Source organism: Vibrio sp. Vb1127 (assembly GCF_033338735.1).
GTDB classification, from domain to species: Bacteria; Pseudomonadota; Gammaproteobacteria; order Enterobacterales; family Vibrionaceae; genus Vibrio; species Vibrio alginolyticus.
The window spans coordinates 1-115,343 of record NZ_JAWOTF010000004.1 but is presented as its reverse complement, the minus strand read 5'-3'; the positions used below and the strand labels follow the sequence as shown (position 1 = coordinate 115,343).

Below are 115,343 nucleotides of genomic sequence, written 5' to 3'. Positions count from 1 at the left end.
GACTGTTGGTGATATCATTGCTGAACCTCTTGAGACATTCTATCCAGAACTGTCTAAGCAGGAAGTGAAAGATCGCGTTAAAGAGATGATGGCGAAAGTTGGCCTATTACCTAACGTGATTAACCGTTACCCACACGAGTTCTCGGGTGGTCAGTGTCAGCGTATCGGGATAGCGCGTGCGCTTATCCTTAAGCCTAAGATGATCATTTGTGACGAGCCAGTATCGGCGCTTGATGTATCTATTCAAGCTCAGGTGGTTAACCTACTTAAAGAGATTCAAAAAGAGTTAGGGCTTTCTCTGGTATTCATTGCGCATGACTTGTCTGTCGTTAAACACATTTCAGATCGCGTTTTAGTTATGTATTTAGGTAATGCCGTTGAGCTTGGCGAGGCCGAGGCTCTGTTTGCTGATCCTAAGCACCCATATACGCGTGCGCTGATGTCTGCGGTTCCGATCCCGGACCCGGATATTGAGCGCAATAAGAAAATCCAAATGCTAGAGGGTGATCTTCCTTCACCTATCAACCCACCGTCGGGTTGTGTATTCCGCACTCGTTGCCCACAAGCAACCGAAGAGTGTGCGAAGACGAAGCCAACCATTTTAGGTAATGACGTTCACGCGGTATCTTGTTTACACGTTAGTGTATAAATTCAGCCTGTGACGGGCTTAAGCGCGACGCCTTCATCGGGTCGCGCTTTTTTTATGTGTCTGATTTATACATTCGAATTTCTTGAACATGATGTCCTAAGTTCGATGATTCTCTGTTTGATAGGAAACGCTAATATAGACACAAACAGAACGAGAGGAGAGCAATCATGGGTAAGTTGGTTGAAGGTGTTTGGCAAGATGTCTGGTATGACACAAAATCAAATGGTGGCAAATTTGTGCGCGAAGATGCCGGATTCCGTAACTGGGTTAAAAACGATCCTGATGCGGAGTTTACACCAGAGTCCGGTCGATACCATTTGTATGTCTCTCTTGCTTGTCCTTGGGCACATCGAACCCTCATTTTCCGCAAGCTGAAAGGTTTAGAACCACATATTGATGTCACGGTCGTTTGCCCTGATATGCTCAGCCAAGGTTGGCAAATGGGGCTTCCTGAGCCATTGTTTGGTCACACGCGTATGTATCAAATTTACACGCAGGCCAAACCCGATTACACGGGCCGCGTAACCGTGCCTGTACTTTGGGATAAAAAGACCAATACTATTGTGTCAAACGAGTCGTCAGAGATCATTCGCATGTTCAATTCGGAATTCAATGCGTTAACAGGGAATCACGACGACTACTATCCAGAACATCTAAAACACGTTATTGATGAGTGGAACGATTTTGTTTATCCGAATGTCAACAACGGAGTGTATCGTTGTGGCTTCGCGACTACACAAGAGGCGTATGAAGAAGCGTTTGATTCTTTGTTTAATGCGTTAGATAAAATCGATGCTCACCTAGCGACGCATCGTTACTTAGCAGGGAACACAATTACTGAGGCGGATTGGCGTTTGTTTACGACTCTTATTCGTTTTGATGCGGTGTATGTGGGGCATTTCAAGTGTAACAAGCAGCGCATCGCAGACTACGAAAATATACAAGGCTACTTAAAAGAGTTGTATCAAGTAAAAGGCGTCGAAGATACGACGGATTTCTATCACATTAAACGCCACTACTACTTCAGCCACACTGGGATTAATCCGACGCAAGTTGTACCAAAAGGGCCTGATTTAGACCTAAATACTCCTCATGGAAGAGAAAGGATTGGCTAGTTTGCTGCTTCCATCGCAAATGAAAAAGTACTTAACGGTTAGCAATACCGTTAAGTACTTTTGTGTCATCTAAATACCGGGAGTAGGAAGTTTACTTTTTCATTCATCGCCACCTTACTTAGCGCGTACGATGTCCATCACTAGCTTTCCGTCCACTTTTACAGGACCGTCCTCTTTAGCGCCGAGCGTATACTCAAACACACCAGTCTTCATGCCACCTTTCTCTCCGTGGACCATTAACATCAGCATATCGCCTGATTCTACTGGTTCCATCAAAATTGCATTTACGTTTTCATTCTTTCCCATTTTTAACGGAGCGTAGCCGATAACAGGACCAGGCTTCATTGATTCGTCTGTTCGGTGGACAACCATCCACCCATTGTCATCAGCATGAGCCATTTCAGCGGTCACCGTTCCTCCGGACATATCTTGATCGACGCCTTTAATACTCGGGGCGGAAAAGCTGAATGAAGAAAAACTAATCAGAAACGCAGCTAAACCAAACTTTATCAGTGATGTATTGATGAAATCCTTCATATATATTCCTTAGCAGTCAATGAGTTTGTGCATTGCAGTAGCTTTTACGTATTTCCTAGCAAAAAAGTTTAGCTAAAACGTAAATAATGTCGATAAATTGAACAGGGACCGTGCTGCTTTGGAGCCAATGCATTTTGGGGAGTGGGTCAATCGGTGTAAGAACAAGCACGAGCAATATCGATTAGGTATGGGGGGGCGATAGGGAGAAAAGCTTTGTGCACCAGTAATTATAGGTTGTGCAGTGATTGGTATAAAAAACAAATAAGTGTTCTGGCCAGCAATAGAAAAAGCCCTCGACGAATCGAGGGCTTTGTATCTATATCTAACTAGATGTCAGAAGCGATTATTTAGCTTCTTGGTCTGCTTGGATAGCTGTTAGAGCGATGGTGTACACGATGTCGTCTACTAGCGCGCCACGAGACAAGTCGTTTACAGGCTTACGCATACCTTGCAGCATTGGACCGATAGATACTAGGTCAGCTGAACGTTGTACCGCTTTGTAAGTCGTGTTACCCGTGTTTAGGTCTGGGAATACAAATACTGTCGCTTTACCTGCAACTGGAGAGTTTGGTGCTTTAGAAGCAGCAACGTTTTCCATAATAGCAGCGTCGTACTGTAGAGGACCGTCAATGATAAGATCAGGACGTTTCTCTTGAGCCAGTTTTGTTGCTTCACGTACTTTATCAACGTCTGCACCCTTACCAGATTCACCAGTAGAGTAAGAGATCATTGCAACGCGTGGTTCGATACCGAATGCTGCTGCAGAGTCAGCAGATTGGATAGCGATTTCAGCAAGCTGTTCAGCAGTTGGATCTGGGTTGATTGCACAGTCACCGTAAACCAGTACTTGATCAGGCAGAAGCATGAAGAATACTGAAGATACGATAGACGCATTTGGTGCCGTCTTGATGATTTGGAACGGAGGAACGATAGTGTTCGCCGTAGTGTGAACAGCACCAGAAACTAGGCCGTCAACTTCGTCGTTCTCAAGCATCATTGTGCCTAGGAATACTGAATCTTGTAGCTTCTCACGAGCCACAACTTCAGTCATGCCTTTCGCACCGCGCAACTCAACTAGGCGAGCAACGTAGTTTTCACGAACAGCATCTGCATCGATGATGGTTACACCAGTACCTAGCTCAACGCCTTGTTGAGCCGCTACGCGACGGATTTCATCTGGGTTACCTAGAAGTACACAGTCTGCAATGCCGCGTTCAGCACAGATTGCCGCTGCTTTAACTGTGCGTGGTTCGTCACCTTCTGGAAGAACGATACGCTTACCTGCTTTACGAGCAAGTTCAGTTAGCTGGTAACGGAACGCTGGTGGGCTTAGACGACGAGACTTCTGAGTGCCTTCAGTCATCGACTCGATCCAGTTACCGTCGATGTGGCCAGCAACGTGTTCGTTGATGAACTCGATACGCTCTTTATCGTCTGCAGGTACTTCGATGCTGAAACTCTGTAGGTTTAGAGACGTTTGCCAAGTGTTACCTTGTGCTTTGAAGATAGGTAGACCAGTGTCGAATGCTGGTTTACATAGGCCTTCGATTTCGCTAGGGATATCGTAACCGCCAGTTAGCAGTACTGCACCAATATCCACACCGTTCATTGCAGCAAGAGAAGCAGCAACGATAACATCAGGACGGTCTGCAGAAGTAACAAGTAGAGAACCCGGTTTGAAGTGCTCAATCATGTTTGGCAGAGAACGTGCACAGAAAGTGATGCTCTTGATGCGACGAGTGTTGATGTCACCTTCGTTGATGATATCTGCTTTCAGGTGTTTAGCCATGTCGATTGCACGAGTCGCAATCAGATCAATGCTCCATGGCACACAACCTAGTACACGAATTGGAGAAGTGTTGAAAATTTCCATCACTTTCAATTCGTTTTGTTTCGCGCTGTCTGCATCGTCAAAGATTTCAGATAGGTCAGGGCGAGTACGGCCAGCTTCGTCAACAGGAGCGTTTAGCTTGTTGATGATAACACCAGAGATGTTTTTGTTTTTAGTGCCGCCGAAGTTAGAACATGCTACTTCGATACGCTCTTTCAGTTGCGCAGGGTTATCAGTACCTGGAGTCGCAACTAGCACGATTTCTGCACCAAGTGTTGCCGCGATTTCCGCGTTTACTTGGTTTGCAAATGGGTGCTTACGAGTAGGTACAAGACCTTCGATTAGCGTAACGTCTGCGTCTTTGTTGATTTGGTTGTAACGTTCAACAACGGTTTCTAGCAGCTCGTCCATGTTGTCGTTACCGATTAGGCTTTCAGCAACAGACATCGCCATTGGTTCACCGATCTTCATATCGCTGTTACGACCAACGATAGTTGAAGTCAGATCTGGCTGATCACCACCTGAACGTGGCTGACAGATTGGCTTGTAGAAAGAAACTTTAACGCCTTTACGCTCCATAGCGCGAAGAACACCCATGCTAACGCTTGTTAGGCCAACGCCTGCGCTAGTAGGGATAAGCATAATAGTACGAGACATTCGTAGAGTACCTTTAGCTATTTGGGGGATAAAAGCTCAACTCTTATTCCATGAAGCTCGAAGAATAGGAGTTGAGCCCCTAAGAAATTCGTTTGAATGAAAATCTGGCTAGCCGAGTGGCTAGCCAGGAATTCAATTAAAGACCTGTCAGGCGAGCAGTGTCTTCAGCGATGACTAGCTCTTCGTTAGTAGAGATAACCATTGCAGGGATACGGCTGTTTTCAGTCGTGATAACGCCTTCGCCGCCGAAGCGAGCTTTAAGGTTAGCTTCGCTATCTACTTCGATACCGAAGATGCCAAGACGGTTTAGAACCATTTCACGGATAGGGCCAGAGTTCTCGCCGATACCGCCAGTGAAAGTGATTGCGTCTAGACGGCCTTCCATTGAAGCAGTGTAGCCAGCAACGTATTTAGCTAGACGGTGACAGAACACGTCCATTGCGCGTGTTGCTTCTTCTTTTTGACCGTAGTTGTCTTCAACGAAACGACAGTCAGAAGTCACTTCAGTTAGACCTTGAAGACCAGACTCTTTAGTTAGCATCGTGTTGATTTGATCAACAGAGTAACCTAGAGCGTCGTGTAGGTGGAAGACGATAGCAGGGTCGATGTCGCCACAGCGAGTACCCATTACCAGACCTTCAAGTGGAGTAAGACCCATAGAAGTGTCTACAGATTGACCGTTCTTGATCGCACATACAGATGCGCCGTTACCTAGGTGACAGTTGATGATGTTTACTTCTTCAACTGGTTTGTTTAGTAGGCCTGCAACTTCACGAGTGATGAACAAGTGAGAAGTACCGTGCATGCCGTAACGACGGATACCGTGTTCTTTGTATAGGTTGTATGGAAGAGCGTATAGGTAAGACTCTTCAGGCATAGTTTGGTGGAACGCAGTGTCAAATACAGCAACGTTTTTCAGCTCTGGGAAGTTTTTCTTAGCCGCTTCGATACCGATGATGTGAGCAGGGTTATGAAGAGGTGCAAATGTTGCAGCGTCTTTAATACCTTTTAGAACTTCATCAGTAATTAGTGCAGATTGAGTGAACTGCTCGCCGCCGTGAACGATACGGTGACCGATTGCGCCTAGGTTAGCTTTAAGCTCTGGCTTAGAAGCAAGAATAGTTTCTACCATAAACGCTAGTGCTTCTTCGTGAGCTGCACCATTGCCTAGTTGAGCTTCGTGCTTGCCATCAAGTTTCCACTTGATGCGAGCTTCAGGAAGGTGAAGACACTCAGCAAGACCTGACAAGTGCTCGTCGCCGTTCTCGGCATCAACAACGGCAAATTTAAGAGAAGAACTACCGCAGTTTAAAACTAAAACTAGCTTAGACATGTATGACTACCTGTTATTCGTCTGATAAAAAATCAGTTAAAGAATGAAAAATTAATCACAAGAATAGCCGATACCCAGAAGGCTGCGTACTAATCCTGGTCAAAAATTGTTCTAATTCCATATAAAGAAATAGTGATGAACCCTTCCATCACTATGATGCGATCCGTGCAGATAGATATCTCGGAGTTGCTTAAATTGTAAATAACAGCAACAATGAGATTGAGGGTCTGCAAAGGATAGCGATAATAAGCAATGATAACAAAAAAAATTTGAAAGAATATTAACTTTCATCAATTTTTTGTACCTTCAGTTGAAATGTTCAACTATTTTTTAGTGAGAGAGCGGTATGAGTAATAAAGTCGGATTGATCCATAGCCTGAAAGATGGCCAGAATTACATGGAGATCTGGCCGGTTCGTAAAGAGCTAAGCGCCATATTTCCGGAACAGCGTATCATTAAGGCGACTCGCTTTGGCATTAAAGTCATGCCAGCTGTTGCTGCGATCAGCGTACTCACTCAAATGGCATTCAACAATTACCACGCTTTACCTCAATCCATTGTTGTCGCCTTGTTTGCGATTAGCTTGCCACTTCAAGGCATTTGGTGGCTTGGTGCTCGGTCCAACACGAAATTGCCGCCTTCTTTGGCCTCTTGGTATCGGGAGTTGCATCAAAAAATTGTGGAAACAGGTTTTGCATTAGAGCCTGTCAAAGCTCGCCCTCGTTACAAAGAGCTTGCGATAATATTGAACCGAGCGTTTCGCCAGCTCGATAAATCGTCATTAGAGCGTTGGTTCTAATTTAAATTGTTTGAAATGGAGTGTGCACTGGCCGCTCCATTTTTGATCCTGCCTCTATTACCTACTTTGACGGTCGTTGATGAAGCGAGCGAAGCTTTGTTTGCCAAAGATTCTTTCCGGATGAAGAAGTCCCCCCGATCACAAATGTTGCTTTAGTGTTAAATCTTTCTTTTCTTTACTAAGACTTAGTAGTAATAATAAAAACAAGATGCGCAAGAAGTGCACAGTTATACGAACACAACAATACCGCCTTCAAACATTTGAATTCACGAGTCGATACACATATTGAAAGCTCGTGAAACAAGGACGAAGTCACATCAAGGAGTTATGATGAAAACGAAACGTTTATTAGCCACCGCCGTTCTATCAGCTACTGCTATTTTCTCTTCTACCAATGTACTGGCCGCCACTGCAACTGTCGCAGTTTCACAGATTGTCGAACACCCGGCGTTAGACGCGACGCGCCAAGGGTTACTTGATGGTTTGAAAGCGAAAGGCTACGAAGAAGGCAAAAATCTAGAATTTGATTATAAGACCGCACAGGGTAATCCAGCGATTGCGGTGCAAATTGCCCGTCAGTACGTCGGTGAAAATCCTGATGTGTTAGTTGGCATCGCGACACCTTCGGCACAAGCTTTGGTGTCGGCTACTCGCTCTATTCCTGTTGTCTTTACTGCGGTAACAGATCCGGTTGGTGCGAAATTGGTTAAGTCGATGGAACAACCAGGCAAAAACGTAACTGGCCTGTCTGATCTTTCACCCGTTGCTCAGCATGTCGATCTCATCCAAGAAATTCTTCCTCAGGTGAAAAGCATCGGGGTTGTATTTAATCCCGGTGAAGCTAATGCCGTGACTTTAGTTGAATTACTAAAAGAAAGCGCAAAAGCAAAAGGCATACAAGTGGTTGAAGCGACCGCACTAAAAAGTGCTGATGTTCAGTCTGCGACTCAAGCGATTGCAGCGAAATCAGACATTCTTTACGCCCCAACAGACAATACAGTTGCAAGTGCGATTGAAGGGATGATTGTGGCAGCGAATCAAGCGAAGAAACCTGTATTTGGTGGCGCGACGTCGTATGTCGAAAAGGGTGCAATTGCAGGCTTAGGTTTTGACTACTACCAGGTTGGTGTACAAACCGCGGATTACGTGGCGGCGATTCTTGATGGTCAAGAACCAGGCAAGCTGGATGTAAAAGTCGCGACGGGCTCTGACCTTGTAATTAATGAAAGCGCAGCATCTAAGCTCGGTATCAAGCTGCCAAGTTCTGTGATTGAACGTGCGACAAGCATGCAATAAGTAACGCTTTTTGGGGTTAAGCCTGTCACGTTGGTTGATAGAGGCTTGCCCCAAAATTGATACTCGCCAGATTTCTCGTGTAAAGCATTCTGCTAGAGAAGAAGGGGAGTATACGTTAGAAGTCTTAAGTTCAGGTTGGTATTAGCCAGCCTGAGCATGCAGAAAGGAGCAGTTATGTCTGCATTTGCTTTTTTTGGTGCACTCGAAATTGGCTTGATTTATGGCCTAGTCGCTCTGGGTGTGTATCTTACGTTCCGTGTTCTCGATTTCCCCGATTTGAGTGTGGATGGCAGCTTTCCAATGGGAGCTGCGGTAGCTGCAACGGCGATTGTCGCAGGTATTAATCCTTGGCTTGCGACAATAATGGCGATGATAGCTGGTAGTATGACGGGGTGGGTAACCGCTTTTCTGGCTGTTCGGTGTGGTATTTTACACCTGTTAGCTTCCATTCTTACCATGATCGCTGCATTTTCAATTAATATTCGTATTATGGGCAAACCTAATATGGCGTTGCTTGGAGAGGATACTATTCTCACTCCGTTTGAAGCATTGGGCGATGCGATGTTTATTCGCCCTCTGGTTGTTGGGGTCTTAGTTCTTCTGTCCGCTTTCTTTGTCATTCGCCTGCTGAACAGCGACTTTGGTCTTGGTTTACGAGCCACGGGTGTGAATGCGCGTATGGTTTCTGCGCAAGGGGCGAGCACTGGCTTTTATACCTACTTTGGCTTGGCTTTATCCAACGGGTTTGTGGGATTCGCAGGCGCGTTGTTTGCACAAACGAACAGCTTTGCGGATGTGACCTCTGGCGTGGGCACCATTGTCGTTGGTTTGGCAGCTGTGATTTTGGGGCAGACCCTTATTCCCGGGCGCAAGATTTGGGTTGCGGTATTTGCGGTCATCATCGGTTCGGTACTTTATCGCCTTGCAGTGGCTTTCGCTTTGAGCTCTGGCATGTTTGGTTTACAAGCTTCAGACCTCAACCTGGTTACCGCAGTATTGGTGGCTGTGGCGCTTATTGCTCCAAAGCTAAAACAGAGCATGAGAGCGAAACAACGCGTTACTGATGCTAAACAAGCGGCATCAAAAAATGGTTCTGGGGAGGCATTATGATCGAACTAAATAACATTCAGGTCACGTTCAACCCAGGGACGATTTTGGAAAATCGTGCATTGAAAGGCGTCTCTTTAGAGGTTCCAGAGCATCAATTTCTTACCGTGATTGGTTCTAATGGCGCAGGAAAATCGACGTTGCTTGGTGCGGTGACAGGTGAGACGCCGATGATAGGTGGTCAGGTGATCATTGATGGTAAAGACGTCACCAAGCAGACGGTAGCCCAACGTGCGACGCAATGTGCCCGAGTGTTTCAAGATCCATTGGCCGGGACTTGTGGTGCACTGACGATAGAAGAGAACATGGCTCTAGCGCACATGCGTGGTAAAAAACGCAGCTGGGGGTTGGCGCTCTCTACTAAACGTCGCAAGCTGTTCCAAGAGCGAATTAGCATCCTCGGTCTTGGTTTAGAAGACCGCTTGGGCGATAGCATTGGCTTACTGTCCGGTGGACAACGACAAGCCGTTAGCCTTGTGATGGCGACGTTATCGGAGAGTAAGTTGTTATTGCTTGATGAACACACGGCTGCGCTTGACCCTCGTATGGCGGCGTTTGTTATCGACTTAACTAAACGTATTGTCGATGAGTTCGATTTAACCGTGATGATGGTGACGCATTCGATGAAAGACGCATTAGCATGTGGCGATAGGACCGTAATGCTTCACCAAGGTGAAATTGTGCTAGATGTGGCTGGAGAGCAGCGCGCTAACATGCAAGTACCAGACTTGTTGGATATGTTCTCCAAAGTGCGTGGTGAAGAGCTTGCCGATGACAGTCTCTTGTTGAACTAAGCAGTATCCTACCAGTCACTACGCCTACTAAGTGTGATCCTCCTTGGGAAAATTGGCTGATATGTCAACTCGCAGGGAGGATTTCTTGTCTCTAATTCTTCAATAACATAGTGGCATATCCGATGACGAGGAGTGCCCATAATGAACCTGCCATTTATTTTTCATAGTCAAACTATTGATGGTTTAGCTTTTAATGACGAGCAAGTTACAGTCAGACTGAAAACCGAGACATTGGATTTTGATTCCGTCTATGTGCGTATTGAGCCGGACAACGAAGAATATCTGGTCGACATGGCTCAAGTAGGAACGGCTGGTGAATTATTACTATGGGAGGCATCGTTTCGACCAAATCAAGATCGAGATGTCACACATTATGTGTTTAAGCTCCTCAAAGACGGACAGCAATACTGGCTCGATGCACGAGGCGTACAAAAGCGTATTCCACCCAAAGAGTTCCACTTTAAGTTGAATGTAGAGCATCAACCACCAAGCTGGGTCCAAGAGCAAGTTTTCTATCAAATCTTTCCTGACCGTTTTTCTGCTAGTAAAAGTGAGTCTGATATTCGCCACGCTTATGCTCAGTATGATTCTGCATCGGTCGTCAAGGCGTGGGGAGACGCGGTAGGCTCTCACCAAAATACCGGGGCACGTGAATTCTTTGGCGGCGACCTCAAAGGTGTAGAACAGAAGTTGGATTATCTTGAGCAGCTCGGTGTAACAGCGCTTTACTTCAATCCGATTTTTTCTTCACCAAGTAATCATAAATACGACACCACTGATTACTTCACTGTTGATCCTATGTTTGGCACCAATGCTCAGTTTGCGGAACTGTGTGAGAAGATTCGTGGTAAGAATATGAAGATTGTCTTAGACGCGGTGTTTAACCACACGTCAGTGCATCATCCTTGGTTTGATATCCAACAAAAAGGAGAAGGAGCGTATGGCAATCCGCAGTCAAAGTTCCGTGATTACTACTTTTTCGAAGGCGAAACCAATCACTACATTGGTTGGAAAGGCATTGGTAACTTACCGGTTCTGAACTTCGAAAATGAACAGGTGCGCGACTACATCTACCAAAGTGAAGATTCTGTCATCAAGTATTGGCTGAAGCCACCGTACTTGGTTGATGGCTGGCGGTTTGATGTAATTCATATGCTTGGCGAAGGGGACGGCGCGAAAAACAATGCTCATTATGTGGCAGCGTTTCGGAATGCGACTAAGTCAGTAAACCCGAATGCTTATGTGTTAGGTGAGCACTTTTTTGAAGCAACGCAGTGGTTGCAAGGTGATCAAGAGGATGGGGCGATGAACTACTACGGTTTTGCTCATCCAGTCCGAGCTTTTATCGCACGACAAGACATTATGTACGATCCAATCAACATTGATGGTTTGGAGTTTAAAGCATGGTTGGACGAAGCCAGAGCAAAAATCCCATTTTCGAATCAGCTATCGCAGCTGAATCAACTCGATAGTCACGATACTGCTCGGTTTATCACACTGGTTGATGGTGATAAGCGTAAAATGAACATCGCGCTAGCAATGCTTATGACTTACGTTGGCACGCCTTGTATTTACTACGGGAGTGAAGTCGGTCTAGAAGGAGGTCTAGACCCAGATAATCGTCGTTGTTTTCCTTGGAATGAAATTGAAAGTTCACAATGGCTATCGCTTTACCAACAATGGATCAAGATACGTAAACAATGTAAGCCTTTACAGTCGGGCTGTATTCAATGGCTTCATTGCACTAACAACCTGTTGGCGTACGCACGTGTACTGGGTCGTGAAGCAGTCGTTGTAATGATTAATCTCAGTGGTAATGAATGTTCAATCGATTTACCTATGTGGCAACTGGGCTTGGAGGTTAGCCAAGTTGTATCGTTGTTAGATGACACAGAACAGGTTGATTATAAAGGTCATATCTCTGTCAATATGTCTGCACAGAGCTGCAAATTATGGCGACTAAAGTGACACCACACTCTATATTGATTAAACTCCTTTAATATATAAACGGTCTCAAACAGCGCGCACACATTTGTTTGGTCTCTTGTTATCTGGTGCTGCATTGCATGCGTCACCAGATAACGAGTATCAATTTAATAGCAGTCATAAGAGACTATTGACCTTTCATATGCATGGTACTCAATGGTAAACCAAAGGCGATTTAGCCTCTCATTTGTCATCTTTTTTCCTCTGGCACTATTTGTAGTGGTTTTACTCGTTACAACGAAAAATTACTATGATGCGGTTAACCGCTATATCGATTCTGAGTATTCGCGTATCGAGCGTGCAATGTCTCGCGGTATTAAAGTGCTCACGGCTTTAGATTACAGCTTCACCAACTATACCAATTACGCTAACCCACTGTTTGAAGAACATAATTCTTTAGTCAAAGAAGGGCTTTGTTATCTTTGGCCTATAGATGTGTTATTACTCGAAAGTGTTTATAGTGAAGGGTTACCTGCGGTTGACCTTGATTATATGATCGTAGGGGACGAAAGCTTATGTCAGCAAGGTTCAACGATTAACCAGTTAGCTGAACAAAAGGCGGGTTTTGCGCCGTCATTGTCATTTCTGCACGATATTGAATCGCACATTGTTGGAATTCATTACATTGACAAGCGCGGTTACGTTATCTCCTCACCCGATACCTACGCAAAAAATTTCACGAGAGAACTTTTGTCAACGCTAAAAGCCCGACCTTTTTGGCAAAAAACCGCGCAAGATAAAGTGAATATTACCTTGGCTGGACCAGGGCCAGTGTTGGACTCGATGGAAGGTCAAGTCATTAGTATGACGGTACCCGTCTATGAGAAAGGAGAACACCAAGGTGTTTTGTCTATTGATTTTGACATCAATACGCTCATGGCTTCGTCGCTAGGTCTTGTTGGTCAGTTTCATTTGGTTTCCAATTTACAATCCATTCCTTCAAACAGTACACGAATCAAACCAGTCGAATTAGAGCGATTGAGTGCGAATCACAGCATGTACTACGAGTACAACCTTTGGGATGAAGCTAAGAACCTAGCGGTTTTTGAAAAATACAGCCTTATTGTCGCACTATTTATTTACGTGCTGAGTACCGTCGTCTTGTTCTATGTGAATATGCATAGCGAGCGACGCTACTTTAAAGAACTGGCAGCAAGAGACCCAATGACCAGCTTATTGAATCGTCGAGGTATGCAAACCGTGTGGCGTAATAAGATGACAAAAAAACAGGTTGCTTTAGCAGTGTTCGATATTGATAACTTCAAGAAGATCAACGACACCTATGGTCATGATGTCGGTGATTCTGCAATTCAGCTTGTTGCAAAATGTATACGTGAAAATATTCGCCATACCGATGTTGCCTCAAGGTTTGGTGGCGAAGAGTTCGTTTTAGCGATTTATGACGAAGATTCAGAGGGCATTAAACTCATTTTAGACAGAGTAAAAAAGGCCATAGATGAGCGCTCGACACGCGTAACGAAAGAAGGCTTTACGATCTCTGGCGGTGTGGTGTTTAGTAAAGAGAGCCGAGTAGAAAACTTTGATGAATTGTTTAAAGCGGCGGATGAAAAGTTATATCAAGCCAAAAGTACCGGCAAAAATAAGATCTGTTACTAGGATTTAGATACAAAAAAGGACGAGATATTCGTCCTTTTTTGTGTTCGGGAGTTATGCAACCTGAGAGTTTAAGTCATCGCGGTAGCGTTGAATATGCTCAACAATTGGTGCGGCTTTGTTGAACGTTCTGATTTCTCTAAATAGGTCTTTTGCTTCAGGATAAGCTTGACGTAAGTAAGAGAACCATTGTTTTACGCGGTTTGGGTAATACAAGCCTTTATCGCCTTTCATCTCGAACTTGGAGTAATAGATGAGCAACTCAACCACCTCGGGCCATGACATTGGCTGGTGGTTATGTTTTACCATATTGCCTAAGTTAGGGATATTGAAAGCGCCTCGGCACACCATTAAAGAGCTAACGCCAGTCGTTTCAATGCAACGTTGACCGTCTTCATAATTCCAAATTTCACCATTCGCTATCAGTGGGATATCGAAACGTTCGCGAATTTGGTTGATGTAATCCCATTTTATCTCAGAAGCTTTATAACCACCTTGTTTAGTACGTGCGTGTACGGTCAGTTCATTTGCGCCAGCAGACTGAATGGCATCGACAATTTCAAAGCAATCTTCAGGGTTCTCCCAGCCAAGACGAATTTTTGCAGTTACGGGAATGGCTTCTGGAACGGCTTCTCGACAAGCTTTAACCACACGGTGAATGAGCTCTGGATGCTGGAGTAGCGCTGCTCCACCTTTACTTTTGTTGACCATTTTGGCTGGGCAACCAAAGTTTATATCAATACCTCTGGCGCCAAGGTTTGCCGCTTTAATTGCGTTCTCAGCCATCCAGTTCGGTTCTTGTCCCAACAATTGCACATGTACTGGCACACCAGATGCAGTCTGAGAACCTTGCAACAGCTCCGGGCATAAACGGTGAAATACATGATCGGGTAATAGCTGGTCGATTACGCGAACAAACTCCGTAACACACAGGTCATAGTCGTTTATCTCGGTCAGGATTTGGCGCATCAAATGATCTAAAACGCCTTCCATTGGGCCTAGTACAACTCGCATAGCTTGCCTAATACAGTTTGGTGGTAAAAAGGAGGGCGATTGTAGCGATGTAAGTTAAGTTTGTCATTAAAAGAGTCGAAGCGCCCAATGCAGTCAAACACACAACGTTAGGTTACGTGCTTTTGAGCTCTGAGGTATAATGCCGCCAAATTTATGGGAAACCAGATGTCATGCAATACACATTGATTGAAAAAGGTGAAGTTCACGTCGATGAATCTTGCCTATTTATCGAAGGCGCAGTGTTAGCTGCGAATCTGACGACAAAACCACTCGCTCCTGAAAAGTGGTTAGAGCCGCTATTAGGTGAGGGATTCAAAGCGATTCAACCAGCTGTGGAAGAGCAAATTCACAAGCAGCATAACCGAATTCAACGAAACGAATATTCCGTGCTAGAGCTAACAGGCAAAGAACCTGAACAACTTGCTGATTTTGCCGAAGGCTTTATGTCTGTTTGGCCAATGATTGAAGAACAGTGGCAAGACGTTGAGCTCAATGATGGATTACAGCGTATGCTGCAAGCATTACTGACCACTTTGATGCTGGCGATCGATGAGCCAGCAACGCAGCAACAGATGCGTGACGCAGGTATTGAAACGCCACCGGCCCTGACAGATTTAGTCGACCAGCTTGATTTAATGGTCGGTGAAGTCGCGCTGGGCGCGGATGAGTTGATGGTAGGCAATAAAGCTCAAAGCCTAAACCCATTCAAAGGTATCGGGCGCAATGATCCCTGTCCTTGTGAGAGCGGAAAAAAATTCAAGCAGTGCTGTGGTCAATCACGCGGCTAAAGCGAATCGCCGCGCTATCCACTTAACAAAAAGCCGACCAGATGGTCGGCTTTTTGTTAATTTTTACGCGTCAGTAGGATTAACGAATTGGATTAACGCGTTTTGCAGGGAAGAATTGTGCAATTACAATTAATGCCAAAGCGATTAAATTGCCTGCAAAAATTACTACTAACCATTGTGGCATTGATAAATCAAGGAGCTGCCACACAACCTTAGAGCAATCACCATATGCTTCAAACATCCAAGGAACCCACTGATTGAGCGGAGCCCAGCTGGGGAATGTGACGAATAAATCGCAAGTCGCGAATGGTGATGGATTAAACTGGTAGTCAACGTGCTGCATTGCAAGTAACAAACCCTTGTAAGCACTTAATCCCCAGCCTATCAAACCTAGCCAGCGGAAAATTGGGTTCTTGGGTGCCAATATACCAACCATTGCAGCGACGCCCACTCCCATCATCGCGACTCTTTCATAAATACACATGACACATGGTGCAAGCATCATGACGTGCTGAAAATAGAGGGCGCATGCTTCAAAGAAAACGACGAATAGCAGAAGCAGTAGCCACGATAAACGTCCCTTTGAAAACTGGTTAAGTGAATTTAAAATAGTCACGTTTTTGTTCCTGTCTGAAATAGAAAAAGCTCTGAATACTCAGAGCTTTTTATCGTGGATAAGTTTCCTAATCAACTCAAATTTTAGTGACCACCGGATACTACGGGAGTCAGATCACCACTATGAGGTAAAATCCAACCAGCTTCGTAGAAAGAAGCTGTTGCAGGCTCTAGGAAGAACATGATTCCCATCAGACCGACAATCGCAAGAACGACGGTGTAAGGCAGCGCCATGATAACCATTCGACCGTAAGACAGACGAATTAATGGAGCGAGAGCCGATGTGAGTAAGAATAGGAATGCCGCTTGACCGTTTGGCGTTGCAACAGAAGGCAGGTTAGTACCAGTATTGATTGCCACCGCCAGTAAGTCGAACTGATCACGAGTAATGAGACCCTCAATGAGTGCAGTTTTTACTTCATTGATGTAAACCGTACCAACGAACACGTTATCCGACACCATAGATAATAAGCCATTCGCCACATAGAACAGAGCTAGCTGAGTACCTTTATCTTCAACGGCAAGCACCGCATCGATGACTGGTTTAAACAGCTCTTGGTCAATGATTACGGCAACGATCGAGAAAAATACTGCAAGCAGTGCAGTGAAGGGCAGGGCCTCTTCAAACGCTTTCCCCATGGAGTGCTCTTCAATGACACCAGTAAATGCGGTCGCTAATATGATCACAGAAAGGCCAATTAAGCCGACAGCCGCTAAGTGCAAAGCGAGTGCAACGATCAACCAAACCGCAATAAGACCTTGAACCCAGAGTTTTGCGACATCTTGATTTGTTCGCGTTTTACGCTCTTCACGGTCAAAATCGACGAGGATCTGACGAACGTTATTAGGAAGCTTCGCGCCGTAGCCAAACACTTTAAGCTTTTCAACTAAAGCACAAGTGATGAGACCACAGAAAAATACAGGTAGTGTCACTGGAGACATACGGATTAGGAATTCACCAAATAACCAACCCGCTTGGTCTGCAATAATTAAGTTTTGAGGTTCACCAACCATCGTGGTTACGCCACCTAAGGCAGTACCTACACCAGCATGCATCAACAAAGAGCGCAAAAACGCACGATAGTTTTCTAGGTCATCACGCGTTAGTTCAGTGATCGTGTCATCTTGTGTATGGTCATGGTCACCGATAGGGTTACCAGACGCTACTTTGTGATATATAGAGTAAAAGCCGATCGCCACGCTGATAACAACGGCGATAACCGTCAAGGCATCCAAAAATGCAGACAAAAATGCCGCAGCAAAGCAGAACGCGAGTGATAGTAGGGTTTTAGAGCGAATGCCAAGTAAAATTTTGGTAAAAATGAACAGCAATAGCTGCTTCATGAAGTAGATGCCCGCAACCATAAATACCAGAAGTAGCAGTACTTCGATATTTGCTACTAATTCGTGCTTAACTTGCGCAGGGCTAGTCATGCCGATAGCAATGGCTTCAATAGCAAGTAAACCGCCAGGTTGTAATGGGTAGCATTTTAATGCCATTGCTAGCGTGAAAATAAATTCAGCGACCAACAACCATCCAGCTACAAATGGGTTTATTAGGAAGAATACAATCGGGTTAATTATTAAGAAGGCTATAATGGCAACTTTGTACCAATCAGGCGCTTTACCAAGGAAGTTCTTGATAAAAGCGTTTCCGAGCGATATCGGCATGATAATTCTCTTTATAACAAAATTATGAATAGACACTACAATAGTGCTTAAGTATCTGTTTGTTAGACTTATTAACTAGTCTTTAAAAACAATAACTTAGTAAAACAACAATCCTTTGTTTATTGTAGTCTTGCCAAGTTACTTCCCCTGAACTCAAGCACCGCTCACTTTCGACCGCAAACTCTACACTCAGGCATTTATTAGTCAATAACAAAACGTGATGCTACCGACTAAAATGACTTTTTAAATGTAATAACGCGATCAAAACGGCGTTACTATACCATGAAAGTCTTAAAAAAATCCTCTTGGATTTTAAATGACGGTCAGTGACGAGAAAAGGCAAATTAAGAAAGAATATTAACTGTGATATACAAAGTAATTTTTCATATTTTGAATATAAAAATGTGACACGGTTGTCTTTATTTCTCCGAGATTTGTGAGCTGTTTAATTAAATGAAAATTCATATTTTACTGCTTTCGCTCGCATGTTAGAGCCTCTTAAATTGACACAACATATAGAGTATTAACTCTATGTTATGGAGTCATTTCCACTATTGATCGTAAATTTTCTCAAACCGCTAAGTAGTGGTATGATGAGTAGTATCGACCCTCAGAAATCAATATTGGATAAAAAGTAGAATGGTCATAAAGGCGAAAAGCCCTGCGGGATTCGCAGAAAAATATATTATCGAGAGCATTTGGAACGGCCGTTTTCCTCCAGGCTCAATTTTACCTGCTGAGCGCGAGCTGTCCGAACTGATTGGTGTTACTCGAACGACTTTAAGAGAGGTTCTTCAACGACTAGCCCGTGATGGATGGCTGACTATCCAGCACGGCAAACCTACGAAAGTTAACCAATTTATGGAGACCTCTGGCCTGCATATTTTGGATACTTTAATGACGCTAGACGTTGATAATGCGACAAACATTGTAGAAGATCTGCTTGCGGCACGTACCAACATCAGTCCTATCTTTATGCGCTATGCATTTAAAGCGAACAAAGAGAGCTCTGAGCGTACAATTAAGAACGTAATCGAATCTTGTGAAGCTTTAATGAATGCGGCTTCCTGGGACGAATTCATCGCTTCTTCGCCGTATGCTGAAAAAGTTCTGCAGAATGTGAAAGAAGATAACGAGAAAGATGAAGCGAAGCGTCAAGAAATCTTGATTGCTAAAACGTTCAACTTTTACGATTATATGCTTTTCCAGCGCCTAGCATTCCATTCAGGAAATCAAATTTACGGTTTGATCTTTAATGGTTTGAAGAAGCTCTACGATCGTGTCGGTAGCTACTACTTCTCAAATCCAGCTTCTCGTGAGCTAGCTCTGAAGTTTTACCATCAATTGCTCGAAACTTGTGAAAGTGGCCAGCGTGAGCAACTACCAGTAGTGATTCGTCATTATGGTATGGAAAGTGCGTTGATCTGGAACGAAATGAAAAAGCAATTACCAACGAACTTCACGGAAGACGACAGCTAAGCGCTGACAAGTTGAATAAACGAAAACCGCAGTGCCTTAGGCCTGCGGTTTTTTTGTTTTTATTTATAAGTCGGCGACGAACCAAGCACCAATAATAAGGTATGGAACGTTTATCCTGCTAGTGAGAGTCTGGGTAACGGTAGATATAATGACTCTACGACATCTGAAAGGACATGGTCGTAAGTATTGAAGATGGTCAATGACAAGTCCGATGTGATGCCATAAAGCTCTGCTTCTGTTAAGTCGACATGACTCCCTGTCACGTATTCATTTAGCGTCTGTATTGAGCGCGTGGAAGCAGGAGAGGTAATGCTAAGTGGAGCGATAACCGCTAGTTGGTTTAGCTTACGCATCATGACCGATGCATAATTTTTGAAACGCTCATTTCCGCCTTGCTCTCCTAAATCTTGAATGCTGATTCGTAACTGAGTCAGGGTCTCCAAGCTATCCATAATGTTTTGCCAGTTCATGTGATACTCATTATGCAAGTCATCTCTTTGCTCAACCGCTAGCCATGCGATGGTTACTTCATCCATCAAAAACAAGCAATGACGAATTAACTTACCATGCTCCATCTGGTTTCTTGCAACACTATGGTCATTCCATTGTTCAAGTAGTTTCCCTACTTTAATCTGTAATACGCGATACATGGGTTTGTTTTCAAACCGTGATGTTTCGACTAAAAGATGCAGCTTGTTAGTCAGAGCATCATGAAGAGCGTCCAATTTTTGTTGATCGTTTTGTTGGAATTGAAGCGAGTAGTGAGTAGCAGCTCGGTGGTGTCTCAGAAGGTGAACAACATCTCGTAACAATGTTAACAGCTGATATTTGCGCGCATGTTGCTGCTCTCGTTTAGAAGATAAGTGATATATTCCGGCTAAAATAGCGATGGACAATAGTGTGGAAATCAAAACAAACATAACCAACTCCTTGTTAGTGTTTGGACCTAACAAGAAAGATTGCAGTTTTGATGCCACTAATTAAATTCTATTAAAACAGTGAGTTAGGCTTGTGACGGGAAAGATGCTGTACAAGTTTGGTGCACAAATTCCCCAAAAGTGTGAATTCAGTCAAAAAAAGTCCCCGCTGAACTGGCGAGGACTTTTTAAATTTGATCGTAAAGCTACAACTTACATTACGCGCATGCCAGGTTGAGCGCCTTCGTGTGGCTCAAGGATCCACAGGTCGCTACCACCAGGGCCTGCCGCTAGGATCATACCTTCAGACATACCAAACTTCATCTTACGAGGTTTTAGGTTTGCTACCATTACCGTTAGCTTGCCTTCTAGCTCTTCAGGTTTGTAAGCTGACTTGATGCCAGAGAATACCTGACGAGTTTCACCACCGATGTCTAATTGGAACTTAAGCAGTTTGTTGGCTTTTGGTACTTCTTCACAAGAGATGATGCGAGCGATACGCATATCTACTGCAGCAAAAGCATCGAACTCAATCTCTTCAGCGATTGGTTCTTTGTCTAACTCGGTTTGGCTAGCCTTGTTCTTTTCCGCTTCAGCTTTCTCTTTCGCCGCCATTTCTGCCGCCGCATCTTCTTTAGACGCTTCGATCATCGCTTCAACATTCTTCGGATCGATACGGTTGAACAGTGCTTTGAACTTAGTGATCTCGTGGCCTGTTAGTGGATCAGCGATGTTTTCCCAAGTTAGCTCTTGGTTTAGGAACGCTTCAGTACGTGCAGCTAGCGATGGCATTACTGGTTTCAGGTAAGTCATCAGTACGCGGAATAGGTTGATACCGACAGAACAGATGTCTTGTAGTTCCTGATCTTTGCCTTCTTCTTTTGCTACAACCCACGGTGCTTTTTCATCAACGTATTGGTTAGCTTTGTCTGCCAATGCCGTGATTTCACGGATTGCACGACCAAACTCACGCGTTTCGTAAAGCTCAGCGATACGGTCAGCAGCAGCAACAAATTCGTTGTAAAGTTCAGGCTCTGCAAAGTTGTCAGACAGTTTGCCTTCAAAACGTTTCGCGATGAAACCTGCGTTACGAGATGCCAGGTTAACGATCTTGTTAACAACGTCAGCGTTTACGCGCTGAGTGAAGTCTTCAAGGTTAAGATCTAGATCATCGATACGGCTGTTTAGCTTCGCAGCGTAGTAGTAACGTAGACACTCAGGGTCTAGGTGCTCTAGGTAAGTGCTTGCTTTTACGAACGTACCTTTAGACTTCGACATTTTCGCGCCGTTTACGGTTACGTAACCGTGTACGAATACGTTGTTTGGTTTACGGAAGCCGGAACCTTCTAGCATTGCTGGCCAAAATAGGCTGTGGAAGTAAACGATGTCTTTACCGATGAAGTGGTACAGCTCTGCTGAGCTGTCTTTCTTCCAGTACTCGTCGAAATCTAGGTCGTCGCGCTTGTCACATAGATTTTTGAAAGAGCCCATGTAGCCGATAGGTGCGTCTAGCCATACGTAGAAGAATTTGTTCTTCTCTCCTGGGATTTCGAAGCCAAAGTATGGCGCATCACGTGAGATATCCCATTGCTGCAAACCAGATTCGAACCATTCTTGCATTTTGTTCGCTGTTTCAGCTTGTAGCGAGCCAGAGCGAGTCCACTCTTTTAGCATGCTTTCAAACTGAGGCAGGTCGAAGAAGAAGTGCTCAGAATCTTTCATTACTGGCGTCGCACCAGAAACCGCAGATTTAGGATTGATCAGTTCTGTTGGGCTGTAAGTCTCACCACAGTTGTCACAGTTGTCACCGTACTGGTCTTCAGACTTACATTTTGGACAGGTACCTTTTACGAAACGGTCCGGTAAGAACATCTCTTTTTCTGGATCGAACAGCTGAGAGATAGTTCGGCTAGAGATAAAGCCATTTTTCTTCAACTCAAGATAAATGTGTGACGCTAGCTCACGGTTCTCATCTGAGTGTGTGCTGTGGTAGTTATCAAAGCTGATATCAAATCCAGCGAAGTCTTTTTGGTGCTCTTCGCTAACTGCGGCAATCATTTCTTCAGGAGTAATACCCATCTGTTGCGCTTTAAGCATGATTGGCGTGCCGTGAGCATCGTCAGCACAGATGAAGTTTACAGTGTTGCCGCGTAGGCGTTGGTAACGAACCCAAATGTCCGCTTGGATATGCTCAAGCATATGACCAAGGTGGATCGAACCGTTAGCGTACGGAAGGGCACAAGTTACCAGCATTTTCCTTGACGGAAAGTTTTTTGGATCGTTTGCCATACTTAATATTCGCTTTTCTTGATAGGTATAAATAAATTTTGATGGATAATACTACCCCATGAACTGACTAACTCCAAGGTGTCAAACTGCGGAATGCCTTAGTTTTTTTGGGGTTCTGGTTGAGCCTGGACGGTGGTAGCATGACATCTAAAAGGAGGGCTTATGCATCAGTTCACTTCAAAACAAGATTTTTGTCACTGGTTTAACCAATTCCAACATCCACAGTTGGTGGAAAACTGGGCAGATATTCATGGCGCAATTTCGATTACGACACAGGGTTCTATTGATATAACGTTGCCATTCGCAAGTAATGAGCTTCAAACCGTACTGCATGACTGGATCAAACAGCAGCAAGCCTCGGGTAAAGTGGCTGAATTCCCATTTAATATTCGCCTTGGAGTTAAAGCTTTAGAAACTCAAGTGGCTAACTCGGTTAAGGGTGTTAAGAACATCATTGCCGTCAGTTCTGCGAAAGGTGGCGTTGGTAAATCTACTACCGCAGTTAACTTAGCGTTGGCGATTGCTCAATCTGGGGCGAAAGTGGGATTGTTGGATGCAGATATCTATGGTCCGTCTGTACCTATGATGTTGGGGCAAGAAGATGCTAAACCAGAAGTTCGTGATGGCAAGTGGATGGAACCCATTTTTGCTCACGGCATCTATACTCATTCTATCGGTTATTTGGTGGATAAATCAGAAGCGGCGATATGGCGCGGTCCAATGGCTTCAAAAGCATTGTCGCAGTTATTAACTGAAACAGATTGGCCAGATTTGGATTATTTGGTGATTGATATGCCGCCAGGTACGGGGGATATTCAATTGACTCTGTCACAACAAATTCCGGTAACAGGTAGCGTGCTAGTCACAACGCCGCAAGATTTAGCCCTTGCCGATGCAAGGAAGGGAGCGGCAATGTTTAACAAAGTCCATGTCCCGGTTATTGGTGTTGTGGAAAACATGAGTTATCACATTTGTAGTCAATGTGGCGCGAAAGAGCATATTTTTGGTATGGGCGGAGCTGAAAAAATGTCGCAAGAATTTGGCTTAGCATTGTTAGGACAAATTCCGCTTCATATCTCTATGAGAGAAGATATTGACGCTGGCGTGCCAACGGTAGCAAGACGCCCAGAAAGTGAGCATGCAGGGTATTATAAGCAACTTGCCGATCGCGTATGTAGCACGATGTTTTGGCAAGGCAAAGCAAAACCAGATGCGATTAGCTTTACAATGGTGAACTAAGTTTACTATGCCTGCTGGTTGATAATTGCACATTTTAACGTTTGCTCGGAGGTTAATCCTCTGAGCAGGCAGAAACTTATGACTAAACCCTAATTCCAACTAGTAACTATGGGGTGAACTCCCTATAATCAGGCAGTTTATCTTTTTATGTGACTAGAAATCATCATCGGGTGCAAACTAATGTCTGATAATAATCAATGCGTCATCGTAGGTATTGCTGGCGCTTCTGCTTCTGGAAAAAGTCTGATCGCGAGCACTATTTATAATGAGCTTCGCGCGAAAGTAGGCGATCATCAAATCGGTGTCATCACGGAAGATTGCTACTACAACGACCAAAGCCACCTAAGCATGGAAGAGCGAGTAAAGACGAACTACGATCACCCGAGTGCGTTGGACCACGACCTACTGTGTGAGCACCTAGAAAAATTGGTACGTGGTGAAGCAGTAGAAGTGCCTGAGTACAGCTACACTGAGCACACAAGAACAATTAACACCACCACAATGACACCTAAAAAGGTGATCATTCTAGAAGGTATCCTTCTTCTTACAGACCCTCGTCTTCGTGATTTGATGCATGCGACAGTATTTATGGACACACCGTTAGATATTTGCTTGCTTCGCCGTGTTAAGCGTGATGTGGAAGAACGAGGCCGAACTATGGAGTCTGTTCTTAAGCAATACCAACAAACAGTACGTCCGATGTTCATGCAGTTTATCGAACCTTCTAAGCAATATGCGGACATTATTGTTCCTCGCGGTGGTAAAAACCGTATCGCAATTGATGTATTAAAAGCTCACATTGCAAGACTTTTGAAAGCTTAAGCCTATAGACGGCTATATCGCTTTATTTTTAAGAGAAGAAGTGGCACCTTAAGTGCCACTTCTTTTTTTGTTTTTAAATTAGTCAGTTGCAGGTTAAAACCAGACACTTTTCACGCTTTTGTGGAACTGTCAGCGGCAAATGGAGTCTGCGCTTATAATTGTAAAAACACTCGAGCAAGGAAAAACAAATGAAGAAACTGCTCTTAATTCTAGCAATACCGATTGTGGTCATTTTGGTCGCAATTTTAGCGTTAACCATCTTCGTCAATCCGAATCAGTTTAAACCCCTTATTGTTGAGCAAGCGCAAAAGCAAACGGGATTAGAGTTGGTGATTGAAGGGGATATCAGTTGGCAATTTTTCCCATCAATTGGCTTTGAGTTGGGACATACAGAATTGCGAAACCCACAAGGCTTTAGTAAACCCAATTTATTCAAAGTTGATACCGTTGGTGTAGACATCTCTGTTATGCCACTTTTTAGTCAACAGCTTGAAATTGGAAACGTCACGCTTGATGGTGCTGAGTTCTACATTGAAACCAAGAAAGATGGCAGCAAGAATATTGATGCATTGACGAAAGCCCAAACACAACAAGCAGAACAAGAGAACAATGCTGCGCCTACGCAAAATGGTGAAACGCAAACTTCTGGTTCTGATTGGAGTATTAATCTTGCTGGCGTTACGGTTTCTAACGGTTCATTAGAAATGCAGGATAAGCAAGCCGGTAGTTACACCAAACTTTATGATATTTCATTAAACCTTTCCGAATTCGCTTTTGACAACTGGACAACGGCTGATTTTGGCGTGAAGGGCGAAATGAACGACCAAAAGTTCACCGCGAAAGGTCAGGCAGACTTTAAGCTAGAAAAAGGTTTGGCAAACTACGCGCTAAAGAACATCAACTTTGATGCGACATACTCTGACCCTGCCAATAAAATTGAATCGGCAACGATCGGTTTAGACACGTTTGAATTCGATACAGTAAATAACCTGACTTATGCCATTAAGGGTGACGCTGGTGGTATGAAGTTAGATATGCAGGGTGCTGGTCAACTTAGCGTGGACAAGGCTATCAGCAAAGTACAGTTGGATAAGTTAACTCTTAAATCGACTTTTGAGGGTGATGCCTTACCTCAGTCCCCGATGAAAGTCGACATGGTGTCTGATCTGTCTTTCGACCTAACGAAAAACCATCTGAGTTTTGTTCTAGAGAAGTTAACAGCGAATGCTATCGCCCTAGATGGTAAGGCAGATGTGACACTCGGTGATATTCCTAAAGTACGCTTTGCTCTCCATAGCCCCAATATCGATCTTGATGAGTTCTTAGGGTTAGATAAGCAAGCTGCCGAAGGTAATAAGCCTGCTTCTGGTGGCGAGAGTGCTCCTGCCGGACCTGAGGTTGAGCCTGATTTGTCTGCGTTGAAAACGTTAGATGTAAAGGGTGACATTACCATCGACAAATTCAAAGCGGCAAATGCGAAGATGGAAGCGGTAAAAACGAGCTTCACTGCGAATCGTGGCGTGTTTGAGCTTACATCATTTAGTTCGAAGTTGTACCAAGGCTCAATCTCAGCGACAGCGAAGTTAGATGCACGCCAATCACCAGCGACTTACAGTGTTAAAAAGTCAATCAAAGGCGTGAAAGTTCAACCGCTACTTATAGACGTTGCTGAAAACGACAAACTTGAAGGGACAGGTAACATTGATGTGAATGTTACAGGTAAGAGTCTCACGCCTACCGGTATCAAGAAGAATCTATCTGGTACGGTTGTTATCAATTTTGCTGACGGTGCGGTGAATGGCATCAACGTTGCTCAGTTGATTCGTGAAAACTATGCGAAATTTAAAGGGCAAAAAGTTGAAGGCACCAATGTAGCTAAGAAAACAGACTTCAGTGCGATGACGGCGACATTGAAACTCAACAAAGGTGTTGTATCAACGGATAATATGCAAGCTCAGTCTCCATTGTTACGTGTTCGTGGTAAAGGTACCGCAAACTACATCAATGAAACAGTCGACTTTACTATCAGCACGTCAGTTGTAGGTAGCCTAGAAGGCCAGGGCGGTAAAGATATAGATGAGCTGAAAGACATCACGATTCCAATCAATGTGTCTGGTAAGTGGGCAGAACCTAAATTCAAGCTCGTATTCGATGATGTTCTGAAGCAGAAAGCTCAGAAAGAAATCGATCGTGGCGTAGAGAAGCTAACGGACAAAATCAAAGACGAGAAAACCAAAGATGCGGTCGATGGTTTATTGAAGAATCTTTTCAACTAACCGTGCGTGAAAATCAAAAGGGTTGGCATTTTGCCAACCCTTTTTAAATTACTCTGCGAGTGTTACCAATCGACGCCTTTGAGGGCTTTTACGCCAGATTCAAATGCGTGCTTTACATTTTTCACTTCAGAAACGGTATCGGCCATTTCAATCAGGGTTCGATGTGCGCCACGCCCAGTAATAATAACCGACTGCATTTTAGGTCGGTTGCTCAGCGCTTCGACCACTTCGTCTAAGTCGATGTAGCCGTAGCTCACCATATAAGTTAGCTCGTCAAACAAGATGACATCGATAGAGTCGTCTTGCAGCATGCGCTTACATTCTTGCCATACGCCTTGCGCTGCTTCGGTATCAGCGGCTTTGTTTTGAGTTTCCCACGTAAAGCCGGTTGCCATTACTTGGAATTCAACGCCGAGTTTCTCAAGTAGGTTGCGCTCACCGTTGTCCCAAGTACCTTTAATAAACTGCGCGACAGCACAATTCAAACCATGACCCACTGCGCGTGCGATCGTACCGAATCCTGATGTCGATTTACCTTTACCATTTCCGGTAATGATCAGTAGCAGACCTTTTTCCTCTTGAGCCGCAGCGATTTTTGCGTCTACCTGTTCTTTGACTTTTTGTTGGCGAGCTTTATGGCGTGCTTCTTTATTTTCTTCGATAGACATAATACTTCCTCAATTCCTTTTCGTGCTGTGCCCAAGTTAATTTGGGTTCATTGATTTATCTCGCTATGATAGACCAACATATCGTGAAGAAAAACCACCGATAATTCAGGGAATAAAATGAAGAAAATACTTGTTGTTTGTATGGGAAACATTTGTCGGTCACCAACTGGAGAGGCAGTGTTAAGAGCGAAAGCTCAAAAGCTAGGCGTTGAAGTAGAGGTTGATTCGGCAGGTACAATTGGCTACCACGCAGGAAACCGACCGGATTCAAGAGCGATGGCAGCAGGAAAGCAGCGAGGTTATTCTTTTAAAGGAATGCAAGCGCGCCAAGTCACCATTGATGACTTTGAAAAGTTTGACCTTATATTAGCCGCAGATAAAGCAAATTTGGCCGATTTATTGGATATTTGTCCGTTGAAGTATCGACACAAAGTATCGTTATTTTTAAGTCATTCTGAGTCAGGTTACGACGAAGTCCCGGACCCATATTATGGTGGGGAAGATGGCTTTGAACTGGTGCTTGATTTAATCGAAGAGGCATCAGACGCAATTTTGAAGAAGCTATAATCGCCGTGCTTGAAGACAATAGAAAAAGGGATGAGCTCAGCTCATCCCTTTTTATTCGTGTTAACCCGCTAGTATGTCGGTTGCGACTTTGTAGCTTGGGTCTTCCTTCACGTTAATTTCAACCAAGCTGCCAGCTTTGTCCAAAAGTTTACGACAATCTGGGCTTAGGTGACGAAGGTGCAGCGTTTTACCTTGAGCATTGTAACGCTCAGCCAGTGTTTCAATGGCTTCAATTGCAGAGTGATCTGTCACGCGAGAGTCTGCAAAATCGACAATCACATCTTTTGGATCTTCAGGCGCGTTAAACAACTCCAGGAAGTTAGCCGCAGAGCCAAAGAAAATAGGGCCGTGAATCTTGTACTCTTTTGAACCTTCCTCGTTTAAGCACGTGTCGGCATAGATGTGCTTAGCGTGTTGCCATGCAAACATTAATGCAGAAACGATAACACCAACCGCTACGGCAACAGCAAGGTCAGTAAGAACAGTAACAACGGTCACAAGAACAATAACGAAGAAGTCTTGCTTCGGTACGCGGCGTGCTAGCTTAAATGTTGCCCATTCGAATGTACCAATGACAACCATGAACATCACACCAACCAGAGCAGCGAGTGGGATCATTTCAATTAGCGAAGAAGCGAATAAGATAAACATCAATAGAGCGATAGCCGCAACGATACCAGATAGACGGCCGCGACCACCTGAGTTTACGTTGATCATCGACTGACCAATCATCGCACAACCACCCATTGCGCCAAACACAGAACACGTCATGTTTGCCATACCTTGACCGATACATTCGCGGTTAGATTGACCACGAGTATTCGTCATCTCATCTAAAACTGTCAGTGTTAGTAGAGATTCAATTAGACCAATGGCCGCGAGAATGATCGCGTATGGAAGAATGATTTGTAGTGTCTCTAGTGTAAATGGTACCGCAGGAATAGAGAAGGTTGGTAGTGAACCTGCGAGTGTTGCAGCTTCATCACCAGACATTGTACGCAGGAAGTCAACAACAGTTCGAGTTTCCAGATCCAAGCCAACCACTAAAGCCGTCACCGTTACGATCGCAACAAGTGAAGAGGGTACAGCTGTTGTGATTTTTGGTAGAAAGTGAATGATTGCCATAGTCAGCGCAACCAAACCAAGCATTAGCAGCATCTGGTCTTGTGGTAGCCAAGTAAGCATGCCGTTGATGTCTGGCGCTTTAAACTGACCCAACTGAGCTAGGAAGATAACAATAGCCAGACCGTTCACAAAACCGATCATCACAGGGTGAGGTACGATACGGATAAACTTACCCAATTTAAACATACCAGCGGCAATTTGAAGAATACCAGCGAGCATGATGGCTGCGAATAGGTACTGGACACCGTGAGTCGCGACAAGCGAAACCATTACGACTGCCATGGCACCTGTTGCACCAGAAATCATGCCAGGACGACCACCGAAAATGGAAGTAATAAGACCAACGATGAATGCAGCGTAAAGACCGACCATCGGATCTACGCCTGCGACGAACGCAAATGCGACAGCTTCAGGAACCAATGCTAGCGCAACGGTTAAGCCTGATAGCACATCATTTTTTACGGAGTGCTTAGAAAATTGGGGAAATTCGAACATGTTTGTTTTTAAGTTCTCTTTGCAATGAGTTAAACCCGACACATATTCGTATTTGCACAAGCCACTGGAAGGTTGATTTTTAATCAAACATTGCAGTGTAAACCGTAGTATTAAAAGAGCAGCATCAGAATGGTGTCGAAAACTTGAGTCGGCGCATGCTACCGAAAAGTGTGATTAAGTTCAAGAATGATACGAATAATGGCGTACAAATGTGATCACGAATTGGTATTTATATGAACAATTTAGTGGGCAAATATGAAGATAAAAAAGGCTACCAGATGGTAGCCTTTAATTTATTTATGCCGTTAAGCAGTTGAACGTAATGATTTAGCCTAGTTAAAGTTAGGCTTTGTCATCTCTGCCGATGCACGGTTTTTAGCCACTTGGCTACCTGCACCTTTAGCTTGGTAACGTTCGGTTTTGAACGGCGCTGCTGCAACCGTGATTTCGCGTAGCTCTTGAGGGCCAGGTGCTTTCGTCATCGGTGCGCTAGCGTTTAGCTTAGCAGCAACTTTAATGGCTTCGACTTTAGGCTCTGGTTTATCTACTGGCGCTTCGGCTACAATCTCTTTTGCTGCTTCAACGATAGGCTCTTCAGTAGGTGCCGTTTCTACAATGGCATCAACCGGTTCAGCATGTTCAGTTACAGGAGTTTCAACGATAGGCTCTACCGATGCTGTTTCTACTACTGCCGATTCAGCTTTTTCTGCGATTACTGTTTCAACAACAGGTGCTTCTACTACTGGAGCTTCCACTTTCGCTTCAACGGTTTCTTGAACCTTGTGTTCAACAACTGGCGCATCTGTTACGACAGGTTGCTCGCGACGAATAATCACTTTACCCATTGCCATTTCTGGACACGCAAAGCCACCTTGGATTGTAGGTACTGCTGCTACAGCTTCTTCCTTAACTCGCTCTTCCTTCTTAGGTGCTGGTTTCGGAATGTAACGTGGCATTACTTTACCCATAGCCATTTCAGGAGAAGCGACACCTCCCTTACGTAGGCGGAACGGGTTAGGGCGGCGATCACGGCCACGGCGACGACGCTGGCCGCTTGCACGCAGGTGACGTGGCGAACGACGATTACGACGTTGCTTAGACTCTGCTTGCTTGTTGTCTTGCTGTGCCTCTACCGCTGCTTCTGTTGGCTTTTCAACTTTAGCTTCAACCGTTTCTTGAGTCTTAACCGCTGTTTCTTCGGCTTTCTTCTCAATAGCTTCTTGGTCCTTAACGCGTACAGACTTGTTCAATTTGCGACGTTGGCGGCGCTCTTTCACTTTTTCTGCTTTCGCATTTTGCTGCTTCGGTTTGCTCTCTTCTGGTTTTGTTTCAGTACGAGCTTCCGCTGCTAGCTGCAGACCTTTTTCCGCTACTTTTGCGTTTGCTTTCTGCTCTTGGGCTTTATCTGCCTGTTGAGCTTTAGGTTTACGCTTTTGGTTACGGTTTTGCGGTTTATTTGTTTGTTGTTGAGCTTCGTTTTGCTCATTAGCCTGCTCATCACGAGGCTTACGACGACGTCGGTTATCGCGATTATCACGATTATCGCGATTATCGCGCTGGTTGTTATTGCGACGACGATCGTTGCGATCACGCTTGTTACGTCGATTATCGCGATTTGGTTTTTTCTCTTCCTGAGGTTTCTGTTCTTCTTTTGTTTCTTCAGAACCACCGAATAGGAAGCTACCAAGTGCTTTAAACAGACGGCTGAACAATCCAGGTTTCTCTTCTTGTTCAACGTTTTGTTCTTTCTTCTTCGCCTCAGGAGCTGGTTTAGCTGCTGGTGCAGGTGCGGTTTGAGACGGAGCCGCAAAGCCTTTAAGAACTGGCTCTTCAATTCGTTTTGGTTTTACGTCAACTTCCGCTGGCTCTTTACCTTCCGCTTCTTTCATTGCTTCCAGTTTTTTAGGAAGTAGGTAAGAAATCAGATCGAACTCTTCACCTTCACGAACACGGATAACTTCGAAGTGCGGCGTTTCCATGTCAGAGTTTGGAACAACCGTAATCTTCACTTCTTGAATGCGTTCGATATGGTTAACTGAACGACGTTTTTCGTTCAACAAGTAAGAAGCGATTGGCACAGGTACAACTGCGAGAACTTGCGCTGTATTGTCTTTCAGTGCTTCCTCTTCGATTAAACGAAGTACAGAAAGTGCTAGAGATTCGTTGTCGCGAACGACTCCAGTACCGCTACAGCGAGGACAGATGTGGTGGCTTGCTTCTGCTAGAGAAGGGCTTAAACGTTGACGTGACATCTCCAACAAACCAAAGCGAGAAATACGACCGATTTGTACACGAGCGCGATCAAGACGAACGGCTTCACGTAGACGGTTTTCTACTTCTCGTTGGTGGCGAACAGGTGTCATATCGATAAAGTCGATAACCACTAAGCCACCCAAGTCACGTAGACGTAACTGGCGAGCAATTTCGTCGGCTGCTTCTAGGTTCGTGTTTAGGGCTGTTTCTTCAATATCACCGCCCTTGGTTGCACGAGCAGAGTTGATATCGATAGACGTTAGTGCCTCAGTCGGGTCAATAACAATAGAACCGCCAGATGGCAGACGCACTTCACGTTGGAAAGCCGATTCAATTTGGCTTTCGATTTGGTAGTGGCTGAATAGTGGAACTTCGCCTTCATATTTCTTAACGCGGTTAAGGAAATCAGGGCGCACCAATTGAATGTGCTCTTTTGCACGTTCGTAGATGGTGTTGCTATCAATTAAGATTTCGCCAATATCACGACGCAAATAGTCACGGATTGCACGAACAATAACGTTACTTTCTTGGTGGATTAAGAATGGAGCAGGGTTAGAGTCCGCTGCACCTTTGATTGCACCCCAGTGGTTAAGTAGTACATTCAAATCCCACTCAAGTTCTTCAGCACTCTTGCCAACGCCAGCAGTACGTACGATTAGGCCCATGCCCTGAGGCAGTTCCAAAGTACTTAATGCGGCTTTTAGTTGAGTACGCTCGTCACCTTCGATTCGACGAGAAATACCGCCAGCACGAGGGTTGTTAGGCATCAGAACAAGGTAACTACCAGCAAGAGAAATGAAAGTAGTAAGAGCAGCGCCCTTGCTTCCACGTTCTTCTTTTTCCACTTGAACGATAACTTCTTGGCCTTCCGTTAGCACTTCTTTGATGCTTGGACGACCTTGGTAGGTGTAACCTTCAGGGAAATATTCGCGGGCAATTTCTTTGAGAGGGAGGAAACCGTGACGCTCGGCGCCGTAATCAACAAATGCGGCTTCTAAGCTTGGTTCGATACGTGTGATACGTCCTTTGTAGATATTCGCTTTTTTAGATTCATGTCCTGGACTCTCGATATCAAGATCGAAAAGTCGCTGGCCATCAACCAGAGCGACACGCAACTCTTCTTTTTGAGTTGCGTTAATTAACATTCTTTTCATTGAAAATTCTCGTTGTCTTTTCTTTTATATCTTTCTTGTCGACTTGCCACTGTTTTTTCGCTCTTTCACGGTGCCTGATCCCATGGCTTGTATTTTGCAGCCTCCCGGCTGGAAGGGGATGCTCTCGGGCACTTCAGTCATCACAAGCCTCTTGTGGTTTCTGTTGGAAACGTAGACTTGTGACCCGCTATTTGGGCGGTAGGTACTCAACGTGAATATGCGAGGAGTAGGGTGGCAAGAGTGTTGAATTCGATGTGTCTCACGCCAATGCTGCACTCGACCTTCAACGATCTACTCACATTGCTTGAGGATAAATGATTGGTAATGAATAAAATGTAACCAAACCTTCCTTAGCAGCTGTGAACTATAGCAGTGCGCGTGGCTATCAGCAATCTGCTTTCACGCAAACGATAGAAAATTTGCCGCTAAACTCAAAATTTCTATTTTATAACTGGCTGTTTCATAAGCAATTGAGATGTGCAAACTGTTCAAGACAGAAAACAAATTGAGAACTTGATTGAGAGTTTTAATAATTTAAACAAAAGCTTGGCGAAATTTAGACCAGTATGTGCCACGGAGTGTTTCTTTTACGACAAGAATAATGTGAAGTCGCACGAAATTGAGTTTACAATACCGCCCATGAACGAAATAAGAACAAAAGTCCAGTTCGTCGATATCGACGAAGATATGGCGGGTCAGCGCATTGATAATTTTTTGCGCAACCAATTAAAAGACATTCCTAAAAGCATGATTTACCGAATTGTGCGTAAGGGCGAAGTGCGCGTAAATAAAAAGCGTATAAAAGCAGAGTACAAGTTAAAAGCAGGCGATCTCGTTCGTATTCCACCGGTGACCGTCGAGAAAAAAGATGACGATGTCGCACCAAGTACGAAACTTAACAAAGTCGCTGAGTTGGAAAATATGATTATCTTCGAAGATGATCATATGTTGATTCTAAACAAACCATCTGGCACCGCTGTGCATGGTGGCAGTGGTTTAAAGTTTGGTGCGATTGAAGCGCTTAGGGCTCTGCGTCCTCAAGCTCGCTTTCTTGAACTTGTGCATCGTATTGACCGTGATACTTCAGGGATTTTGCTGGTTGCTAAGAAGCGTTCTGCACTTCGTCACTTGCAAGCCCAGTTTCGTGAAAAGACAGTAAAGAAGTTTTACTTAGCTCTTGTCATGGGGCAATGGAAAAGCAGTTGTAAGGTTGTGAACGCGCCACTGCTCAAAAACGAAGTGAACAGTATTGTTCGTGTTAACCCTAATGGTAAGCCGTCAGAAACGCGTTTTAAGATTTTGGAAAAGTTCGAACAAGCTACATTGATTCAGGCGAGTCCGATTACTGGTCGAACTCACCAAATACGAGTTCATACGCAATACACTGGTCACCCAATCGCTTGGGATGATCGCTACGGTGATCGTCGCTTTGACGCTTACACACGTCAAGTTGGTTTAGATCGTTTGTTCCTACACGCGGCAAACATCAAGTTCCAACACCCATCAAATGATGAGTGGATGGAAATCAACGCACCGATGGAACCGAAACTAGAAAAAGTGTTGGCGGGTTTAAGAAACGCGTAACCATGTTTTCCTCGCGGATGCAAAAGGGAGCCTGTGGCTCCCTTTTATCGTATTTGGGTTAAAGGACATCGAGTCCTTGAACATGCAACATATCAATCAAATCAATCAATGGTAGTCCGACAAGTGTGTTCGGGTCTTTACCGACTAATTTCGTAAACAAGCAAATTCCCATGCCTTCGCTTTTAAAGCTGCCTGCGCAGTAAAAAGGTTCTTCCCTGTCGACGTAGCGTTCGATTTGTTCAAGCGTTAAATCTCTAAAGTGCACCTCGAAAGAATCAAAGCCGACTTCTGTATGGTTTGTCACGGTGTTATGTACCGCAAGACCAGTATAGAAAGTGATGACTTTTCCACTTTGAGCCAAAAGTTGATTTATCGCGTTATCTCTATTTAAAGGCTTGCCAACGATTTCACCATTAATGACACAAACTTGGTCACTGCCGATAACTAAACTTGCTTTATCCGTCTGGCAAGATATTGCTTTCTCTTGGGCCAGTCTCTGCACAAGTTCAGTTGGCGTTTCTTGGTCAAAAGGTGTTTCATCGCAATCAGGTGGTAAACAAACGAATGGTAGTGAGAGCTTTTCAAGCAGTTGTTTACGAAAAGGGGAAGTTGAGGCTAAAACCAGTTGGTAATTTTTCATTTTGAATTACAATTCGTGGGAGCATTTCCAATAGGATAATCGATCAAAAATAATTCTGGCTAATGCTCTGTATGTTAAGCGTAAAAAAGTACAACTTTTTTGCCTTTTTCTTTGACTAATTTTGATTTGGAAGATAATATTCGCGCCCTATGCAAAAGGTAAAAATACCGCGAACGGTTGACCCAGCTAAAGCTGCACAGAAACGATTGGATTACGATGGCATCATCCAAGCTAGTCTTTTCAAGCGCTTAGTGGAAACAACTGAAGGCGTAAAACGCGACGCAGAAGTCTCATTGTCATTTGGGATGGATGAACAGCGACTCGTTGTTATCTCTGGTAAAGCTAACATCGAAGTCGATTTAGAGTGTCAGCGTTGTAATGAGGTATTCGCACATGAGTGCGAAGTTGAATTCCTTTCTACTCCTTACTACGGTGAGAAAACAGAACAGGAAGCACCAGAAATTTATGATTTGGTAGATCTAAATGAATATGGTGAATTAGACCTCATACAACTTGTTGAAGACGAGTTCATCTTAGCATTACCTCAAATTGCGATGCACGATGAAGCGGATTGTAGCGTTGATTCAAATAACATGGTTTTTGGTGAGATTCCTGAAGAAATTGAGGAAGAAAAACCGAATCCATTCGACGTTTTGAAAAGTCTGAAAAAGTAATAGGTGTGGTAGCCGATTCTTCTTCAGGTTTTTAACCCAATAGTATAGGAGTAGGGTCAATGGCCGTACAGAAAAACCGTAAAACTCGTTCTAAGCGCGGTATGCGTCGTTCACACGATGCGCTAACTACAGCTGCTCTATCTGTAGACGCGACTTCTGGTGAAACTCACCTACGCCACAATGTAACTGCTGAAGGTTACTACCGTGGTCAAAAGGTTATCAACAAGTAAGGTTGAACCTTTGCAAAGTATTACCGTTGCACTTGATGCAATGGGCGGGGATTTCGGTCCACGCGTAACAGTGCCTGCCGCCGTGCAGGCACTGTCTCATTTCCCAGAGCTAAAAGTGATTCTTATTGGTGATCAATCTCTGATCACGTCTCAATTATCTCAACTCGGTACCTCGACCAGTTCCCGCTTGACTATTCTTCACAGCGAGAAAGTTATCTCGAACTCAGAAAAACCTTCATTGGCGTTACGTAATAGCCAAAATAGTTCTATGCGTATGGCTATCGATTTGGTTTCTGAGCAGAAAGCGGATGCTTGTGTTAGTGGTGGCAACACCGGTGCATTAATGGCACTATCGCGTTTCATTCTTAAGTTACTTCCTGGCATTGAACGTCCTGCTTTAGTTTCCGCTTTACCGACGATTACCGGAAAGCGCACTTGGATGCTAGATCTGGGGGCGAATGTATCGTGCGATGCTGATAGCTTGTTCCAATTTGCTGTAATGGGCAGTGCATTAGCTGAAGAACACTTGGGTCGTCCTCCTCGCGTTGCTGTACTCAATATTGGCGCAGAAGAGATTAAAGGTAACGACTTAGTCAAACGTTGCGCAGAAATGCTTTCTCAGACCGATGCGATTAACTTTGTCGGTTATATTGAAGGTAATCAAATTTTGCATGATGTTGCGGACGTCATTGTTTGTGATGGATTTGTCGGCAACGTATGCTTAAAAGCCAGTGAGGGAACAGCTCAACTTTTTATCGAAAAAATTAAAACCAGCATAATGGCATCAACGATAAAGGGTTGGATAGCTAGAAAGTTGTTTTCTAGGCTGTTTAATGAACTAAAAACACTGAACCCCGACCAGTATAACGGCGCAAGTTTGCTAGGATTGCGCGGCATTGTCATAAAAAGCCATGGAAGTGCGGATGTATCTGCGATTGTCAATGCACTTGGCGAGGCAGTACACGAGGTCAAACGACAAGTACCAAGCCGTATTAGCGATCGTTTGGAAGCGGTTTTACTCGAGAGGCATTATTAGTCTTCATGTATAGCAAAATTTTAGGTACTGGCAGCTACCTGCCATCTCAGGTGCGTACAAACGCAGATCTAGAGAAAATGGTAGATACAAGTGATGAGTGGATCGTTGCTCGCACGGGTATTAAAGAGCGTCGAATTGCTGCAGAAAACGAAACTGTAGCAGACATGGCATTCTACGCAGCTGAAAACGCTATCGATATGGCGGGTATTGATAAAAACGATATCGACCTGATTATCGTAGCCACAACGAGCAGTAGCCATACTTTCCCTTCATCTGCGTGTCAGGTGCAGGCAAAGCTTGGCATTAAAGGTTGTCCAGCTTTTGACTTAGCCGCTGCTTGTTCTGGTTTTGTGTACGCATTATCTGTCGCAGACCAACATATCAAATCTGGTATGTGCAAAAACGTACTTGTGATTGGTTCAGATGCTTTGTCTAAAACGTGTGATCCGACAGACCGTTCAACCATTATCCTATTTGGTGATGGTGCCGGAGCCGTTGTCGTAGGCGCTAGCCAAGAGCCTGGCATTATCTCTACCCACATATACTCGGATGGTCAATTCGGAGAGCTTCTAAGCCTACCTGTACCTGTGCGGGGGCAAGATGCGGATAAATGGCTTCATATGGCTGGGAACGAAGTATTCAAAGTCGCTGTAACTCAGCTATCGAAACTAGTAAAAGATACGCTTGAAGCCAACAACATGCATAAGTCTGAACTAGACTGGCTAGTGCCGCACCAAGCGAACTACCGCATTATTTCAGCGACAGCGAAGAAACTTTCGATGTCACTAGACCAAGTCGTGATTACACTTGATAAACACGGCAACACATCAGCTGCAACTGTGCCAACAGCACTAGATGAAGCGGTACGTGATGGTCGTATTAAACGCGGTCAAACTCTGCTTCTTGAAGCGTTTGGCGGCGGATTCACTTGGGGCTCGGCCCTTGTGAAGTTCTAAGTTTCACAAGAATTCAAAATTTAAGGTGCACTTGGTGCATCTTATTTCTTTTTACTTTGCTTAAAGGAAAACAACATGAGCAAGTTTGCTATCGTATTTCCAGGTCAAGGTTCTCAAGCTGTAGGTATGCTTGCAGAACTAGGCGAACAATATGACGTGGTAAAACAAACATTTGCAGAAGCATCTGACGCACTAGGTTACGATCTATGGGCGCTTGTTCAAAATGGACCTGCAGAAGATTTAAACGAGACTTTCCGTACTCAACCAGCTTTGCTAGCTTCATCTGTTGCAATCTGGCGTGTATGGCAGGAACTTGGCTTAGAGCAACCAGCAAACCTAGCCGGTCACAGCCTAGGTGAGTACTCAGCACTTGTATGTGCGGGTGTTATCGACTTTAAAGAAGCCATCAAGCTGGTTGAATTACGTGGTCAACTTATGCAAGAAGCAGTACCAGCTGGTACTGGCGCAATGTACGCGATTATCGGTTTGGCTGATGATGCGATTGCAAAAGCGTGTGAAGACGCAGCGCAAGGCGAAGTGGTCTCTCCAGTAAACTTTAACTCGCCTGGTCAAGTCGTTATCGCTGGTAGCAAAGACGCAGTAGAGCGAGCTGGTGCGCTATGTAAAGAAGCTGGTGCGAAGCGTGCGCTTCCTCTTCCTGTTTCAGTACCTTCACACTGTGCACTTATGAAGCCAGCAGCGGAAAAACTTGCTGTAGCTCTTGAGTCTATCGAATTTAACTCACCACAGCTGCCAGTTATCAACAACGTTGATGTGGTTGCTGAGACAGATCCTGCAAAAATCAAAGATGCGCTTGTTCGTCAGCTACATAGCCCAGTTCGTTGGACTGAAACAGTTGAACTGATGCACGAACAAGGCGTAGAAAATCTTCTTGAGCTTGGTCCTGGTAAAGTTTTAACAGGTCTAACAAAACGTATCGTGAAAACGCTAACTGCAGCAGCAGTGAATGATATCGCATCGCTAGACGCTGCGAAGTAATCCATAAAGCGATAAATTTGCGATAAGAAAAGGAAACACAACATGATGAATCTAGAAGGTAAGATCGCGCTAGTTACCGGCGCAAGCCGTGGTATTGGCCGCGCGATCGCGGAACTTCTTGTCGAGCGAGGTGCTACGGTTATCGGTACTGCTACTTCTGAAAGTGGTGCGGCTGCTATCAGCGAGTATCTTGGTGATAACGGTAAAGGTCTAGCTCTTAACGTGACCGATGTCGAGTCTATCGAAGCGACATTAAAAACGATCAACGAAGAATTTGGTGTGATCGATATTCTGGTGAATAACGCTGGTATTACTCGTGACAACCTATTGATGCGTATGAAAGATGATGAGTGGAACGACATCATCGATACCAACCTAACGCCTATCTACCGCATGTCTAAAGCGGTTTTACGCGGCATGATGAAAAAACGTGCGGGTCGTATCATCAACGTAGGCTCTGTTGTTGGTACCATGGGTAACGCAGGTCAAACTAACTACGCAGCAGCGAAAGCGGGCGTGATTGGTTTTACTAAATCAATGGCTCGTGAAGTTGCGTCTCGTGGTGTAACAGTGAATACTGTTGCTCCTGGTTTCATCGAAACTGACATGACTAAGGCACTAAATGATGACCAACGTGCGGCAACTTTGTCGAACGTGCCAGCAGGTCGTTTAGGTGACCCACGTGAAATTGCATCAGCAGTAGTTTTCCTTGCTTCTCCTGAAGCAGCGTACATTACTGGTGAAACTTTGCATGTAAATGGTGGTATGTACATGGTTTAATGCGACAGTTTATGCAAAATAAGCTATTTTACATTGTGAAAAATAGCCTATAGTTGCAGTTAACTGTCATGAACTTGTCATGCTTATGCGCAAGATTTGTGCATGATTTAAGTCAAAAATGTATTGAAATTCGGTTAAATTCGCTAATTTTGTGGTTTGACCAGCAAGGACCCCCTTGCAACTTTCAATAGTTCGAATAAACTACGGAATCATCGCATTAGGCGAAATCTGTAAAGGAAAAGAAAAATGAGCAACATCGAAGAACGCGTAAAGAAAATCATTGTTGAACAGCTAGGTGTAGACGAAGCAGAAGTTAAAAACGAAGCTTCTTTCGTTGACGATCTAGGTGCTGATTCTCTAGACACTGTAGAATTAGTTATGGCTCTAGAAGAGGAATTCGACACTGAGATTCCTGACGAAGAAGCTGAGAAGATCACTACTGTTCAAGCTGCAATCGACTACGTAAACAGCGCTCAGTAATTAGCTCTCCCAGGCGGTCTCCTAGACCGCCTGTGTTCTTTCTAACTTCTTCTATCCTCTCATAGAAATATTCAATTCCCGGAGAATTATATCGTGTCCAAGCGTCGTGTAGTTGTCACTGGCATGGGTATGTTGTCACCGGTAGGCAACACAGTAGAATCATCTTGGAAAGCCCTGCTAGAAGGTCAAAGTGGTATCGTAAATATCGAGCACTTTGATACTACGAACTTCTCAACTCGTTTTGCAGGTCTTGTTAAAGATTTCGATTGCACAGAGTACATGTCTAAAAAAGATGCTCGTAAGATGGACCTTTTCATCCAGTACGGCATTGCAGCGGGTATTCAAGCTCTTGATAACTCTGGCTTACAAATTACCGAAGAAAATGCGGCTCGAGTTGGTGTTGCTATCGGCTCAGGCATTGGCGGTCTTGACCTTATCGAAACTGGCCATACTGCATTAGTAGACAAAGGCCCTCGCAAAGTTAGCCCATTTTTTGTTCCTTCGACCATTGTAAACATGGTTGCAGGTAACCTATCTATCATGCGTGGTCTTCGTGGTCCAAATATCGCGATTTCTACCGCATGTACTACTGGCCTGCATAATATCGGCCATGCAGCACGTATGATTGCCTACGGCGATGCAGATGCGATGGTTGCTGGTGGTGCAGAAAAAGCTTCTACGCCTCTTGGCATGGCTGGCTTCGGTGCAGCTAAAGCGCTATCTACTCGTAATGAAGAGCCTCAAAAAGCGTCTCGCCCATGGGATAAAGGCCGTGATGGTTTTGTTCTAGGTGATGGTGCTGGCATGATGGTGCTTGAAGAGTACGAACACGCGAAAGCACGTGGCGCGAAGATTTACGCAGAACTGGTTGGTTTTGGTATGTCTGGTGATGCTTACCACATGACTTCTCCAAGCGAAGATGGCTCTGGTGGTGCACTTGCGATGGAAGCGGCAATGCGTGACGCGAACATCACAGGTACCCAAGTAGGTTATGTGAATGCTCACGGTACATCTACTCCTGCTGGCGACGTTGCAGAAATCAAGGGCGTGAAACGTGCTCTTGGTGAAGAAGGTGCGAAGCAAGTACTTGTATCATCAACTAAGTCTATGACTGGTCACCTATTAGGTGCAGCAGGCTCTGTTGAAGCAATTATCACGGTTATGTCTTTGGTTGACCAAATCGTTCCACCAACGATTAACCTTGATGACCCAGAAGAAGGTCTAGACATCGACCTTGTGCCGCACACTGCGCGCAAAGTTGAAGGTATGGAATACGCTATCTGTAACTCGTTTGGCTTTGGTGGTACAAACGGTTCTTTGATCTTCAAAAAGTTCGCTGAGTAACACTATCTAACCTTATTTAGATAAGCGAAACTTGTATTCTAACGGCTCGATGCTTAGCATTGAGCCGTTTTGTTTTATTTGTTGTCTGCTAATTTGAAGGTACGTGAATGTTTTGGGTAAATGGAGTTCCGCAAACGCATGTAGAGCTAGGTGACCGCTCATTCCAATACGGTGATGGAGGCTTTACCACCATCCTGACCCAAAATGGAGAGTTGGTTTACTGGCAAGAACATACTGAGCGCATGAGTGCTTGCCTTGACGCTTTGAAGATCTCTTCACCTGACTGGAAAGTTGTGCATGATTGGGCAAGCAAAGCGGTTTTATCTGACGCACGAGCGGGGGTGAAGATTCACGTTAGCCGCGGTATTGGCGGGCGAGGGTATAGCCCTAATGGGATTGAAGGCCCTATCGTGACGATTTCCAATTTTGCGTTTCCTTCTCATTATTCATCTTGGCAAGAACAAGGTGTGGACTTGGGCGTTTGTAATACTCGTCTAGGGATTCAACCTTTACTTGCGGGACATAAGCACAACAACCGTTTAGAGCAGATTCTCGCCAAGGCTGAAATCGACAATACAGAGTTTGCAGATGCAATAACGTTAAATGTGCAAAACCATGTCATTGAAACTACAATGGCCAACCTTTTTTGGGTTAAAGGTAATAAAGTATTTACGCCGGAGCTGACCTTATCAGGCGTTACGGGCGTAATGCGTCGTAAGGTGCTTGAGTTACTTAAAGTAAGTCATATTGAAGTCATCGAGGGGCGTTTTATACTTCCAGATTTGCTGAGTGCTGACGAGGCTTTCATGTGTAACTCAATATTAGGTATCGCACCTATTCGCAGCATAGTGACATCGAACTCTAAGACTATATTTCCGATAGGAAAATTGACTCAACGACTGCAAGGGAATTTAACTACGTGATTAAAAAACTGTTGGCTTTTGTTGTGCTGATCGCAGTGATAGGCGCAGCAGCTGTTTTTTATATAATTTCACAGGCTAAACAATACGTTGAAAAGCCTATTCTATTGGAACAACCTCAGCTGTTTACTGTAGAAAGTGGTACAAGCTTTCATCATGTCATGCGCGCCTTAGTTGAAGATGAGGTGATTGAAACATCGGAGTACATCCGTTTAATTCCTCACTTATATCCAGAATTGTTGCAGGTGCGAGCGGGTACTTACCAACTTGAGCCTGGTATGTCGCTTTCGCAAACATTGGAGCATCTGAATACTGGAAAAGAATACCAGTTTGCGATCACTTTTGTTGAAGGCAGCCGCTTTTCTGAATGGGTAGATCAACTAAAAAGTGCTCCTTATTTAAAGCATGATTTAACCGATCTTTCAGAAAAAGAAATGGCTGCGAAGCTCGGAATTGAGAGAGAGAAGCTAGAAGGGTTGTTTTTAGCAGAAACCTACCATTACACAGCGGGTACGAGTGAAAGCCAGTTATTAAAACGAGCGCATCGAAAACTCAATAAAATACTGGACGCTAGCTGGGAAGCTCGTCAAGAAAAGCTGCCATTACAGGATAAATATGAAGCCTTAATTCTCGCGTCTATCATAGAGAAAGAGACGGCTATTGATTCTGAGCGTGAGCGCGTCGCTTCTGTGTTTATCAACCGATTGAACAAACGCATGCGGTTACAAACTGATCCGACAGTTATTTATGGTATGGGTGACGCCTACGATGGCAACATTCGTAAGAAAGATTTGCGTACGCCGACACCATATAACACCTATACCATCAATGGATTGCCACCAACACCGATTGCGATGGCTGGTGAAGCTTCCATTGAAGCGGCTTTGAATCCAGAAAGCAGCAACTATTTATATTTTGTAGCAAGTGGAAAGGGCGGACATGTATTCTCGAAATCCCTTGCTGAGCACAACCGTGCTGTTCGTGCCTATTTAAGAGAACTAAGAAAGAACAAATGATGAAAGCAAACTTTATTGTCGTTGAAGGCCTAGAAGGCGCGGGTAAAAGCACTGCGATTAAAACCGTTTTAGATACGCTAAAAGCGGCCGGTATTGAGGATATCGTAAATACCCGTGAGCCAGGAGGCACACCGCTAGCAGAAAAAATGCGCGCTCTGGTGAAAGAAGAGCACGAAGGTGAAGAACTTAAGGACATGACGGAGTTGCTTCTTCTGTACGCTGCACGTGTTCAGTTGGTTGAGAACGTGATCAAACCAGCTTTGGAAAACGGTCAGTGGGTGGTTGGTGACCGACACGATATGTCGTCGCAAGCTTATCAAGGTGGTGGCCGTCAGATTGACGCATCGTTAATGAAAAATCTCCGGGATACAACGCTTGGTGATTTTAAACCTGCTCTCACTCTCTATATGGATATTGACCCTCGTGTTGGGCTTGAGCGTGCACGTGGGCGTGGTGAGTTAGATCGTATAGAGAAGATGGATATTAGTTTCTTCGAGCGTACACGTGAGCGTTATTTGGAGATTGCTCATGCCGATCCTTCCATCGTTATCATTAACGCAGAACAGGCGATTGAAGGCGTGTCGCGTGATATTCGGGACGCTCTAAACGAGTGGCTAGCTCGTCAATAAGTGAAACGTAAATTTAGGTGACTCATGTTAAATGATTATCCATGGCTACAGCCAATATGGGATAACCTCAAAGTAGGGTTAGAGTCGGACAGAATACCAGGTGCGCTTTTATTACAAAGCGAGCAGGGCTTGGGCATCGAAAAACTTATCGAGTTTTTTAGCCAAGCACTTCTTTGCCAAAATTACGCGAGTGAAGCATGCGGTTTTTGTCATAGCTGCCAGCTAAATCAATCTCAAAACCACCCTGATTTACACTGGATCAAGCCAGAGAAAGAAGGAAAGGCGATAACGGTGGACCAAATTCGCGCTTGTAACCGTCTAGCTCAGGAATCATCTCAGCTTAATGGTTACCGCCTATTTGTAATAGAACCGGCGGACTCTATGAACGAGTCGGCATCGAATGCGCTGTTAAAGACGCTAGAAGAGCCTGGGGCAAAGTGCTTGTTTTTGCTCGTTACCCACAATCAGGAGCGTCTGCTCCCAACGATTCGTAGCCGTTGCCAACACTGGGTTGTTGCGCCTCCGTCAGCGGAACAAGCGATGCAATGGATGCACGAACAAGGGGCGAAGCAAGTTCCTGCTTATGCCTTAAAACTGAATATGGGCTCTCCAATAAAAACATTGGATGCGTTAAATAATGGTGAGCTCGAAGCTTACTTGGCTTTTGAACGCAGTTTTATTAAGGCAATGTCTTCGCCTGTTTCAGACGTTTCTGAGTGTGCTTCTTTAATCGCTAAACACTCAGAGCAATCATTAGACTGGGCATGGTATTTACTGACAGATGCTCAGAAAGCGCAGTTTGGTGTATCAGAAGCTCAAATGCTTCCGGGCGCGACAAAGTTTCAACCGGACAACTATAACGGTTTGTACTCATCAGCGAAGGCGCTGATGAACCTGAAAGCTCAGGTGCAAGCCTTTCCTGGCCTGAACCTTGAACTACTATCAATGAATTGGTTAATTGAATCACGAGAGGCATTATGTTCGTAGATTCTCATTGTCATTTAGACAAATTGAATTACGACGATCTCCACATCAATGTGGAAGACGTTATTAACAAAGCTAAACAAGCAAACGTAACTGAGCTACTTTCTGTTGGAGTAACGCTGGATTCTTTCCCGAAAATGATGGAAATGATCGAGCCTTATGACAATGTTTATGCTTCGTGCGGTGTGCACCCACTTGATGTTGAAAGCGACTTTTCGATGGACGTATTGCGCCACCATGCGTCGAATGCAAAAGTCGTCGCTATTGGCGAAACGGGTTTAGATTATCATTACAAGCCCGAAACGGCCGCGTTACAGAAAGAGCGCTTTGAGCAACACGTTGATCTTGCAGTGGAGCTCAACAAACCTTTAATTATCCATACCAGAAACGCACGTGCGGATACTCTAGATATTTTGCGTAAGGGTGGGGCAGAGAAATGTGGTGGTGTTATCCACTGTTTTACAGAAGATCTTCCATTTGCTGAAGCTGCACTGGAGCTGGGGTTTTATATTTCTATCTCGGGGATTGTTACTTTCCGTCAAGCTACAGAGTTAAAAGAAGTGGTGAAGACTCTACCTTTAGAGAAGCTTCTTATTGAGACAGATTCTCCTTACTTGGCTCCTGTCCCTCATCGTGGCAAAGAGAATCAACCCGCTTACGTTGTCGAAGTCGCTTCTTATATTGCGCAACTCAAATCGTGCTCTCTTTCTGAAGTGGCACAAAAAACCACCGAAAACTTCCGAAATCTTTTTTTGTGATGAAAAAATAATAAGAGCATAAAAAAGGAGCTTAGGCTCCTTTTTTGTTGATAAAAACAACAGATACGCTCACGAGTTTAATGTTTACTAAAAATGTTGATTTAATAACATTCAAAAATCACAAATGTAATTTTGTTACTAAAAATAACATTGAGGCGTATTTTATTTACGCCTTAAAATTAATTATATAAATAATTAATTCTTTATAAAACAGTAATATAAGTGCAATGCAAACCTTTTCATCGGCTGTTTTTGGGTGTGATCCAAGACTTGTTTTGAAACTAAATTTCGTAACTGTGTGGAAAGTTTGAGGGTCATCAATATATATTTAGAGCCGGAAAATATAATGCAGTTGTGGTTACATTTTCATTGGGTGCTAACCTTTAGGCTACGGGGGTGTGCCGTTAGTGCCCAAATAATACTTATAAATTTATCAGGAGCATAAACATGTTTAAGAACCTTTTTGCTAACCTGCAAAAAGTTGGTAAGGCTCTGATGCTTCCAGTATCAGTTTTACCAGTTGCAGGTATTTTATTAGGTGTGGGTGCTGCCCATCTAAGCTTTATTCCAGAGATCGTTTCTAATCTTATGGAACAAGCTGGTGGTTCAGTATTCGGCCAAATGGCACTTCTATTTGCAGTAGGTGTAGCGCTAGGCTTCACTAACAACGACGGTGTTGCAGGTCTTGCAGCTATCGTTGGTTACGGCATCATGACGGCAACGCTAGGTGTAATGGCGGGCGTTATGGGTGTTGAGAAAATCGATACAGGTGTACTAGGTGGTATCCTTGTCGGTGGTGTGGCTGCTTGGGCATTCAACCGTTTCTTCAAAATCCAACTTCCAGAGTACCTTGGCTTCTTCGCTGGTAAGCGCGCAGTGCCAATCATCACTGGTTTTGCTGCGATCATCCTAGGTGTTATCCTTTCTGTTATCTGGCCACCAATTGGCGGTGCAATTTCTGCATTCTCTGATTGGGCTGCACACCAAAACCCACAGCTAGCATTCGGTATCTACGGTGTTGTTGAGCGCTCTCTAATCCCATTCGGTCTACACCACGTCTGGAACGTACCGTTCTTCTTCGAAGCAGGTTCTTGTGTTAACGCTGCCGGTGAAGCTCAAAATGGTGTACTAACTTGTTACCTAGTTGCTGATGAAGCATCTCGTGCTGCTGGTAATGGCTTCGGTCAGCTAGCGGGTGGTTACATGTTCAAGATGTTCGGTCTACCAGCTGCAGCAATCGCAATTGCTCATTGTGCTAAACCAGAAAACCGTGCAAAAGTAATGGGTATCATGGCGTCAGCTGCACTGACTTCATTCCTAACTGGTATTACTGAGCCAATCGAATTCTCATTCCTATTCGTTGCTCCACTACTATACGGTATCCACGCTCTACTAGCTGGTTCTGCATACATCGTTTCGAACACTCTAGGCTTTGTACACGGTACTTCTTTCTCTCACGGTCTGATCGACTTCCTAGTTCTATCTGGTAACGCTCAGAAGATGGTGCTAATGATTGCCGTTGGTCTAGTTTACGCAGTAATTTACTACGTAGTGTTCCGTGGTGTAATCACAGCGCTTGACCTAAAAACACCTGGCCGTGAAGATGAAACGGAAAGTGCAGCTGTAACTTCTGGCTCTGATATGGGCGGTGAACTGGTTGCAGCGTTTGGCGGTAAAGCTAACATTACTGGTCTAGATGCATGTATCACACGTCTACGTGTAGCAGTTGCAGATACAGCAGCTGTTGACCAAGACAAGCTAAAACAACTAGGCGCTGCTGGTGTTGTAGTTGTAGCTGGTGGTGTACAGGCTATCTTCGGTACTAAGTCTGATAACCTAAAAACTGAAATGGATGAGTGGATTCGTAACCACGGTTAATCGCAGTCATTCATAGTAATGCATAAAAGGAGGCTTCGGCCTCCTTTTTTAGTTCCTATTTTATTAACTGACAGTTCCTTTTTAGTGTGATCCTAAACTCATCTTTACTTTTGTCAGCTTTTTCATACATCGAGCTTACCCATCGTTGACATATTGATATGCCATTATGTTTGAATAGCGAATAATGTTTTTTTGAATAATTGATAACGTGTATGAAGAACAAATTCACTTTAGTTTTGGGACTAGTTTCTAGTACGGCAATGGCGGCAAGCGAGCCAACGGATCTATCAGTTGGTATGGCTGTCGATCAACAATTAAGTGTTGTTGTAGAGTTAGATAACAAATATCGTGGCATTATCGGAAACGATGGTATGGCGTTTGATTACATCGCTAAGCGTGGAACATTCGATCAAAACATGCCTGTGACTTGGTATGTCGGCGTTGGTGGCTGGTATGAATGGGATGACGAGTTTGGTGTGAGAGTACCACTTGGTGTGAACTGGGATTTATCACGCGGCTGGGACCTTTATGGTCAAATACACCCAGAGCTAGATCTTTACAAAGGTGCTGACTTGCAACTTGGCGGCGCCGTTGGCATCAAGTACAGTTTCTAGAATTGAACTAATGTATGTATAAAAAAACGCCGGTAACTACCGGCGTTTTTATGTGGAACTTAACGTTCTATTGTTTATCCATGGCTCGCTTGATGCAAACGGCAGCGCCGCCCCAAGTGATACCTAAACCAATAACCATCATAATAATTGCGCTGATTGTCATTTTGCTGTCTCCTTGTGGTTCACTGCGTTGATCACTAGACCAAAGATAAAGAGTGCGGCGATAAGTGCCCAGCCTAAAGTTAGATCATAGCCACCGTAGCCTTCAGTAATTAGGGCGTATAGCTTGGTCGCTAAGATAATGGCGAGCATGATTGGTGTAACGAAGCGTAAGCAGATCTCGAACCATTGACCAACAGAGAAATCAGAGCGCTCGTTAACGTAATTACGTACTTCTGGCACGCGCTTCAATAGCCACGCCATCAAGACAATCTCAACCAGACCACCAACCATGATGCCAACGTTGTTTGCAAAGTGGTCTACTAGATCGAGTAGCAGCAGACCGCCATTGGTAGCAAACGCCATAGAGACAACGAAGCCAATACCAATCACAACATTTGCAGCTTTTTTACGGCTCCACTTCAGCTTGTCGATAATGGCTGAAGTTACGGCTTCCATAATTGAAATATGCGAACTTAGACCCGCAACCACCAGTGCAAAGAAGAACAGTGGACCAAGAATATATGGGGCAGGTAGTAGGTTAATTGCCGCAGGTAAAGTAACAAAAGCCAAGCCAACGCCTGCAGATACCACCTCTGTTAACGGCTTACCTTGCTCTTGAGCCATGTAACCCAATACTGAGAAGATCATGATGCCGGCTAGGATCGAGAAGCCACAGTTGATCAACACAGTCATAAACGCGTTATTCGTTATGTCCGACTTTTCTGGTAGGTAGCTAGAGTAAGCTAGCATGATGGCGAAGCCGATACTTAGCGTAAAGAAGATCTGACCATATGCCGCTGCCCATACTTTCACATCCCAAATTTTGCTGAAATCGGGTTCGAACATGTAGTTCACGCCATCTAGAGCTCCTGGCAAGAAAATCATACGTCCGATTAAGAAAATCACCATCAAGAATAGGATTGGCATCATAATTTTAGATGCTCGTTCAATTCCTGATTTCACGCCTTTGGCAATAGCGGTGTAAGTAATTGCCCAAGCAATCACCATGGATAAAGCAATCTTCCATTGAATACTGCCTAAGTCTGTTGGTGAGTTGTCACCTAGCTTTAGGTATTCACTAAAGAAAAATGCGTTGGTATCGGTTCCCCAACCTTGAGTGAACGACAACCCAAAGTAAGAAATCGACCAACCGATAACAGCCACATAGTAAACGGCAATAACTGCAGCCACACCAACTTGGAACCAGCCAAGCCATTCAAATTTAGAATGAATTTTCGCAAGTGTTTTTGGTGCCGAGCCTCGGTATTTTTGTCCCATACTGAACTCAAGGATCATAAATGGAATACCGGCAGTGATCATGGCAAAAATGTAAGGAATAAAAAATGCGCCGCCACCGTTTTCATAGGCCATGTATGGGAAACGCCAAATGTTTCCCAAACCGATAGCAGACCCAACTGCTGCTAAGATGAATCCCGCCCGGGATCCCCATTGTTCTCGCTTCATATTTGACTCCTATAAGACTCCCTGAGGAATGAAGCTCTCTACGTAACACAGTAATAATTGCGCAAACAGTTGGAAGAAAGGACCGCTGTTATCCATCAGCTTTTCTATCCTTAATTCTAACTTATTATAATTTTATAGAGCTATATTCTGTCTACTGTAAGAGAAAGTAGATTATTAATCTTAAAATTTTGATGTGTGTTTGATAAAACTGAAATATTTATCTGTTTTCACTGATCAGACTAACTTCTAATAATACTTAGCGCAATAGAATCTAAATGTTAATTCAGATACGTTGTCTGGTTTTAATCTTGTTAAATTTGAGTTTGATTGTGGTTTTGTGTGGGTAGGTGGTTGTTTGTCTGGAATAAATGACTGGGATCTAATAATTGCTTTGGTGTTTAAGACTATTTTGATTAATTAGGGCGTACGGCTATCTTTTGTGCACCTATCTAGATGATGCTTCGTTACTTTGCCAAACAATGGTGTTTAGACGATATCCTTTATCGGCTCTGTGCAGGACTCGTTCAGCGTTCTTTGTGACGAGTCCTACAAAGGAACATGCATAAAAATTAGAAGCGGAAACTAAAACCGACATTTGATTGGAATTGGTTCATCCAATCAGTATCGAACTTAATGATACAGTTTGAGCCGTCATTAGGTAGATTGCAGGCGCCAGATGTATCGTTATCAACGACCGTTCCTAACCATCTCAGTTGGGCTGTTAATGCAAAGTTCTTTGAAAATTCATATTCCAGCCCTGCAAAAGCGCTAGCCGAAAATCCGTATTTTTTGTCTACCCAATCCACATCGGCATAAGAAGCGCCCAAACCTACACCGATATAGGTTTGCCAATTTTCTGCGACAGGATAGTACATGCTGCTTTGGAAGTGCAGATAATGGATATCTGCTGAGTTGGACAGCTTTTCAAGTTCCGTCGATTGATTGGAGTAAAACAATCCGATCCTTCCTTTTTCTAAGGGAGTCTCGACTGAAAGAGCGTAGTTCACTGCGGGGTCGAGATCGTATGTATTACCACTTTCATCCTCTACTTGGCCGCCTCCTGTATAGCCTATGTATGGTGTAACGATGATATTCGCTTGTGCATTGATAGCAGTACTCATCATCATGATTCCTACTAGCCAGCTGAGTTTTTGGTTCATGCCCTATCTCCTTATTATGACTAAGCTAATTGTGATGGGTTAGTCAAAATTGCGCGACTAAATTAAGCAAATCTTGAACATATTTCACACCGGTGTTATTAATTTGTTACATATTAAGGAGGTGTTTATGGAACACGATCTAAAATCCGCATTAATCATTGTGGTGACTGTTTTTGCAGTGCTTTTGTCATTTGGCATCATTGCTATTACAACAGCTTAAGATAACCACTTTTACCAAACGTTTTAACAAAATGGCGTGAGCCTATGATACGTAACAGCGGTATAATCACAGAAAGCCATGCAGAGCTTGATGTAAAAGTTTATGAGCACTTTAGGCATGGTAAAACTGCTTTAGTCACGCAAGGTGGAGGGCAGAGAGGGATTTTTACCGCTGGCGTTTTAGACGCCTTTTTACTTTCCAACTTCGATCCTTTCGATGAATTCTATGGCACCTCTGCCGGAGCACTTAACTTATGTTCTTACTTGTGTCGTCAACATGGCATGGGCAAAGCTTTTATTACCGAGCTGACAACGTCTCCTGAATTTTTTAATCTGTTTCGCTATATCCGAAAGCAGCAGTACTTAGGTTTAGAGTGGGCATTAGAACGGATTCAAGATTTCCCATACAAGCTTGACCTTGATTTAGGTCGCAGTGCATTGGGAAAACGAGGAGCGTTTGCTGCGGTAACGAATATAGAGACGCTATCAGATCAATATCTACCAATCTTGGATGACTCGTGGTTTAACACTATGCTAGCGACATGTGCGATTCCCAAGTTGTACCACGGACCTGTCGACGTAAATGGCAATAAGTTTGTTGATGGCGGCGTGTCTGCCTCTATCCCTGTTCAAGAAGCGTGGCGTCAGAATGCTCGCAACATTATTGTCATTCGCACAGAGCCGTTTTCAGAGATTGAAGCGAGAGCCCAAAGTGAAGTGGGGGATGTGCCTGTCGAATGGTATCGAGAGTCTATCAACTCAGTACAGCAATCATGGCAGCAAAAAGTGAATCAGTGGAAGCTGGATTGGGCGTCGTTCTTCCAACAAAAAATTAATGCAGCACATCAATCGAAGCTTGCAGGGAAAATGCTGTTAAATGGAGGTCGTTGGTTGTTCGGTGCCGATAACTTGTATCGTTTAAGTCATCTGATTGGTGAGAATTTTGATTCAGGTTTAGCCGACATGCTGATGATTCATTATCAAACATTTGAGCTCACTCAGGCCTTTATATCTGCTCCACCTGACGACACTTTTATTTTACAAGTTGCGCCTAAAGAGGGACTTCGTTCTTCTTCTTTGTTAAGTGACCAAGAGTCACTAGAGCATGACTATCAACTTGGGCTTCAAGCTGGGTTTAACCTAGTTCAACTCTATGACCAGCTGGATGTTGAAATTGATGGTAGAGAGAGTGCATAAACCTTCTTACGTTCACGATGTGCGCAATATACAAAGCATATAAATAAGGCTCCATTTTCGGAGCCTTATTTGCGGGTTCTTGTGGTTAACTCCGGTTAGGTATAACGACTACGCTTGTAGAATGCGCATGCAGTTGGTTGAGCCAACAACATCCATTACATCGCCTTGAGTAATAATGACTAAATCACCTTTGTGCAAGAACCCTTGCTCTTTAAGGCTAGTAATAGCTGCTTGAGCCGTTGGTAAACCCGCATCACTTTTTGACTCGAAATATACAGGTGTCACGCCTCGGTATAATGCTGCTCGATTTAGTGTCGATTCATTCCGTGATAAGGCAAATATTGGCAAGCCAGAGCTTAAGCGAGACATCATCAACGCAGTCCTGCCGGACTCAGTTAACGAGATCATCGCTTTAATTCCTTCCATGTGATTCGCAGAGTACATGGTTGCCATTGCGATGGTTTCTTCAGCGGTTTCGAAGGTTCTATCTAAGCGATAGGTTGATAGACTTGCCTCCGACATTTTTTCTGCCCCCACACATACTTCGGCCATGGATTTGACCGTTTCTACAGGATATTTACCTGCAGCGGTCTCTCCAGAAAGCATCACCGCGTCAGTGCCGTCTAGAACCGCATTGGCCACATCCATCACTTCAGCACGCGTTGGCATTGGGCTAGTAATCATGGACTCCATCATTTGTGTCGCAGTAATCACGATACGGTTTAAACTGCGTGCGCGGCGAATCAGTTTTTTCTGGACACCTATGAGCTCAGGGTCACCGATTTCTACACCAAGGTCACCACGTGCAACCATCACTACATCGGATGCGAGAATAATGTCGTCAATAGACTCATTGGTCGCGACGGTTTCTGCTCGTTCGACTTTAGCCACTAACATGGCTTCAAGGCCTGCATCTCTGGCTAAGCGTCGAGCGTAATGCATGTCTTCGCCGTTACGCGGGAATGAAATAGCAAGGTAGTCTACTTGAATTGCTGCGGCGGTAAGAATGTCGGCTTTATCTTTCTCTGTGAGCGCATCGGCTGACAATCCGCCGCCTTTTTTGTTGATCCCTTTATTGTTGGACAGTGGACCACCGACAATCACACGGGTATGAACTTTATTACCCTCTACTTTGGTAACTTGCAGCTGAACGCGTCCATCATCGAGTAATAAAATGTCATTTGGTGAAACATCTTGCGGTAGTTCTTTATAATCTAACCCTACAGATTCTTGATTGCCTTCACCTTTTGGTAAATCACTATCTAATGTGAATTTATCGCCCACATTCAAAATGACTTGGCCGTCTTTAAACGTTGATACACGGATTTTAGGGCCTTGTAAGTCACCAAGAATTGCAACCTGACGCCCAAGTCTTGCTGCAATGGTACGGACTTTGTTCGCACGTTGAATGTGGTCTTCACTGGTTCCATGTGAAAAATTCATACGGACAACGTTTGCACCGGCTTTGATGATCTCCTCAAGTATATTGTCCTTATCCGTTGAAGGACCCAGCGTAGTGACAATTTTTGTTCGTCTTAATTTGGAAGTCATAGATTCTCCGATGAATGTGTGTGTACAGGTAACTTGAACTCTATCCTTACTTTACGCAATCGCTCTCAAGGTTAGCCTCGTTGCTGAGCCCACACCTTAAAGCTACTTGAATATAAGTATATGCACAGAATGTTTACATTAAGAGTAACCCCGGTAAAACAGACAGATATTCAACAGGCAATGGCCTTATTGATAAAAATACGCTGCTTTAAAGGCATTACTTCATAATTTAGTGAATAAAAATAAGTTATTTTTCAAACAATTTAACAGGAGTAGATTCTTCGTTATTTGATTGAATACACAAACAAACAGGTTTATACGTGATGCTTGTCACGGGGATTTATTAATTCACTTCACAATTAGTTCGCAAAGTAAAAAAATTGTCCCGTTATAGAATTTCGGAGTGCAAGATGTACATGGCTCAACCGGGCCATATTGATCATATCAAACAGGTCAATGCTGGTCGTGTATATAAACTAATTGACCTAAAAGGTCCTATTTCTCGAATTGATTTGTCCAAGCAGAGTGAGCTTGCTCCTGCTAGTATCACCAAAATCACTCGAGAATTAATTGAAGCGCACTTGATTCATGAAACGACAGTACAAGAAGCGACGAGTCGTGGTCGACCTGCTGTCGGTTTGCAGGTCAATAATGAAGGCTGGCAATTTTTGTCAATGCGTTTGGGGCGAGGTTATTTAACCATTGCTTTGCATGAGTTAGGCGGTGATGTACTGATCGATACTAAAATCGAGATACACGAGCTTGATCAAGACGATGTGCTTGAGCGCCTGCTTTACGAAATTGATGAATTCTTTCAGACTTACGCGGATCAACTTGATCGGGTTACCAGTATTGCCCTTACGCTGCCTGGTCTCGTGAACTCAGAGCAAGGTGTCGTTTTGCAGATGCCTCATTACAATGTCGAAAATCTTGCTCTTGGACCAGAGATATACAAAGCAACGGGCTTGCCAGTTTTCATTGCCAATGACACGCGAGCTTGGGCATTAGCAGAAAAGCTTTTTGGTCATTCTCAAGATAATGACAACTCCGTTCTTATCTCTATCCACCACGGTTTAGGTGCGGGCATCATTCTGGATGGGCGCGTTTTGCAAGGCCGTCACGGTAACATTGGTGAACTCGGGCATATTCAAATTGACCCAAATGGAAAACGTTGTCATTGCGGCAATATAGGCTGTTTGGAAACCGTTGCCAGTTCTCAGGCAATTCGTGAAGAAGTCGTAAGACGAATCGCTGATGGCGAAGACTCTATTCTTGCTAAACAAGAGGAAATGAGTATTGAGAGCATTTGTGAAGCCGCTGCAAACGGTGATCCTTTGGCCGTCGATGTGATTGAAAAACTTGGACGCTACTTAGGCTCTGCAATTGCTATTGTGATCAACTTATTTAACCCTGAGAAAATCTTGATCGGTGGTGTGATTAACCAAGCAAAAGATGTGCTTTATCCTGCGGTTCGTCGCTGTATCGAAGAACAGAGTTTACCTGTTTATCACCAAGATCTTGAGCTGGTGGAGTCTCGTTTCTATAAGCAAGCCACAATGCCTGGTGCCGCGTTGATTAAGCAAGCGTTGTACGATGGTCAACTATTGATGAAGGTTGTGGAAGGTTAAGTACTTTTTAACATGATGATGTGCCTGGCTGTTGAGACTGCATTTGTAGGTGATTTAGGGTGAGACTTAACGGCTCACCCTTTTTGATCGCCTATTACTAGAAAGGGAATTTGAGTTATGTTGCATTGCTATATCTGCGCCATTCATGTAATTTCCTAAAAAGCTCAAGTAAATAAACAAAATGGCTTTCAATGTGCTGCGTGACTTTGCGTCTGATGCAAAGAGAAGTAATACGCTAAAACTGTTGTACTTTAAAGCTGTGCTCGAAAAGCCAAATATTTTAAGGTTATTTGGTTATATAACCTTGCTGTGTCTGTACTGATTTCGAGTAAAATAAGAATTATCCATAATTTAGGTAGTAGTATGTCCGGAGTGTTAAATACGGTTGACCAGCGTACAAACTTGGTTGGTGAAAATCGACTAGAGCTTCTGCTGTTCACTTTAAATAGTCGCCAATTATTTGCGATTAATGTGTTCAAAGTGAAAGAGGTCATCAAGCTTCCGCCGTTAACCAAGCTCCCAGGATCGCACTACAATATTCGTGGGGTTGCTTCTCTACGAGGTGAAGCGGTACCAGTGATTGATTTACGAGGCGCAATTGGTTTTCCTGCTTTACGTGGTGAAGCGGAAGAAGAAAATTTGATCGTGACAGAGTACAACCGCACGGTGCAGGGCTTCTTAGTCGGTCCGGTTAAAAACATTATTAATACGGCATGGACTGAAATTCAGCCGCCTCCTTCCACGTCTGGTCGCTCGAATTACCTCACGGCTATCACGCAAATCAAAGAGGGGGATGCCTCTCAAATTGTCGAAATTATTGACGTTGAAAAAGTTTTAGCAGAGATCGTACATTACGACGTGACTATCTCGGAGGACATTCTCGATCAAGAATTGGCCCAAGCAATGGTCGGGCGTAATGTTCTGATTGTGGATGATTCCTCTACAGCTCGTAATCAAGTTCGCGATACGCTTTCTCAATTAGGTATGAATATCATCGAGTGTCGTGACGGGCTAGAAGCGTTAACGGTTTTAAAACGTTGGTGTGATGAAGGTAAAGATGTAGAAAAAGAGCTGTTGATGATGATTACGGATGCTGAAATGCCTGAAATGGATGGTTATAAACTGACCCATGAAGTGCGCCAAGATCCACGTATGTCTAAGTTGTTTATCACATTGAACACTTCTCTGAGCGGTAGTTTTAATGAAGCCATGGTACAAAAAGTAGGCTGTGATCGCTTTATATCTAAATTCCAACCGGATCTGCTGGTTGAAGTTGCTCAAGACCGATTACGCCAGATGCTTTCTAAAAGTGCATGATTAGATCTAGTGAAATCAGAGGGAGCGCACCTCTCTCTGATTTTTAACATCTCTCTCCTTAATTCCTCTGTACTAATGGAAATCCCGAGATTTACTTTGTAGATTGTTCAAGTAGTGCGTGCAATCAATCAACTTACCAGCAATAACGTGCGTGACTTCTCCCTCTCTTTCAAGAATGCCTTTCACCATTAATACTTTAGCGCCTAAATACGCTTGCTTTTGGGCTCGTGCTGTCGCTTGCCAAACGACCACATTAATGTTGCCCGTGTCATCTTCTAACGTAAAAAATGTCACGCCAGCGGCGGTGCCTGGAGATTGTCTTCCTGTTACCACACCTACCACTGTGACCAGTGACTTATGCGGTTTCTCTGTCAGTTGCCTCATGCGGGTAAAGTGAGGGAGTTTGCCCGTTTCTTCTAATAATTTAATTGGATGGCGGCTAAGAGATAGTCCCGTGCTTGCGTAATCCTCAACTAAATTTTCATATTCAGAGGGTCGAGTCTGGTAGCTAACATTGGGTTCTTCGACCTTGTGAAACAATGGTAGGTCAGATAAGGAATCCATTGCTGCCCAGCGAGCGTTATAACGATTTCCCGATAAGGCCTGAAATGCATTGGCTGAAGCCAATAATTCAATGTCACTTCGGCTTCTTAATACCTGCTTTACTTCTTGAATCGATCGGTAACCATTAAGTGGTTTGCGCTCAATAAGCCTTTGTGCGCTTTCTGCGTTAAAGCCTTTCACCAAGCGAAAACCAAGTTGCACGCCGAGCCTGCCATTCGGACGTGAGACGAGATGATGTTGATATTTTGAATGATTGACGCACACCGGCAATACTTCGACGCCATGTCGGTGAGCATCTTGTACTAATTGCGATGGGCTATAAAATCCCATTGGTTGGCTGTTCAACAATGCAGTGTAAAATTCGGCTGGGTAATAATATTTTAACCATGCAGAACAATATGCCAGCACTGCGAAAGACGCTGAATGACTTTCAGGGAAGCCGTACTCACCAAAGCCGCAAATCTGATCGAAAATGCGCTCAGCAAACGCTAAGTCATAACCTCTCTCTTGCATACCATTGATCAGTTTTGGTCTGAATTTAGCGAGATCGCCATTCTTTTTCCATGATGCCATCGCTCGACGGAGTTGATCGGCCTCGCCGCCGCTAAACCCTGCGGCTACCATGGCTAGCTTGATGACTTGCTCTTGGAAAATAGGGACGCCCATAGTCCGCTCAAGAACGCTTTTTACTTCTTCCGATGGATAACTGACAGGCTCTTTGTGATCTCGTCGTTTTAAAAAAGGATGCACCATATCACCCTGAATAGGGCCTGGACGAACAATTGCAATTTGAATCACTAAGTCGTAATAACAAGCAGGCTTTAGGCGAGGAAGCATGCTCATTTGTGCACGAGATTCAATTTGGAATACGCCTATCGTGTCAGCTTTTTGGATCATGCGATACACGTGTGGATCATCTTGTCGGCGAGTGATTTCGGAAATAGAGAGGGATCGCTGGTGATGTTTCTCGACCAGCTGAAAGCATTTTTTGATGGCGTTTAACATGCCGAGTGCGAGCACATCGACTTTTAGTAGCTTCAAGCTTTCTAAATCGTCTTTATCCCATTGAATGATAGTGCGATCTTCCATCGAGGCATTTTCAACAGGTACCAACTCATATAAAGGGCCAGATGAAATTACAAAGCCACCTACGTGCTGAGATAAATGGCGTGGGAAGCCAATGATCTCGTTGACCAATTGGATAAATTGCTGCCCTTTGAGAGATTCTGGTTGTAAGCCAAGTTCAATAATTTGAGCTTGCCAGCCTTGGCTGCGATCTCGGCGATTAACGTTCTTAATGAAAAAATCTAATTGGGTCTCTTCAATCCCTAGTGCTTTACCGACTTCACGCACGGCACTTTTAAAGCGATAGCTGATCACTGTTGCAGCAAGTGCTGCACGCTCACGGCCATATTTTTTGTAAATATACTGGATAACTTCTTCACGGCGCTCGTGTTCAAAGTCCACATCAATATCCGGCGGTTCCTTACGTTCTTTACTGATAAATCGTTCGAATAAGACAGCGATTTGTCGAGGATCGACGGCGGTAATTTCCAGGCAATAACACACCACAGAGTTTGCAGCGGAACCTCGCCCTTGGTAAAGAATGCCTTGCTGTTTCGCGAACATTACGATGTCGTGAATAGTAAGGAAGTAATAGTGGTATTTCAGCTCTTGAATAAGCGCCAGTTCATTCTCGATGGTTTGATTGACTTCTGCGGGCACGCCTTCAGGAAAACGCAGCTTTTTACCGCGTTCGACCAACATACGTAAGTAAGAGTCGGGTGTGTAACCATCTGGGATCAGCTCGGTAGGATATTCGTATTTTAAATCGGAGAGCTTAAACTCGCATAAATCGGCGATGTAAGTGCTTTCTTCCAGCCATTCTGGTTTGTAAATCCGAATCAACTTTTTAAAAGGACGAAGTGCTCGCTCAGTATTCGAAATACGATCAAAACCGAGTTTATCGACGCTACACCCATGCTTTATAGCAGTAAGTACATGCTGTAATGGCAAGCGTTCAACATCATGCATGAGAACGCCTCCGCAGGCAGTTATAGGTAATTGAAATTCATGTGCTAACTGCTCGCAGTGCGCAATGTATTCAGTATCGTTGTTACTCAAATGGCGCTGAATCGCTACCCACAAACGATTAGCGTGGTGTTGATTGAGCCAGCGCCCCCAATAGTGATCACTCTCTTGATGTGTGGGCAGCCACAATACCAAACAATGTCGAACCGACATCAAATCCCATTCGAACAGTTGATAGTTGCCTTTTTCACTGCGTCTCCTTGCGTTTGTGATGATACGACACAACTCGGCATAAGCCTTGCGACAAGGGCAAAGCAGTACGATTTGGCATTCATCATTTAACCAAAACATACTTCCAACGATTTGTTTGATATCGAGTTTATGTTGTTCGATGGTTGCATGGGCTTTGACAACGCCCGCGACTGAACATTCATCCGTTATAGCTAGAGCTTGATAGCGATAGAAAGCAGCTTGGAGTACCAGCTCTTCTGCATGAGAAGCCCCAGTCAAAAAAGAGAAGTTAGACTGACAAAATAGTTCCGCGTAACTCATAATGACCCAACAAAAATAACTGTCGATTTAACAAAAATAGCCATGAAGAAACCAGTGCTTGTGCTGATCGCGAAATATCCATAACCAGCGGCCTTGCTTGGTGTGTGCAATGTAGTAATCACGCATGATCTCATCACCATCCCACCACCCAGAAACTATTCGCTCAGGTCCGTGGACCAAAGAAACTTGCTCTTGCAATACAATGGGAGTCGGTAATTGCATTGCTGGGCGTAGTATGGATGGTATGGCGTGCCCCTTTTCATCCGGAGCATCAGCAGGGCGATACTGACTGGCCTTTTCTGGTCTAGGATCGCAAGCAATATTGGGTTTTAAAACGGCACTTTTTCCCAATTTAGCTTGCAGTAAAGAGAGCAGCTCTAAAGCATTCATGTTTCCTTTCTGCCCAGCAAAGAGATCGCGTGATGCACTAAGAGGCTCACCTTGACGGATGACTTTTAACGTTAGCCCTGTGACTGGGCCATTAAGCGAGAGTGATTCTAAGCTTAAACTCGCTAACTGTTGCCAACGCTGACATAGGTAATCACCTTGCGCAGAAGTGAGTTGAAGGTGTTGCTCTTGTTTCTCACGCTGGTGGAGTGTTAAACACAGTTCAAAAGCGACCTTATCTCTTAATTTAAGAAAGGTTTCGAGTTGACGAAGTAATTTGGCCAACGGCTTTTCAATCCACTGAACGTTTTCGATCTCAAACAAGAGCTCTAAATAAACTTGGAAGGATTCGGTAGGGTGATAAAAGTCGACAGGGTGTTTAAACTGCCCAGTCAGTCGACCAACGTAGTTCACCAAATCGATATCAAAGCGTCGTGCGATGTCTTGCAATGGCAGTTCAAGCAGGTTTTGCAATGTGGTGACACCTACACGTTGTAACTTCTCTACGGTAGCGTTTGATAAATCTGTCAGTTTTAACGGTAGTGGTGATAAAGCTTTTTGTATGGCAGATTTGTCTTCACTGATGACGTTCGCTCCTGATATTGCCATCAATTTGGCAGCAAAAGGCGAAAAACCACATCCGAATTGAAAACTCAGTTTCAGCTCCGATAAGTGAGCTCTGACTTTATTCCAATAGTTTTCAAGCCCTTCATACAGAGCGAGCATTGGAGTAGCACGCAGTAAAATACCTTGGTTTGGCATCAACACAACGTCAGATGTGATCAAATACAGCCATTGAGCAATTTCTTGTAACTTGCTCCATTCGGTGTGCGGATGATAAGGATGCACTTGTAAATCTCGACACAAGGACGCAGCACTGCCTAGGCCCATACCTGGTTTAATGCCTTGTTGTTCGGCAATCTCGTTGTATTGAAGAATCTGGCAACGTTGGCTTTCGACAATCACCACGGGTTGTTCTTGGTTATCACCAAAGAGTGCGTCTAGCTGCAGGCGAGGGAAGTGCAAGTAAATCCACAGAGCCATATCACTAACCTTGGTTCGCCAGTGGGAAATTGACCACAGTCGAGTGCACAGTTTCAGATGATGGTTTCACCAGTTGCGGGTAATGGTGTTGGAAGCCGATACTAACGCTACCTCTATTCCAGCCTCCTTTCCTTTTCAGCACTTCAACATGAATCCCTTGCTCGTCGCCTTTCAGTTTTAAACTGAGTGACACAGGCAAAGACAAGCGGTTGATAGTATCTGTTTTAAGCATAAAGAGAGGGCAAGTACCTTGTTCACTCGCTACCTGTAAGCGTTTCACTTGATGTATTTCAAGCTCTTCTTGCCATAACAAAACATTACTGCATACCCCACTTTTCAGACATTGCTCTGCAGCCCAAAGAGCGTCTTTGGGGTGAGTTGGAGTAACGACCCACACTTGGTTTATATCCAACCCGATGTAGTGTAAAAACAGAGAATTCACTAGCGCAGGTGGTTGAATAAATGCGGTCACACCATTGGTCTGAGTGGCTTTTAAATAGGGAGCGAGCAAACGCAATTCACCAATACTACCAATAGATTCCATCTCCACTACACCATGAGGTGGAAAGCCTCCGCCGAGCAAATCATCTAATTCAGAAAAACCGGAACTAGTCTGCAACTGCTGAGGATCTGCTTTCGTTAAATTTGCTTGCCAAACAAGGTGTTGGCTTTTTAAGTTCTGAATAATATCTTGCATAATAAATACCTGTATATATGTACAGTATATTTCTGTGGGAGAAAGTCGCAAGATTTTTATGAAGAGAGAAATGAAAAAAGGCAGCGTTTGCTGCCTTTTCAATCGATTATGTGAGGTAACCTGAATGAGTTATTTACGCTTCGGTTGAGCGTCGATGCACTGACCGTTCACATCGGTAACCGCAGGATCCATTAAGTGCAAATATAGCGGCATGATATCCAGTGGCGTTTTGAGAGTATTCGCATCTTCACCCGGATATGCTTTTTCACGCATGCGAGTACGAGTGGCACCAGGGTTAATTGCGTTAACGCGGATCGGTGTATCACTCAGCTCGTCAGCTAAAACTTGCATCATGCCTTCTACGGCAAATTTAGAGATAGCGTATGGCCCCCAGAATGCGCGGCCAGAGTGGCCGACAGTTGAAGAGGTAAAGATAATACGCCCAGCTTCTGATTTACGCATCACAGGCAGTAATGCTTGAGTCATTAGCACTTCGGCTTTCACGTTGATCTGCATGATATCGTCGAAGTCTTCCTCTTTGATTTGATCAAATGGACACAGCGAACTCAAGACACCTGCGTTGTGTAATAGACCATCCAAGCGACCAAACTGTCCTTCGATTGTCTCTGCCATATCAATGTAATTCTGCTGAGTTGCACCCTTGAGATCCAATGGAATGATAGCAGCTTGTGGATAGCCAGCAGCTTCAATCTCATCATAGATAGATTCAAGGTTTTGCACATTTCTACCCAAGAGAATAACAGTTGCACCGTGCTCGGCATAAGAAAGCGCGGCTTGACGGCCGATGCCATTACCAGCGCCAGTAACAAGAATGACTTTACCTTTTAGAGCATCAGCTGAAACGGAGTAGTTCACGGCGATAAATCCTTATTATTGTAAGAGGGTCCATGATAGTTAATTGACGCTAAAAAACGCCTGTTTCTCAATGGAAAATCTTGGTAATCGTGACAAGATGGTTACAATACACCAATTCATGTGTTATACCAATTCCAGAACTTTCGTTAGGTATGCTATCAATCAGAACAAGTGGTTACAAACCGCGCTGCCTTCTCGCTGATGTTTCTGCGTAACATACTAACGTCATCTGAAATGAGATAAAGGAGCTCTCGTTGGAATTTTTATTAGATTATGGTCTGTTTCTGGCCAAAATTATCACGGTGGTTGCTGCGATAATTGTTCTGCTCATTATTGCAAAATCGGCTGGTGGCAAATCGGGTGCGGCGAAAGGGGAGTTAGAGATTACCAACCTTTCAGAGCAACACAAACAATCTGTTGAGCAGTTAGAGCATCATTTGCATGACGATGCTTTCATCAAGGCTCGAGATAAAGCCGTCAAGAAAGAAGAAAAAGAGAAGGACAAATCTCGCGAGAAAGAAATCAAACAAGCGAGCAAAGACGGTTCATTAGATAGCAAGCGTGAACCACACCTATTTGTTCTTGATTTCAACGGTAGCATAGACGCAAAAGAAGTCGCGTCTCTACGTGAAGAAATCACCGCTATTTTGGCTGTCGCACGTGAAGGTGATGAAGTGTTACTTCGCTTAGAGTCTGGCGGTGGTATGGTTCATGGTTACGGCCTTGCCTCTTCTCAACTGGACCGAATCAAAGCTGCGGGTCTTCCTCTGACCATCTCTGTTGACAAAGTTGCGGCAAGTGGCGGTTACATGATGGCATGTGTAGCAGATAAAATTGTTTCTGCACCATTTGCAATTGTGGGTTCTATTGGCGTTATCGCACAGATTCCTAACTTCAACAAACTGTTGAAGAAACATGACATTGAGTACGAACAACTAACAGCGGGTGAATATAAACGCACGCTAACGATGTTCGGTGAGAATACCGATAAAGCGCGCGATAAGTTTAAGCAAGAACTTGAAGAAACACATGTCTTGTTTAAAGACTTCATCCGTGAGCGTCGTCCTAGTTTGGACCTAGACAAAGTAGCCACTGGTGAGCACTGGTTCGGCACACAAGCGAAAGAGCTTGGTTTGGTGGATGACATTAGTACATCTGATGATATCGTTGTTGCGGCATGCAAAGATAAAACTGTACTTTCTGTGCATTATGTACAAAAGAAAAAACTGGCCGACAAGCTAGCAGGTGTGGCGGGTAAAGTCGCTGATAGTGTGATTTTAAAGTTAGCTGAGCGTGGTCAAAAGCCGATTGTTTAATCGAGCTTAAGTTCATGACATTTAAAACGGCGAGGGCGGAAGCTCTCGCCGTTTTTGTTGAACTTTATGTTTATTGATGAATCCAATTACGCATTAGGTGTAATGCTTTACACGACATTTTTCCTCGCTCCAAAGACTGATTACCCGTATAATGTGCGCCTCGAAAACCGAGCAAATTGCTGAAAAGAAACTATTGGTGGAGAAGAACATGTCCTCTCAAACTCCGGTTGTAACCGTAGATGGACCTAGTGGTGCAGGTAAAGGCACTTTATGTATGTTGCTGGCGAAAAAGTTGGGTTTCCAACTCTTAGATTCTGGCGCAATTTATCGTGTACTTGCACTCGCTGCGATTCACCACGGTGTCGACACCGAGTCAGAAGATGCTCTTGTCCCACTAGCAACACACCTAGACGTTCAATTTATCGCGGAAGGTGACTTAGTTAAGGTCATTCTAGAAGGCGAAGATGTGTCAGGGGAGCTTCGTAAAGAAGAAACGGGTATGGCAGCATCTAAAGTTGCGGCTTTGCCACGTGTTCGTGAAGCATTACTACGTCGTCAGCGTGCATTTGAGACCGCTCCGGGTCTGGTTGCTGATGGTCGTGATATGGGCACAATTGTATTCCCGAGTGCGCAAGCAAAAATCTTCCTTGATGCGAGTGCTGAAGAGCGTGCAAATCGACGCCTTAAACAGTTGCAAGAGAAAGGGTTAGATGTTAGATTTGCTGACCTTTTAAGCGAGATCCAAGAGCGTGACGACCGAGATCGTAACCGCCCAGTGGCGCCATTACGCCCTGCTGAGGATGCGCTTGTGCTAGATTCTACGTCGATGACTATCGACGAAGTAGTAGAAAAGGCACTACAATATATCGAATCGAAGCTAGCTGAGTAATAATACTCGACTAGGCTAAGAGCGTTGGTCGCAAGGATGATGACTGGCGAATTTAATAACCCCATGCGGTAGGATACCCGTGGAAGTTTAATTTATTGAAGATTAATTAAATGACTGAATCTTTTGCTCAACTCTTTGAAGAGTTTCTAAACGAAACAGAATTCCAACAAGGCAGCATCGTTAAAGGTACTGTAGTAGCTATCGAGAACGGTTTCGTTCTTGTTGACGCTGGTCTTAAGTCTGAATCTGCTATCCCTGCTGAACAGTTCAAGAACGCTGCTGGCGAACTTGAAGTTGAAGTTGGCGCTGAAGTAGACGTAGCTCTAGACGCTGTTGAAGATGGTTTCGGTGAAACTCAACTTTCTCGTGAGAAAGCTAAGCGTCACGAAGCTTGGATCGTACTTGAGAAAGCTTACGAAGAAGCTGAAACTGTTGTTGGTATCATCAACGGTAAAGTTAAAGGCGGTTTCACTGTTGAACTAAACGGTATCCGTGCTTTCCTTCCTGGCTCTCTAGTAGACGTACGTCCAATCCGCGACACTGCTCACCTAGAAAACAAAGAGCTAGAGTTCAAAGTTATCAAACTTGACCAAAAACGTAACAACGTAGTTGTTTCACGTCGTGCAGTTATCGAATCAGAGAACAGCGTTGAGCGTGACGAGCTTCTAGAAACTCTACAAGAAGGTTCTGAAGTTAAAGGTATCGTTAAGAACCTTACTGACTACGGTGCGTTCGTTGACCTAGGTGGCGTTGACGGTCTTCTACATATCACTGATATGGCTTGGAAGCGCGTTAAGCACCCATCTGAAATCGTTAACGTTGGTGACGAGATCCAAGTTAAAGTTCTTAAGTTCGACCGTGAGCGTACTCGCGTATCACTAGGTCTTAAGCAACTAGGCGAAGATCCATGGGTAGCAATCGCTAAGCGTTACCCAGAAGGTCACAAACTAACTGGTCGCGTAACTAACCTAACTGACTACGGCTGCTTCGTTGAAATCGAAGAAGGCGTTGAAGGTCTAGTTCACGTTTCAGAAATGGATTGGACTAACAAGAACATCCACCCTTCTAAAGTTGTTAATGTTGGCGACGAAGTTGAGGTTATGGTTCTTGAAATCGACGAAGAACGTCGTCGTATCTCTCTAGGTCTGAAACAGTGTAAAGCTAACCCATGGCAGTCATTCGCTGAAGCACAAGCTAAAGGCGACAAAGTTACTGGTAAGATCAAGTCTATCACTGACTTCGGTATCTTCATCGGTCTAGAAGGCGGCATCGACGGTCTAGTTCACCTATCTGACATTTCTTGGAATGTTGCTGGCGAAGAAGCTGTACGTGAGTACAAGAAAGGCGACGAGATCTCTGCAGTTGTTCTAGCAGTAGACGCTGAGCGTGAGCGCATCTCTCTAGGCATCAAGCAAATGGAAAATGACCCATTCAATGCTTACGTTGCTGACAACAAGAAAGGTGTTCTAGTTAACGCTACTGTAACTGCTGTTGACGCTAAAGGCGCTACTGTTGAAATCGCAGAAGGCGTTGAAGGTTACATCCGTGCTTCTGAAGTATCACGCGATCGCGTAGAAGATGCTTCTCTAATCCTAAGCGCTGGTGATGTTGTTGAAGCGAAGTTCACAGGTGTAGACCGTAAGAACCGCGTAATCAACCTATCTATCAAAGCTAAAGACGAAGCTGACGAGCAAGAAGCAATGGCATCTATCAACAAGCAAGATGACAATGCATTCGGTAACGCAATGGCTGACGCTTTCAAAGCTGCTAAAGGCGAATAATATACTCGCTTAAGCAAAAAAGGAGCCGCAAGGCTCCTTTTTTATATTTGGTCATATTTAAGTAGTAATACTAATGACAGTAAACTATCTTAATAAAAGGCATTTCTTCATTGCGCATTTTGCATAAAATTTGTCTAGAATTGTCAGCAAGTGTTTGTTGGAATTAGTATTACTTACTATAATAAGTGATAAAGATACTCAAAGAGGGCAACTATGACTAAGTCTGAACTGATTGAAAGACTCTGCGCTGAGCAAACACACTTATCAGCGAAAGAGGTAGAGGATGCTGTAAAAGATATTTTAGAGCACATGGCCTCTACACTAGAGAGCGGTGACCGTATCGAGATCCGTGGCTTTGGTAGTTTTTCTCTTCATTACCGCGAGCCTCGCGTAGGTCGTAACCCTAAAACGGGCGATAAAGTGGAATTGGAAGGTAAATACGTTCCACATTTCAAACCTGGTAAAGAACTTCGTGAGCGTGTAAATATTGGTTAATGCACTCTTATTAGTTTGAAAAAAGCGGCATACGTTTGTGTATGCCGCTTTTTTGTAATGTATCCAAGTTAGTCATACATCCAAGATCGTTTACTAATCTAATTGTGGATTCAGCTGTTTTCTATACCCAAATAACTTTAACTTCTAAGCATGTCTACAAACTAAGCATCTTGAGGTTACTTGGGTATAGATTATTGCTAATATACGTAGTCTGAAGAAGCATTTTCCTGCATAATCTTACCGACTTACTCCTAGAAGGGTGATGTAACATGAAAATTATAAAAATCGTTGCTGTTTTAGCTCTCTTTTTAATTGCATTGGCGTTAGGTTCCCAAAACCAAGAGCTCGTGACTTTTAACTATCTTCTAGCAAAAGGAGAGTTCCACTTATCTACGCTATTAGGTGTAGTATTTGTGGTTGGCTTTGCTTTAGCGTGGGTTATATTTGGTAGCATCCAACTGAAAACTCAGCTACAGGTCCGTCGTTTAAAGAAAAAACTGAAAAAGTACGAACCAACTGAATCAAACAACGCTGCTGATAAGCCAGCCATTGAAAAACAGGCATAAGGATAAGGCTTAACTTTAATGCTTGAACTACTCTTCTTGTTGTTGCCTATAGCTGCTGCGTATGGCTGGTATATGGGGCATCGCAGCGCTCAGCAAGACAAGCAGAAGCAATCTCATCAAATCTCTCGTCAGTATATGACGGGTCTTAATCTGCTGCTCTCTGACCAATCAGATAAGGCTGTCGATCACTTTATTGAATTGCTCCAAGTTGATAACGAGACCATCGATACTCACCTTGCGTTGGGTAACCTGTTCCGGTCTCGTGGTGAAGTCGACCGCGCAATCAGAATTCACCAAAATCTTATTTCTCGTTCAGGCTTAACACTGGACCAAAAGAACCTCGCCCTTCAACAGTTAGCGAAAGACTACATGGTCTCTGGTTTTCTTGATCGTGCAGAGAAAATCTTCGAACAGTTAGTCGAAGAGCCAGATTACAAAGAGGCGGCTCTTCAACAATTAGTGACCATTTATCAGCAAACACGAGAATGGGAAAAGGCGATTTATTACGCGAACCAATTGGCTAAGTTAGGTAATAAACGCTCAAGGATGCGTGCAAATATTGCCCATTTTTGGTGTGAAATAGCCATGCTCGACCAAGCTGATGGGAATACTAATAAGGCAATACAGCATTTTAAAAAAGCGTTAGCGGAAGACCCGAAGTGTGTTCGAGCAAGTATTGCTTTGGGACGAATTTACCTAGAGTCTGAAGACTATAAGCACACCATCAAATATCTGACGGGGGTACTTGAGCAAGATAAAGACTTTATCAGTGATGTCTTGCCAACTATTGCAGAATGCTATCATCATCTGGGTCAGGAAGATGAACTTGTCGAGTTTCTGAGAGCTTGTATTGATAAGAAAGCAGGCGTATCAGCCGAGTTGATGTTGGCTCAATTAGTTGCTCATCACGAGAACGTTGGGGCTGCTCAAGAGTTACTGACGAAACAATTGCTGAAAAACCCAACCATGAAGGGCTTCTACCGTTTAATTGACTACCACATTGCAGAAGCAGAAGATGGTCGAGCGAAAGACAGCCTATCAACACTACAAGCGATGGTGGGTGAACAGTTAAAAGTGAAACCGCATTACCGATGCCGGAAGTGTGGATTTTCTACCCATTCCCTTTATTGGCATTGTCCGTCCTGTAAAGGATGGGGGACGATCAAGCCAATCCGCGGATTGGATGGTGAATAATTCTTAATGCAGCTGGCAGAGTTTCTGTCCGCTGCATTTTTTTAACTTTTTATTTAATAAGAACCAAAACAGTTAGGAGATGAAATGATCGACCAAAAAGTTATTGTCGCACTGGATTATGATAACCAAGCAGATGCACTTGCGTTTGTAGATAGAATTGATCCTGCGTCATGCCGACTAAAAGTTGGCAAGGAGATGTTTACGCTATTTGGTCCTGATTTTGTACGTGAACTCCATAAACGTGGTTTCTCTGTATTCCTAGATTTAAAATTTCACGATATTCCAAACACCTGTTCGAAAGCAGTTCGCGCTGCGGCTGAAATGGGTGTATGGATGGTGAACGTACACGCGAGCGGTGGTGAGCGTATGATGACGGCATCACGTGAAATTCTTGAGCCATATGGTAAAGATCGTCCACTTCTTATCGGTGTAACGGTACTAACTAGTATGGAACAAAGTGATTTAGCTGGTATTGGTTTGAATGTTGCGCCTCAGGAGCAAGTGATTCGTCTAGCAACCTTGACCAAAAACGCAGGTTTAGATGGCGTGGTATGTTCAGCGCAAGAGTCCTCACTACTGAAGAGCGAACTAGGCCAAGAATTTAAATTAGTGACCCCTGGTATTCGACCTGCTGGTTCAGAACAAGGTGACCAACGCCGTATCATGACGCCAGTAGACGCTATCCAATCAGGTTCAGATTATCTTGTGATTGGTCGCCCTATCACTCAAGCGTCAAATCCTGCAGAAGTGCTGAAGTCGATCAATGAGAGCTTATCTAACATGTAAGCACTGTCTCGATTGTATGGAGAAAAGTGAGGCTAAGATGCCTCACTTTTTACATCGAATGAAAATACTAATCGCGGTAAACAACCATTCCTTTTAACCAGCTATGTCTGGTCATTTACTCGCTGTAACTGGTATATCGGGGCCAATTGAGATAAAGGTTCTGCGGTTTATTCTGAGTAAAGTAGGGCTTGGTACTATGCCGATCACACTTTTGTAACATAACTCATTGTGATGCCTCGAAAATGCAACCATGTGTTATTGATGGCTTGCGTTACAAATGTCTAAAGAATACTATGGCGAATATGCATTCACTGCGTTGTAAGGTCTAGGATGACCTAGTGAAACTCTTTGAAATTAATATAGAAGCTGGCAGGACGTCACTTCATATTACGTTCCTATTATTTCCTATCTGCGTATTTTAAATCGCAGCTTTCTGTGAGCTTTCACACGCTGTCTTCCTTGTTACGACCTTAGTGCGCAAACACAACAAGGAAGAAACATGACTAAAAAACTGCCATTTTCAGTACTAGCAACACTGACCGCTGCCAGTTTTCAACTGAGTGCGGCAGAATTGCCAGCTGATATCGAATGGATTTCAAACAACAACGAACCTCTATTTGCCTCTGAAGAGGCGGTACGAGGGGGCACCTATCGCACTTACATTCAGAGCTTTCCGCAAACATTACGAAGTGTTGGTCCAGATGCGAACTCAGGTTTGCGCCAATACTTAATGGATGGTTCACCAAAACTGGCTCAGCGTCATCCAAATACTGGCAAATGGATCCCTCAACTTGCTAAGTCATGGGCATTTGGAGAAGACAACAAAACCGTATTCTTTAAACTCGACGAAACGGCCGAGTGGTCAGATGGTGAAAAAATTACAGCAGATGATTACGTCTTTATGATGAAGTACTACACGTCAAAAGACATTATCGACCCGTGGTATAACGACTTCTTCACAAACAGTATTGTGAGTGTTGAAAAAATTGATGACTACACGATCAAAGTCAATCTTGCTGTAGCTCAAAGTCATGACTCACTTATGGTTATGATTAACATGCCAAGTAATGGTTTTCAGCCTCGTCCTGAACACTTCTTTGAAGGAGAAAAGGACGCAAATAACGATGGCATGCCTGATAACTTCGTCAGAAAGTTTAACTTTAAATCTGAGCCAACCGCAGCGCCTTACTACATTGATCAAGTGAAGAAAGGTAAGAGCGTGACATTCAAACATGTCGGTGAAGATTGGTGGGGATACAACAACCGCTACTATAAAAACCGTTATAACGTTGAAAAGGTTCGCATTAAGGTAATTCGCGATCCTGATATTGCCATGAAGCACTTTGAGAAAGGCAACTTAGACTACTTTGAGATGGTGCTACCAAGCTTTTGGCATGACAAAACCAATAGTGATGTGTACAAAAAAGGCTATATCCAAAAGTACTGGGGCTTTAACGAAGCACCGCAAGGAGCTGGTGGTCTTTGGATGAACACAGCGATGCCGATGTTGGATAACCTAGAAGTGCGTAAAGGTGTTATGGCAGCCACTGACTATGACGGCATGATTGAAAACATCATGCGTGGAGATTATTCACGTAAACCGCATGGACTCGGCTTTGGTCATGGCGAATACGATGATCCTAACAATACACCGCCAAAGTTTGATGCTGATGCGGCGGTTAAACACTTCGAAAAAGCGGGCTTTGACAAAGTGGGCGCAGATGGTATTCGTGTTAACGACAAGGGTCAACGCTTGAGCTTTGCCATCACCTACGGATACAACTCTTGGACACCGCGTATTGCATACCTGAAAGAGCAAGCGAAACTTGCTGGTCTTGAGTTCACGTTAAACTTGGTGGATGGCTCATCTGCGTTTAAATACATTCTTGAGAAAAAGCATCAGCTAGCGTTTTTGAATATGGGCTCTGGTGAGATCCCTGCGTATTGGGAATACCTACACTCGGATAATGCAAATCGACCACAAACGAATGCTCACACCAACTACAGCAGCCCTGAGCTAGACAAGTTAATTGAAGCGTATGACTCTGAATTTGATCAGGAGAAACGTTACGACTTGTCGCATCAAATCCAAAACTATGTCAGCAAAGCGAATATCATCGTTCCTGGCTACATGGTGCCTTATTCTCGAGTTGCTCATTGGCGCTGGGTTAAAATTCCTAAAAATGGCATGACAAAAGCGACAGAATGGGTGCTTCATCCAATGGATATCGGTAATTTCTGGATTGATAACCAAGTAAAAGAAGAGACAGAAGAAGCGATGGACGAGGGTAAAACCTTCCCAGAATTAACGGTAATTGATGATCGTTACAAATTGTAAATCAGTAGTTTAGATAGAAAATGATAGCCTCGGTAATGAATTTTATCGGGGCTTTCTTTTTTACTTAATAAGGTAAGACGCTTCTAAAAGGTAGGTTTTTGCATCACCAAGCAAAGAGAACGCTTTATCGATGGTTTTAAATCGATCATCAAGCGAGTCGCTTGATATCAGCTGGCTGAATGTTTGCAACGAGAAAGCTTCGTTTGCTTTGAAGAACTGATGTACGTTTTCAAGCTGCACTTTATGAATATGCTCCACCTTATTTAGGGCGGTGGTTAAATCGGAAATGTTAATCGACATTGCTATTCGGGAACCTTATCAACAAGACCTATATGAGGTCATAGAGTGGGGTTTTATATTTTGTGACAGAGAGTAGCACCGAAGAGCAATTTATAGTCTGATGAAGATCAATTTGCCTTATTTAAGCATCTGTAACGTGGCACTAGACGTGTACCTAGAGTTGGTACAAGTTACAACGCTTGAATATAGGCTAGGGTTCAACCTAATCAAAAGTAAAAGCCAAGTCCGACTAAAAGCCCTTGAGAAGCCGTATCATATTCAAATACCTCTTCATTTTTGTAATCGACCCAGGTCGACTTGTAAGCTAAGTTGAGATCAGACCATTCGTTAAAGCTATAACGAACACCAGTTTGAATGGCATAAGTGAAGTGAGTATCGTTGCCAAGTCCGGCGTCGATGCTGGCATGAAATCGCCAGTTTTCGCTCAATTCATCAATGAGTCGCAAGCCAACTAAAAAATCGACCCAATCTTCTTGTAATGACAGTCTATCTTCTAGTACCCGGTTGTCATTACGATACAGCTTGCCGGTGATGTCATTGTCCCACCAACGTAATCCAAACATATAATCCAGTTTACCAAATGAATATTGTTCGCGTTGGAATGCCTTTGCTTCTAGAACACCTTGCCGTATTTCGATGTCCGCACGATAACGAGCGTTAGGCAGAGCGCCCTTGATATTATTAACATCACCACTTAAGTTCATGAAACTATAATCTATGTAGTAGCCCCACTTACTTTGGTAAATACTCTCGAATCGCAACATCGCCCCAATATCGAGGTGGTCTACGATGAACTTAGGATCGACATCCACCTCTGATGAAAAGCGACCAATACTGGTATCCCCGTGGATATTCAGTCCTAGCATGTACACTTCTATGCTATTTCGCCAACGAGATTCTTGTGTCTCGGCTGAGAGCGCTACTGATGTAGGTAATACAAGAATGAGTGAGGAGAGTGATAGCAGGTTACATGGTTTCATCCAATTTCCTTTTCGGCTTTTCGTCAGCTTTCAGCTTAGTAGAAGTCGCTACACTCTGCATAAAAAAGGGAAGCAACTTGCTTCCCTGTAATTAACATTGACTTAGAGTTGTTTGGCAATGTCTGAGGTTAGGCTTTCTAAGCCTATGGATAAAGCGTTGACGAGCGCTTCATAGCCCTCATCTTGAAGCGGCTGAGAGATTTGTATTGGCGCGCTGTTTTCTACCTTACCTTCGGCATTAATGAGTAACCATTCCCCCTCAATTTCGATATTACCTTTGTAGCTGCCATTAAATTTATTTAACGTAAGCTGGAGTTTGGCTTCACCGCTTTGATCCAACAGATTATTCATTTCAGCCGGCCAGTAATGACTTTGCTTGTGACGCAGCTCCGCGACGACTCTCTGAGTGATTTGCTCAGAAATACTGTGCGCCCATTGATTGTGTTTCGCCTGAATAACTTGGGTCTCAGAGGTTCGATAAACAATGCCACTATCATTCAAATAACTCGCCAATGTCACTGGACGAACAACTAAAGTTGGGCGCTGAGCGATATCAGAAGAGCTCAGCGTCACTGGTTCCACCTTAGGTAGAAGGTACATAGCTCCTTTAGTTTGCGGAGCGCTACTGCAACCCGTTAGACCGACAAATAGCGCGATAGACAGAAAGAATACTCGTTTCATTAGTTTTGGCCTTTAACTGGTATTGGGTCACTGATTTCATCTTCTCCAAACACAAGAGAGTTTGGCTTTTCGTTTAGCTGTTTAAGTACGGGTTTAAACTCTGTCATCACGCTTTCTAATTCTTTTAGCGTGGCTTCCATTTCGCTGTACATGGTTGAGTTGGGCCCATAACCATCGAGTGTTTTTTGTAATTGCTGTAAGCTTTGGCGAATATCTGTTGGGATCTCTTGCGTCTCTTTTTGATTCAAAAGTTTATCAATACTGTCCGCCACGCGTTCTGCTGAAGCTAACGTTTTTTCAGACGTTTTTAACGTTGAATTGAGAGAATCTAGCGTTTCTTCCATCGGTAAGTTATTAATCTTATTTAGGAAGTCGTTCACTTGGCGCTGAACCTGCGCAAAACCACCACGCATGGTTGGGAAAACATCTAAATCAGCAAACTTACTCGGTACGTAAGGCTCGTCATTTGGATAGAAGTCGGCGTCAACATATAGTGCGCCTGTTAATAAGTTACCTGTTTTTAAAGTACCACGTAGGCCTTTAGCAAACTCACTCTTCAATTTATCTTTTAACATTGGTAAAGATTGGGATTGGAAATCGCCATAAACACGGCCGAGCTCGATACGTACCAATACAGGAATTTTTTTCGCAGAAAAGTTCTCTTCTGGGGTTGGAAGTCGCATTGGTACACGCATCACAGTACCAATTCTCAAGCCTCGATATTCGACAGGTGCCTTACGTTTAAGTCCTCGTACCGATTCATCAAAAAGCATAACGAATTCAATATAATCATCGTACATGCCTTCTCGAAGTTGTTTAATATCATCGTACAAGCGGAAGTTGACCATATTTTCAGTGAGCTGTTCACCGGATTCAAGACCTGGAACGGTATCGAAGGTAACACCACCCGTTAGCATGCTCTCTAATGAGCCAAACTTGACTTCGAACCCTTCAGCATTGAGCTGTAAATCTACGCCAGAATTCAGCCAGAACTTGGTACGAGTGCGCACTAAGCTGTCATAAGGCTTGAAAATAAAGAGTTGGTATAACGCTTTGCGAGTGTCAACATCAAAGCTGGTTTTCTCTACACGACCAACCGTAAAGCCTTTATAAATGACGGGGTCACCAACGCCTAGTTTACCGGCCTCGCGGTGTGTTAACACAAGGCGTAACCCCTCTGCATCAGGAGAGGCCACTGGGGGAACATCTAAGACCGTAAAGCGCTCTTTCTCTATCTTAGATTTACCCGGTTGAAGTTGGATATAAGCGCCAGAGAGCAAGGTCTCTAAACCTGAAACGCCATCACGGCCAATACGAGGCTTCACCACCCAAAACATGGTGTCATCTCGCAGCATGCGTTCTGCATCCTTGTTCATTTGTGCCTTAGCGATGATGTGATCGTAATTTTCACTGAGAGTGACTTCAGTAATCAGTCCGACTTTTACATTCAATGCTCGGATTTCGGTTTTGCCAACCTCAATCCCATCTGCGGTTGGCAGTTGGAGAGTAATTTGTGGGCCTGTACTGTTGATATATTGGAACAGCATCCACGCTCCCATGGCTAGCGCAAGGATCGGGACAATCCATATCGCAGAAATCTGCTTTTGCGGTTTTATTTGAGCGGTTACGTTGTTCTCATCACTCATATTTGGCTTTCTCGTTTAAGTTGTCAGAAATCGGCTCCTGCACTTCGTTTTGTGGCAATTGCCACAACAAACGTGAGTCAAATATCATTGCAGAAAGCATAGTAAAAATGACCACTGCCGCGAAAGAGAGCGCAGCAGGACCTGGATAAATCGCCATTAAGTTTTGCAGCTGAACCAGTGCAACTAAGATCGCGACGACGAAGATATCGATCATGGACCAACGGCCAATAAACTCAGTTATGCGGTAGATCTTTAAGCGTGAAATACTCTCTTCGTGCGGAAGATATCGCGCTTTTTGCGCATTGTAATACAGCCACGCGAGTGCCAGCATTTTCGCCATTGGAATAAATACGCTAGCAAAGAAAATTACCATCGCAATAGGGTAAGAACCTAAATGCCAAAGCAATATTACCCCCTCCATGATAGTCGAACCTTCTGCATGTCCAAGACTTACGGTGTACATCATAGGGTAGAGGTTTGCAGGGATATAGAAAATGACTGAAGCAAACAAAAGCGCCCAAGCTTTTTGTAAGTTGTCTGCGGGGTTGTATTTGTGAATAGGGCTTTTACAACGAATGCAGTGTTGGTGTTTTTTAGCTTCAATAGGGTTGAGCTGGTGACACGTATGACAACCAATATGGTTGTGGTTATGGTGCGTATCACCCTCTTTTACATTAGATAGCTCGATAGCTGGAATAAAGTGCCCCCAGAGCCAGCTTTTGTCGACCATTGATATGCATTTGACTACCAGAACGGTATATACACAAAACGCCCAGAATGAAGTGCCCATTCCTATGTCTGCGAGGGAAGCGATTTTAATTAAGCTGACCAACACGCCAATCAAAAAGACATCCACCATTAACCAGGGTTCGACTCGAAACAGAAGACGGCATAAAACTTTTGCCATTCGTTGCTGCTTTCTAGAGGGGGTATGTTTACGTGCTTTTAATGCTTCAAGGTGAAGAAAGAGAATGAGACCAACATAGATTGCAGGCAAAACGATAACTGTTGCGAGTAGCAGCACACCCAAAAGCACATTTTGAAACTCAGCCAGCATTTTGGCAGCGTGCAACAAGGTGATTTCTTGCGACAACCCTTGCACGCTGAACGACATAAAAGGGAAAGAAATGCTTAGCACTAACATGATCAAACATGCCGATGATATGGCGATCACGCTTTGGTAAGGCTTGGCATTCACTTTAGTCAGCGAATGCGAACATCGAGGACATTGTGCTTTTTGCCCCTGTTCGATATCGGGAATGCGAACAACAAGGCCGCACTCTTCGCATGAAATTAACTGACGGGAATTAGGTTGAATACTCATCGGGTAGGTTTTAGATTCATTTGCTTTAAGAATACTCTTTTTTCACTAGGCACGCTTGTTTTGATTCAGGAGTTTACGAGTTTCTTACTTTTGGCATTAGAGGATATGGGAGATCTAAGACATAAACGAAGTCGCGTTTGGTACAAGATTTTACGGCGAAGATGAGTATGTTGGAAGTCGAAAATAATGTGATATTGCTTGTCTGTGGAGGGGGGTAATTACTTGTTTTTAAGGGTAAGTAACCCTGCCCAGATAATCAGAGCAGGGAAAAAGAGCATTTTATTTAAGGTACTTAGTTGTACTTTACTTGACCGTTCCGCTCTTAAAGGCATTGGAGCCGACTTGCGTACCGTTGAGCGTTTTGCCGTAATAGCCTTGGTGCTGGTGATATTTCTCCGCGTTTGCGGTGACATTGCCTTTGAATCGAGGATCTTGTGGACGCTCATGGCTGTTGACGTATGCTGCGACATCCCAAGCTTCTTGCTCTGTCAGCTGTACACTTTTACCAAGCGGCATGTTTTCGTAAATAAAATAGGCCGCTGTGTTAATCCGGTGCATACCTGCGCCCCAGTTATACGCATATTCGCCCCAAAGTGGTGGAATGTATGAATGGTCGTTGGTGTCTTTGATGCCTGAACCGTCGGCGCGATGGCAAGTTTCACAGTTCTTTTCGTAGACCAATGCGCCTCGCTCTATTGATGGTTCTTTCTCAGGGGCGGCGATTTTTGGGTAGCCACGCCCAGAGAGATTACCTCGCTTTTCAACTGGTAATGCTTGTGCGATGGCTTCAGGCAACGGAAAGTCTTTTGCTTTTCCACCAATTTGCAACGCTTTTGCGTCTAGCTCTGGGATGGGTTCATCCGTCATACCATGTTTGTCAAGCAAGCCGCCCATCGCTAACCAGTAGGCGTAAGCACTAAGGGCAACAATTTCTGTCGAATCGTAAGCGGGCGCTTTACCGTTCATGGAATACTCGAAACAACCTTGGATACGGTCAGCATAGCTGTTTACGCGATCGTTTTTCTTACGATATGCCGGGTATGCCATGTAAGCTGCCCACAGTGGCGCAGCGTTTGCTTTTCGTCCTGCCTCCATATGGCAGTTCACACAGTTTTGTTCGTTGCCAACGTATTTTCCGCGCATTTGTTGTGAGTTAACAAAGAGCGAGTAACCGCGTTTTACTTGCTCACCAAATGCGGTGTTTGGGATTGTGCTGAGATCACGCGGTTTTAAGTATTCACCGTGATTTTCTTTTTCTATCGCAGGTAGCTCTTTCTGGCGGTCCGGTAATGGATCGTTAGCTAGTACGAGCGTAGAAATGAAAGGCAGTGCGAACAAAGAATAGAAACGTTTCATGACTGCTCCTAGTAACGTAATGAGGCAAAGTAGTAAGCAAGATTTTCGATCTCTTTGTCAGTGAGATTTTTTGCGATGGTCCCCATCATATTGAGCGGGTCGCCACTGCGAGTGCCGTTTTTCCATGCCATCAATTGCGTTTTTAAGTAATCAGCATGTTGGCTTGCGAGGCGAGGGAACTTGTCGACGCCCATACCGCTGGCTCCATGACAAGTTGCGCAAGCTGGAATATTTCTATCCCAATCGCCTTGGAAAATTAATTTACGATACGGGTTACGAATATCAGCTTGGTCGCCGCGTTGTTCTGGATTCGTGAACTCGTAGCTCGGGAGGTTAGCAAAGTACTCCATAACTTCCTTACGGTCTGCGGGATCGTTGAGTTCCTTCGCCATGCCTTGCATGACCACATTTTGGCGTTCGCCACTAAGGAATAGTTCGATTTGAGTGTTGAGATAGTTCGCGTTTAAACCAGCGATCATCGGCGCGATATTTGGCTGTCCCATGCCATCTTGGCCGTGACAACCGCTACATACGCTGGCTTTTTCCGGAATAGAAGAGGCGCTTGCGCCCATAGTGGTTGCTAACAAACAGGCCACCACCACTGGAAGAATTTTTGACATGCTGACTCACTTTAATTTTTATTAATATGTCTAAGTGCTACTTGGTAGTCACTTGGACGATATTGTCGGCCTTGTCAATAATGAAAGGTATTGTGGATTTCCACATATTTAATAAGTGTAAATGGCCGTATTTGTTTTTATTGGTTGTTCTATAAGCGATAAAAACAAAGTGGTGAAGAGCTGCACAAATCGGCAGCTCTAAGTGGTAGAGACGTCTTAACGTGCGGCGTTACGCTTTGCGGATTTTGGCCGGCAGGGACTGACGTGCCGCCGCGCCCACTACCCAATCCAACAACACGCCTTTGCCTTCTCGAGTAGGGTCAATTAAGCCAATGTCGTTAATGTTGACGCCATCTTGGCTGCGCGTTTTTACGGGTTGTTGTTTATCGCCGATCCAGTGCGAGCGTTGTCCTAGCTCGGTATGACCAAACCCATGTTCAAATCCGAGTGTACTAGGGCGAATCCCGCTGACTATCATCGCGAGTGCTTTGGTGCTTGCAGATGGTGTCTCGATAACAAACTCATCACCTGTTTTAATGCCTGCGCGCTCGGCATCGATTGGATGGATGTACACTGGGTTTACGCCTTTAATCGAGTTCAACCTTGGCGATAGATTGGATACCGCACTGTGAATGTTGGATTTAAAGTTCGTCAGGCTGAAAGGCCACTCTGAGCTTGGGAACTGGTCTTCCATTGGTGTGCCATCGGCCAGTTTTTGTGGATGCCATGTTGGGCAACCGGTGTAGAAATCACCGGTCATGGTGTTTCTTGCGCTGCCGACACGTTCATTCCATATCGCAACAGGTCGTGTCCATTTGTGCTTCATTTGCTCACCTTGATACGCTTCGGTTGCATTTTCAAAGCGTCCACCGCGAGCAAAAATAAACGCCACACGTTTCATCTCATCCGCTGTCAGCGTCTTCTGCATGGCTGGCATTAAACGCTCTAGGCCGGACCACGCAATGTCTTCTGCCGAAACTTCAGGCACCCCGCCTTTCACATACGCCAAGTTTGCCGCGGAACGTAAGTAGAAATCTTCAGCGCTGTGGAGGGCGTGCCAATTCCCTTGCGCATCTTGAATCGCGTTGTCACCAAAGCCGCCTAGTTGCATTTTCTTGGCGACATCAATCAAAAAGTTTTCTAAGCAAATTGAACGACCATCGGCGGTTTTCTCTGTTCGCGCTCCCACAATCGGCCAGCGAGCGGTGACGGTTTTCACCGGAACGTCGTGCCAAGGCGTTGCCATACCCCAGCTTTCGTAGGTGACCGTGTCCGGCACAATATAGTCCGACAATGCGGTGGTTTCGTTAATGAACGCATCAACAGACACAATCAAACCGAGTTGTTTTGGATCTTTAAGCTTGTCTTCCAGCAGCGCTTTCAAACCGGGTACACCATACATTGGGTTCGCCATGTGATTGATCCACGCTTTAACGCGGTATGGATAACCATCAATAGCCGCAGATAGGTGCTCTGTCAGCAGTGGCGCTGCAAACGGATACCAAGGTGCGCGAGTTGGGTAAGGGGATTTTCCTGCCTCAACGCGACGCTTGTATTCGCTGGTTTTGTGGTAGGGGAATTTACTGCGCGATAGAAAGACGCCTTTCGGGCCGACCTTACCCGCAAATTTGGTGAAGTCGTAACGAGGACCCGCAGCGGAAGTTGGGTAGCCACCCGCTTTGGCCATCGCGCCGCCTTTCATGTTGATATTACCAATCAATGCATTGAGCATCATGATGGTAAACGAGTTATAGAACCCATTGGTGTGCATGTTGCCACCGTGGGTATCGACCACCGCTTTTGTGCCGTAGCTGGTGAAGCGTTTCGCTAGTTCTGCGATTTGCTCAACAGGGATCTCACATTGTTTGCTGTAGAACGCAAGGCTGTATTTGAACGCCTCTTCTTTGAGCCTTTGTAGAGACGATTTTACTCGTACTTCGCCTGATGCAAGCGAAACCGTTTTATCGACAAACAGTGCCGCTTCTTCTGTCTGGGTATGCACACCAAATTCGCCGCTTTGATCATCCACGATGACGTACGGGTCGGAGTCAGACAACGCTTCGCCCTCGAATGGCAGATTCAAGTCCGACGCGCGTAAAAACGTGCCGTTTCTCGGGTGCTGATTATCGCTTATCACAAGATGCGTAGCATTACACCAGTGCGCGGTGCCGGCTCGTTTCATCGCGTTTGCCCCCGGCTGCGCCAAGAAGGTTTTGTTGTAGCGTTGGTTTTCGATGATCCACTGGATCATGCCAAGCACGAGGGCAGAGTCGGTGCCCGGTTTGATTGGTATCCAGCGGTTGTTGTCACCGGCGGCCAAGCTCGATGAACCCGCCGGCAAACTTGGCGTGATGATGGTGTATTCCAAGCTGCCTTCTGTTCGCGCATTGGCGAGTTGGCGCGCCTGACGCTTAAAAGGGTTACCCGCTTGAGCTGGCGACATACCGATGAAGATGATGTATTCCGCATTATCAAAATCTGGCTTTAAGTGTGCGTTCTTATCTAAGTCGTTCATAAATGCGCCGCTGCCAGCACGAAATGCATAGCCGCAGTAAGAGCCATGATGCCCAAAGTTACGTGTACCATAGCTGTTGAACGCGAAGCGTTTGAATATGTCGTCTCGGCCTTCGTTACCGGCGTTGGTCATTAACAATTGGTTGGCTTTCGGTCCATATTCTGGGTTTTCAGGATCTACGGGCGTTGTTAAATCGCGGATGTCGCGTAAGCCATCAATATGGCCTTCACCAAATAAATCACCACCCTCTACGACTTCTTCTATCAATTGCTCGTAGCTGATCGGAATCCATTTTCCTTCGCCGCGTTTTCCAACTCGTTTCAGTGGCTGAGTAATGCGGTACGGGCTGTTGCGAATTTCTAGCATCCCATTGCCACGTGCGCATGCTGTTGAACGACCGTCAAGGCCCGCTTCTCCTGCCAAACTTAAATAAGCATCTTTGACTGGCGTTTCGAACGGAATGTTTTGCTGATGAGAGAGTGGGTGATATGGGTTGCCAGTAATACGCAAAATATCGTCGCTGCGGTTATCAATGCGTACACGCAATCCGCACAGTGACCAACAACCAAAGCACATCGATGGCGCAACGCGCTGATTTGGATTAGGGATTAGGTTGCCTTTGCTGTTGACCGTGTACTCTGGTTCAAGCGAGTTACCGTGGTGAATATCACGCGTTTTTTCTCCCGCAGTGCCTTCGAGCGCACCCTCGACTATGTGTTTGGTGGTGGTAGCGTAACCCGCAGCGAATGCGCCAAGCCCACCCACTGCAATGCCTGATTTCAAAAACTGACGGCGTTTGTTATCCATGATGAAATCCTCTTTGATTAGCGTTCAGTTAAGGTGAGTGATGAGGCTTTTACTTCGATCTTTTGTTTTGACTGAACCAGCTCCGAACCGAGCAGTGCCAGTGCAAGCCATAATCCGAGCATGCCGATAATGCCTATCCAGCCATTTCCATCCATAGTGAGTTGGTATGGATACAGCCCTGCATCGAACTTGGCGATGGTTTGCACTTCCATGATGGTAAACCAGCGAATCAGCCATGCACTTGCCAGTGCGGCAGCAGACACGAAACTGAGCCCTATGACGTGACGAAATCTGGCTGATGCGGACTTTTTGGTATCGCGCAAGAAGATGAAAGCGAGCAAAACACAACCTAAAACGACAAAAGTGAGCAGGGCAATGTTGTGCATCCATTGTTCACTAGAATAGAGCGAAAATGCGGAATTGTTGGATGCCCAAATCGGTAGCAGTATCAGCGTTAATACACCGCTGGTAACCACTGATTTTTTAAGTAAATTAGTATCGCCAGATGTCAGCGTCTTTGACTGACTAGGCAGCAAGAGCCAAATCAACAGAGAAAATCCGACCGCGCTCATAAATGCAGTGACAAACCAAAGAACCGGCGACGCGGGTTGGTGCCATAAAGAGCGCGATTTAACGACTGCAATTTCAGCGCCTGTGTAGACTGCAATGGTGATGCCTGATAGCACCGTGATAACAGATACCATAAGCATGACTCTACGAGAGAGCGCCCAGTCACCCAGTGACAGCTTTGAAATTAGAGGCAGTACTTTCCCTGGCTGATTACGTAAGTTGATCAGATCCTCGCGGAGATACAGCCATGCAGTCACTACCGCTAAACCTGAGAAAACAGGCAAGAAAAGCGACCCTAAAGACATCCATGACCACGGAGTGATGTGTGCGTAAAAATGCCATGCGCGTCCCGGTTGGTGAAGGTCGCCAGTTAACGCTAATGGCCCCACGATGGCGCCGATGGCCAGCGTCAGAACAAGCGCAGCGCGCAGTCTGTGACTGGTGTGTTTTTCAAATAATAGGGCGATTAGGAATAAAACAGCAGCCGCATAAGCCGAACCGATGTAGAAGAAATATTGCACCGCCCACGGGAGCCAAGCCATCGCTTGAGGTTGGACTAACACTTCGGTGATGTTCATGCGCGCTCTCCCTGTGGGTCGTAAATAGCAGGTTGTCCGTCGATGTGGCTGGTGAAGCGTTCATCCATGCCGATGTAAAACACGTGAGGCTTGGTGCCTTCATTGGGTTTTAGCACTTTGATATCGTCTTGGTGCTTCGCAATTAAGCGGCGGACTTCGCTTGATGGATCATTCAAATCACCAATTACACGTGCACCGCCAACACAGGTTTCCACGCAGGCAGGCAATAGACCTTGTTCTAGACGGTGAGCACAGAAGGTACATTTATCTGCGGTGAGGGTGTCTTCATTGATAAAGCGAGCATCGTAAGGGCAAGCTTGTACGCAGTACGCGCAGGCGACGCAGCGGCTGTTATCCACCATGACAATGCCATCTTTGCGCTGAAAGGTTGCTTGAACCGGACACACTGCCACGCAAGGTGGGTTGTCGCAGTGGTTACACAGGCGCGGTAGCATAAAGGCTTTTGCTTCTCGCGTGGCTGTAGAGCCATCATCTAACGTAACTTCGTATTGCTTTACGGTGGTTCGGAACTGACCGATTGGCGCTTGGTTCTCGATGCTGCAACCCACAGTGCAAGCCTGGCATCCGACACATTTACGCAAATCTATCACCATGGCATAACGCTTCCCGACTTGTCCTTTTCGGTCAGCGGACTGGTTATTTCGAATAATGTTTCCCGCAGTTGCCGTGCCAATGCCAGCGACTGGAATTAACGCGGCTCCGGCTGTGACCGCGCTGAGAAAGCGACGTTTGGTGGAATCCATAACTCACCTGCTTTTTTTGTTGTATTTGAATTGACTGATTCCATTGTGAGAAATGCACTGCGAGGCTTATATTGTGGATTTCCACATACCCAGATCAAACTTGATCTAAAACAAATGTGGTTTACCAAGGGTAGCTGTTATTCTTGCTCCATTACTTTCGAAGGAACGATTCTACTCATCATGAACAAAACGCCACGGTTGCTTCAGTTTTGGGTTCTTTGCTTAGTTGCCTTTGCATCTTTGGCTCAGGGCGCAGTTTCTGAACAAGCAGATCTGCAAGGAATGCAAGAGCAAAAAGCAGAGCAGCCACAGGTCAAGAAAAAAGTCGAAGTGGGCGTGTTAGCGATACGTGGTCATCTTTATGCCGAGCAGAGATGGCAACCGACCATTGATTGGCTCAATCAGCAAATTTCCGATGTGCATTTTGTCCTTCATCCCCTTAACTTGGATGAAATGGGCGAAGCGGTGAAGTTTCAGACCATGGATTTCATCTTAACCAACCCAGGTCAGGCAGTGCGGTTGGGCAGGCAATACGCGCTGTCGTGGATGGCAACGCTAACCAGCAGAGCACCACAAAACTCGAATTACGGCATTGGTTCGGCGCTTGTGGTTCGAGCCAATTCAAGTTATCAAACGGTGCAAGATGTCTCTGGACGTCCCGTTGCGGCGGTATCAGAAAAAGCGTTTGGTGGTTATCTAACGATGCGCTATCAAATAGTCAAAATGGGGCTTAATCCAAACGATTTCTTTTCTGATGTCCGCTATCTTGGTTTTCCTATTGATGCCAACCTGTATCAATTACGTGATGGCAATGTGGAAGCGGCCGTTGTCCCTGCTTGTTTATTGGAACAGATGCTAAGTGAAGGGCTTTTACAACCGAGTAATTATCGAGTTTTAAATCAACAGCCGAACGAGCGCTCGTTATGCGCTGTTTCCACACCGCTTTATCCTAACTGGTCATTTGCCAAAACAGAGCGCGGCTCAGCTCAGATCGCCAAACAGATTGCGCAAGTATTGTTAGCGATGCCACCTGAACACCCTGCGGTTATTGCGGCAGGCGCGTCAGGTTGGACGTCCCCCGTCAGCTTGCTGAGCATCGACAAACTTTATCAGGCGTTGGATCTCCATCCGTTGCAACAACCTTGGTGGAGTGAGGCTCTACGCTGGCTGCGTAGTCATCAAGAATGGGCATGGGCGCTGTTCATGTTTGTGATTGTGTTGAACGCGTACCACTTTTGGCTTGAGTATCGATTTAGCAAGAGTAAGCAAGCTTTGGAGCAGACATCGTTGCGATTAAAAGAGAAAAGTGAACAGTTAGAACATTCACAAAGGGTCGCGATTGTCGGAGAAATCGGCACTAGTCTTGCCCATGAACTCAATCAGCCACTGGCAGCCATTCGCAACTATAGTGAAGGCGGTTTACTTCGCTTGGCCAAAAAGCGCCCTCATGAAGATATTGTCCCTGTGCTTGAGAAAATACAGGGCCAAGTTGAAAGAGCCGATGCAATTATTCAGCGATTAAGAACGTTGATTCGCAAGCGCAGTGTCGACAAAACGTCGTGCGATCTTCAAGTACTCATTGATGACACGATTGAGTTACTCCATTTTCGGATGCAGAAGCAAAACATTTCTATTGTGGCCAGTACAGAAGGGAACATTCGTCCGTTACTTGTCGATGCAGTTGGCGTACAACAGGTTTTAGTTAATGTGATCAGCAACGCGATTGATGCGTGTACTTTGTTCCAAGAGAAATATCACTCATCAGGTTATCAAGGTAAAATTGCCCTGCATTGCGATTACCAAATCAGTCAACTCTCTATTCGAGTGTTAGACAATGGTACAGGGTTGCAGCAAGAGAATCCGACTCAAGCGTTTGTGAGTAGCAAAGAAGAAGGGCTTGGGCTGGGGTTGGCCATTTGTCGCGATGTGATGGAAATGCATGGTGGCGAGTTTGTCATCAGCTCGATAGCACCACATGGTTGTTTGGTTGAGCTTGTGTTTCCATATCAAAACTAATCTGAACTAGACATAGGAGCATTCAATGAGCAGCGGTGAAAAGCAGCTACCTGTTTTTGTAGTCGATGATGATGAATCGGTGCGTGACTCGCTCGCTTTTATGCTGGAAGAGCATGACTTCAACGTGACGACTTTTGCTGATGGGCAATCTTTTCTCGATAAAGTGAACATTCATCAGGCCGGATGCGTGATCCTTGATAGTCGAATGCCCAACCTTCGTGGTCAGCAAGTGCACCAAATTTTAAATCAAGCCAACAGCCCGTTGGCCGTTATTTATCTGACAGGGCATGGTGATGTCCCGATGGCGGTCGATGCATTACAAGCTGGGGCGGTCAATTTCTTCCAAAAACCAGTCAAAGGCGATGAACTGGCACGAGCCATTTTGCAGGGACAGGCGCAGTCTGCCACAAACCTCGATATGGCAGCAGCAAAATCGGCTTATGAATCGCTCACACCTAGAGAAAAAGACATTTTACGTTTGATCATTGAAGGAAAGCGCAACATTCGTATTGCTGACGAACTTTGCATAGCAATGCGAACGGTTGAAGTACACCGAGCTAATCTATTGAAGAAGTTCTCGGCAAAAACCGTTGCAGAGTTGGCATATATTTATGGCAAGCTAGATTAAAGCTTACCGAGTGAAGCCTCTTAAGGCTATTTAGAGGATACAACTTGAGCTTTATGACGACTCGCGTATTATCTTCTTCGTTCTTACTTTATCTGAATTCTTATGAGTTTGTTGACTAAACGACATCACACGCCACATAAGCGGGCAAAATGGCTACTGGCGATTATTGGCTGGGTGGTCGTTGTGTGTCTGATGCAAAATTCAGGCTTTGCATCGTCATGCTCTATGAAATATGAGACGGAATCGCCCGCGGTTTCACTTGCTGATGAGCGTTCGAGCGTCAAGTCGATTGATACTAAAGAAACTAGCAAGTGCGAATTGTCTGAAAAGTTAATTCAGTTTTCTCAACATCAACTCGATGTATTTATTGTTGTTCTGTTTGTCGGTCTTTTTGCTTCGGCAATTTGGTTGTGCAGTGCCTATATTGGTGCGCAACATTGGACGGAACCGATAGGCCGTAAGTATCGAGTCCATCTGACTTTCTGTGTGTTCCGAGAATAAAAGCGTGCTTTCTGACCACTAGCGTCAGTTATTTAGCACCTTTGTCTTTTAACTAGGAATCACTATGAATCAAATTACTAAACTGACTCAGTTTGCGTCCATGTTTTTTATGACGCTTGCTTTGAGTTTGCTCTCTCTGAGTATTTCAGCTCAAACTACTGATACAGGTTGGCTGACCAACCCACAACATCCTCCAGTGCAAACGCGCTTTGTGCTCACTGGTCAACAAGATCCGCAAGCCAAAACAATCACTGGTTATCTGGACGTCAAGTTGGCTGGGGACTGGAAAACTTACTGGCGTTCACCTGGTGAGGGCGGCGTAGCACCCTCTATTGATTGGCAAAATTCACAAAATTTATCCAAAGTGGATTGGCAATGGCCGCACCCACAAAAATTCGAACTATTAGGTATCGAGACTCTTGGGTACAAAGGCGACACTTTGTTCCCCATGACGCTGCACGTCGAAGACATGTCCAAACCTGTCACGATTGATGCGGTACTGACACTTTCTTCTTGTACGACGATTTGTGTGCTGACGGACTATCAAATTCAATTGACGTTCTTGCCTTCTGATCTAAAAGTCGATGAAGGCGTGATGTTCAGTTACGCTCAAGCAGTGAGTAACGTGCCGCAGCCATCGCCGTTTATTGATGTTACTCAGGCGAGTTGGGATGCGAACCAATCGAAACTACAAATCAAGCTACAGAACAGTCAGGGTTGGCAACAACCACAAGTGCTGGTGGATGGTGTCGATGAAGCAACGCGAGACTATAGCTTCAAGCTTGAAGGAATGCATCAAGAAGGAAACATCGTCACCGCGAGCTATATCGTTGATACTTGGCTGGGCGATGTGGAGTTAGATGGTCAGTCGCTGTTTGTGACCATCAAAGACACCAATTTACTAGCAGAAGAAACCACTCAAGCAACTGCTGAGGCAATAGTTGAACCGTTGCCGAGCACGTCTCTAACGAGTGTTTTTCTATTCGCGTTGCTCGGCGGTTTAATTCTTAACATTATGCCTTGCGTTCTTCCGGTTTTGGGGATGAAGCTAAGTAGTATTGTTGCCGCTCAAGGTATCGAGCGTCGTCAAATTCGCGCTCAGTTTGTTGCCTCGTCACTTGGTATATTAACGTCGTTCTGGATTCTCGCTGGTTTTATTTTGGTGCTTAAGCTAACAGGTAATGCCATTGGCTGGGGCGTGCAATTTCAAAGCCCTTGGTTCTTAGGTTTGATGGTGTTGGTCACCACTTTGTTTGGGGCCAATATGCTGGGGCTGTTTGAAGTCCGTCTATCATCGGGTACCAATACATGGCTAGCCTCGAAAGGTGATAACTCCCTAGTTGGTCACTATGTTCAAGGTATGTTTGCCACATTGCTTGCGACGCCTTGCTCCGCGCCTTTTCTAGGAACGGCCGTGGCGTTTGCCTTGGGTGCCGACGTATTAACGTTATTTGCAACCTTTACAGCATTAGCATTGGGTATGGCACTGCCTTGGCTCTTAGTCGCTGTGTTTCCAAATATCGCGCTGAAACTACCAAAGCCTGGCTCGTGGATGAATGTCGTTAAAATAGCGTTTGGCATAATGATGCTGGCAACCAGCGTTTGGCTACTTTCATTAATGGCAAATCATGTACCTATGTTATGGATTGCACTCATCGCTGTGGTTGCTTTTGTTGTAATGATGGCAAGAGTTAAGAAAGTGTATGGTGAGAAAGCGCTTGCTGTATCCGGAACTGCGTCATTAGTGTTGATAGTTGGTGGCCTGTTACTTGGTAGTGTCACTGCCGACCAATGGGCGACACCGCTTCCTGAGGACTTAGCGTGGCAGAAGCTTTCTAACTCGGCGATTGAAGATCACGTCAATAATGGGCGAGTGGTGTTTGTGGATGTCACTGCGGATTGGTGTGTCACGTGTAAAGCGAACAAGATCGGTGTGATCTGGCAAGATCCTGTCTACTCATTGCTGCAAAGCCCTAATGTAGCGACGTTAAAAGGGGATTGGACACATCCGGACGGCTCGGTAACTGACTTTTTACGAGCTCATGGGCGTTACGGTGTGCCGTTTAACATCGTCTATGGCCCGGCAGCGCCGCAAGGTATCCCGTTACCTGTGATTCTGACTGATGATGTTGTTTTAAGTGCGGTGAAGCAAGCGAGTGGGGGAGCTATTCAATGAGTTCGACAAAGCGGCGTAGAACATTCCGATATTGGCTCGTTCAAATCGTACAGATGGTGCTCATTGTCACCGTCATTTCCATCGCGATGGATTGGTATCGCACTAAAGATATTCCTAAACAGGAGTCACCACCATTGAGCTCAGTCTTGAGCGATGGCGAACACTTCGATGCAATCGCGCAAAGTTATGAAAAACCTGTCGTTGTTTATTTTTGGGCGACTTGGTGTCCCGCTTGTAAATTTGTAAGCCCAAGCGTGAGTTGGCTGAGTGATGACTACACCGTAGTTGGCGTTTCTGGATCGTCGGGACCGAATGAGCGTGTGGCGCAGTTTATGAGGGCAAAAGAATATCGTTTCGAAAACATAAACGATCCTTCAAGCGATATTATGCGCGAATGGAAAATTAGCGTGACCCCAACCATTTATGTTTTAAGAAATGGTGAAATTTCCTCCGTCACAACTGGCGTTACTACTCCGATAGGAATATTAACGAGAATTTGGTTAGCTCGATAACGCAATAAAAATCCGATATTCAAAATATAGAGTATCGGATTTTTTTGTTGTCCTAAACAACCAGTCGGTCACATTCCATAAAGGACTAGTTAACCAATAAGTGTCTAGATGCTTATTGCGTGTTACATTCGAGCATCGTTCTGGTTATCAAGGAGGAAACGATGAACGTAGCAAAAATGTATGATGATGTGTCGGATCGCTATCAAAAGTTGGTGGATGGCAGTCACTACGTCGGTCCACGTTGGATTTCTGAGAAGTTAAAAACCTTTCCCATCGAGCAAGGCTCGGTTCTCGACCTAGCCTGTGCGACTGGCAGTATCGGCCATGTCGTAAAAAGTCACTATCCAGAACTCGCCATCCATGGCTTAGACATCTCGTCCAAAATGGTTGATAAAGCGCGCCAAACTAGCCTCTATCAAAGTGTCGCGGTTCATAATCTCGATGAGCCATTTTCCCCTTTGTTTGAGCAAACCTTCGACCTTATCACCGCACTTGGTTTTACTGAGTTTCTAGCAAAGCCTCAACAACTTCTGGAGTGCATTTCGCATAAGCTAACTGCGAATGGACGATGTTTTATCAGCTTTCAATACCACGATCCGGATGGACAAGATTTGCCTCGAAATACTTATAGTGGATCGGTCGTGCATAAGGCATATACCGAAAGTGAAGTTGAGCAACTCTGTCAGCCAGCTGGGTTGGAAGTGGTTTCCTTAGAAAATGTGATTGGTTACGTATCTGGTGTTGGTTATGTGTGTCGATACTTGATGCTAGAGCTGAAAAAGTCACACCGCTGAAATAAGTAACAAACAAGGACTGTTTTTGAAAACACAAGATTTAACCGAGTTCGGGTCGGGCATTGAATACGATGCTCAATACGACCAGCATTACCATCAAGAAATTGCTTTCATCACAAGGTTAATCGAAGAAACCAATGCTCGAAGTGTATTGGATGTCTGTTGTGGTTCCGGCATTGTCACGATTCCAGTCTCTGAGCAACTCAACGACGCCATTGGCATTGATATTTCTGAAGGGATGCTCAAACACGCAAAGGACAAAGCCAAAAGCAGGAGTAACTTGCGTTTTCTTCATCTCGACGCAACCCAGTTTTCGTTAGGTAAGAAGTTTGACCTAGCCATAATGACAGGGAATGCATTCCAAGCCTTTTTAAGTGATGAGATGCTAGCAGGTGCACTGAGCTCAATATCAAGACACCTCGAAAAAGGTAAGCGATTTGTTTTCGATACGCGGTTACCAACGCCAGAAAATCTAGAATTGGATAATGAGATGGCACTGTGGCAAACCTATGTTTCTCCAACTTATGGTGAAGTGAATTATTTCGGTATGAAGGTCGAGTATGACTTGCAAACATCCATCATGTATTTGAAGAAAGAGCGCCATTTTGAAGGTGGAATGATTGAGCATTCCAGCATTGATTTAAAATATCGTCCGCTGGAAGACATAGACGTTTTCCTTGAACAAGCGGGATTCAGAATCATAGAGAAGTACCAGTCTTGGTCATCGCAAGCATTTGAGGCGAATGCCAACTCGCTTGTCTGTTTGGCTGAGAAAATATAAATCAATGTTGGGGGATACAATGCAAGGGTTTCGAATTACCACGTCGTTAGATGACATGGATTTAGACGTTATCTACCAGTTCATTTCAAACAGTTATTGGGGAAAGGGCATTCCAAGAGAACGCCTGGAGAAATCATTGCGCCATTCGTTCTGTTTTGCGGTTTTGGATGACGAAAATCAACTCGTTGCTTTTGCTCGGTTAATTACCGATCGTACCACGTTTGCGTACCTAGCCGATGTGTTTGTTGTGGAGGTACACCGTGGTAAAGGCATCAGTAAGTGGTTGATCTCAGAAATTATTGCTCATCCAGAACTACAAGGCTTACGCCGTATGATGCTTGCAACCCGCGATGCTCATGGGTTGTACGAACAGTTTGGGTTCACTCCTATTGCTCCAGTAGAAAACTTCATGCAAATCTGGAAACCGAATGTTTATCAGAGCTAAATCATGATGAGAGTTGAATCTCAACAAGTGGCAATCAGACACCTCAAAACAACAGACGCTGCTCCCCTGTTTGAAAACTATTTAGGCGATGAGCAAGCATGCCGCTTCCTCAATCGCCAAGTCCACCAAAATGTTAATCAAACCCTTGAAGCTATCGAAAGATGGCGTGCTCAATATGATCAAAAGTCTCCCAATCTCTTAGTCTTCGCTATTGAAGAACTCACTTCTCAAACTCCTATTGGTTGTCTGGTGCTGATACCTGAGCAAGACAGCAGTGAAATCCATTTTGGTATTTCTGCTCGCTATCGGGGAAAAGGCTATGCAACCCAAGCCTGCAAACTTGGCGTTGTCTGCCTGCAAAGCTTGGGTATAACGCGCATTCGCACCGCCCCGCATATTGGCAACCACACGAGTATCCGTGTGTTGGAGAAATGCGGCTTTATCAGCCAAGGCATTTTAAAAGCGCATGCAGTTTTTCCTGCTCTAGGACGTGAGGCGCAAGACTGTATGGATATGCAATTGGAGGATATCGAACTGCGCCATTTTGCACATTGTTCAGAATGAAATTGATAGCGGTTGAAACGAGCGGTTACAGAGCATGTTAGTCGCCATCGTAGACAGCGTCTTTGCTGAATGATTCCTCGAGATTTTTTTAGTCTTTGATTGTCAGAGGTGACTGACAAAACCATACCAACTGTGACAACCAAACCTCTATTAAAGCAGGATATTATTCCTTCAACTTTGTGTTTTAGGAGTAGTCATTAGACTACCCAATAATTGTTGGAATAAATAATGACGAAACGTTGGCTTGTCTCCGCTGTGAGCATTGCGCTGCTCGGCGGTGGTACGTATTTCTATCTCCAATCTGCTGCTCAACCAGAATTACTGCCTACATTGATTGTGGAAAAAGGCACGATTGAAAAACAAGCGGTGGCTGTTGGTAAAATTGTCCCTGCACACTCTGTGTCTATCAAGTCACAAATTGACGGTATCGTCGGTGAAATTTACGCGAAAGTTGGTGAAAAGGTGAAGCAAGGCCAGCCGCTGATCAAAGTGCGTCCAAACCCAACACCCCAAGCATTAACGGATGCATCGGCAGAACTCATGCGTAGCGAAGCCGATCTGGAATCCGCCAAACAAAAACTGTCCAACTTAGAAAGCTTGGTCAAGCAGGACATTATTCCAAGTAACTACGACGAATACGTAAGTGCGCGCTCGGCAGTCAAATCTGCGCAAGCGGACGTATTGCAAAAGCGCCAGAATCTCGAACTCATCCGCAGTGGTGAGGCGTCTATCGGTGATGCGCGTTTAACGTCGACGATCTACGCGCCAATTGATGGCACGGTACTCAACCAGAAAGTAGAGGTCGGAGAGCCGATCATCTCGACTCAATCAAGCCAAGCCGCGACTGAAATGATTTCATTGGCCGACATGAACAGTCTGATTTTTAAAGGCAGCGTCAGTGAGCATGATGCTGCGCAGTTGTCTCCGGGAATGCCCGTTATGTTGACGGTTGCGCCTTATCCTGATGTGGCGATTTCTGGTGTGCTAACCAAAGTGGCGATTCAATCTGAGAACCTTAACTCACCAGAGGGCAATGCTTCGGCAAAAAGTTTTGATAACGGTTTTGAGGTTGAAGTGGGAGAACTCAAGATCCCACAAGATGTGTTGCTTCGTTCTGGGTTTTCGTCGACGGCTCAAATCATTCTTAAGAAGTCTGAAAACGTACTCACGCTACCGGAGCGCGCTCTGCAATTTGATGGTGACGCACCGAATGTTCTGATCCCCGATAGCTCAGAACAAGGGTTTCATAAACAACCTGTGAAACTCGGTCTGTCAGATGGCATCAATGTCGAAGTGCTTGACGGCGTGGAGCTTGATGAAGAGGTTATCGACAACAGTATGATGGGAGCGGCGCATGGTTAAGCTGCAACGATCAACAATCGCCTTTGCATTGTTGGCTGCCACGCTCAGTTTGCCGACCTACGCAATTTCTATTGAACAAGCTTGGCAACAAGCAAAGCAGAACGATCCAAATTACGAAAAAGCGAAAATCGGCGTCCAGCTTGGCGAGGTTGGCGTACAGAGTAGCCGCAGTGCGTTATTGCCGGGTTTAAGTGCCAGTGCGTCAGCGGATTGGAATGAGTCCTCAAGCCATTCCAACAGTTACGGCGCTACCTTATCTCAAACTATTTGGGATAGCAGTTTGTGGTCGGAACTGGATCAAGCGAATGCCAATTATCTCAAAGCACAGTTAGAGCTATCTCAATCACATAACGAGCTTGCGCAGAAGTTGCTCACCGCTTACCTAGATGTGGCAAGCGCAAAGGGCGACCTCAAATTGGCGCAGTCCAAGCTGGAGGAGGGGAAGGAACTTCTCAACATCATCGAGAAACGCTATCGAGCAGGCAAAGTGAAGTCGGTTGATGTTGAAGAGATGCGAGCGAATCAAGTTTCTGAGCAAGCAAGTATCCTCAATGCAAAAGCCGATCTCGAAGTGAAAAAAGCAGAGCTTGCGGCGTTAATCAATCAAATGCCGGAGAGTGTCGACCAAATTCGAACGGATTCTTTGATTCAGCCGCCGATGCTGGTGGATTCTCAGGAGCAATGGCTAAAGCTGGCTAAAGACAGCAGTCCAGAGCTGTTGGTGGCGGCGCAGATGGTGAAAGCGAGCGAGTTCGCGAAAGATTCAGCTAAAGGTGGATACTACCCAACCGTCAAAGGCAGTGTGGGCTACAGCGATGGTGACAATCGTTCAAACGGCGAGTTTAACGCTGGGATTAGTTTGAGTTTGCCGATTGACCTCAATGGTGCAGTGCGAGCGAAAGTGGACGAAGCATCGTTGAACATTTTAAGCGCCAAGCAAGATATGCGTAGAGTGGAAATTGATATTCAGAAACGAGTTATTCAGCAGTTTACTCAGGTCGATATCAACTGGAATCAAGTTTTGATAGCGAACGAGCTGGTTGAGTCGCGCGCCAGAGTGTTGCAAAGCAAAGAGAAACTTTACGACGCTGGTCTGCTTGAAGTGTCGGAAGTTATCAGCGCACACAACAGCTTGTTTGAGGCGAAAAACAGTCTGCAAACCAACTTGTACAGCTACTGGCGTAAGAGAATCGGCTTACTGCAAACCGCAGGGAAACTCGATGACGATACCATGGCGTTGATCTCTCGGGCTTTTCATTCATGAGCAGCCTATTGCAACAAACTTGGCAAACGTTGATGGCGCACCGCATGAAGAGCGTTCTAGCCATTATCGCGATTGCTTGGGGCGTGATCTCTGTGGTGGTGTTAATCGCACTTGGCGAAGGCTTTTATCGCCATCAGACTCAGTCGTTTTCATTTATGATCAACAATATGCAAGTGGTGTTTCCGTCGAGTACCAGTAAACCGTGGCAAGGGTTACCTTCAAGGCGACAAATTGATATTCCACAAGAAAAAGTCGACATGATCAAACAGTCAGGCTTTGTGCAACAGGCGTCGAGCGTTTACGCCAAATGGGATGCGAATATCACCAATCTCAAAGGACAGAATTTATCGAGTACGGTCAGCGGTATTGATACGTCTTACTTTCCTTTAATACAACGCAAGCTGCAATTCGGTTCGAGAAACCTGTCACCAAGTGATATGAAAAACCACACTCGCGTGGCAGTGTTAGGCGATCAAATTGCGCAAATGGGCGGAATCCAAATCGGGGATAGGCTCAAAGTCAACGGCATTCCGTTTTTGGTGATTGGGATAACCGTTGGTGAGGACACTGGCATTTCATTCGGCGATAGCCGCACGGTTTTCATTCCTCAAACAACGTACCGCGATTTGTGGGATGCGGAACCTTGGATGGTATTGATGAAGCCGAGAGACGGGATGGATGCACCGTCGTTTCGACAAAATATCGTGAACTTTTTCGCCAAGCAGCTTCATTTTGACCCAAGTGATAAAGATGCGGTCGAATTACCCGATTTTAGTGAAGGTGCGGCGGTCATCAGTGGAATTTTGCGTGGCATTCAGATTTTTCTCGGAGCGAGCGGTGCGATGACCATGGCGGTCGGTGCGCTTGGCGTTGCCAACATCATGTTTTTATCTGTCACGGAGCGCACGCGTGAAATCGGTGTGCGTTTAGCGATCGGGGCGACTCAAAAATCCATACTCAGTCAGTTTATTCTTGAAGGGCTTATTTTGGTAGCCGTGGGCACGGCATTAGGTCTGATGTTTTCGTATGCAGTGGTGTCTGTCCTAAGCAGCATGGCATTACCGGAATGGATTGGTTTGCCTGTGATCACGCCAGATTCCATTGTTTGGTCTTTACTTGTGACGCTTATCTTGGCATTGATGGCGTCGTATTTCCCAGCAAGGCGAGCATCGCGTCTCACGCCAGTCATTGCTTTGAGTGCGAGGGCCTAGTCATGCTGTTACCGATGAGACAAATTTTCCAAGAAATGGCCGCAGAAAAGCTGAGATTGGGTTTGACCATTCTGGCTGTAGCGTGGGCGACCCTCTGTATCGCTGCTATGTTGGCGGTAGGTGAGGGTATTCGTCAGGGCGTATTGAAAACTGCACAAAATGGTAACGGCAACTTGATCTATTTGACCGGAGGGATGGCCACCGTCGACCACGGTGCTTTTCACCAAGGTAAATTTCTGACATTAAAAATGGACGATTCAGAGATCGTTCGAGCGTTACCCGATGTAAAAAGCGTTGCGCCAACTGCGAAGTGGAAAGAGCGCATCACCGTTGGTGACAGAAGCTCGTGGCAAGAGCCGTTAGCGGTCACGAGCGAGTTTCAATCCATGACCAATTTGGTGCCGATGGCGGGGGGACGATGGTTAAATCCACTCGATCAAAAAGAGACGCGCAAAGTCGTTGTACTGGGTTATGAACTGGCAGCCGACTTATTCAACCCGAATGAGGACTTTAGTTGGTTTGCGACAGTCACATTGCAAGTCAACCCTGTGGGGCAAAAGGTAAAAATCGGCAATGAGGAGTTCACCGTTGTGGGCGTATTGGAGAAAAACAGCGCCCAAATAGAACTGGGGGATCTTATCAACTATTCCAGCTTTGTGCCGTTAGCGACGTGGAAGCGATTTCATGTCAACGGTGAAATTGGTGGCATCAATGTGCAACCACAAGCGGATGTAGACCGAGAAGCCTTAGCAAAGACGATCAGGCAAGTGATTGCCCGTAAGCACGGGGCAAGTGTCAGTGATGAACAGGTCGTCCAAGTCGATGATATGTTCCTTAAGCAAAAGAGTATGCAGCAGTTTCTGATAGGTTTGCAGAGTTTTCTTGGCATTATCGGCTTCGTGACGTTAGCTGTTGCTGGCGTTGGCATCGCCAATGTGATGTATGCCACCGTAAAGCGATCTACGCGTGATATCGGCGTGCGCATGGCAGTCGGTGCAACCCCAACGGCCATTCGCATGCACTATTTAGTGCAGTCTTTATTGACAATGATGATGGGGGGCGCGCTTGGATTAGCCGTGACGTACGCGCTGGTGTCTGCCATCAGTTCCATTCCTTTAGAGGGCAATGCCTTTTATGAACAACTGGGTAAACCTGTCCCTGAGTTGTCGTGGATCGTTGTCGCGATTGTCATCCTCACCTTAGTGATAATTGGTGTGGCATCTGCATGGTTACCTGCAAACCGAGCCGCAAAAGTCAGCCCATTGGAGGCGCTACAAAGTGAATAACAACAATAACTCTGGAGAGAACATGTCGAACAAGCCGCTTGTTGAGCTGACCAACATCTGCAAATACTACTCAAGCGGGGAGGCGGAAGTTCGCGCGCTAGACGGCGTTGACTTAACCATTAATCAAGGCGAGTTTCTTTCGATTCTTGGCCCGTCCGGTTCGGGTAAATCAACGTTGATGAACATGCTCGGTTGTTTAGATAAGCCCACCGATGGCGAGTACCAACTTGGCGGCCAAAACGTCGCAAGTTTAAGTGCGAATGAGCTGGCTGGCATTCGTAACCAAAAGATCGGATTTGTCTTCCAAAGCTTTAACTTATTGGAATACGCGACGGCGCTTGATAACGTGGCACTGCCGTTGGTTTACTCTGGTATCAAAGCCAAAGAACGTCGCCAGCGCGCAGCTAAATTGCTAGAGCAAGTCGGGCTAGGGGATCGTTTAGACCATAAACCAAACCAGCTTTCTGGTGGTCAAAAGCAGAGAGTTGCGATTGCAAGAGCCTTGGTCAACGATCCGCAAATCATCTTAGCGGATGAACCAACGGGTGCATTGGATTCAAAATCTGGTGCTGAGATCGAAGCTCTGTTCAACCAACTCCACGCCGAAGGTAGAACCTTAATCATCGTGACGCACGATAACGCTCTGGCAGAGCGCACTAAACGCATCATCACCATCAAAGACGGCAAGGTAATTTCGGATAGGGTGCCGGTAAGTAGGGAGAAATGAGCTTTTCTTAATTGAGAACTGAGTTTTAAGGGAAATAGCGATACAGAGGCTATCTCCCTTTACTTTTTATTCGCGATGTTCGTTTTGTCTCTCTTTTATCAAGTCATGCTTTTGTTCTTTAAGTAGAGTGATTGCGAGCTTAGTGTCCTCAATCAATTTACTGTTATCGTTGAGATCTTTGCTCTTCAAAGGCAAAACTAGATAATGAATGCTGCCATCTGCATTCTGTACTCCGGTAGCGATGATGACATCACCTTCAGACGCCGTACCAAAATACTCTGATACGACTTTGGTTTCGCTGACACCGTAGCTATCCAAATAGGATGACTCCGTATTGTCAAACAAGATAGGAACCCCTTGCTTAGCTAATGTTCGCAATTGTTTTTGCTTTTGCTCGTCGAATGGATAGTCGGTCGTACTGATGTAACTTACCTGTTCAGCTTCAATAAAATAGTACAGTTCATTGCTCAGGTCATTTAATGGGGCAGATATCCAAGGTGTAGCTGGAATGACGTCGGAAGTATCATCATTGCGACTTTGTGGTGTTGGAGCGGTAACCACCTTTTGAGCAGCATTGCTCTCAGGAGGCGTTACACTTATTGTAGCAGCGTCTTCTGTCTTGATTTGCTCGTCAAGGCTTGCAACAGGTTCGGTCTGGGCATTCTTGTTATTTGAATTAATCAGAAATATGGCGAGTACTGCACCAAGTGCTAGCGCCGATCCAGTCAAGAGTTTTTTGTTACTTGTCATGTGTCATGTCTTACCGTTTATTTCATTAGTAAATACGGCGGCCACTTATTTATTCCGTGGCCGCAGGCTAATAAGTTAGTGGTAGAGATCGTCATTCCAAGAGATAGTTACGGCTCGGCTAGTCTCTGTCCATTGACTGCTATCACGATTTTTCTTCCAGGTATTTTCTGGAGTGGTATACCAGCTACACCAGTCGCGACCAAAGTAGTAATTGGTTTTTCGCCAACCAGCAACCAGCTTGACCTCTGATGTATCTAGGCCATCTTGAATGTCATTTTTTCTATATACGACGCCGACTTGTGGTTTAAAGTCTGAACGCATAACGACAGGTAACTCATTGTAATCAATCAAATTACCCATGTCACAACTGGTCCAACGATACAATAACCAGTCTTTAGCTGGCGTATTATGGCGGATAGTCTTGTTTTCAATTAACCAATTAATGCTTTCGTTAGCTTGGTTAAAATCGGCAACCGTTTGAAACTCTGGCTGGTCGTACGTTACACGGTTGCTCCAGGAGATTCCCCCACTAATATTTGGAGAAGTAGAAGCACTGAATCCAAGGTTAAAATCTAGCGACTCACTGACAGATGCCGTTGCAATGGTGTTTTCTGGAGCATGGCTCATGTGGCGTAAAGGGGCGCCATTTAAATAGCTCAGTGCCAGCTTAAAAGCCGTTGGAACGGTGTAACGGTAATCTCCCCCAGTGGCAAAACCATAGATTTGTTCTTTGTTTGGAACATTAGTCATGTCGAAGCCAGAACCGCCATTTAGGATCAACTTGGCTTCTTTAGCGCCATTTGGTAGCAAAGATTGGTTCCAGACATTTTCTAAAGAATAAATTAAGCGGATTTTTTTCGAGCGTGCATCACCATCATCAAGCTGAAGCAACGTCGAAGTGTAAGATTTCAATGTATCTTCAGCATGTGCTGGTGCTAAAGAACCAAGTAAAGCGAGTGCGATAATACTCGCAGAAAGATGCTGTTTTTCCATTATTTTTTCCTATTAGTCAGCCCATAAAGACTTTTGTTTTAAACCATCTTGATGGGCACTTTATAATTATGGACAGGTTATAAATTCAAGCTCAATAAATGAGCGGTGAAATAGTGCATCTTGTTTTTTATTAAAAAAAGAAAAAGGATAGATTCGTGGGATTAATGTCTCATAGTTTTTAAATTCACCACTCAACTATAATAAATAAGAATTTGGTTATTAAGTCTTGTCTTTTTAAGTTATTGCTTAATTTTAATTTTCTAATGTTGTGTTGAGATTTTCTATTGATAAAAGTGAATTTTATAAATGTTAGCCATGTTATTTTTAGGGTTTTTTTTATACCAAATTAAGTAAAGTATCGTTATGTGGTTATCTCGGGTTTATGGGTTTAATTCAAATTAAAACAGTGATTTATGTTTTTTGTTATTATTTTTTAGAGCTTAATGTAATAGTTTAGTGATAAAGTCCGTCAATGAAGTTGCCATGTTCGTGTATGAAGTTATATGTGCTTTTACAGCAGGAAATTAAACTTTACGTTTAAGATGGTAAAGATAGAAAAAGAAATAAATAAGATTATTAAATAATCATGTTTCGAGAATATAAAATGTAACGTACTTCTAATTAAACGAATGCTTGAATAAACGATGGAGTGTGAAAAGTGCTATTTAAGTTACGCTGTCCTATATTCCAGTTGGTGCCTTGTTCATACAATGCGTTTTCTCGGCTTAAACTGGTTTATGTACTGCTAATCTCTTATCCGTTTCTTAATTACACATATTGGCAATATGCTCGCCAAGTTACGTGTATTGGTGTCAATGAAAAACAGTATCTACGATAGCTCTCTCAGGGTTGGAACTGCCACTATGAATTTCCTTCATGTTCAATGTGAAACAATACCAATATTACTCAACTCGTGAAGCAAGTATAAAAAAGGACTGCTCTGGTGTTAGGCACTGCGACGGTCGTTTTTTGTACGAACCGTTCGTCGTAAGTGCTGTGCAACCTAACGATTGGGAAAACCAAAAAACAAAAAATGTCCCCATGCACAGAGTTAGGAAAAGTCTGCTTTATCTAAGGAAATAGGATACCAACTCACGATGAATAACGATTTCACATTTGCTATCAAAAGCATTCGCTTTGATGAGAATTACCAACCATCAGACAACACGCGAATCACTACCAACTTTGCTAATCTGGCTCGCGGAAACCACCGCCGAGAGAATCTGCGCAATGCGCTCCGAATGATCGATAATCGTTTTAATGCGTTGGCATATTGGGATAACGCGCAAGGTGACCGCTACTCAGTTGAACTTGAAATCATCTCTGTTGATATGGATATCCAAGGTAGTGGAGAAGCATTCCCATCGATTGAAGTGCTCAAAACTAACATTGTTGATCACAACACTAACGAGCGCATCGAAGGCATTGTGGGCAATAACTTCTCTTCATACGTTCGTGATTACGACTTTAGCGTTTTGCTGTTGGACCACAACAAAAACCAGCCACAGTTCAGCATCCCAGCGAACTTCGGTGATTTGCATGGCAAACTGTTCAAAGCTTTCGTTAATTCTGAGTCTTATAAACAGCATTTCAAAAAGCTGCCAGTGATTTGTCTGAGCGTATCGGACAACAAGGTATACCGACGCACCGAAAATCAACATCCTGTTTTGGGCTTTGAATATCAGCCGAACGAATCTTCGTTGACGGAGCAGTACTTCAAGAAGATGGGCTTACAGGTGCGCTACTTTATGCCGCCAAACAGCGTTGCACCGTTGGCATTCTACTTCTTCGGTGACTTGTTGAACGATTATTCAAACCTAGAGCTTATCAGTACGATTAGCACGATGGAGACATTCCAGAAGATTTACCGACCTGAGATTTACAATGCCAACGCGGTTGCCGGTAATTGCTACCAGCCAAACCTAAAAAACCTAGACCACTCGCTAACTCAAATCGTTTACGACCGAGAAGAGCGCAGCCAACTGGCAATTGAACAAGGGAAATTTGCCGAGGAGCATTTCATCAAACCTTATCAATCTGTGCTTGAACAATGGTCTGCAAACTACGCGTAATCGACAACGAGAATCTAGAAAGGAATGACGATGAAAACACTATTACCGACTTCAACGGCTGGCAGCTTGCCGAAACCTTCTTGGCTAGCGGAACCAGAAAAACTTTGGTCACCGTGGAAACTGCAAGGTGAAGAACTGATTGATGGCAAACGCGATGCGTTACGTGTCGCTTTGCAAGAACAAGAACTGGCAGGCGTTGATATCGTCAGTGATGGCGAGCAAACTCGCCAACATTTTGTGACGACCTTTATTGAGCATTTAAGCGGCGTAGATTTTGAAAACCGCAAAACGGTGACCATTCGCAACCGTTATGAAGCAAGTGTTCCGACTGTGGTTGGCCCAGTAAGCCGCACAAAGCCCGTGTTTGTTGAAGATGCCAAGTTCTTGCGTCAGCAAACTAAGCAACCTATCAAGTGGGCGCTGCCAGGCCCTATGACGATGATCGACACACTTTATGATGATCATTACGGTAGCCGTGAAAAGCTGGCTTGGGAATTTGCAAAGATCCTCAACCAAGAAGCGAAAGAGCTTGAAGCGGCAGGTGTCGATATCATTCAATTCGATGAACCTGCGTTCAATGTGTTCTTTGATGATGTGAACGAGTGGGGCATTGCATGTTTAGAGCGTGCGATTGAAGGGCTGAAATGTGAAACGGCGGTGCATATCTGCTATGGCTACGGCATCAAAGCGAACACAGATTGGAAGCAAACGCTAGGCACTGAATGGCGACAATATGAAGAAGTATTCCCTAAATTGCAGCAGTCAAATATCGATATTATCTCGCTTGAGTGTCATAACTCACGAGTGCCTATTGAGTTACTTGAGTTGATTCGCGGTAAGAAGGTGATGGTTGGTGCGATTGACGTCGCTACCAACGAAATTGAAACGCCACAAGAAGTAGCGAACACATTGCGAGAGGCGTTGAAGTACGTTGATGCCGACAAGCTTTACCCATGTACCAACTGTGGTATGGCACCTTTGTCTCGTGAAGTATCGACCGCTAAGCTCAATGCGTTAAGTGCGGGTGCGGAGATCATTCGTAAAGAGTTGGTGGGTTGATATTAATACTTAGGCTCCGCACCATGAACTAAAATTAGGGTCAATCTAGCGAGTTTAAACGAGACTAGGAATCTGATTACAGCTCGCTAGGAAATGACGATAACTTTCGCACTTCAAAGCACTCGGTGGGTAGCTCCTGAATCACCTCGTCCCTCGTTGTTCAGGGTGACGGATGTTGGAAGATACATTGCTCGCCACAACCCTAGGTATTGGTTCTGCTCCAAGAGAGGGTCATTCCAGCGAGTCTAGACGAGACTAGGAATCTGATTACAACTCGCTGGGAAATAGCGATAGTCTACGAACCTCAAAGCACTCGGTGGGTAGCTCCTGAATCACCTCGTCCCTCGCTGTTCAGGATGATGGATGTTGGAAGATACATCGCTCGCCACAAAACCGATATTTGAGCAGCTCCAAGATAGGGTCATTCCAGCGAGTCTAGACGAGACTAGGAATCTGATTACAGCTCGCTAGGAAATGACGATAACTTTCGCACTTCAAAGCACTCGGTGGGTAGCTCCTGAATCACCTCGTCCCTCGTTGTTCAGGATGACGGATGTTGGAAGATATATTGCTCGCCACAACCCTAGTTATTAGAGCAGTTTCAAGATAGCGTCATTCCAGCGAGTTTAAACGAGACTAGGAATCTGATAACAGCTCGCTGGTAAATGACGATAACTTTCGCACTTCAAAGCACGTGATTAGTAGATTCTGAATCACTTCGTCCCTCGCTGTTCAGGATGACGGATGTTGGAAGATATATTGCTCGCCACAACCCTAGGTATTAGAGCAGTTTCAAGATAGGGTCATTCCAGCGAGTTTAGACGAGACTAGGAATCTACTAACAACTCACTGGAAAATGGCGATAACCTTAGAACTTCAAAGCACTCGGTGGGTAGCTCCTGAATCACGCTCGTCCCTCGCTGTTCAGGATGATGGATGTTGGAAGATACATCGCTCGCCACAAAACCGATATGTGAGCAGCTCCAAGATAGGGTCATTCCAGCGAGTTTAAGTGAGACTAGGAATCGGGTTACAGCTCGCTAGGAAATGACGATAACCTTAGAACTTCACAGCACTCGGTGAGTCGATCCTGAACCACGCTCGTTCCTCGATGTTTAGGGTGACCGTTTTAAATAAAAATGCCGCTCACAGTAAAGTGAGCGACATACATTTCCCGTTTCCAGCCTCTGCCAAGGCTTAATTCAACTCCACGTTCTTCATCTCAGGATGCTTTAGCAATATCACACGAATCCAGTGATGCACCACCCACATCACCATCGCGGTGAGCAGAACAGCAACGAAAATCGAGCTGAAACGGTACAAGATCGAAAAGAACGCGTCTTTTTGTTCTGGCACCAATGAGGTCGTCAGCGGAACCGATAGGGCAGACATGGCAGAAAACGCGATAGCCGCTTTAATTTGCCCCTTGGTGAGCCACAAGCAGAATGGCCCCATCGCAATGGTAAAGGCGAGCCAAAAGAGTAGCCCATGCCCATACCAACTGCCCAATATGAGCTGAACAGCCATCCCTGCGATGCAGCCTAGTGCGGTGCCGATGATGCGAATTTTTGCCATGGCGAGCGAGCCCGCTAAAGTCATTGGGGTTAGGATGATCAAAATGGAAGCTTGTGCGGACAGCGAGTCATATAAGTCCGCTACTTGGAATACGATAAATGCCACCATCGCCACTACCCAACCCATAGCAACTTGGCTGATGTAGTCAATATCGCTTTTTACTGGGGTCGACATCTCAATGTGCTCGGCGGGGGACTTTGGCTCAGGGAACAACCAATACGCGAATGCGCAAACAAAAATATTGCTGAACGCCATCACCCACATGTTGACGTTGAACTCTTCAATATCCATGAAGTTATAGCTGGCAAAATTCAACACAATTGAACCCACCAACAGCCCCATGTAACCAAACAAATAGGTTTTCTGGTTCATCATTGCAATGCACTTGAACAGCATCATGATTCCGACGGCAACGGTCATTAATGTTGGATGAAACTGCAAGTATTCCAGCAAAAATGTGGCTTGTATGGTTGTCCACACCGCAGAGAAAAACACGATCAATAAAGCCGAAATATTAAAGTTGTCCATTCTGCCCAATATAAACAGCGGCATCATGATGGCAAAAAATCCGTAAGACCAACCGAAGATCATGCTTAGCGCTAGCCCTAAAGAGCAGCCGAACCAAATTCGTAAGGTTTTCATTGTCGCCGCCTAGTAAATGAAGTGGAACCAGCTTGCGAGGTGAATCTGTGCTTGCGCCATCAACTGCCAGAAAATGCTGTTGTCTGGGTACAAAACAATGGTAGCGCGAGAGCCGACAAACAGTGCTGGTGGTAACTCTTCGCTGCTGGTTAGGTTCACTCGTGTACGCTGCGCATCACGTACCCAGCGGTTGTTCACTTCCACTTTGGTTAGTGCGCCATTAGGCGTTTGTTGTGCGGCTGCTACACCGTAATCGCGGCTAGCTAAATCAAAGTCGTACACCGAACCTGGGTTGGCATCAAATGTGACCAAGGCGTGGAAAGTCTTGTCTATGTTCGCGACGGATTTTTCACGAAAATCAGCGGCTACCCAGAGTGATCCTGTTGGTACAAATGTCAGCAATGGCATGTTGGTGTTTGCCATCGTGCCAACTTCTAGTTGCAGGTTGGTCACGACACCATCACTGGGAGCGAGTACCGCGGTATTTGCCAAATCAAGTTGCGCCTTTTCGATGCCGTTTTTGGCAATTCGAACGGCGGTGCTTTGACCTTTTTGATCGCCTAATTGCGCCTCAATGACTTTTAAGTTTTGTCGTTCCGCTTTAAGCGCTGCACGTGATACCTGATTTTGGGCAAAGGCATTATCGAGTGTCGATTGAGAGATGACTTTCTGCTTCGATAACGTCAGTAAGCGGTTGTATTCGCGGTGTGCATTATCAAATGTCGCTTGTGCGCGGGCAATATTGGCAAGAGCGGCTTCGCGTTGAGAATACAGCGTTGCTTCTTTTTCATAAGCGGATTGCAGAGACAGCTCCGCCTGTTCAAGTGCTATCTTGTATTTACGATCATCAATCGTAAACAACACATCGCCTTTTTGAACGGACTGGTTATTCTCGATGAGAACGTCGGTCACTTTACCAGATACCTCGGGTGCGACTTGGACAACGTATCCTTGCACTCGTCCTTCGGTCGTTAAGGGGGCGTGGCGGTCAGCAATGATAATGTACAAAAATAGTACGATGAACAGGACAATCAAAGTTCGCATCCAGTGTTTGAATTTTTGGTCAGCCGTCATTACAAGTTCCGTTAAACATATTGGATAGCGGATTATAGAGAAGTCACTCACAATTCAGTAGAATGATAATACGAACATAAATGACCTAAAAATAGGACAATGAACGTTAATTTTGATGATATTTACCTATTCACTCAGACGGTGGTTCACGGCGGTATAAGTGCAGCGGCAGAGGCGAATCAACTACAACGCTCAAAAGTGAGTCGTCGCCTGCAAGAATTAGAGAAATCGCTCGGGGTACAGCTTTTGATCCGCACAACACGCAGCATTGAGTTGACGGAGCACGGGAAACGCTTGTTTGAGTTGGTGGGGCAGCCTATTGACCATATTCAGCAAGGTTTAAATGCCATGCATGAATATCAACAAGAGCTGACGGGCAAGGTGCGTTTAGCCATTCCTTCCGCATTGATGAGCTCTGCCGCGTTTAACGCGATCATCACCGAGTACACAACGCGGTATCCGGAGATTTCGGTCGAGATTGAAAACCATCAAGAGAGTGTCGATCTCAAGCGTCAATCGTTTGATTTGCAGCTTCTTCCGAGCGTAGTCAAAGTCACCGATGACAGCTATGTGCAGTTCAGTCTTTTGCCTTATCGTAGTCACTTTGTTGCGTCAAAAGCCTATCTAGAATCGCATCCGCCAGTAAAAATGGTTGAAGATCTTAAGCAACATCGCCTTTTAACTAATCGTTACAATGCCGATTTGCTCGATTCAGATTTGCATGTCGCGTTGCGTTCGGATGACCTCAACTTGCTGCGCTCGATGGCGATAGCAGGAAACGGCATCGCGTTTATTCCTCAAATTCACTCCAAGCCTGCACTGAGAGACGGTTTGTTGGTCGAGGTGCTGCCTCAATTCGCGCATCCGAAGCAGCATCTTACTCTGATTTATCCCTCGGCCTTATTTCTGCCCAATAAAGTCAAAGCCTTGATTGAGCTAATTCGAGAGAAATTTAAATAGTCAGTTCAAACCACTCTTAACTAAGAGCAAATGTGTGAGCGAAGATCATCTTTCTAGGTTTTAGTGCTCTAATATGAAAGGATTCTGATACATTAACTGTTGCTCAACTTGTTGAGTATGGTTTGTGGTCGCACAAGATAGGAGGTGGAAATGTTATCGAAAGGAAACACGGGCCTGATTGTGGTAGATGTTCAGGGCAAACTCGCTACATTAATGCATGAAAGCGACTCACTGATTGAAAATATCACGAAACTGGTAAAGGGTGCCAAAGCACTAAATTTGCCTATTCTGTGGCTAGAACAGAATCCAGAAAGGTTGGGCCCAACCGCGGAGCCGATTCGTGAAGTGCTTGAAAGCACGCATTTACCTATTACCAAGTACACGTTTGATGGCTGCAAAGAGGCGACGTTTAACGTCGCGGTGGAGAACGTAAAAGTGGATACCTGGTTGGTTTGCGGTATTGAGTCCCACATTTGCGTCTATCAAACCGCGGTTTCTCTGCGTCAGTCCGGTTATCGCGTTGAATTAGTCACGGATTGTGTATCTTCCCGAACCGCTGCCAATAAGGCGCTCGCTCTTGCGAAGTTAACCGCTAACGGTGTGGTGCTCACTGGGCTAGAAATGTGTTTGTATGAAATGGTCGAAGATTGCCGAGCACCTGAATTCAAAGAAATTCTGGCGCTCATCAAATAGTGTAATCATTGTAATCAGCAACAACTTTATTTGAACACGCTATTCAAATTCTCGTTGATACCTTGGCAACATCGACTCGTTGCCAAGTAACCCGCCTTGGTGAATGTAAATCACCGTTTTATCAGTGTTCTCTTCCAACCAAGGGGTGAGGCATTGCCACATATACGGGTCGTATAACAGGTCAAATTCGAGGTCGGTTTGCTCAAAGAGCGCTTTCCATGTGATGTAATCTTCTTCGTACAAGCGACCAAAATGGTGTTTGTTGCGCACGGTTAAAATGGTTGGGTGGCTGTTTTCACCGAGCTGGTTGAACTGCTCAGTTAAGTAATCTGCATTGCCTACGCAAGGGCAAGTTAGCATTTCTATGCCGTGTGGGCTTAAATGTTTATGAAGATATAAAGCGGTCGTGCCAGTGCCTGATGGCAGGGCGACGGTAAACTGTTCTTTACCTCTCAATCGCGTCCAATCAAGAATTTCTCGTGCTAACTGTTTGATGCCAGCTTCAGCGAGGTGGGAACGTCCACCCTCAGGAATAAGCAATGTCGACTCATCTAATCTTCGTACCTGGTGGATGTATTCACTAGGGTGGAGTTCGCTACCGATGTCTTGCATGGCAGTGATTTTCATACCCAAATCGAGAGCGCCGCGATAGTTTCCGATGGGGGAGCTTTTTAGCCAAGATGGAATGTGATGAACATAAAACTCAAATGCCCAACCTTTAATCTGGGCGAGAGCCGCTAGCGAGTACATGGCATTAGATTGAGCGGAGCCAAAGCTTATTAACGTGGTGATGTCGGGATTTTGCTCTTCCATTAACGTCATAAACTTACGTGCTTTGTTCCCAGAAAAGTGGGAGTGGAGCATGTCGTCACGTTTAAGGAAAAATTTGTGCCCATTAAAGCTATGTTGGGTGATAGGACTTTCTGAGAGTTTCATGTCGATGCTGACGGAATAAACCGTGTCACCTTTGCCATTTAAAAAGGGCGCGTAGTGTAACGCCATTAAACCCAGATAAAAAGTCTGTGTTTCAGTACAACCATTTCGGTTATTCCTGATGCTCTGACGTAAGGTCAATCACCGCCTCACAACCACCTTCTGGATGTGTACCAATCTTAAATTGCCAGCCATAACGCTGGCATAAATCATCCACAATCATCAAACCCAATCCGTGCCCATCAGAATGTGGAATGGTCGAAAAGCCTTCGCCTTCATCACGTACCGAGATGGTGTTTTCCCCGATGCTGATATGAATTGATCCCGATGGTGTCGCGGCGATGCCGTTGCGAATCAGGTTGCCAAGAATAATGGTCAACACAGCATTGGTAGCGCGCGTTTTTGGGTTTCCGTCGATCTGTACATCAAAGCTGAGTGCTTTCTCATCCGCCTGAGCTTGGCTTTGGAAGATGATTTGGATGAGTTCTTCTTCGGTGATGCTGCGCACTGGTGAATCATCTGCATTACGCTCGTAACGCACTAAGCCGAGTAGGGCATCCACCATAGTCGACATCTGCTGCGTTGCATCTTGAATTCGGTTCACCTGGCGGGTCTGGAAATCCGTGTTCGCACTTCTTGCCAGTAAACTGCTTGAGCCTTTCATTACGGTTAACGGTGTACGCAGTTCATGGCTTGCGTATCGTGCAAAGGCTTGCTCACGCTTGATGACTTGGTTGATTTTGTGGCGATACTCATTCAACTCATCCGCGAGGGTTTGGAACTCTTTGGCCGAGCCCTCTGGCACGCTAAAAGTTTGCGTAGCATCGCCTTGATGATGGTCGAGTTGAGTTTTAAGCGCATTGACGGGTTCAATCAAGCGTTGTGATAAGCGCAGCAGGAGGCTACCAAACAGGAACACCAGCACGGCGACAATGGACAGCACCATAGCGACGACGAGAATGAATTCCTCTGAGGTGATCTCGATTTCATCAATCAAGGAAACCAGAATAACGGGATGTTCAACGCCTTTGTAGGTGTAAGTGCTCATGTAAACCATGCGCGAGTATTCACCGTCTTCTACTTCATCAAGAAAGTGCTTTTGACCAATCAGGTATTTTTGATAGCGCTCGGCAACCAATGAGATGTCGTTGTATGCAGTGGTGAGCAGGTCAAGCTGAATACTGCCTTGCTCTGGGTGGGACTGGAAATGTTCAATTGCTTCTTTTTTGTCGACCATAATACGACGCTCGCCCACGCGGTCTTCAGACCAAAGCAGGGAGCCGGTAATCAACAAAAAGCAGAAGATGCCAATCACGACCGACACAAAAGAGAAAAACAGAGCGAGTCGCCCTGTCATACTTTGTGTGCTTTGCGTGCTAGCAAGTAAGCGATTGATCATGCACCTGTCTCCAAGCGGAAGCCAACTTTCGGCACGGTGATAAGCACATGTTGTTCAAATGGCTTATCAAGTTGGTTGCGAAGTTGGTAAATGTGGCTGCGCAGAACGTCGTTGTTCGGCTCGTTCTCTTGCCAAAGTTGGAAGGCAATTTCTTCGCGTGTCACTACGTCTGGCGCGCTTTTCACAAGCATTTCCAGAATGGTGTAAGTGGTAGGGTTTAGCGCCAACAGTTTATCTTGGCGATAAGCTTTACGCGTTTTTGGGTCGATAGACACTTCACCGTATTCCAATTTGCTCGATGTGACAGTGCCACGGTAACGGCGGATCAGTGCCATCATGCGCGCTTCAAGAATATCCAGATCGAAAGGTTTGGTCAGATAGTCATCCGCACCGTGTTGGAAGCCTTTGAGCATATCGTCACGGCTATCGAGCGCCGTCAGCATAAGTACCGGTGTGTTGTTGCCCGCGTCGCGAAGTTTATTACACATGGTCAGGCCATCCATGCGTGGCAGCATGAGGTCGAGCAAGATGATGTCGAAGGTGTTTTCCATCGCCAGTTTCAGGCCGAGCTCGCCGTTGTCTGCATAATCGAGTTCCATACCTGCACACTCAAAATAATCGAACAGCATGCCTGCGATTTCTCGATTATCTTCGACTAAAAGTACGCGTTTCATGTATTTCTCTCCAAGTGGGCGGGTTTTCGAAAATAAGACTTCGTCTTAACCGAACATTATTCACTAAGAACGTGAAAAAGATGTCAACAACATCTCTTTCACATTGATGTTTGTAGACTGGATTCATTCATCGGATTTAGTGGAAGAGTAGCATGTCAACCTTCAACATTCACGCTGCAACCTTTTCAAAGGTGAGCCAACACACTGAGCCTAAAACAGTTTTGTCTGTTGTGGTGCCATTCTTTAACGAGCAAGAAGTCTTGTCTGAATTTCATCGTCGTTTAGCCGCCGTTTTGGATGAAATGCCAGAACGCTGCGAAATCGTCTATGTGGACGACGGCAGCAAAGACGACAGCCTAATGATCGCGCAAAACTTTTCTCAATCTTCTAGCGACGTTCGTTGTATTGCACTAAGCCGTAACTTCGGCAAAGAGTCCGCCATGAGTGCGGGGCTGGAACACTGTCAAGGTGAAGCGGTGATCGTGATTGATGCTGACTTGCAAGACCCGCCGGAGTTGATCCCGCAAATGGTATCAAAATGGCGTGAAGGGTATGACGTAGTGAACATGCAGCGCAGTGAACGCCACGGTGAAACTTGGTTCAAACGCTTCTCGGCCGCTTGCTTTTACAAAGTGCTTAATAGCATGGCGAAATTGGATGTGCCGGAGAACGTGGGCGATTTCCGTCTACTGAGCGCAAAAGTGGTTAAACACATCAATGCGTTGCCAGAGCGTAACCGATACATGAAAGGCATTTTCTCTTGGCCGGGTTTCAAGCAAGTGACGGTTCAATTTGAGCGTGACGCTCGTTTCTGTGGTGAAACCAAATGGAACTACCTCAAGCTGATTGGCCTTGCAATGGACGGCATCACCTCGTTTTCCATTCGTCCTTTGCGTTTAGCGACACTTGCCGGTGCATTGGTGGCGTTCAGTGCCTTTATCTATGGCGCATTCATAGTGATGAAAACTGTTGTGTTTGGTGAGCCTGTCACTGGCTACCCATCCATGATGGTCGTCCAACTTGCCTTGGGCGGTGTGCAACTGCTGTCGATTGGCCTTTTGGGCGAATACATTGGCCGCATTTTTGTCGAGACCAAGCAACGTCCTCTTTATCTTGTTCAGTCTGTTTACGAGCAGCCTGCAAAACATCAATCCATCCAAACCATGAAGTTTAAATTGGGAGAAACCGCGTAATCATGAGTATTAATAAAACCCATCTGTGGTTGTTGTTGGCGTTTGCTCTTTTACTCCGTCTTATTTCACTTGCCGCTTACCCTTTGATGGACACCACGGAAGCCCGCTACGGCGAAATGGCGCGCTTAATGGTGGAAACCGGCAATTGGCTTACCCCACAGTTTGATTACGGCGTGCCTTTCTGGGGGAAGCCCCCCCTGTTCACTTGGATGAGTGCTTACGGCATTGAGCTGTTTGGATTGAATGAATTTGCAGTGCGCGCGCCTCATTGGTTAGCGGGTGTTGCGACGATTGTTTTTGTTGCTTTCATGGCGCATCGCGCTGGCTTTAATGCAGTCATCGCAGCGTTGGTACTGGCGACGTGTGGCATCTTTTCAATTGCGGCGGGTGCGGTGATGACAGACATGGCACTGACGTTGGCAATGACGATGGCGATGGTTGGTTTTTACTATTGCTGGCTCGGCAAAGACAAACACAGCCGACTGTGGGGTTACCTCGGTTTCTTTGGCTTGGCTTGCGGGCTGTTAGCGAAAGGTCCAGTGGCGATCGTGATCATGGGCATCGCAGTATTTCCTTGGCTCGTGATTCAGCATGGTTTCTTTGGTGCCTTCAAAGCCTTGTGGCAGCGTTTTCCAATTGTATCGGGGTTGGCGCTCATGCTGGCGATTGCTCTACCTTGGTACATAATGGCTGAAATGGCGACGCCTGGATTTATTGATTACTTCATTGTTGGCGAGCACTTTAAGCGTTTTGTTGTCAGCGGTTGGGAAGGGGACCTTTATGGCTCTGCTCATGATCAACCACGTGGGATGATCTGGGTATTCTGGCTGCAATCGGCTGCGCCTTGGTCAATCGTATTGCCTATTTTGGCATGGAAACGTCGTAAGGTACTCAAAGCCATTGAAACCGATCATCAAGGTTTATTTAGCTTCCTGATGTGTTGGCTGATTTCTCCAATGATCTTGTTCACCATGGCTGGGAATATTTTGCCTGCTTACGTGCTACCGGGTGTGCCTGCATTAGGTATCTTGATTGCGATGCTGGTGGATAAACACGATTTCAAATGGCTGACCGGAACGGCAGCGGTGTTGCCAGCCCTGCTTATGATTGCGATGTTGGTTTTGAATATGGGCAAAGCAGATAGTCGCAGCGACCGCATCATCTTCGCGCAAATTAATGACAACGCTCCGGTCTTTTATATTGGTAAGCGCCCGTTCTCAGGCCAGTTCTATAGTCATGGTCAGGCGAAAAAGCTTGAAGACAAGAATGACTTAAACAATCTGAAGAAATTCCACCTGATTGGTAAATCGCAGCAAGTGGATAGCATGATTCATGAAAATGCGTTGAGTTGTACCAATGAGTTCACAGCAAAATCGAAACGCTCACTCTACACTTGTGTGGTTGGGTAACGGAATGCGCAAATTAACAAAGTTTGCTTCGTTAGAAAGGTTTGCTTCGTTAACAAGGTTTGCTCTGGTAGGTGGTGTCGGCTTTATGGTCGACACCCTTATCTTTTCTGTGTTGTTCCATTGGTTTGGTCTGGAGCTGATGCTGGCTCGTGGGATAGCATTTTTGTTTGCAGCAACCACGACTTGGCTTGGCAATCGCTGGCTGACTTTCTCTCAAGCAGAAAAAACCAACCCTTTCGCTCAATGGCAAAAATTTATGGCGAGTGCCTGTATCAGTGCTTTGCCGAACTTTATTGTGTTCAAAGGCGTAACGCTCGCGCTTGGAACGCAAGGAGTGATGGTCTATTTGGCTTTGATCTTAGGCATATTGGCAGGCATGGTGAGTAACTATTTACTCAGTGCAAAATGGGTGTTTAGTAGAGGATAGAAAGGTTCGGGCTTACTCTCCTATCCTCGAGTTAAAAATTCGTTATTTGAACCAATTTTTCTTTTTGTACATCAGAGTAAACCTAAAGCTTTTCATGGGGGATGTAAAAAGGTAAATAAGCCAAGGTTTATACCTTGGCTGCCGTTAGTTCAGATTTTGATTGTTCGATTTCAGATTCCGTTTGCCACTTGCCGTTGTAAAGGTATTCACGCTCAGGAAGTGGGGCATTTGACGCCCTTAAATCAAATACCTCTTC

100 protein-coding genes (1 of these 100 running past the window's edge) are annotated in these 115,343 nt (G+C 44.9%); 63 read left to right on the top strand and 37 right to left on the bottom strand.

The genetic code is table 11. The features are described 5' to 3' along the window. Both oppF and R7H07_RS08390 read left to right on the top strand, forming a co-directional pair. A protein-coding gene (oppF, locus tag R7H07_RS08395) for a murein tripeptide/oligopeptide ABC transporter ATP binding protein OppF (RefSeq protein WP_005387265.1) crosses the window boundary here: on the top strand, positions 1-649 show its 3' portion. The gene continues 365 nt to the left of window position 1, outside the view; 649 of the gene's 1,014 nt are visible here — the last part of the coding sequence; its start codon lies beyond the left edge, outside the window; the stop codon is at positions 647-649. 167 nt (positions 650-816) lie between these two features. Next, positions 817-1,764 (top strand): glutathione S-transferase family protein, encoded by a 948-nt coding sequence (locus R7H07_RS08390; RefSeq protein ID WP_054576226.1) that lies wholly within the window; start codon positions 817-819, stop codon positions 1,762-1,764. A 114-nt stretch (positions 1,765-1,878) separates the two neighbouring features. Here R7H07_RS08390 and R7H07_RS08385 read toward each other — a convergent pair whose 3' ends face one another. From R7H07_RS08385 to R7H07_RS08375, 3 genes are all read right to left on the bottom strand, one after another. Next, positions 1,879-2,301 carry a hypothetical protein gene (locus tag R7H07_RS08385; protein WP_005380804.1) on the bottom strand — a complete coding sequence of 141 codons (423 nt, stop codon included), beginning with the start codon at positions 2,299-2,301 and terminating at the stop codon, positions 1,879-1,881. 343 nt (positions 2,302-2,644) lie between these two features. Then, positions 2,645-4,789, bottom strand: coding sequence for a phosphate acetyltransferase (gene pta, locus R7H07_RS08380; protein WP_005380805.1), 2,145 nt, complete (start codon positions 4,787-4,789; stop codon positions 2,645-2,647). A 136-nt stretch (positions 4,790-4,925) separates the two neighbouring features. Next, a complete protein-coding gene (locus R7H07_RS08375) occupies positions 4,926-6,122 on the bottom strand; it encodes an acetate kinase (RefSeq protein WP_042523108.1) in 1,197 nt (398 codons plus the stop codon). Between the two features lie 346 nt (positions 6,123-6,468). Here R7H07_RS08375 and yfbV point away from each other — a divergent pair, with 346 nt between their 5' ends. The 6 genes from yfbV (at position 6,469) to R7H07_RS08345 (ending at position 13,721) form a co-directional block, all read left to right on the top strand. Further along, positions 6,469-6,921: a terminus macrodomain insulation protein YfbV gene (yfbV, locus tag R7H07_RS08370; protein WP_005380809.1), complete on the top strand. Its 453-nt coding sequence runs from the start codon at positions 6,469-6,471 to the stop codon at positions 6,919-6,921. 330 nt (positions 6,922-7,251) lie between these two features. Then, positions 7,252-8,217 carry an ABC transporter substrate-binding protein gene (locus R7H07_RS08365; RefSeq protein ID WP_005380811.1) on the top strand — a complete coding sequence of 322 codons (966 nt, stop codon included), beginning with the start codon at positions 7,252-7,254 and terminating at the stop codon, positions 8,215-8,217. A gap of 174 nt (positions 8,218-8,391) precedes the next feature. Continuing rightward, positions 8,392-9,327 carry an ABC transporter permease gene (locus tag R7H07_RS08360; RefSeq protein ID WP_012841584.1) on the top strand — a complete coding sequence of 312 codons (936 nt, stop codon included), beginning with the start codon at positions 8,392-8,394 and terminating at the stop codon, positions 9,325-9,327. Then, positions 9,324-10,118 carry an ABC transporter ATP-binding protein gene (locus R7H07_RS08355; RefSeq protein WP_042523106.1) on the top strand — a complete coding sequence of 265 codons (795 nt, stop codon included), beginning with the start codon at positions 9,324-9,326 and terminating at the stop codon, positions 10,116-10,118. The genes R7H07_RS08360 and R7H07_RS08355 overlap by 4 nt, the downstream gene beginning before the upstream one ends. Before the next feature lie 141 nt (positions 10,119-10,259). Next, on the top strand, positions 10,260-12,086 hold the full coding sequence (malZ, locus tag R7H07_RS08350; protein ID WP_206959646.1) for a maltodextrin glucosidase: 1,827 nt from the start codon (positions 10,260-10,262) through the stop codon (positions 12,084-12,086). A 174-nt stretch (positions 12,087-12,260) separates the two neighbouring features. After that, on the top strand, positions 12,261-13,721 hold the full coding sequence (locus R7H07_RS08345) for a sensor domain-containing diguanylate cyclase (protein ID WP_005380815.1): 1,461 nt from the start codon (positions 12,261-12,263) through the stop codon (positions 13,719-13,721). A gap of 51 nt (positions 13,722-13,772) precedes the next feature. Here the strand turns inward: R7H07_RS08345 and dusC are convergent, their stop codons facing one another. After that, positions 13,773-14,732 (bottom strand): tRNA dihydrouridine(16) synthase DusC, encoded by a 960-nt coding sequence (dusC, locus tag R7H07_RS08340; RefSeq protein ID WP_005380816.1) that lies wholly within the window; start codon positions 14,730-14,732, stop codon positions 13,773-13,775. 170 nt (positions 14,733-14,902) lie between these two features. Between dusC and R7H07_RS08335 the strand changes: the two genes are divergently transcribed. Beyond that, positions 14,903-15,520, top strand: a complete 618-nt coding sequence (locus R7H07_RS08335) for a YecA family protein (RefSeq protein WP_005380818.1) — start codon at positions 14,903-14,905, stop codon at positions 15,518-15,520. 79 nt (positions 15,521-15,599) lie between these two features. Here the strand turns inward: R7H07_RS08335 and dsbB are convergent, their stop codons facing one another. Continuing rightward, positions 15,600-16,136 (bottom strand): disulfide bond formation protein DsbB, encoded by a 537-nt coding sequence (dsbB, locus tag R7H07_RS08330; RefSeq protein WP_031779052.1) that lies wholly within the window; start codon positions 16,134-16,136, stop codon positions 15,600-15,602. Between the two features lie 83 nt (positions 16,137-16,219). Then, positions 16,220-17,806 (bottom strand): Na(+)/H(+) antiporter NhaB, encoded by a 1,587-nt coding sequence (nhaB, locus tag R7H07_RS08325; RefSeq protein ID WP_005380822.1) that lies wholly within the window; start codon positions 17,804-17,806, stop codon positions 16,220-16,222. Between the two features lie 639 nt (positions 17,807-18,445). Here nhaB and fadR point away from each other — a divergent pair. Further along, the gene (gene fadR, locus R7H07_RS08320) at positions 18,446-19,285 is read left to right on the top strand and encodes a fatty acid metabolism transcriptional regulator FadR (RefSeq protein ID WP_005380824.1); all 840 of its coding nucleotides are present in this window, start codon (positions 18,446-18,448) and stop codon (positions 19,283-19,285) included. 110 nt (positions 19,286-19,395) lie between these two features. Here fadR and R7H07_RS08315 read toward each other — a convergent pair whose 3' ends face one another. Both R7H07_RS08315 and metG read right to left on the bottom strand, forming a co-directional pair. Continuing rightward, positions 19,396-20,205 carry a hypothetical protein gene (locus R7H07_RS08315; protein ID WP_005380827.1) on the bottom strand — a complete coding sequence of 270 codons (810 nt, stop codon included), beginning with the start codon at positions 20,203-20,205 and terminating at the stop codon, positions 19,396-19,398. Positions 20,206-20,415: 210 nt separating this feature from the next. Then, positions 20,416-22,491: a methionine--tRNA ligase gene (metG, locus tag R7H07_RS08310; protein WP_025767217.1), complete on the bottom strand. Its 2,076-nt coding sequence runs from the start codon at positions 22,489-22,491 to the stop codon at positions 20,416-20,418. Between the two features lie 162 nt (positions 22,492-22,653). On the opposite strand from metG, the gene apbC reads away from it, so the two are divergent. The 3 genes from apbC (at position 22,654) to R7H07_RS08295 (ending at position 26,828) form a co-directional block, all read left to right on the top strand. After that, positions 22,654-23,730: an iron-sulfur cluster carrier protein ApbC gene (apbC, locus tag R7H07_RS08305; protein ID WP_005380830.1), complete on the top strand. Its 1,077-nt coding sequence runs from the start codon at positions 22,654-22,656 to the stop codon at positions 23,728-23,730. Between the two features lie 180 nt (positions 23,731-23,910). Next, on the top strand, positions 23,911-24,552 hold the full coding sequence (udk, locus tag R7H07_RS08300) for a uridine kinase (protein WP_005380833.1): 642 nt from the start codon (positions 23,911-23,913) through the stop codon (positions 24,550-24,552). Between the two features lie 188 nt (positions 24,553-24,740). Continuing rightward, positions 24,741-26,828 carry an AsmA family protein gene (locus R7H07_RS08295; protein ID WP_005380835.1) on the top strand — a complete coding sequence of 696 codons (2,088 nt, stop codon included), beginning with the start codon at positions 24,741-24,743 and terminating at the stop codon, positions 26,826-26,828. Between the two features lie 62 nt (positions 26,829-26,890). Here R7H07_RS08295 and cobO read toward each other — a convergent pair whose 3' ends face one another. Then, positions 26,891-27,496, bottom strand: coding sequence for a cob(I)yrinic acid a,c-diamide adenosyltransferase (cobO, locus tag R7H07_RS08290; RefSeq protein ID WP_005380837.1), 606 nt, complete (start codon positions 27,494-27,496; stop codon positions 26,891-26,893). 117 nt (positions 27,497-27,613) lie between these two features. Here cobO and R7H07_RS08285 point away from each other — a divergent pair, with 117 nt between their 5' ends. After that, positions 27,614-28,063: a low molecular weight protein-tyrosine-phosphatase gene (locus tag R7H07_RS08285; RefSeq protein WP_025767219.1), complete on the top strand. Its 450-nt coding sequence runs from the start codon at positions 27,614-27,616 to the stop codon at positions 28,061-28,063. 60 nt (positions 28,064-28,123) lie between these two features. Here the strand turns inward: R7H07_RS08285 and R7H07_RS08280 are convergent, their stop codons facing one another. Together R7H07_RS08280 and rne are read right to left on the bottom strand one after the other, a co-directional pair. Next, a complete protein-coding gene (locus R7H07_RS08280; RefSeq protein WP_005380840.1) occupies positions 28,124-29,683 on the bottom strand; it encodes a SulP family inorganic anion transporter in 1,560 nt (519 codons plus the stop codon). Positions 29,684-30,015: 332 nt separating this feature from the next. Then, complete coding sequence (gene rne, locus R7H07_RS08275) at positions 30,016-33,090, bottom strand: ribonuclease E (RefSeq protein ID WP_042523100.1); 3,075 nt, start codon at positions 33,088-33,090, stop codon at positions 30,016-30,018. A gap of 639 nt (positions 33,091-33,729) precedes the next feature. Between rne and rluC the strand changes: the two genes are divergently transcribed. Next, positions 33,730-34,674, top strand: a complete 945-nt coding sequence (rluC, locus tag R7H07_RS08270) for a 23S rRNA pseudouridine(955/2504/2580) synthase RluC (RefSeq protein WP_206959648.1) — start codon at positions 33,730-33,732, stop codon at positions 34,672-34,674. Positions 34,675-34,732: 58 nt separating this feature from the next. Here the strand turns inward: rluC and R7H07_RS08265 are convergent, their stop codons facing one another. Next, a complete protein-coding gene (locus R7H07_RS08265; protein ID WP_054729223.1) occupies positions 34,733-35,314 on the bottom strand; it encodes a Maf family protein in 582 nt (193 codons plus the stop codon). Positions 35,315-35,463: 149 nt separating this feature from the next. On the opposite strand from R7H07_RS08265, the gene yceD reads away from it, so the two are divergent. From yceD to R7H07_RS08190, 15 genes are all read left to right on the top strand, one after another. After that, entirely contained in the window at positions 35,464-35,988 is a 525-nt protein-coding gene (gene yceD, locus R7H07_RS08260; RefSeq protein ID WP_005387307.1) for a 23S rRNA accumulation protein YceD, read from the top strand. A 59-nt stretch (positions 35,989-36,047) separates the two neighbouring features. Further along, complete coding sequence (rpmF, locus tag R7H07_RS08255) at positions 36,048-36,218, top strand: 50S ribosomal protein L32 (protein ID WP_005396978.1); 171 nt, start codon at positions 36,048-36,050, stop codon at positions 36,216-36,218. 10 nt (positions 36,219-36,228) lie between these two features. Beyond that, a complete protein-coding gene (gene plsX, locus R7H07_RS08250) occupies positions 36,229-37,254 on the top strand; it encodes a phosphate acyltransferase PlsX (RefSeq protein WP_017633846.1) in 1,026 nt (341 codons plus the stop codon). A 5-nt stretch (positions 37,255-37,259) separates the two neighbouring features. After that, the gene (locus R7H07_RS08245) at positions 37,260-38,210 is read left to right on the top strand and encodes a beta-ketoacyl-ACP synthase III (RefSeq protein ID WP_017821385.1); all 951 of its coding nucleotides are present in this window, start codon (positions 37,260-37,262) and stop codon (positions 38,208-38,210) included. A gap of 75 nt (positions 38,211-38,285) precedes the next feature. Further along, on the top strand, positions 38,286-39,209 hold the full coding sequence (gene fabD, locus R7H07_RS08240; RefSeq protein WP_005387313.1) for an ACP S-malonyltransferase: 924 nt from the start codon (positions 38,286-38,288) through the stop codon (positions 39,207-39,209). A gap of 45 nt (positions 39,210-39,254) precedes the next feature. After that, positions 39,255-39,989: a 3-oxoacyl-ACP reductase FabG gene (gene fabG, locus R7H07_RS08235; protein ID WP_031781117.1), complete on the top strand. Its 735-nt coding sequence runs from the start codon at positions 39,255-39,257 to the stop codon at positions 39,987-39,989. Positions 39,990-40,235: 246 nt separating this feature from the next. Next, positions 40,236-40,469, top strand: a complete 234-nt coding sequence (gene acpP / locus R7H07_RS08230) for an acyl carrier protein (protein ID WP_004406112.1) — start codon at positions 40,236-40,238, stop codon at positions 40,467-40,469. 93 nt (positions 40,470-40,562) lie between these two features. Continuing rightward, the gene (gene fabF, locus R7H07_RS08225) at positions 40,563-41,813 is read left to right on the top strand and encodes a beta-ketoacyl-ACP synthase II (protein ID WP_005372948.1); all 1,251 of its coding nucleotides are present in this window, start codon (positions 40,563-40,565) and stop codon (positions 41,811-41,813) included. 107 nt (positions 41,814-41,920) lie between these two features. Further along, complete coding sequence (gene pabC, locus R7H07_RS08220) at positions 41,921-42,736, top strand: aminodeoxychorismate lyase (protein WP_206959650.1); 816 nt, start codon at positions 41,921-41,923, stop codon at positions 42,734-42,736. After that, positions 42,733-43,749: an endolytic transglycosylase MltG gene (gene mltG, locus R7H07_RS08215; protein ID WP_086046933.1), complete on the top strand. Its 1,017-nt coding sequence runs from the start codon at positions 42,733-42,735 to the stop codon at positions 43,747-43,749. Before pabC ends, mltG begins: the two co-directional genes overlap by 4 nt. Next, entirely contained in the window at positions 43,746-44,378 is a 633-nt protein-coding gene (gene tmk, locus R7H07_RS08210; protein ID WP_044129475.1) for a dTMP kinase, read from the top strand. The genes mltG and tmk overlap by 4 nt, the downstream gene beginning before the upstream one ends. Before the next feature lie 24 nt (positions 44,379-44,402). Then, the gene (locus R7H07_RS08205; protein WP_054729226.1) at positions 44,403-45,365 is read left to right on the top strand and encodes a DNA polymerase III subunit delta'; all 963 of its coding nucleotides are present in this window, start codon (positions 44,403-44,405) and stop codon (positions 45,363-45,365) included. Beyond that, positions 45,356-46,120 (top strand): TatD family hydrolase, encoded by a 765-nt coding sequence (locus R7H07_RS08200; RefSeq protein WP_054577648.1) that lies wholly within the window; start codon positions 45,356-45,358, stop codon positions 46,118-46,120. The genes R7H07_RS08205 and R7H07_RS08200 overlap by 10 nt, the downstream gene beginning before the upstream one ends. Positions 46,121-46,567: 447 nt before the next feature. Beyond that, complete coding sequence (gene ptsG / locus R7H07_RS08195; RefSeq protein ID WP_005372959.1) at positions 46,568-47,998, top strand: PTS glucose transporter subunit IIBC; 1,431 nt, start codon at positions 46,568-46,570, stop codon at positions 47,996-47,998. Between the two features lie 212 nt (positions 47,999-48,210). Next, on the top strand, positions 48,211-48,612 hold the full coding sequence (locus R7H07_RS08190; RefSeq protein ID WP_191116261.1) for a hypothetical protein: 402 nt from the start codon (positions 48,211-48,213) through the stop codon (positions 48,610-48,612). 67 nt (positions 48,613-48,679) lie between these two features. On the opposite strand, the gene R7H07_RS08185 is transcribed toward R7H07_RS08190, so the two are convergent. The 3 genes from R7H07_RS08185 to R7H07_RS08175 all read right to left on the bottom strand — a co-directional run bounded on the left by R7H07_RS08185 (position 48,680) and on the right by R7H07_RS08175 (position 51,398). Continuing rightward, positions 48,680-48,775, bottom strand: a complete 96-nt coding sequence (locus R7H07_RS08185) for a MetS family NSS transporter small subunit (protein WP_005372963.1) — start codon at positions 48,773-48,775, stop codon at positions 48,680-48,682. After that, positions 48,772-50,238 (bottom strand): sodium-dependent transporter, encoded by a 1,467-nt coding sequence (locus R7H07_RS08180; RefSeq protein ID WP_206959652.1) that lies wholly within the window; start codon positions 50,236-50,238, stop codon positions 48,772-48,774. The genes R7H07_RS08185 and R7H07_RS08180 overlap by 4 nt, the downstream gene beginning before the upstream one ends. Positions 50,239-50,807: 569 nt before the next feature. Next, positions 50,808-51,398, bottom strand: coding sequence for an outer membrane protein (locus R7H07_RS08175; RefSeq protein WP_047103413.1), 591 nt, complete (start codon positions 51,396-51,398; stop codon positions 50,808-50,810). 127 nt (positions 51,399-51,525) lie between these two features. On the opposite strand from R7H07_RS08175, the gene R7H07_RS08170 reads away from it, so the two are divergent. Together R7H07_RS08170 and R7H07_RS08165 are read left to right on the top strand one after the other, a co-directional pair. Continuing rightward, positions 51,526-51,618, top strand: a complete 93-nt coding sequence (locus tag R7H07_RS08170; protein ID WP_005372970.1) for a YnhF family membrane protein — start codon at positions 51,526-51,528, stop codon at positions 51,616-51,618. A 44-nt stretch (positions 51,619-51,662) separates the two neighbouring features. After that, complete coding sequence (locus R7H07_RS08165) at positions 51,663-52,814, top strand: patatin family protein (RefSeq protein WP_005372971.1); 1,152 nt, start codon at positions 51,663-51,665, stop codon at positions 52,812-52,814. A gap of 108 nt (positions 52,815-52,922) precedes the next feature. Here the strand turns inward: R7H07_RS08165 and pyk are convergent, their stop codons facing one another. After that, positions 52,923-54,365 carry a pyruvate kinase gene (gene pyk, locus R7H07_RS08160; RefSeq protein ID WP_005372972.1) on the bottom strand — a complete coding sequence of 481 codons (1,443 nt, stop codon included), beginning with the start codon at positions 54,363-54,365 and terminating at the stop codon, positions 52,923-52,925. Positions 54,366-54,775: 410 nt separating this feature from the next. Here pyk and R7H07_RS08155 point away from each other — a divergent pair, with 410 nt between their 5' ends. Continuing rightward, positions 54,776-55,993, top strand: a complete 1,218-nt coding sequence (locus R7H07_RS08155) for an ROK family protein (protein ID WP_005385828.1) — start codon at positions 54,776-54,778, stop codon at positions 55,991-55,993. A 363-nt stretch (positions 55,994-56,356) separates the two neighbouring features. Continuing rightward, a complete protein-coding gene (locus R7H07_RS08150; RefSeq protein ID WP_005372976.1) occupies positions 56,357-57,310 on the top strand; it encodes a chemotaxis protein CheV in 954 nt (317 codons plus the stop codon). Positions 57,311-57,382: 72 nt separating this feature from the next. On the opposite strand, the gene R7H07_RS08145 is transcribed toward R7H07_RS08150, so the two are convergent. The 4 genes from R7H07_RS08145 to R7H07_RS08130 all read right to left on the bottom strand — a co-directional run bounded on the left by R7H07_RS08145 (position 57,383) and on the right by R7H07_RS08130 (position 63,461). Further along, positions 57,383-60,457 (bottom strand): error-prone DNA polymerase, encoded by a 3,075-nt coding sequence (locus R7H07_RS08145; RefSeq protein ID WP_206959654.1) that lies wholly within the window; start codon positions 60,455-60,457, stop codon positions 57,383-57,385. A 27-nt stretch (positions 60,458-60,484) separates the two neighbouring features. Continuing rightward, a complete protein-coding gene (locus R7H07_RS08140; RefSeq protein ID WP_054729229.1) occupies positions 60,485-61,888 on the bottom strand; it encodes a Y-family DNA polymerase in 1,404 nt (467 codons plus the stop codon). 4 nt (positions 61,889-61,892) lie between these two features. Further along, a complete protein-coding gene (gene imuA, locus R7H07_RS08135) occupies positions 61,893-62,585 on the bottom strand; it encodes a translesion DNA synthesis-associated protein ImuA (RefSeq protein ID WP_053306608.1) in 693 nt (230 codons plus the stop codon). Between the two features lie 129 nt (positions 62,586-62,714). Further along, complete coding sequence (locus tag R7H07_RS08130) at positions 62,715-63,461, bottom strand: YciK family oxidoreductase (RefSeq protein WP_005372980.1); 747 nt, start codon at positions 63,459-63,461, stop codon at positions 62,715-62,717. Positions 63,462-63,715: 254 nt separating this feature from the next. On the opposite strand from R7H07_RS08130, the gene sohB reads away from it, so the two are divergent. The 8 genes from sohB (at position 63,716) to R7H07_RS08090 (ending at position 72,826) form a co-directional block, all read left to right on the top strand. Further along, positions 63,716-64,777: a protease SohB gene (gene sohB / locus R7H07_RS08125; protein ID WP_206959656.1), complete on the top strand. Its 1,062-nt coding sequence runs from the start codon at positions 63,716-63,718 to the stop codon at positions 64,775-64,777. Positions 64,778-64,985: 208 nt separating this feature from the next. After that, positions 64,986-65,666 (top strand): (d)CMP kinase, encoded by a 681-nt coding sequence (gene cmk, locus R7H07_RS08120; protein ID WP_021033981.1) that lies wholly within the window; start codon positions 64,986-64,988, stop codon positions 65,664-65,666. 110 nt (positions 65,667-65,776) lie between these two features. Beyond that, positions 65,777-67,447 carry a 30S ribosomal protein S1 gene (gene rpsA, locus R7H07_RS08115; RefSeq protein WP_005385817.1) on the top strand — a complete coding sequence of 557 codons (1,671 nt, stop codon included), beginning with the start codon at positions 65,777-65,779 and terminating at the stop codon, positions 67,445-67,447. A gap of 213 nt (positions 67,448-67,660) precedes the next feature. Then, positions 67,661-67,942 carry an integration host factor subunit beta gene (gene ihfB / locus R7H07_RS08110; RefSeq protein ID WP_005385816.1) on the top strand — a complete coding sequence of 94 codons (282 nt, stop codon included), beginning with the start codon at positions 67,661-67,663 and terminating at the stop codon, positions 67,940-67,942. Positions 67,943-68,211: 269 nt separating this feature from the next. After that, positions 68,212-68,508 (top strand): LapA family protein, encoded by a 297-nt coding sequence (locus tag R7H07_RS08105; protein WP_005376663.1) that lies wholly within the window; start codon positions 68,212-68,214, stop codon positions 68,506-68,508. 18 nt (positions 68,509-68,526) lie between these two features. Continuing rightward, positions 68,527-69,702, top strand: coding sequence for a lipopolysaccharide assembly protein LapB (gene lapB, locus R7H07_RS08100; RefSeq protein ID WP_005376665.1), 1,176 nt, complete (start codon positions 68,527-68,529; stop codon positions 69,700-69,702). An 84-nt stretch (positions 69,703-69,786) separates the two neighbouring features. Beyond that, positions 69,787-70,488, top strand: a complete 702-nt coding sequence (gene pyrF / locus R7H07_RS08095; protein ID WP_005376667.1) for an orotidine-5'-phosphate decarboxylase — start codon at positions 69,787-69,789, stop codon at positions 70,486-70,488. 499 nt (positions 70,489-70,987) lie between these two features. Then, positions 70,988-72,826: an extracellular solute-binding protein gene (locus tag R7H07_RS08090; protein WP_017633867.1), complete on the top strand. Its 1,839-nt coding sequence runs from the start codon at positions 70,988-70,990 to the stop codon at positions 72,824-72,826. Positions 72,827-72,886: 60 nt separating this feature from the next. Here the strand turns inward: R7H07_RS08090 and R7H07_RS08085 are convergent, their stop codons facing one another. The 10 genes from R7H07_RS08085 to dsrO all read right to left on the bottom strand — a co-directional run bounded on the left by R7H07_RS08085 (position 72,887) and on the right by dsrO (position 84,967). After that, complete coding sequence (locus R7H07_RS08085; protein WP_005376679.1) at positions 72,887-73,126, bottom strand: hypothetical protein; 240 nt, start codon at positions 73,124-73,126, stop codon at positions 72,887-72,889. Positions 73,127-73,332: 206 nt separating this feature from the next. Next, complete coding sequence (locus tag R7H07_RS08080; RefSeq protein WP_031778929.1) at positions 73,333-74,106, bottom strand: hypothetical protein; 774 nt, start codon at positions 74,104-74,106, stop codon at positions 73,333-73,335. Between the two features lie 102 nt (positions 74,107-74,208). Continuing rightward, positions 74,209-74,787 carry a membrane integrity-associated transporter subunit PqiC gene (locus R7H07_RS08075; protein ID WP_158156711.1) on the bottom strand — a complete coding sequence of 193 codons (579 nt, stop codon included), beginning with the start codon at positions 74,785-74,787 and terminating at the stop codon, positions 74,209-74,211. Then, on the bottom strand, positions 74,787-76,433 hold the full coding sequence (gene pqiB, locus R7H07_RS08070; protein WP_005376682.1) for an intermembrane transport protein PqiB: 1,647 nt from the start codon (positions 76,431-76,433) through the stop codon (positions 74,787-74,789). The genes R7H07_RS08075 and pqiB overlap by 1 nt, the downstream gene beginning before the upstream one ends. Beyond that, positions 76,426-77,757 carry a paraquat-inducible protein A gene (locus tag R7H07_RS08065; protein WP_017821655.1) on the bottom strand — a complete coding sequence of 444 codons (1,332 nt, stop codon included), beginning with the start codon at positions 77,755-77,757 and terminating at the stop codon, positions 76,426-76,428. Before R7H07_RS08065 ends, pqiB begins: the two co-directional genes overlap by 8 nt. 303 nt (positions 77,758-78,060) lie before the next feature. After that, the gene (locus R7H07_RS08060; RefSeq protein WP_017633872.1) at positions 78,061-79,113 is read right to left on the bottom strand and encodes a c-type cytochrome; all 1,053 of its coding nucleotides are present in this window, start codon (positions 79,111-79,113) and stop codon (positions 78,061-78,063) included. Positions 79,114-79,121: 8 nt separating this feature from the next. Beyond that, complete coding sequence (locus R7H07_RS08055; protein ID WP_373920870.1) at positions 79,122-79,685, bottom strand: c-type cytochrome; 564 nt, start codon at positions 79,683-79,685, stop codon at positions 79,122-79,124. Positions 79,686-79,962: 277 nt separating this feature from the next. Continuing rightward, on the bottom strand, positions 79,963-83,055 hold the full coding sequence (locus R7H07_RS08050; protein WP_206959659.1) for a tetrathionate reductase subunit A: 3,093 nt from the start codon (positions 83,053-83,055) through the stop codon (positions 79,963-79,965). Positions 83,056-83,072: 17 nt separating this feature from the next. Then, positions 83,073-84,203, bottom strand: coding sequence for an NrfD/PsrC family molybdoenzyme membrane anchor subunit (gene nrfD, locus R7H07_RS08045; RefSeq protein WP_206959668.1), 1,131 nt, complete (start codon positions 84,201-84,203; stop codon positions 83,073-83,075). Next, positions 84,200-84,967: a sulfate reduction electron transfer complex DsrMKJOP subunit DsrO gene (gene dsrO, locus R7H07_RS08040; RefSeq protein WP_017821650.1), complete on the bottom strand. Its 768-nt coding sequence runs from the start codon at positions 84,965-84,967 to the stop codon at positions 84,200-84,202. Before dsrO ends, nrfD begins: the two co-directional genes overlap by 4 nt. A 180-nt stretch (positions 84,968-85,147) precedes the next feature. Between dsrO and R7H07_RS08035 the strand changes: the two genes are divergently transcribed. From R7H07_RS08035 to R7H07_RS07970, 14 genes are all read left to right on the top strand, one after another. Continuing rightward, positions 85,148-86,983 carry a sensor histidine kinase gene (locus R7H07_RS08035; protein WP_170897268.1) on the top strand — a complete coding sequence of 612 codons (1,836 nt, stop codon included), beginning with the start codon at positions 85,148-85,150 and terminating at the stop codon, positions 86,981-86,983. Positions 86,984-87,008: 25 nt separating this feature from the next. Further along, positions 87,009-87,611 (top strand): response regulator transcription factor, encoded by a 603-nt coding sequence (locus tag R7H07_RS08030; protein WP_025767241.1) that lies wholly within the window; start codon positions 87,009-87,011, stop codon positions 87,609-87,611. A 102-nt stretch (positions 87,612-87,713) separates the two neighbouring features. Then, positions 87,714-88,112 carry a hypothetical protein gene (locus R7H07_RS08025; RefSeq protein ID WP_005376702.1) on the top strand — a complete coding sequence of 133 codons (399 nt, stop codon included), beginning with the start codon at positions 87,714-87,716 and terminating at the stop codon, positions 88,110-88,112. Positions 88,113-88,176: 64 nt separating this feature from the next. Further along, complete coding sequence (locus tag R7H07_RS08020) at positions 88,177-90,288, top strand: protein-disulfide reductase DsbD family protein (RefSeq protein WP_206959669.1); 2,112 nt, start codon at positions 88,177-88,179, stop codon at positions 90,286-90,288. Next, on the top strand, positions 90,285-90,800 hold the full coding sequence (locus tag R7H07_RS08015; protein ID WP_206959671.1) for a protein disulfide oxidoreductase: 516 nt from the start codon (positions 90,285-90,287) through the stop codon (positions 90,798-90,800). Before R7H07_RS08020 ends, R7H07_RS08015 begins: the two co-directional genes overlap by 4 nt. 161 nt (positions 90,801-90,961) lie before the next feature. Further along, positions 90,962-91,594, top strand: a complete 633-nt coding sequence (locus R7H07_RS08010) for a class I SAM-dependent DNA methyltransferase (protein ID WP_206959672.1) — start codon at positions 90,962-90,964, stop codon at positions 91,592-91,594. A gap of 25 nt (positions 91,595-91,619) precedes the next feature. Further along, positions 91,620-92,375: a class I SAM-dependent methyltransferase gene (locus R7H07_RS08005; protein ID WP_042523062.1), complete on the top strand. Its 756-nt coding sequence runs from the start codon at positions 91,620-91,622 to the stop codon at positions 92,373-92,375. A gap of 19 nt (positions 92,376-92,394) precedes the next feature. Then, a complete protein-coding gene (locus R7H07_RS08000) occupies positions 92,395-92,820 on the top strand; it encodes a GNAT family N-acetyltransferase (RefSeq protein ID WP_042523060.1) in 426 nt (141 codons plus the stop codon). Positions 92,821-92,823: 3 nt separating this feature from the next. After that, on the top strand, positions 92,824-93,384 hold the full coding sequence (locus R7H07_RS07995) for a GNAT family N-acetyltransferase (RefSeq protein ID WP_080773719.1): 561 nt from the start codon (positions 92,824-92,826) through the stop codon (positions 93,382-93,384). Positions 93,385-93,612: 228 nt separating this feature from the next. Then, positions 93,613-94,746, top strand: coding sequence for an efflux RND transporter periplasmic adaptor subunit (locus R7H07_RS07990; protein ID WP_186584819.1), 1,134 nt, complete (start codon positions 93,613-93,615; stop codon positions 94,744-94,746). After that, entirely contained in the window at positions 94,739-96,010 is a 1,272-nt protein-coding gene (locus R7H07_RS07985) for a TolC family protein (protein ID WP_042523056.1), read from the top strand. Before R7H07_RS07990 ends, R7H07_RS07985 begins: the two co-directional genes overlap by 8 nt. Further along, positions 96,007-97,221 carry an ABC transporter permease gene (locus tag R7H07_RS07980; RefSeq protein ID WP_206959673.1) on the top strand — a complete coding sequence of 405 codons (1,215 nt, stop codon included), beginning with the start codon at positions 96,007-96,009 and terminating at the stop codon, positions 97,219-97,221. Before R7H07_RS07985 ends, R7H07_RS07980 begins: the two co-directional genes overlap by 4 nt. A gap of 2 nt (positions 97,222-97,223) precedes the next feature. After that, the gene (locus tag R7H07_RS07975; RefSeq protein WP_042523052.1) at positions 97,224-98,507 is read left to right on the top strand and encodes an ABC transporter permease; all 1,284 of its coding nucleotides are present in this window, start codon (positions 97,224-97,226) and stop codon (positions 98,505-98,507) included. 22 nt (positions 98,508-98,529) lie between these two features. Further along, positions 98,530-99,234, top strand: coding sequence for an ABC transporter ATP-binding protein (locus tag R7H07_RS07970; RefSeq protein ID WP_130545155.1), 705 nt, complete (start codon positions 98,530-98,532; stop codon positions 99,232-99,234). 66 nt (positions 99,235-99,300) lie between these two features. On the opposite strand, the gene R7H07_RS07965 is transcribed toward R7H07_RS07970, so the two are convergent. Beyond that, on the bottom strand, positions 99,301-99,984 hold the full coding sequence (locus tag R7H07_RS07965; protein ID WP_206959674.1) for a topoisomerase I: 684 nt from the start codon (positions 99,982-99,984) through the stop codon (positions 99,301-99,303). 75 nt (positions 99,985-100,059) lie between these two features. Further along, entirely contained in the window at positions 100,060-100,977 is a 918-nt protein-coding gene (locus R7H07_RS07960; RefSeq protein WP_005376731.1) for a leukocidin family pore-forming toxin, read from the bottom strand. Between the two features lie 1,097 nt (positions 100,978-102,074). On the opposite strand from R7H07_RS07960, the gene R7H07_RS07955 reads away from it, so the two are divergent. Together R7H07_RS07955 and R7H07_RS07950 are read left to right on the top strand one after the other, a co-directional pair. After that, entirely contained in the window at positions 102,075-103,049 is a 975-nt protein-coding gene (locus R7H07_RS07955; protein ID WP_065274688.1) for a DUF1852 domain-containing protein, read from the top strand. Between the two features lie 30 nt (positions 103,050-103,079). Further along, complete coding sequence (locus tag R7H07_RS07950; protein WP_047103352.1) at positions 103,080-104,108, top strand: methionine synthase; 1,029 nt, start codon at positions 103,080-103,082, stop codon at positions 104,106-104,108. Between the two features lie 1,197 nt (positions 104,109-105,305). Here R7H07_RS07950 and R7H07_RS07945 read toward each other — a convergent pair. After that, positions 105,306-106,325 carry a DUF2955 domain-containing protein gene (locus R7H07_RS07945; protein ID WP_053349644.1) on the bottom strand — a complete coding sequence of 340 codons (1,020 nt, stop codon included), beginning with the start codon at positions 106,323-106,325 and terminating at the stop codon, positions 105,306-105,308. A 9-nt stretch (positions 106,326-106,334) separates the two neighbouring features. Beyond that, positions 106,335-107,399 (bottom strand): HlyD family secretion protein, encoded by a 1,065-nt coding sequence (locus R7H07_RS07940; RefSeq protein ID WP_053349645.1) that lies wholly within the window; start codon positions 107,397-107,399, stop codon positions 106,335-106,337. 99 nt (positions 107,400-107,498) lie between these two features. Here R7H07_RS07940 and R7H07_RS07935 point away from each other — a divergent pair, with 99 nt between their 5' ends. Continuing rightward, the gene (locus tag R7H07_RS07935; RefSeq protein WP_054577055.1) at positions 107,499-108,359 is read left to right on the top strand and encodes a LysR family transcriptional regulator; all 861 of its coding nucleotides are present in this window, start codon (positions 107,499-107,501) and stop codon (positions 108,357-108,359) included. 150 nt (positions 108,360-108,509) lie between these two features. Continuing rightward, positions 108,510-109,052 (top strand): isochorismatase family protein, encoded by a 543-nt coding sequence (locus R7H07_RS07930; protein ID WP_054577054.1) that lies wholly within the window; start codon positions 108,510-108,512, stop codon positions 109,050-109,052. 39 nt (positions 109,053-109,091) lie between these two features. Here R7H07_RS07930 and R7H07_RS07925 read toward each other — a convergent pair whose 3' ends face one another. The 3 genes from R7H07_RS07925 to R7H07_RS07915 all read right to left on the bottom strand — a co-directional run bounded on the left by R7H07_RS07925 (position 109,092) and on the right by R7H07_RS07915 (position 112,058). Beyond that, positions 109,092-109,988, bottom strand: a complete 897-nt coding sequence (locus tag R7H07_RS07925) for a 1-aminocyclopropane-1-carboxylate deaminase/D-cysteine desulfhydrase (RefSeq protein WP_206959675.1) — start codon at positions 109,986-109,988, stop codon at positions 109,092-109,094. Positions 109,989-110,097: 109 nt separating this feature from the next. Further along, the gene (locus R7H07_RS07920) at positions 110,098-111,384 is read right to left on the bottom strand and encodes a sensor histidine kinase (protein ID WP_017820496.1); all 1,287 of its coding nucleotides are present in this window, start codon (positions 111,382-111,384) and stop codon (positions 110,098-110,100) included. Beyond that, entirely contained in the window at positions 111,381-112,058 is a 678-nt protein-coding gene (locus R7H07_RS07915) for a response regulator transcription factor (protein ID WP_065274687.1), read from the bottom strand. Before R7H07_RS07915 ends, R7H07_RS07920 begins: the two co-directional genes overlap by 4 nt. Positions 112,059-112,210: 152 nt before the next feature. Between R7H07_RS07915 and R7H07_RS07910 the strand changes: the two genes are divergently transcribed. The 3 genes from R7H07_RS07910 to R7H07_RS07900 are packed head-to-tail and all read left to right on the top strand — an operon-like array spanning position 112,211 to position 115,087. Next, positions 112,211-113,251 (top strand): glycosyltransferase family 2 protein, encoded by a 1,041-nt coding sequence (locus tag R7H07_RS07910; RefSeq protein WP_082240157.1) that lies wholly within the window; start codon positions 112,211-112,213, stop codon positions 113,249-113,251. A 2-nt stretch (positions 113,252-113,253) separates the two neighbouring features. Then, positions 113,254-114,660: an ArnT family glycosyltransferase gene (locus R7H07_RS07905; RefSeq protein ID WP_045412049.1), complete on the top strand. Its 1,407-nt coding sequence runs from the start codon at positions 113,254-113,256 to the stop codon at positions 114,658-114,660. Positions 114,661-114,664: 4 nt separating this feature from the next. Then, positions 114,665-115,087, top strand: a complete 423-nt coding sequence (locus R7H07_RS07900; RefSeq protein WP_065274686.1) for a GtrA family protein — start codon at positions 114,665-114,667, stop codon at positions 115,085-115,087. Positions 115,088-115,343: the final 256 nt, after the last annotated feature.

Coding starts and splice junctions, on each gene's coding strand:
- R7H07_RS08280 (WP_005380840.1), bottom strand. CDS start 29,683: ATGTTCGAATTTCCCCAATTTTCTAAGCACTCCGTAAAAAATGATGTG.
- nhaB (WP_005380822.1), bottom strand. CDS start 17,806: ATGCCGATATCGCTCGGAAACGCTTTTATCAAGAACTTCCTTGGTAAA.
- rpsA (WP_005385817.1), top strand. CDS start 65,777: ATGACTGAATCTTTTGCTCAACTCTTTGAAGAGTTTCTAAACGAAACA.
- lapB (WP_005376665.1), top strand. CDS start 68,527: ATGCTTGAACTACTCTTCTTGTTGTTGCCTATAGCTGCTGCGTATGGC.
- pqiB (WP_005376682.1), bottom strand. CDS start 76,433: ATGAGTGATGAGAACAACGTAACCGCTCAAATAAAACCGCAAAAGCAG.
- R7H07_RS08285 (WP_025767219.1), top strand. CDS start 27,614: ATGAAGAAAATACTTGTTGTTTGTATGGGAAACATTTGTCGGTCACCA.
- R7H07_RS08140 (WP_054729229.1), bottom strand. CDS start 61,888: ATGGCTCTGTGGATTTACTTGCACTTCCCTCGCCTGCAGCTAGACGCA.
- malZ (WP_206959646.1), top strand. CDS start 10,260: ATGAACCTGCCATTTATTTTTCATAGTCAAACTATTGATGGTTTAGCT.
- R7H07_RS08375 (WP_042523108.1), bottom strand. CDS start 6,122: ATGTCTAAGCTAGTTTTAGTTTTAAACTGCGGTAGTTCTTCTCTTAAA.
- R7H07_RS08390 (WP_054576226.1), top strand. CDS start 817: ATGGGTAAGTTGGTTGAAGGTGTTTGGCAAGATGTCTGGTATGACACA.
- R7H07_RS07980 (WP_206959673.1), top strand. CDS start 96,007: ATGAGCAGCCTATTGCAACAAACTTGGCAAACGTTGATGGCGCACCGC.
- nrfD (WP_206959668.1), bottom strand. CDS start 84,203: ATGAACATCACCGAAGTGTTAGTCCAACCTCAAGCGATGGCTTGGCTC.
- R7H07_RS08175 (WP_047103413.1), bottom strand. CDS start 51,398: ATGAACCAAAAACTCAGCTGGCTAGTAGGAATCATGATGATGAGTACT.
- R7H07_RS08000 (WP_042523060.1), top strand. CDS start 92,395: ATGCAAGGGTTTCGAATTACCACGTCGTTAGATGACATGGATTTAGAC.
- R7H07_RS07925 (WP_206959675.1), bottom strand. CDS start 109,988: ATGAAACTCTCAGAAAGTCCTATCACCCAACATAGCTTTAATGGGCAC.
- R7H07_RS08065 (WP_017821655.1), bottom strand. CDS start 77,757: ATGAGTATTCAACCTAATTCCCGTCAGTTAATTTCATGCGAAGAGTGC.
- acpP (WP_004406112.1), top strand. CDS start 40,236: ATGAGCAACATCGAAGAACGCGTAAAGAAAATCATTGTTGAACAGCTA.
- cmk (WP_021033981.1), top strand. CDS start 64,986: ATGTCCTCTCAAACTCCGGTTGTAACCGTAGATGGACCTAGTGGTGCA.
- R7H07_RS08385 (WP_005380804.1), bottom strand. CDS start 2,301: ATGAAGGATTTCATCAATACATCACTGATAAAGTTTGGTTTAGCTGCG.
- R7H07_RS08360 (WP_012841584.1), top strand. CDS start 8,392: ATGTCTGCATTTGCTTTTTTTGGTGCACTCGAAATTGGCTTGATTTAT.
- R7H07_RS08180 (WP_206959652.1), bottom strand. CDS start 50,238: ATGAAGCGAGAACAATGGGGATCCCGGGCGGGATTCATCTTAGCAGCA.
- R7H07_RS08010 (WP_206959672.1), top strand. CDS start 90,962: ATGAACGTAGCAAAAATGTATGATGATGTGTCGGATCGCTATCAAAAG.
- R7H07_RS08245 (WP_017821385.1), top strand. CDS start 37,260: ATGTATAGCAAAATTTTAGGTACTGGCAGCTACCTGCCATCTCAGGTG.
- R7H07_RS08105 (WP_005376663.1), top strand. CDS start 68,212: ATGAAAATTATAAAAATCGTTGCTGTTTTAGCTCTCTTTTTAATTGCA.
- fabG (WP_031781117.1), top strand. CDS start 39,255: ATGAATCTAGAAGGTAAGATCGCGCTAGTTACCGGCGCAAGCCGTGGT.
- R7H07_RS08090 (WP_017633867.1), top strand. CDS start 70,988: ATGACTAAAAAACTGCCATTTTCAGTACTAGCAACACTGACCGCTGCC.
- R7H07_RS07915 (WP_065274687.1), bottom strand. CDS start 112,058: ATGAAACGCGTACTTTTAGTCGAAGATAATCGAGAAATCGCAGGCATG.
- R7H07_RS08155 (WP_005385828.1), top strand. CDS start 54,776: ATGTACATGGCTCAACCGGGCCATATTGATCATATCAAACAGGTCAAT.
- rne (WP_042523100.1), bottom strand. CDS start 33,090: ATGAAAAGAATGTTAATTAACGCAACTCAAAAAGAAGAGTTGCGTGTC.
- R7H07_RS08200 (WP_054577648.1), top strand. CDS start 45,356: ATGTTCGTAGATTCTCATTGTCATTTAGACAAATTGAATTACGACGAT.
- R7H07_RS08295 (WP_005380835.1), top strand. CDS start 24,741: ATGAAGAAACTGCTCTTAATTCTAGCAATACCGATTGTGGTCATTTTG.
- R7H07_RS07945 (WP_053349644.1), bottom strand. CDS start 106,325: ATGAAAACCTTACGAATTTGGTTCGGCTGCTCTTTAGGGCTAGCGCTA.
- R7H07_RS08315 (WP_005380827.1), bottom strand. CDS start 20,205: ATGTTTGTTTTGATTTCCACACTATTGTCCATCGCTATTTTAGCCGGA.
- R7H07_RS08050 (WP_206959659.1), bottom strand. CDS start 83,055: ATGGATAACAAACGCCGTCAGTTTTTGAAATCAGGCATTGCAGTGGGT.
- R7H07_RS08150 (WP_005372976.1), top strand. CDS start 56,357: ATGTCCGGAGTGTTAAATACGGTTGACCAGCGTACAAACTTGGTTGGT.
- R7H07_RS07960 (WP_005376731.1), bottom strand. CDS start 100,977: ATGGAAAAACAGCATCTTTCTGCGAGTATTATCGCACTCGCTTTACTT.
- imuA (WP_053306608.1), bottom strand. CDS start 62,585: ATGCAAGATATTATTCAGAACTTAAAAAGCCAACACCTTGTTTGGCAA.
- R7H07_RS08205 (WP_054729226.1), top strand. CDS start 44,403: ATGTTAAATGATTATCCATGGCTACAGCCAATATGGGATAACCTCAAA.
- udk (WP_005380833.1), top strand. CDS start 23,911: ATGTCTGATAATAATCAATGCGTCATCGTAGGTATTGCTGGCGCTTCT.
- pyrF (WP_005376667.1), top strand. CDS start 69,787: ATGATCGACCAAAAAGTTATTGTCGCACTGGATTATGATAACCAAGCA.
- R7H07_RS08190 (WP_191116261.1), top strand. CDS start 48,211: ATGAAGAACAAATTCACTTTAGTTTTGGGACTAGTTTCTAGTACGGCA.
- R7H07_RS07950 (WP_047103352.1), top strand. CDS start 103,080: ATGAAAACACTATTACCGACTTCAACGGCTGGCAGCTTGCCGAAACCT.
- ihfB (WP_005385816.1), top strand. CDS start 67,661: ATGACTAAGTCTGAACTGATTGAAAGACTCTGCGCTGAGCAAACACAC.
- R7H07_RS07985 (WP_042523056.1), top strand. CDS start 94,739: ATGGTTAAGCTGCAACGATCAACAATCGCCTTTGCATTGTTGGCTGCC.
- R7H07_RS08075 (WP_158156711.1), bottom strand. CDS start 74,787: ATGAAACGAGTATTCTTTCTGTCTATCGCGCTATTTGTCGGTCTAACG.
- R7H07_RS08355 (WP_042523106.1), top strand. CDS start 9,324: ATGATCGAACTAAATAACATTCAGGTCACGTTCAACCCAGGGACGATT.
- fabD (WP_005387313.1), top strand. CDS start 38,286: ATGAGCAAGTTTGCTATCGTATTTCCAGGTCAAGGTTCTCAAGCTGTA.
- R7H07_RS08185 (WP_005372963.1), bottom strand. CDS start 48,775: ATGACAATCAGCGCAATTATTATGATGGTTATTGGTTTAGGTATCACT.
- R7H07_RS08085 (WP_005376679.1), bottom strand. CDS start 73,126: ATGTCGATTAACATTTCCGATTTAACCACCGCCCTAAATAAGGTGGAG.
- tmk (WP_044129475.1), top strand. CDS start 43,746: ATGATGAAAGCAAACTTTATTGTCGTTGAAGGCCTAGAAGGCGCGGGT.
- R7H07_RS08165 (WP_005372971.1), top strand. CDS start 51,663: ATGATACGTAACAGCGGTATAATCACAGAAAGCCATGCAGAGCTTGAT.
- pta (WP_005380805.1), bottom strand. CDS start 4,789: ATGTCTCGTACTATTATGCTTATCCCTACTAGCGCAGGCGTTGGCCTA.
- R7H07_RS08080 (WP_031778929.1), bottom strand. CDS start 74,106: ATGAAACCATGTAACCTGCTATCACTCTCCTCACTCATTCTTGTATTA.
- R7H07_RS08335 (WP_005380818.1), top strand. CDS start 14,903: ATGCAATACACATTGATTGAAAAAGGTGAAGTTCACGTCGATGAATCT.
- R7H07_RS08030 (WP_025767241.1), top strand. CDS start 87,009: ATGAGCAGCGGTGAAAAGCAGCTACCTGTTTTTGTAGTCGATGATGAT.
- R7H07_RS07965 (WP_206959674.1), bottom strand. CDS start 99,984: ATGACAAGTAACAAAAAACTCTTGACTGGATCGGCGCTAGCACTTGGT.
- pyk (WP_005372972.1), bottom strand. CDS start 54,365: ATGACTTCCAAATTAAGACGAACAAAAATTGTCACTACGCTGGGTCCT.
- R7H07_RS08035 (WP_170897268.1), top strand. CDS start 85,148: ATGAACAAAACGCCACGGTTGCTTCAGTTTTGGGTTCTTTGCTTAGTT.
- R7H07_RS08060 (WP_017633872.1), bottom strand. CDS start 79,113: ATGAAACGTTTCTATTCTTTGTTCGCACTGCCTTTCATTTCTACGCTC.
- R7H07_RS08170 (WP_005372970.1), top strand. CDS start 51,526: ATGGAACACGATCTAAAATCCGCATTAATCATTGTGGTGACTGTTTTT.
- rluC (WP_206959648.1), top strand. CDS start 33,730: ATGAACGAAATAAGAACAAAAGTCCAGTTCGTCGATATCGACGAAGAT.
- pabC (WP_206959650.1), top strand. CDS start 41,921: ATGTTTTGGGTAAATGGAGTTCCGCAAACGCATGTAGAGCTAGGTGAC.
- dusC (WP_005380816.1), bottom strand. CDS start 14,732: ATGCGAGTTGTACTAGGCCCAATGGAAGGCGTTTTAGATCATTTGATG.
- ptsG (WP_005372959.1), top strand. CDS start 46,568: ATGTTTAAGAACCTTTTTGCTAACCTGCAAAAAGTTGGTAAGGCTCTG.
- yfbV (WP_005380809.1), top strand. CDS start 6,469: ATGAGTAATAAAGTCGGATTGATCCATAGCCTGAAAGATGGCCAGAAT.
- R7H07_RS08020 (WP_206959669.1), top strand. CDS start 88,177: ATGAATCAAATTACTAAACTGACTCAGTTTGCGTCCATGTTTTTTATG.
- R7H07_RS07900 (WP_065274686.1), top strand. CDS start 114,665: ATGCGCAAATTAACAAAGTTTGCTTCGTTAGAAAGGTTTGCTTCGTTA.
- R7H07_RS08055 (WP_373920870.1), bottom strand. CDS start 79,685: ATGGGCGCAAGCGCCTCTTCTATTCCGGAAAAAGCCAGCGTATGTAGC.
- R7H07_RS08265 (WP_054729223.1), bottom strand. CDS start 35,314: ATGAAAAATTACCAACTGGTTTTAGCCTCAACTTCCCCTTTTCGTAAA.
- R7H07_RS08025 (WP_005376702.1), top strand. CDS start 87,714: ATGAGTTTGTTGACTAAACGACATCACACGCCACATAAGCGGGCAAAA.
- R7H07_RS07930 (WP_054577054.1), top strand. CDS start 108,510: ATGTTATCGAAAGGAAACACGGGCCTGATTGTGGTAGATGTTCAGGGC.
- R7H07_RS07955 (WP_065274688.1), top strand. CDS start 102,075: ATGAATAACGATTTCACATTTGCTATCAAAAGCATTCGCTTTGATGAG.
- apbC (WP_005380830.1), top strand. CDS start 22,654: ATGCATCAGTTCACTTCAAAACAAGATTTTTGTCACTGGTTTAACCAA.
- R7H07_RS07970 (WP_130545155.1), top strand. CDS start 98,530: ATGTCGAACAAGCCGCTTGTTGAGCTGACCAACATCTGCAAATACTAC.
- R7H07_RS07910 (WP_082240157.1), top strand. CDS start 112,211: ATGTCAACCTTCAACATTCACGCTGCAACCTTTTCAAAGGTGAGCCAA.
- R7H07_RS07975 (WP_042523052.1), top strand. CDS start 97,224: ATGCTGTTACCGATGAGACAAATTTTCCAAGAAATGGCCGCAGAAAAG.
- R7H07_RS08145 (WP_206959654.1), bottom strand. CDS start 60,457: ATGAGTTACGCGGAACTATTTTGTCAGTCTAACTTCTCTTTTTTGACT.
- fadR (WP_005380824.1), top strand. CDS start 18,446: ATGGTCATAAAGGCGAAAAGCCCTGCGGGATTCGCAGAAAAATATATT.
- rpmF (WP_005396978.1), top strand. CDS start 36,048: ATGGCCGTACAGAAAAACCGTAAAACTCGTTCTAAGCGCGGTATGCGT.
- dsrO (WP_017821650.1), bottom strand. CDS start 84,967: ATGGATTCCACCAAACGTCGCTTTCTCAGCGCGGTCACAGCCGGAGCC.
- R7H07_RS07940 (WP_053349645.1), bottom strand. CDS start 107,399: ATGACGGCTGACCAAAAATTCAAACACTGGATGCGAACTTTGATTGTC.
- R7H07_RS07905 (WP_045412049.1), top strand. CDS start 113,254: ATGAGTATTAATAAAACCCATCTGTGGTTGTTGTTGGCGTTTGCTCTT.
- R7H07_RS08345 (WP_005380815.1), top strand. CDS start 12,261: ATGGTAAACCAAAGGCGATTTAGCCTCTCATTTGTCATCTTTTTTCCT.
- yceD (WP_005387307.1), top strand. CDS start 35,464: ATGCAAAAGGTAAAAATACCGCGAACGGTTGACCCAGCTAAAGCTGCA.
- R7H07_RS08365 (WP_005380811.1), top strand. CDS start 7,252: ATGAAAACGAAACGTTTATTAGCCACCGCCGTTCTATCAGCTACTGCT.
- R7H07_RS07995 (WP_080773719.1), top strand. CDS start 92,824: ATGATGAGAGTTGAATCTCAACAAGTGGCAATCAGACACCTCAAAACA.
- cobO (WP_005380837.1), bottom strand. CDS start 27,496: ATGTCTATCGAAGAAAATAAAGAAGCACGCCATAAAGCTCGCCAACAA.
- metG (WP_025767217.1), bottom strand. CDS start 22,491: ATGGCAAACGATCCAAAAAACTTTCCGTCAAGGAAAATGCTGGTAACT.
- R7H07_RS08015 (WP_206959671.1), top strand. CDS start 90,285: ATGAGTTCGACAAAGCGGCGTAGAACATTCCGATATTGGCTCGTTCAA.
- R7H07_RS07920 (WP_017820496.1), bottom strand. CDS start 111,384: ATGATCAATCGCTTACTTGCTAGCACGCAAAGCACACAAAGTATGACA.
- R7H07_RS07990 (WP_186584819.1), top strand. CDS start 93,613: ATGACGAAACGTTGGCTTGTCTCCGCTGTGAGCATTGCGCTGCTCGGC.
- R7H07_RS07935 (WP_054577055.1), top strand. CDS start 107,499: ATGAACGTTAATTTTGATGATATTTACCTATTCACTCAGACGGTGGTT.